This window comes from Sorangium sp. So ce296, assembly GCF_051529605.1.
Lineage (GTDB): Bacteria > Myxococcota_A > Polyangia > Polyangiales > Polyangiaceae > Sorangium > Sorangium cellulosum_D.
Window position 1 is genome coordinate 6,681,645 of record NZ_CP150325.1, and the last position, 115,343, is coordinate 6,796,987.

Here is a 115,343-nt window from a genome sequence, read left to right on the forward strand (position 1 = left end):
TGTTCGCGACCGAGCGCACCGGCGACGCGCCGCACGTCTCGATCCCGCGCCCCGAGATCGAGCTGATGTTTCGCTTCGGGCCGGCGGCGCCACGCGGGCTCGACGCGCATGTGTTCGGCGCGCAGCAGCGGGTGCGTCGCTTTCCATATCTCGTCGTGTACCGAGACGAGCCAGCGCGCATTCGGGCCGCCGCCTCACGATTGCAGCGCGGTGCGCCGGAACCTGAACGAGCGATGCCGCAACGGTTCGTCCGACGGGCCGCTCATGGCGACTGCGATGGGCTATGAGCTATCTTCGCCCGCACGCTCAGCCCACCACGAGCGCCGAACCGAAGCACGCCGTCGCGACCAGCATGGTCACGATCGGCGGCGGCGGAAACGCGCGGACGGCGATGGCCAGCAGCGCCAGCGACACCGCCGCGTTCAGCGCCACGACAGCAGGGAGCGCGGCGAGGGCGGGCGCGGCGAGCACGCAGACGGCGCCGTGCAGCGCGAGCACCAGGCCCATGGCCATGCTGAACCCCCTGAAGAGGCCGAGCAGGTCGCGCGACACCCCCATCATGGTCATCCGGTGCGCCCGCATCGCGTCCAGGACCGCGGTCTCCGCGGCGGGCGTCGCGGGGCGACCGAGCAGCAGCGCGGTGATCGCGAGGTGCCCGATCCCGGTGACGACCCACGCCCACGCGCCCACCTGAAACAGCACCTGTGCACGGCTACTCATGACAGCCCTCGTTTCTTTGCCGCCGGTCCCTGGCGGGTGCGCTCCACATGCTGCCGTTCGGATCTGGAGCACGGCCCTGGAGATCTCAATACGGCACCGGCTGGCCTCCGGTGCGATCGTCGCCGTGACCGACAGCTCCGCTGAATCCTCCGCGGGCGTCGTCTGGCGTCAGCTCGAACCGCGCGATCCGGACACCGCCGCCATGAACGATTCGGCCCTCTTCGACTGGTCTTTCACCGAGAAAGTCGATCTGGGCCAGCTCCGCCACCACCAGCGCTTCGCGTTCGGCGCCGGCGAATCGAGCAGCGGGCTGATCTCGGACGTCGAGGGACGCCGCGGAGTCCATACCCATTGGCAGCCCACGTCGGCCACCTCCCGCTTCCTCGCAGTCCGTATTTGCCGGGGTTCGGCGTCGGGGTCGGCTCGCCGTCGCGCCCGTCCTCCGCGCCGCCGGGCAATCCGTCACCGCCCTTGCCGCCGACCCTCGGGAGCCCGCCCTCGCACGGGTTCACCACGGCAGCCCCGCCGGTCACGGTCTCCGCCGAGCACGCGTCGCCGCCAACCCTCCCATCGGCGCCGTCGGCTACGTCGCTCGGCCCGGGCAAATCCTTGCCGTCATGGCCCCGCCCGTAGGTGGGGCGAAACACCTGCCTCGGAGGATCTCGACCGGTGTTTGCGCGGCCCGGAGAAGCACCGGCATGCCGGTACCATCGCCTGTTCTGGTCCGCGAGCAGACCAGCCTGGCGCGGGTGCGGCGGGCTGTCGAGCTGGAGGCCGCATCGCCGTGCGTGGCGGACCCGAGCCATGCTACAGTTCCCCTATGTCCACCGAGGAACTTCTCGCGCAGGTGCTGCTGTTGCCCCGCCACGAGCGGGCCCGGCTGGCAGAAGAAGTGCTCTCCAGCCTTGAGGAGCCCGACGCCGAGGAGGTCGCTGCAGCGTGGACGGGTGAGCTGACGCGCCGAGCGCGCGAGGTCGAGGAGGGTAAGGTCCAGACGGTCGACTGGGGCACGGCGCGAGCGGAGATCCTGAAGGAGCTCGAGGACCGGCGTGCGGGTCGAGCTTCCTCCTGAAGCGCGCGCTGAGCTTCGTGCGGCGGCCATCTGGTACGACGAGAGGCGGCCCGGGCTGGGCGACGAGTTCATCGCCGAGGTCTCGTCGATGCTCGATAAGATTGGAGAGGCCCCGACATCTTTTCAGATCTGGCCAGGGACTTCTCCTGCACCACGGAGCATTCGCAGAGCGATCGTCGACCGTTTTCCGTATGTCATTGCGTTCGAGGTGCACCCCGAGCACACGCTCGTGCTCGCCATCGCGCACGCAAAGCGACTTCCGCTGTACTGGCTCACTCGTGCCTTGTGAATAGCCCGCCCACTACGGCAATGCCCGACGCCGCTTCGCGCTGCGGGTGATTGAAAGCGTTGTGCGGGTGCGGGCGAGCTCCACTCCAGCGATTCAGCAAACCGGCGCATCTCCAGGGCGACGCCATCCTCCCCCGTGATCGTCTCGCCCTGCTCGTCCCAGCGGATGCCCCCCTTGCCCGGCGGCCCCAGCGTGAAGGTGACGCCCAGGGCCGTGAGCCGGTCCTCGCCGAGGTAGGCGATGCCGATCGAATCGCCCCCGCGCCCCGGGCCGCCGTAGCCGCAGTGAAGCACTGTAAGGGGGCAAGAGGCTCGACCGTTCCCCCGGAATGCATACGAGCTTGGGTCGAGGAGCTGGTCGTCTCGTGATCGCGATCGCCGCGCTGCTGGCCGCGTGCGGCGACGCACACCGTCCGGGTGGGCCCCCGCGGGGCGCGGAGCAGCCGCCCGAAGCCGCCGTGACGCCGACTGCGGCATCGACGGCGACCGTCGCCGGCGGGCCGACGGGGTCGCCCCTGCCGCCCGGCCCGGCGACCTGCGCTGCCGCGTCGGACTGCGTGATCGTGGCCGCGGCCGACCGCTGCTGCTCTTGCGGCACGATCTCGTCGAGGGCGGTCGCGAGTGCGTCCAACCTGGTGATCTACGACGGCAGCGGAGACTTCTTCCGTGAGCTCAACGCCCGTAGCCCCCCCGCGTGCCGGAACCTCCAGTGCGCCCCGTGCCCGCCACCGCCGCAGCTCGCGTGCGTGGCCGGCACGTGCCAGGCCGCGCCGCAGCCAGGCTTCTGATGGGAATAGGTGACCGGCGCCGCGCGGACGGTCACGACGCCCTTGGCTGGGCGGTCACGCCTCGTCCGCCTCGCTGGGGCTCGCCGCCGTCGCCGCCCGGGCCGCCGTCGGACGTCTCGATCTCGCCGTCGCGCCGGGTCACCCTGGCGTGCAGCGCGACGATGCCGACGCTCGGGGAGCCGTTCTCGCCCTCCTTGCCGCCTCGGGCGTCCTCGCCGTCCGTAGTTGCTGGGGTTCGGCGTCGGGGTCGGCTCGCCGTGGCGACCGTCCTTCGCGCCGCCGGGCGATCCGTCACCGCCCTTGCCGCCGACGCTCGGGAGCCCGCCCTCGCACGGGTTCACCACGGCAGGCCCACCCCTGCGACAGGACGACACGACGCCCAGCAGCCCGCACGGCCGCGATGACGATGCGGCCGGTCTGTTGGTCCGCAGGCATGCCGCCGACGCCGACTCGACGGGCGGCTCGCCGGCGGCGGGGAATGCTTCGAGCTCGGTTACGAGCGGGCCTGCCCAGCGGCTGGGCTGCACGGCCAAAGGGCCGTGGCGGGCCTTGAACCGACGACAGAGGGATGACATGCTGACGCGAGGCGTTGAAGACGGAGACACTCATGGAGAAGCGAACCATCGAGCAGCTCGAGGCGGCGCTCGACGCCGTCAGCAAGGACCTGGCACCCCGCGTCGAGGAGCTCGCTCAGAAGAGCACAAGCGGCGTCCTCACACCTGAAGAGCACAGAGAATATGCCGAGGTCGTCCGCTTGAACGACATGCTCAGCCTCCTCAAGCTTCAGGCAGAGGAGGTATGGAGCATGCGCGCGGCCTCGTGAAGCTGCCGAGCGACACGCGGGAGCTGGTCCAGCGGCGCGCCCAGGGGGCATGCGAGTACTGCCGCCTCCCGCAGGACGCATCGATCTTGCCTCACCAGGTAGACCACATCATCGGAAGGCAACATCGTGGTTCGGATGATGTCGACAACCTGTGTCTATGCTGCATTCGCTGCAACCTGAAGAAGGGGCCGAAGTTCGCGTCGATCGACCCCGAGAGCAAGCTTGTCGTACAGCTCTATCACCCCAGGCGGCACGCGTGGCGAGAGCACTTCGTCACGGAATCGAATGGAATCATCAACGGGCTTACAGCGGAGGGGCGCGCGACTGTTCAGCTCCTGGACATGAACGACGAGGATCGAGCTCGCTTGCGCGCGTTCCTGTTGCGCCGAGGTCGGCATCCGTGAGGTCGCCGCGAGGCTCGACACGGTGCGGGCTCGATGAACCGAGAGACCTGCTGCTGTGCGATAAGCTGGTACCCCGAGGTTCACGTGAAGGCCCGTTCGGTGATGTCGGCGGCTTCTCGCCGGGGACAAGATCTTGGCGTCCTTGGCGCCTTAAAGGCGCGCGAGACGACGCCGGGGCTGCACAGGAGACCCATCGGGCCTGCGCAGGAGCCAGACGATGATGACGAAGGACCCCGACGGGGGCGCGCAGGAGGGTCGCGAGGGCCGCGCAGGACGGCGGCTCGTGTAGCGCAGGACACCAACGGGGGTGCGCAGGAGGGCGCCCAGGCCGCGCAGGAGAGCCTGCGGGGCTGCGCAGGAGACCCACCGGGGCCGCACAGGAGGGCGCCGGGGCTTATCCAGGAGAGCCAATGGGCTGCGCAGGACGGCCGACGGCGCTGCGCAAGAGCGCCGGCGGGGCTGCGCAGGAGGGCCAATGGGCTGCACAGGACGGCCGGCGGCGCTGCGCAGGAGGGCCTGCGGGGCTGCGCAGGACGGCCGGCGGCGCTGCGCAGGACGGCCGGCGGCGCTGCGCAGGAGGGCGCCGGGCCTGCCCAGGAGGGCCGACGGGGCTGCGCAGGACGGCCGACGGCGCTGCACAGGAGCGCCCAGGCTTGTATTGTCCACGAGCGCCGACGGGCAGCACAGGAGGACCGGCTGGCCATGGGACTGTTCGACGTCGTCATCGCCCACGCCCGCTGCCCCGGCTGTGGGCATTCCCCGGAATGGCGCATCCAGGTTCGGTACGGCTATTGCCGGCAGCACGAATACAGGATCGGCGACCCGATCTGCTGGTTCGATCCGCCTGGACGCCCGGCGCCGCTCGACGATCACGGAGAGAACGTGGGTGGGCTCGTCGCCGTCCCCGGGCTCGTCGAAGCCGGCTGTCCCGGATGCGGCCAGGGCGACGGCGCGGTCCTCCTCTTCCGGGACAATATCGTCTCCAGCGTCGAGATCACGCCCTCGGAAGGCGGTGACGCGTGCGAGCAGATCGAACCTCCCTCGGGCTGGATGCGCTTCTGGTCACGCCGCGTGGCAGGTAGCGCGAACGAGGACCGTCTCGAGCTCTCCTGCCGCGGCGACCGGTGGACCGTGGCCGTCGCCGACGGCGCGGGGGGGCTCGCTGGCGGCGCGGCCGCGGCCCGCACGGCGGTGAGCGCGATGGTGGCGCTCGGCGCAGAGAGGGAGCTCGATGCCGACGGCTGGTGCGAGCGCCTCCGTCGGCTCGACGGCGAGCTGGAAGCAACGCCCACGTGCGGCGAGACGACGCTCGTCGTCGTCCAGATGCGCCGAGGCGAGCTGTGGGGCGCCAGCGTGGGGGACTCGGGAGCGCTCCTCGTCGAGCCCGACAGGGTGATCGATCTGACGGCGGCGCAGAGCCGGAAGCCGTTGGTCGGCAGCGGCGCGTGCAGGCCCGCCGGCATCCGACGCCGTCCGCTCTCGGGGCGCCTCCTGGTCGCCACCGACGGCCTCCTGAAGTACGCGTCGCGCGCGACGATCAGCGCGCTCGCGCGCACCGGCGACGTGCAGACGGCGGTGGGAGCGCTGATCCAGGCGGTGACCCTCCCGTCCGGCAACCTGCACGACGACGTCGCGGTGGTCCTCGGCGAGCACGTCGCCTAAGTCCTTGAATAGACGGTGCTTTCCTGTGACGACCGCCCAGCGAAAGAAAATCTCGTCGGCGTGTCGATCCGCCCCTGGCTCGTTCGTCGCCCCTTCAGAAGACGGCGGTCACGACGGTCGCAGGCGATGCCTGCGCCGCAAGGAGTTACGCTCATGTCGAGGCTTCGGGTCAACGCATTTTCAATCTCCATCGATGGTTACGGCGCCGGTCCCGACCAGGATCTGGACAATCCGATGGGCATCGGAGGTATGGCGCTGCACAAGTGGGTCTTGGGCACGAAGACGTTCCAGAGGATGAGCGCCGACTTTGCCGGATCCCTGCTCGGCGACCAGGTCGGCAGAGAAGGCGTTGACGACGACTTCGCCGCTCGCGGCTTCGAGAACGTCGGCGCCTGGATCCTCGGCCGCAACATGTTCGGGCCGATGCGGGGCCCTTGGTCCGACGACGGCTGGAAGGGATGGTGGGGCAACAACCCGCCCTACCACGTACCCGTCTTCGTGCTCACGCACCATGCTCGTGCGCCCATCACGATGGAGGGCGGAACGACGTTCCACTTCGTGACCGATGGCATCCATGCCGCGCTGAAGCGCGCGACGGAAGCGGCGCAGGGAAAGGACGTCCGACTCGGCGGCGGCGTCGCCACCGTTCGCCAGTACCTCACCGCCGGGCTGATCGACGAGATCCACCTCGTGATCTCCCCCGTGCTCCTGGGCAGGGGCGAGCACCTCCTCGCCGGCATCGATACGGTGAGCCTCGGCTACACGTGCACGGAGCGCGCCTCCTCGGACGACGCCACTCACGTCGTCTTGACGAAGTAGCCTTACCCAGGGATAAGCGCGCTATGAAGGTCATGGTGATCGTCAAGGCCACGAAGGAGTCCGAGGCGGGGGTGATGCCGGACGAGGCGGTCATCGCCGAGATGGGCAAGTTCAAAGAGGAGCTCGTCAAAGCCGGGGTCATGCTCGCCGGAGAGGGGCTGCATCCGAGCAGCAAAGGCAAGCGCCTCCACATCTCGGGCGGCAAGAGGACGCTCGTCGACGGTCCGTTCGCCGAGACCAAGGAGCTCGTCGGCGGATACTGGATCTGGCAGGTGGCGTCGCTGGACGAGGCGGTCGCGTGGGCCAGGCGCTGCGCCGACTACATGCCCAGCGGGGAATGGGTGCTCGAGCTTCGACCGATCTTCGAGGCCGAGGACTTCGGCAAGGAGTTCACGCCGGAGCTGCGCGCGCAGGAGCAACGCCTGCGCGCCGAGATCGAGCGGCAGCGGAAATCTTGAACGAGAGGTAGGCACCCGCCCCACGTCCAGCATCGTCGACCCCGGCGAGAGCCGCCATGGGCCACGCCCATGGCGATGGCCGGGCGGCTAGCCTCGGGCGTCGCTTCGGGTCCCCTCGGTCCGGTCTCGCCGTCGTTGCCCGCGCCCTGCCGTCGCTCTCGCATCGCACGGGCGAACCGATGTCCGCAGCCCGCTCCGCCTCAGGATGCAGGTCGCCGAACGGACACGGAGGCGCTGCGTCGCCGCGGCGGCGACGCCGGGCTGCTGACCTGACACACCGGAGTTCTTGCGGTGGCCAGCCTACAGGGAGGACAATCGGGTGCGATGGTGACCACCTCCTCGTCGGTGCAGGTCGAGCTGCTGGAACGGACGGACGTGTACGTGGTGGCGACCTGGCGGCGGCTCATGCTGCTCATCTGGCGCGGGCAGGAGAGCGTCGCCGGCATCGAGCGTTCCCGGGCGCACTTCCGGGCCTGGGCGGAGCGTCAGCCGGGAGGGGCAGCCTTCCTGATCGTGGTCCCCCGCCAGCACACCGGGCCGCCCAACGAGGAGAGCCGGGCGGCGATGCAGCGGGCGGCGAGCGCTCCAGGGGAGTACATGAAGGGCGTGGCCACGCTCGTCGAGGCCGAGGGGTTCATCGCCGCGTCGGTCCGCGCCATCATGATGCGGCTGCAGCCCCGCGGGTCGCAGGCGCCCGCGCCGAACATCTTCCGGACGCCGGCCGAGGTCGCGGCCTGGGCGGCGATGGTGCTGCAGGACCGGGAGATCACGCCCGAGGAGCTCGCGGAGGCGCTCCGCGTGGCGCGCGAGGGCTGAGCGCGCGCCCGCCGCCCGCTCGCCCTCGGGCCGGCCCGATGTGCCCGGGCCGGCCCGGTGTGCCCGGGCCGCCCCGTGTCGCCAGCCGTCAGGCTCCGTCGAACACGGCTCCGTTGATCTTGTCGCAGAGCGCCGCGTCGTAGCCGAGCTTCGCGTCGTGGAGGCTCACCGCGGGGACCGCGCCCATCAACGAGTTCGTCAAGAACACCTGGTCCGCGGCCATCAGATCCTCCACCGTGAGGCGCCGGTCCTCGACGGCGAAGCCCCACTGCGGCAGGAGCCGCCGGACCTCGGCCGCCATGGTGCCCGGCAACGCGTGCGCCGACGCGGGGAAGCACGCGGTATCGCCAAACACGCAGCACACGCTCGCGGTGTTCGTCTCCGACACGGAGCGATCCGCGTTGAGGATCAACGCCTCGTCCGCGCCGTGGCGCTTGGCCCAGTCCCCGGCCAGTTTATAGTACATGTAATTGAGGGTCTTGTGGCCGGCGAGGTGCGTGTGCCGGCAGTGCGGATACACCCGGAGGGCCAGCCCAGGCTTCGAGCTCAGGGCGGGGCGCGGCGAATAGGGCCTGGCGCTCGCGAAGAGCACGGGGGACGGCCGCGCGCCGCTCGGCTTGCCCGCGGCCGCCACGAGCTTCACCACGGCGATCGCGCTCGACAGCCCGTTCCTCTGGATGAGCTGGGCGATGACGTCGGCCCAGGTGACATCCGGCGGCGCGGACTGGAAGAACTCCCGCCAGGCGAGCTCGAAGCGCTGCAAATGGGCCTGGAGCAGGATCGGACGGCCCGCCTGGACGCGCAAGGTCTCGAAGAAGCCGAAGCCATACGCCAGCCCTTCGGCGTCGAGCGGCACCGAGGCGGCCGCGCTGGGTTTGAAGGCCCCGTCCTGCCAGACCGTGCTGGCGCTCCGCTCGTCGCCGCCCGTCGCGGCCAGGGCGTCCATCAGCGTGCGCCCCTTGTGGAGCGTCTCTTCGAACTCGCTCGCTGGATCCGAGTCGAAGACGATGCCGCCGCCGACGGAGAATACGACCCTGCCGCCCGTGAACGTCGCGGTCCGGATCGCGATGGATAGATCCATCGTGCCGTCGAACCCGACGTAGCCGATGCTGCCCGTGTAGATGTGCCTGCGGACCGGCTCGAGCTCGTCGATGATCTCCATCGCCCGGATCTTCGGGCACCCCGTGATCGAGCCGCCCGGGAAGGTCGCGCGGAGCAGATCGACGGCATCCATGCCGGGATCGAGCTCGCCCTTCACGATCGAGACGAGGTGATAGACGTTCTGATAGGCCTCGAGGCGCTTGTGCTCGAGCACGCGCACCGACCCCGGGCGGCAGACCTTGCCGATGTCGTTGCGGAGCAGGTCGACGATCATCGACAGCTCGGCGTCTTCCTTCGCGCTCTCCAGGAGCTCCGTCCGCAGGGCATCATCCTCGTCCGGAGTCCTCCCGCGAGGCCGCGTGCCTTTGATGGGTCGCGTCTCCACGCCGCCGTCCCTGAGCTCGATGAACCGCTCGGGGGAGGTCGAGACGATCTGGTGGTCTCCGGCGTTGATGTATGCGAAGAAGGGCGCCGGATTGGCCGCATACATCGTGGCGAAGCAGTCGAAGGGGTCCCCGGCGAACGGCGCCTGAAAGCGCTGGGACATGTTCACCTGGTACACGTCGCCGTCGACGATGTACCTGCGGATCGCCTCGACCGCCGAGAGGTACTCCTCCCGCGAAACGATCGAAGCACATCGGCCGCTCGCTCGCGGCGCCGGCTCTCGGAGCGCCGCCGCCGGCGCGCCGAGCGCCTCCTTGAAGCGCGCCACGTCTCGGCGAAACGCATCGTCGTGCTCTTGCAATCCTCGCAAGCGCATCGCCAGGAGCGTCGTCGCTCCCGAGACCCGGTCGTGGATCACGAGGATGGCCGGCGCCACGAGGTGCATCAGCGGCAGCTCGAGATCGTCGATGCTCGTCCTCGGCAGCTGCTCCAGGCAGTCCTTCAAATCGTACGCGAAGTAGCCGAGGAGCCCGCTGGACAGCGGCAGCGGCGCTCCCAGCTCCGGCACGCTGCAGTGCTGAAGCAGGCGGCGCAGCGCGGTGAACGGGTCCTCGTCGAGCTCGACGCGATGGTCGCCGTCGGCGAGCGTGGTCCGCGCGCGGTGACCGCTCAGCGACAGCCAGGGATAGACGCCGAGGATGTGGTGACGGGCGGAGTCGAGCTCCCCGCCGCTCATCAGCGCCACGGTGCCGGGCAGATGCGCGAAGCGGCGCACCACGTCCACGAACGGCTCCTTCAGGTCGAGGGGCTCGGAATGCACCCCCGTCACCCTCCGGAGCCAGGGCAGGCTGACGTCGACCACAGCTGTGCTCATGACAGCGCTCCTTTCAGCGGACCCGAGCGCAGGAAGTTCTCGACCAGCGTGAACCCGTGCTGGGTGAGGAAGCTCTCGGGGTGGAACTGGACGCCGAAGAGCGGATGGCGGACATGTTGGAGCGCCATCGGCACGCCGTCCGTGGCCCGGGCGTTGACCCTCAACTCCCCGCTGATGCCCGTGACGGCGAGCGAATGATAGCGCGCTACCGTGAACGGCTGGGGGACGCCTTCGAAGAGACCGGTCCCGTCGTGATGTACGGCGCTCGTCTTGCCGTGCATCGGCACGGGCGCGTGCACCGTGCTGCCGCCGAACGCTTCGTTCATGCACTGCATGCCGAGGCACACGCCCAGGATGGGGACCTCGCCCTGGTAACGACGGATGAGCTCGGTCGAGATACCGGCGGCGCTCGGGCTCTTGGGGCCAGGGCTCACGAGGACGTAGTCGGGCCGCTGGCGCGCGACGTCTTCGACCGAGAGCGCGTCGGCGCGGAACACCGAGATGTCCAGGTCGTAGCTGCGGAACATCTGCACGAGGTTGAAGGTGAAGGAGTCGTAGTTGTCGATGACGAGAAGCTTGGCAGGCATGCTCTAGCCTCGTGTTTTCGTGTGAGAGAGGGCGCCGCCTTCCTCCCCGGCGCGGCCGCTACAACATCGTGAGCCCACCGTCGACCGGCAGGTACGAGCCGGTCATGAACCGCGACAGGTCGCTCGCCAAGAAGAGCACGGCGCCCGCCATGTCCTCCGGCAAGCCGTTGCGGCGCAACGGGGACTTGGAGGCGATCGCCTCCTTGACCGCGGGCGCCATCGGCATGGCCGCGTCCGTCAACGTGAGCCCGGGCGCGACGGTGTTGACGCGAACGCCAGAAGGACCCAGCTCGGCGGCGAGCGCGCGCACGAAGGCGTCGACCGCGGCCTTCGCCGTGCTCTGCGCGAGGAACCCCTCGTTGCTGCGCCTGGAGAGGCTGCTCGAGACCGCCACGATGCTGCCGCTCTTGCGCCGGAGCATCTCCGGGACGACCGCCTGGCACGGGAGGAACACCGCCTTGAGCTCATCGCTGACCTTCCGCTCGAGATCGGCCCAGTCGTACTCGACGAAGGGGCGATGACGAAAGTTGATATGAGCGTTCGCCACCAGGACGTCGATGCGCTCGAAGCGCTGGTGGACGGCCTTCACGAGGTTGGTCACGTCGGCGGCGTCGGTCACGTCCGCCCCGAAGACCTCGGCGATCCCGCCCTCCGCCTCGATCTGCTCCTTGACGCGCCGAGCCTGCGCCTCGCTGTCCCGGTAGTTGATGGCGACCCTCGCGCCGTGCTCCGCGAGCAGCAGCGCGGTGGCGAGCCCGATACCACGGCTGCCGCCGGTGACCAGCGCCACCTTGTCGTGGAGCAGCCCCGAGCCCGCCCGCGTCTTCGGCGCTCGTCGAGCCGTGGCGGAGGGCTGCGCCTTTCGCTCGCTGGGAGGCCGGCGCGCGATCTCGCGGTCGACCGCGGCGGCCATCGCGTCGAGCTTGGGCGCATCGAAGAGCTCCGACACGACGAGCTCGACCTGGAATACGTCCTTGATCCTCGCCAGGACGCGCATGGCAGAGAGCGAGTGCCCACCGATGCCGAAGAAGTGCGATCGGCGGCCGATGCGCGCGGCGGGCACGTTCACGACGAGGGACCAGATGTCGGCGAGCGCGCGCTCGGTCGGGCTCGCCGGAGGCTCGTACGGGTCGCTCTGTTGCAGCTCGCCCTGCGCCTCGAGGAGCGCGCGGCGATTCATCTTGCCGTTCGGCAGCTGCGGCATCGCGTCGAGCAGGACGAACGCGTCCGGCACCATGTACGCCGGCAGCCTGCTTTGCAGGAACGCGCGCAGCTCCAGGAGGCGCACGGCGCTGCCGGGCGCGCTGGTGTAGAACGCGATCAGCCGATCGCCCTTGCCCACGACCGCCCGGGCGCGGATGCCTTCGAAGTCGCCGAGCACCATCTCCACCTGGCGCACGTCGACGCGAAAGCCCCGCACCTTGACCTGAAAGTCCCAGCGACCGATGTAGTCGAGCGTGCCGTCCGGGAGGTGTCTGACGACGTCGCCCGTGTTGTAGAGGCGATCGCTCGGCTCAGCGCCGAACGGGTTGGCCACGAAGCGCTCGGCGGTCAGGGCGTCGAGGCCGTGGTACCCCTCGGGCAAGCTCACGGAGGCGACGTGCAGCTCCCCGGGGACGCCTTCGGGCACCAGCCTGCCCTGGCGATCGAGCACGTAGACCTTTGTGTTGGCGATCGGCGTGCCGATCGGGACGAAATCGCGCTGACCGTCGAAGCTCGCCGTATCGTAGTAGCTGATGTCGTTGAGCTCGGTGCAGCCATAGTTGTTGAGCAGGCGCGCGCTCGGGAACACCTCGCGGAAGGCGAGCACCAGGGCCTTCGGCAGCGGCTCGCCGGCGGTGATACATATCTTCAGCGCCGGCAAGCGCCGCCCGCTCGACTGCAGGTGCTCGATGACGCTCGCGAGGTGCGAGGGCCCGATGTTGAGGCGGCTGACGTGGTGCTCGGCCAGCGCGGCGACGAAGGCCGCCGCATCTCGGACGGCGTCGTTGCCGATGAACACCTGCGGGCACCCGTTGAGCAGGCCCGCGAACAGCTCCTTGACCGCGACCGCAAAGACGAACGTCGTCTTCTGGGCGACGACCTCACCCGCCTCGAACGGCAGCCAGGTCTCGAGGGCGCTCAGCCAGTTGTTGAGCTGGCGATGGGGCACCCGGACGCCCTTGGGCTTGCCCGTGGACCCCGACGTATACATGACGTAGGCGAGCGCCTCGGGCTGCGCGCGCAGCTCCGGCGGCGTATCCGGGGACTTCGACGCGGCGTCCCAGACCTGCTCGAGCCTGAGGCACCGGGCGTCGTCGAGCTCGAGCTGGGCCTGGTGCCGGGCGCCGCAAACGACGGCGCTCGGGCGCGCGTCCTCAAGGATTTGCCGCACGTAGGACTTCGGGTATGCCGGGTCGATCGGCACGTACGCCGCCCCCGCCTTCCAGATACCGAGCAGGGTCGCGAGTAGCTCGCCGCTGCGATCCAGACACACGGCGACCAGGTCCCCTCGCGCGACGCCCCGCGCCGCGAGCGCGTGCGCCACCTGGTTCGCGTGCCGCGCGAGCTCGAGGTAGCTCCAGGCGCTCCGCGCGTCCCAGCACGCCACCGCGCCCGGCGAGCGCTCGACCTGCGCGTCGAAGCGCTGGACGAAGGACCAGGCTGGCGCTGGGGTCGCCGGCGCTCGGTTGTACTGCTCGAGCAGCTTCTGAACGTCGGTGTCGCGCAGCAGAGGCAGCTCGAGCACGCGCCGATTCGCGTCGCTGAACATGCCTTCCAGCACCCGCTGATGGTGAGCGAGCAAGCGCTCGATGGCCTCGCGGTCGTACAGATCGGAGGCGTACACCACCTCCACCTCGAGCTCGTCCGCCCCCCCCGAGTACGACAGCTCGATCTCGCATCGCGCAGGGACGTGCTCTCTCACGAGCAGCCTCCGGACCGCGTCGTCGCCCTCGTCGGGATCGGGGTAAGCGTAGAAATTCACGTCACCCGGCAGCGGAGCGCCCAGCGAGGTCTCAGGGAAGTTTTGATGCCTCATGACGATGGGCACCAGCGGGTTCGCGCCGCCGCGACGCGCGACGTCGGTCGCCTGCAGGATCCGTTCGAAGGGCACGGCGTGCTCGAACGCGGTCAGCACCTGCGCGCGCACCGCCTTGAGCAGCGCGCCGACGCTGGTCTGTTCGTCGATGTGCAGCCGGAGCGGCAAGATATTGATGAAGAACCCGATCAAGGGCTCGAACTCGACGTCCGTTCGGTTGGACGTCGTGGTGCCGATGCAGAGGTCGTCCCTGTTCGTGTACCGGCCGATCGTGACGCCGAGCGCCGCGAGCAACGACATGAAGAGCGTGCAGCCGTGCTGGCGAGACAGGCGTTCGAGGTTTCGCGCAAACTCGCTCGAATAGCGATGCACGAAGCTCTGGCTCTTCGTGCCGGATTTCGCCTGCCGCGTATGCGTCGTGGGGAGCTCGAGGCTGTCCTCGTAGCCCTCGAGCGTTCGACGCCAGTAGTCGAGGCGCGCGGACGACTCCGAGGCCCGCTGCGAGCGTGCGTAATCCTTGTATTGTACGGTCAGCGGCGGCAAAGCGGGCCGCTCCGCGCGGCAGAACGCCGCGTAAGCGCTCTGGAGCTCCCCCAGAAAGACGGCCTTCAGCGACCAGGCATCCGCCGCGATGTGGTGCACGTTGAACAGGAGCAGGTGCCGGTCCGCCGCCAAGCGCAGCAAGCTCACGATGAAGATCGGACCCCGGAGGAGGTCGAAGCGGTGCTCGAGGTGTCGCTCGAGGTGCTCCAGCATCCGAGCGCGGTCGACGGCGATGACCGGCAGGCGCACGCGCTCCGGCGGCGCGACGAGCTGCACGGGCTCTCCCTTGTCCGTCTGCCCGTAGCAGGTGCGCAAGCTCTCGTGACGGGCGACGATCTCGCTCAAGCTCTGCTCCAGCGCCGCGACATCGAGGTTGCCTCGGACGAGCAGCAGGAGGGGCAGATTGTAGCTCGTGTTCTCTGGACTGCGCTGGTGGTGGATCCACAGCCGCTCTTGGAACAAGGACAGCGGGCTGCCCTCATCGCCGGGCGCCGGCGGCGCCTGCAGTTCATCCGCCGCCGCTGCTGGTGACGCTGCCATCGTCGAGGGTGACATCACGACGGGCTGCACGCTCGCTGCCTCCTCGCGAACGATGCCTCCCTCGTCGTGCACGAGCCCCGAACGACCCGTGACGTGAACAGACGAACCCTCATCGACAGCCATACCTGCTCCTCCAGGGAGTGGAACGTTCAAACGCATCGGCGATCCGCAGAGCCTCGGTGATACCTGGGCTATATTTGTGCAGAGCTAAACCCTGGCTCAAGCTTCTTGCGTGATCGCCCGTATCCCAGTGATGCCCAGTTGGGCCGCCTCTTTCAGCACGCGGTCGGTCAGAGGGGGACTCACAGCTCGGCAGGCCGCCGAGGCCGGTCAACCGCCGCAGGTCCTTCTCAAGGTTACAAAGAACGGTCGATCATGCGCGTTCGGGCGTGCACCGCATCGTTCATCCCCGCAAGGGAGCACAAGGACCTTACCACGATCTGGCCCTGGTCGGAGGGTTTCGTAGGTTCGCGCACACGAGTCCACGCTCATGTTGGTCGCGTGGACGTAGTGATGACTGCAGAGCGTGTCAACGGATTTGAAACAGCGGGAACGTGGATTCCAGAGGGAAGCAGCTTACCGTCTCGAGAAAATGGCGCGGCGCGCTGAGGTGCGGAAGGCACCGGTGCAGACGGTGGCTCCGGGCTCGGAAACGCTGTCAACGTCCAAATAAGCGGTTTGTTTCATGGAAGTTTCTGGTGGACATGGAAATGGCAATCTGACCCTAGTCACCCGGTCAGTAGAGCAGGCCTTGCCTTCAGTCGCGCACGGTCGCCTTGGCGTACAGCGCGACGAGGGCGATGCTCGGGTAGCCGTTCTCGCCCCCTTGCCGCCTCGGCCGCCGCAGCCGACGGCCCCGCCCGAGCCTCCCCCGGCGGCGCCCCTTGGACGCCCCCGGCGCCCCCCTTGGACGCGGCGCCGCACACGCCGAGCCCGCCCCTGCGGCGGCCGCCTCCGCCGCCGCCCTGGCCCGGCCCGGCGCGCCCCAGTCGCCGTCGCCGGCCCGGTCCGCTTCCCACCCCACGACGCTCGGGAGCCCGCCCTCGCACGCGTTCACCGCTGCAGGCCCGCCCTGCGCGGTGGAGAGCTCGGCGAGGTGCGACGACCTGAACACCCCCGCCGCAGATCGGTCGGGCCGCCGCGGGGGCACTTCGCGGCGGAGCGGTAGGGCATCGAGGGCGCGCTCTCGCCTTCGTCCGGTGTAGTGCCGCACGGTCCCGGGCCGGTCTCCTTGACAAGGTGGGGCAGCCGTCGGATACGCTACCTTCCGACGATGCGCGGTGGCGGCACGAGGGGGTCGGTTCGGAGCTCAAGGCGCTCCACGCGGAAGCGGCGGTCAGCGGTCGAGAGGGCTGATCACGCCGAGTGGCCGCGGTCGACGATGCCGCGAGACGGGCGCGGGCTCGCACACTGCAGGAGAGCTCATGTTTGACCACGTCGTCTTCGGAGTCAGCGACTACGCAGCGAGCAAAGCGTTCTTCCTCAAGGCGCTCGAACCGCTCGGCGTAGCTGTCGTCCTGGAGGGGCCGCTCGGCCTCGAGCTCAGCGCAGACGGTAAGTCGTCGTTGTGCATCTGCCAGACCGAGGAGAAGCCGGCGCGTCTTCACCTGGCCTTCACGGCCGAGAATCGCCAGCAAGTCGAGGCTTTCTATCGCGCGGCGCTGGAGGCGGGCGGCAAAGACAATGGCGCGCCTGGTCTGCGCCCGCAATACCACGCGAACTACTATGCAGCGTTCGTCATCGGCCCGGACGGGCACAACATCGAGGTGGTTTGCCACGACCCCGAGGCCTGACCTTTCCATCGAGGGGACGTCCACGAGCGGGCTTCACCCACCCGCGGCCGCCCCCCGTGTCGACCGTCGGGCGACGCCATCCACCGGAGCACCATGATGAGAAATCGCCTCGCGAGCTGCAATTGCGGCAGGTTGTCGGCCGAGGTCGAAGGCGAGCCGATTCGCGTGTCCGTCTGTCACTGCCTGGCCTGCCAACGACGGACCGGAAGCGTGTTTGGCGCTCAGGCCAGGTTCAATCGCGCGAACGTGAAGATAAAGGGGCAGGGGAAGGACTTCGTTCGAATCGGAGACGAAGGGACGAAGAGCACCTTCACGTTTTGTCCTGAGTGCGGCGCCACCGTCTATTACGCGATGGCCGGGCACGAGGACGTGATCGCCATACCGGTGGGAGCCTTTGCGGACCCGGCCTTCCCCGGTCCAACGTTTTCGGTCTATGAAGAGCGAATGCACGGCTGGGTGGTCATGCCGCAAGACATCGAGCACATGCGCTAGGCGCTGTCGACCCTTGGCCCGCTTCAGGAGCAAGTCATGCGACCGCTTCGGTATTCCATCAACGTCACGTATAGTACTGCTCGTCCGCCCTGCAGGGGGCTCGCCGCCGTCGCCGCCCTGGCCGCCGTCGAGCGGCCGGATCTCGGCGCCGCGCGCGGTCACTCTGGCGTGCAGCGCGACGATGCCGATGCTCGGGTAGCCGTTATCGCCCCCGTCGCCGCCTCGTCCGCCGCCGCCGGCCCCGCCCGATCCTTCCTCGGCGCGCCCCTTGGACGCCGGACGTCCTTGGGTCGAAGGCCGCCACCTTGACGGCTCACGCATGCGACCCAATAAGGCGGTGAATCAGACGGGGTTTGTCCGCTGATCGCCGCCATGACGCTGGGTGGCGATAATCAATTCATCTACAGATTCAACTTGATGGTCGAGGTGCGAATGAGCGCTGAAAGAACAAACGGGCCGATTCTGCTTCGCAACACCATGGCCTTCGACCGGCAGCACGCGGCTGAATTCAAGAGAGCCATCGTCAACGCGGTCGAGTTTGCCAACAAGCACGCTCCACAGCTGATGGTTCAGACCTACGTCGACGATGAGAAGGGCCTCTGCTACAGCTTCCAGTTGTTCCAAGACTCCGACGCGATTCTTCGCCACTGGCAGGTGTCTGATCCAAATATTGCTGAGGTCATGAAATATTGTGTGATTCGCAGCATGGAGGTGTATGGCAGCCCCAGTAAAGCCGTGCGCGACGGTATTCTGGGCTCGGTCGGTGAAGCCAACGTGTCGTTCACGCCAGAGCTCGTCGGGTTTTCCCGTCTTGGCTAAAGCCGCCCGACGACGCGCTGCACCCGAACCCCGCGCCGCAGCGAAGCGGAGGCGCGAGGTCGGGTGAGCTGGAGCGTCGTTAGACCGACCGGTGGCCGCCCTGTCGAGAAATTGCGGCGGCTGGTGCACGTTGGTTCGTAATTCCTCGCGCCGTCCGCCCTGACCCGCGGTGACGAGGGCCCGCGCTCTAGCGGATGTCGTCGACGCTCACGCCGAGTCGCTCGGCGTAGAGGCCGAGGGTGCGCTGCCACGCCGGGCGGGCCTGACAGCGCTCGAAGTAGGCCTTGAGCCTCGGGAAGGGCTCCATCAGGTCGGTCTTGCGGATGCTGCGCAGGACGCCGGCCATCATGATGTCGGCCGCCGTGAAATCGGCGCAGGCGATCCACTCGCGGTCCTCGAGGCGGCGCTCGACGTCGCCGAGCCAGCGGCGGGCGAGCTTGGGCACCTCCGCGTGCAGCGTGCGTGCGGCTTTGCCGCTGTCGAAGATCCCGATCATGTCGAGGCACACGAGGGTCGGCTCGACGGTGCCGACCGCGGCGAAGCACCACTGGACGACGCGGGTGCGGCCCTGGACGTCGCCCGGGATCAGCTTGCCGGCCTTCTCCGCCAGGTAGAGCACCACCGCGGCAGATTCGGCCACCACGAAGCCGTCGTCGTCGATGACCGGCGCCTGGCGGAAGGGGCTGATGCGGCGGTAGGCGTCGCTGTCGAGCTCGCCGGCGGTGTGGTCGAGCGCGTGGACGCGATACGGCAGCCCGGTCTCCTCGAGCGCCCACTGCGCCCGGAGGTCTTTCGTCTCGCCGATCCCCTCGGGGAAGATTCTACCGAAGCCATAGAGCGTGATCATGTCGTTCTCCGATCGGTGGCCGGATCCCCCGGCCGGCGCCGGAGCGTGCCATGCCGCGGGCGGCGGCGCGAGCTCCGGCGCCAGGCGGTTGACCCAACCCGACGCGGCCCAGCGAGCCGACCCGGGTCGAGGCATGAGCGATCCAGGTTGACGCGTGAGCGGCCGCTGCTCCTCGGCGTCGATTTCACACATCCTCCTCCCGACGATAGTGGGCCGCTCTACTGTGCTCCTCCACAATACGCGGCTTGATCGAGGCCGCCGAGGAGGAATTCAGGGCGTCACTCGAGATCGACACGCGCGTTCCGCGCAGCGGTGTGGTCCTCTGGAAGAAGGGCCGCCGCGCGCGGGGCCTTCGCCGCCGCGATCCGCTCCCGCGGCGTCGCCGCGGTCGGGGGCGCCGAGAGCCCGGCGGACCTCGCACCCGACAGGTGAGAAGGATGAGGAGGACAAGGATGCCCACCATCGCAATCGTCGGCGCCGGCATGGCCGGCCTGCACCTCGCGCTGCACCTCCAGAAGGAGGGCTTGGGCGTGAGCCTCTATGAGGAGCGCACGCCGGACGAGATCCGGGCGGGGCGCCTGCCCAGCACCGTCGCGCTCTCCCCGCCGACCCGGGCGCGCCAGCGGGCGCTCGGCGTCGCGCACTGGGAGGGGGCCGAGCACGCCACGGGCGTCGTCCGGATGCGCGTGGCGGCCGATCCGCCGCTCGGCTTCGTCGGCCACCCGCCGGATCACATGCTCTTCATCGACATGCGCGTCTATCTGCCCCGGCTGCTCGAGGACTTCGCCGCGCGCGGCGGCCGCGTGGTGAAGGCCTCGCTCGACGCGGGCGGCGTCCGCGACCTCGCCGCGGGGCACGACCTCGTGGTCGTCGCCACGGGGCGCGCGGGCCTCTCGGACCTCTTCCCGAGGGTCCCCGAGCGCAGCCCGCACGCCGGGCCCCAGCGGCGGCTCTTCGCGGGCATCGTCCGCGGGCTCCGCATGCCCGAGCGGCTCGAGTTCATGTTCCAGCTCTCCCCGGGGCACGGCGAGATCTTCGAGAACCAGTACCTCACGCTCGGCGGGGTCGCGCCAGCGCTGCTCATCGAGGCGATCCCCGGCGGCGCGCTCGAGCCGATCACGCGGATGCGCTACGAGGACGATCCGGCGAGGTTCGACGCGGCGCTGCTCGACGCGGTGCTCGCGCACGCGCCGCTCACGGCCGAGCGCGTCGACCGGGCGCGCTTCGGCGTGGCCAGCCCGCGCGACTACCTGACCGGCGCCGTGACGCCGCTCGTGCGGCGCGCGTACGCGCCCCTCGGCGGCGGCCGGTTCGCGCTCGCGCTGGGCGATCTCCACATCACCCACGATCCGATCATGGGCCAGGGCGCGAACATGGCCACGCTCGCGGCGTGGCTCGCCGCCGAGCGGATCGCGGGGCAGGCCGCCGCCGGCGCCGCGTTCGACGAGGCGTTCTGCGCGGACCTGGAGGACCGCCTCTGGGAGGCGCTCCGGCCCGCCACGGAGTGGACCAACGCCTTCCTCCTGCCGCCGCCGGACCACGCGCTGGCGCTCCTCGCCGCGGCCTCGCGCAGCCAGTCGCTGGCCGACGCGTTCGCCACGAACTTCTCCTACCCGGATCGCCAGTGGGCGATCCTCTCGTCGCCCGACGCGACCGCCCGCTTCATCGCGAGCCACGCCTGACGCGGCGGCTTGCGCGGCGCGCAACGAAGCGCGCGATGGTGCGCCGATCAAAGGGCTGGACTGACTTAGTAAATAGTGCTAACTTACTCTCGGACCACGTGATGCAGGCCGGTGGAAGGCCGCCGTGATGATCCGTCAACCCCGTGGTGCGCCTGGTCAGGGCCTGACGAAGGCGCACGCAAGCCACGAGCAGGAGAGCCGCCATGACCGTCGTGATTGGAAACAAAGAGTACTTCCCCGGTGTCGGCAAGATCCCCTACGAGGGGCCTGAGTCCGACAACCCCCTCGCCTTCAAGTGGTACGATGAGAGCCGCGTCGTCGCTGGCAAGCCCATGAAGGACCACTTCAAGTTCGCCGTGTGCTACTGGCACACCTTCTGTGGTCGCGGGCACGACCCGTTCGGTCCGGGGACGATCAACTTCCCCTGGGACGAGGGGAAGGACCCGCTGACCCGCGCTCGCATGAAGATGGACGCGAACTTCGAGTTCATCACCAAGCTGGGCGCGACGCACTACTGTTTCCACGACATCGACCTGGTGGAGGAGGGCGACAGCCGCGCCGAGACGTCGCGCCGCCTTCAGGGCATCGTCGAGTACGCCAAGCAGAAGCAAGCGCAGTCGGGCGTCAAGCTGCTGTGGGGCACGGCGAACCTGTTCTCGAACCCGCGCTACATGAACGGCGCCTCCACGAACCCGGATTTCTCCGTGGTGGCCTACGCCGGCGCTCAGCTGAAGGACGCCCTCGACGCCACCATCGCGCTGAACGGTGAGAACTACGTGTTCTGGGGCGGCCGCGAGGGGTACATGAGCCTCCTGAACACGGACATGAAGCGCGAGAAGGAGCACTTCGCGCGCTTCTTGACCATGGCGCGCGACTACGCGCGCGCCCGGGGCTTCAAGGGGACCTTCTTCATCGAGCCCAAGCCCATGGAGCCGTCGAAGCACCAGTACGACTTCGACGCCGAGACCGTGATCGGGTTCCTGCGCCAGCACGGCCTGGACAAGGACTTCAAGCTCAACCTGGAGACGAACCACGCGACGCTCGCTGGCCACACCATGGAGCACGAGATGCAGGTGGCCGCGGACGCCGGCATGCTCGGCAGCATCGACGCGAACCGCGGCGACTATCAGAACGCGTGGGACACCGATCAGTTCCCCTACAACATCAACGAGACGGTGGAGATGATGCTCATCCTGCTCCGCAGCGGCGGGTTCCAGGGCGGCGGCGTCAACTTCGACGCGAAGCGCCGCCGCAACTCGACGGATCTGATCGACACCTTCCACGGCCACATCGGCGGCATGGACGTGTTCGCCCGCGCGCTCATCATCGCCGACGACCTGATCCGCAAGTCGCCGCTCGAGTCGATGCGCAAGGCTCGTTACGCGTCGTTCGACGGCGGCAAGGGCGCAGAGTTCGAGCAGGGCAAGTTGACGTTGGAGCAGCTGGCCGAGATCGGCAACGCTGGTGGTGAGGTCAAGCTCACGAGCGGTCAACAGGAGCTGTACGAAAACATCGTCAATCGGTGGATTCGGTAATTCGATAGGGCGCGCGAGCGAACGGCATCTTAGGCGCCGCTTCAGCTCGCCCCCCACCCTCGCCGCCGCTCTTCGAGAAGATCGCGGCGGCGAGCTTCATCCTACCGTTACAGGTCGGCTCCGAGAGCCTTGACGCTGCGGAACACGGTTGGTTGTCCCATCCGCCGCGGACGTGCGCCAAGCCCCTGCGCTAGGCGGGCGCGCTCGTCCATCGTCGCGGGTGGCGGCAGGTACAGGGGAGTTGGACAAACCAAGGGCGGTCCGCGGACCGCGTCGGACGTGGAAAGAGGTTGGCGATGGAGACGCGCAAGCCGGTCATTCTGGGTTTCATGGGCAACCGGGGGTTCTTTCCCACAGAGTTCGCGGTGGAGGGCGCGCGGGCGACGGCCGGGGTCGTAGAGGCGCTGCTCGGAGAGCACGTCGAATACGTCGATCTAGGCAATGTGGAGTCCTACGCGGACGCCAAGCGCGCTGCGGGGGCGGCTCAGGAGTATCGGCAGGGAGTCGATGGCGCTGGCGCCATTGGCGTGATCTGCTCCATGTACAACTTCTCGGATGAGAACGGCATCCGGGACTTCCTGCGCCTCGCGGATCTGAACATCCCGGTCTTGATCCACACGGAGCCGGACGTGCGTGGCCAGGGGAGGATGGGGGAGCGGGGCCGTCGCGACGGCGCTTGTGGCCGTTTCTCCGCGGCCAACGCCCTGCGCCACATCGGGTATCCCTACACCTTGACGACGAAGCACTGCGAGTCGGTGCGCTCCGCCCAGTTCGCGCGGGATCTGCACGCGTTCTATGCCACGTGTGTGCTGGCCTCCAAGTTCCGGCGTCGCGGCCGCGGCGTTCGCCTGGGGCTGGTGGGGTCGGGGCCGGACGCCTTCCAGACGGTCACCCACGTCTCCACGGAGCTCCTGGGGCACATGGGGTTGAGCACGGTGGGGCTGGAGCTGATCGCTCTGGATCGGCAGATGCGCCAGGTCGACGCAGCGCAGCTCTCGGACAAGCGCGACGAGATCCGCGCCCACTTCGGCGCGGTCGATGTCCCGCCGTCGTCGCTGGACGCCATCGCGCGCATGGGCGTGGTCTTCGACCGCTTCATTCGCGACAACGACCTGGACGGCATCGCCGTGCGCTGCTGGACGGAGATGCAGAAGTACCAGATCGGCGGGACGGTCGGGGTCATGCCGTGCACGTGCATGAGCATGCTCTCGGACAAGCTCTTGCCCGCCGCGTGTGAGACGGACATCGCGGGCTGGATGGGGATGTACATGCTCCAATGCGCGTCCGGCCTGGTTCCGGTCCTGGGGGACTGGAACAACATGTTCGACGACGACCGAGAGGAGGTTGACCTCTTTCATTGCGGCGTCTGGGCCAAGAGCGTCATGCACCCCGGGGCCAGGATCACGGAGCATCAGATCCTGGCCAAAGAGGTGGGCAAGGACAACAGCTGGGGCGCGGTCGACGGCGATCTCAAGCCCGGCACGTGCGCTTTTCTGCGCCCGTGCACCAACGCGCGGGAGGGCAACATCTTCATGTATGGCGGCGTGGGGCGCGTGACGGAGGAGCGCATCAAGACCTTCGGCACGCGCGGCCGCGTCCACATTCCGCGTATCCAGAAGCTCTTCCGCCACGTCACCGACCCCAAGCGGGCGGTGGAGCACCACACGGCCCTCGTCGTGGGTGAGGGCCAGGCCATCGCCACCACCATGAAGGCCGTGCGAGACGCCCTGCCGTACATCAACGCCCAGGCGGGCCTGAGCCAGACAGGCCGCGAGTTGATCGAGTACTACGAGCACAGCACGGTGGAAGAGCTCTAGCGGCTCGAAGGCGGCGCGCGTCGACGAGCCAGCGCGAGCGCCGCGTCGAGCGATCGGAGGCCGAGCGCCTCGTGCCGACGGCAGGGTCGCAGTCTGGGCCCCGCCTCGGCCGGCCACCGCAGCCGCCGGCCCTGCCCGAGCCTCCCCCGGCGCCCCCCGTGGACGCCGCGCCGCGCACGCCGAGCCCGCCCCCGCGGCCGCCTCCTCCCGCCCTCGCGAGCCACGGACCCTCGCCCATGACCCGCGCCGAGGCGGGTCCCGCTCGTGACCCGGCCGAATTTGCGGTACGCTTCCCGCATCATGAGCGACGTCGAACCCCTTGGTGAAGCAGAGGACTGATGACAACGATCAACTACGTGGTCGGCGACGCTACCAGGCCGGTCGGCGAGGGCTCACGGATCATCGCCCACGTGTGCAATGACGTCGGCGGGTGGGGGCGGGGCTTCGTGACCGCGTTGTCGGCGCGCTGGGCTGCGCCAGAGGTAGAATACCGCCGCTGGCACCGAGGTGAGCTGGCCGATCCGCCGTTCGGGCTTGGCCAGGTGCAGCTCGTGGAGGTCGAGCCCAGGTTGTGGGTCGCGAACATGATCGGCCAGCACGACGTGAGAGCGCGCGGCGGGGTCCCACCGGTGCGCTACGAGGCGATCGACGCTGCGCTCGCGGCGGTCGCCGCCTTCGCGCGTCGGCACGACGCGTCCGTGCACATGCCTCGCATCGGGGCAGGCTTGGCCGGAGGCAGCTGGAGCGAGATAGAGCCCCTCATCGAGCGGAACCTGTGCTCGGCGGGGCTTCGCGTCAATGTCTATGATCTCCCGGGTCAGCGGTGAGCCGCCGCCCCGCCTAGCCTCAGGTGCATTCGTGTCGAAAGTTGATCTCAAGAGAGAGCTCAAGCATCTGTACCAGGCATCCGCGAAGGAGGTGGTTCAGGTCGAAGTGCCGACATTCAAGTTCCTCATGATCGACGGCGAGGGGGACCCCAACACATCACAGGCGTACGTCGAGGCAGTGGAGGCGCTGTTCTCCGTCTCCTACACGGCGAAGTTCATGGTGAAGAAGGGGCCGCAGGGGATCGACTATGCGGTCATGCCGCTCGAAGGCCTCTGGTGGTCGGATGACATGTCCGTCTTCACCGCCAACGATAGGTCGAGATGGAAATGGACGATGATGATCATGCAGCCTCATTTCGTGGAGGATGCGGTGATTCACGCGGCCATGGCGGAGGTGAGGCGAAAGACGGCGCTTCCCGCGGTAGACGCCCTCAGGCTGGAGAGCTTCACCGAAGGATCCTGCGCTCAGATACTTCACGTCGGCCCCTTCACGGAAGAAGGGCCGACCATCCAGCGAGTCCACGATTTCATCGAAGCGCGCTCGGCGCTCGCAGGAAAGCACCACGAGGTGTATCTGAGCGACATACGGCGCGCCGACCCAGCCAAGTGGAAGACCATCATCCGCCAGCCCATGGAGTGATGGCTGGCAGAGCGCTCGCGCCGACGCCGCTTCGCGGCGCGGCTCGACTCAGGCTTCGCCCGCAGAAGACACGCGCTCCCTCACCACCACGACCCGTCCTCGGAGGTTCTATGAAGCGAGTTACCGGCATCGGGGGCATCTTCTTCAAAGCCAAAGACGCTCCGGCGCTGCAGGCTTGGTACAAGCGGCACCTCGGGATCGATGTCCAAGCGTGGGGCGGCACGGCCTTTACCTGGACCGACGGCGAAGGGAAGCCGGTCGCCGGCACGACCGTCTGGTCCATCGCCCCGGCAGAAGGCGATCAATTTGCGCCCAGCGCCGCGACGTTCATGGTCAATTACCGGGTCGAGGACCTCCACGCCCTCGTTCAAGTCTTGCGCGAAGAAGGCTGCGACGTCCTCGAGAAGATCGACGATTCCGAGTACGGAAAATTTGCCTGGGTCATCGATCCAGAAGGAAACAAGGTAGAGCTTTGGCAGCCGCCTGCCGGCCAATGACCAGGGCGATCGGCCTCAGCAAGAATCTGCGGCCTGACAGATGCTCCCCGTCATGTCTGGCGGTCGTTCAATCGGAGGTGCGCTGCATGCGCTGGAGGATGGTGTCCAGGTTCCACGTCTCCGGCTTCTGCCGGGGCGGGAACTTCTGGAACGAGGCCAAGAACTTCCTGGCGAAGGCGAGGGCCGGGATGAGCGCGAAGGCGTGGTCGATGCGCCACTTGTCGTAGAGGATGCTGCCCTGATCGGCCCTCTCGAAGGGATCGGCCCGGAGGTCGAAGAGCTTGGGCAGGCGGAGCGGCACGAAAGGCTCCTGCCAGACGAGGAGTCCCTGGGCGCGCTGCTCGGCGAAGACGACCTTCCAGCGATCGTAGCGGAGGGCGACGACCTGCCCCTCGTCATTCACGTAGAAGAATTCGCGCCGCGCGCTCGGGCCGGCGCCGGAGAGCAGCGCCGTCTGATCGTAGCCGTCGAGATGGACCCGGAACGTCTTGCCGCCGGCGCGGTAGCCGGTGAGGAGCCGCTTCTTCGCGTCGCGCACGCCCGCCGCCGCGGCCAGCGTGGGGAGCCAATCCTCGGACGCGACGATCGAGGTGTCGATCCGGCCGGGCGCGATGACGCCGGGCCAGCGCGCGAGACAAGGCACGCGATAAGCGCCTTCGTACTGCGTGTTCTTCTCGCCCCTGAACGGCGTGGTCCCGCCGTCGGGCCAGGTGAACGACTCGGCGCCGTTGTCGGTCGTGTAGATGACGAGGGTGTCCCCGGAGATGCCGAGATCGTCGAGCGCCGAGAGCAGCCTACCGACGTGCCCGTCGTGCTCGACCATGCCGTCGGCGTAGACGCCGAGCCCGGTCTTGCCCGCGGCCTCGGGCTTGAGGTGTGTCCATACGTGCATGCGCGTGCTGTTGAACCAGACGAAGAAGGGCCGCTCCGCCTCGTGCGCGCGCTCGATGAAGCCCAGCGTGGCGGCGAGGACCTCCTCGTCGATGGTCTCCATCCGCTCGCGGGTGAGCGGCCCCGTGTCCTCGATCCGCTGCCCGCCGCGGCCATCGGCCCAGCTGTGGACCACGCCGCGCGGGCCGAACTTCTCCCGGAACCTCGGGTCCCTGGGGTAGTCCGGGTGCTCGGGCTCCTCCTCGGCGTTCAGGTGGTAGAGGTTGCCGAAGAACTCGTCGAAGCCGTGCATCGTGGGCAGATGCTCGTCGCGGTCGCCGAAGTGATTTTTGCCGAACTGCCCGGTGGCGTAGCCGAGCGGCCGGAGGATCTCGGCGATCGTGGGATCCTCGTCGCTGAGCCCCCGCTTCGCGCCCGGGATGCCGATCTTGGTGAGGCCGGTCCGGAGCGGCGTCTGGCCCGTCATGAGGGCGGCGCGCCCGGCGGTGCAGCTCTGCTGTCCGTAGTAGTCGGTGAAGAGGATCCCCTCGCGCGCGATGCGGTCGATGTGGGGCGTCTCATAGCCCATCATTCCCCGGTTGTACGCGCTCAGGTTGAACCAGCCGATGTCGTCGCCCATGATGATCAGGATATTCGGCTGCTCCCTGCTTCCCTTCCTGGTGCGAGCGCCGCCGCGCAGACGCCGTGCTTGCCGTCCCATGTCCGGATCATGCGCGCGGGCGTCCAGACCGGGAGCAGGGCGGCGCGTTGTTCATCCACTTCCGGTGTCGCCCGCGGTTTCGGGGGCCGGCGTCTCCGTCGCCTGGGTCGCGTCCCGGATCTCTCGGAGCGTCCGCTGCAAGTCGGGGTACGCCTCGATCCGCTCGAAGGTGCCTGCGTCGGGGAATCCGGCTCGCTGGTGAGATGACTCTGGGAGCGGCACGCTGTCTGACGCCACCACCGGTAAAAGAGCGACTCACCGGGAAGCCGAAGGCGCTGCCCGTCGGGGGTCTCATTGGCCCTCGCCGAGCATGGGTTCTCCTCCAAAGAACGTAAGCAGGTGCGTGGCCCCTGGGCTCCGGGTATACGCTTCCCGCGCGATCGTCCGCGTTGCCGAGGCGCGCGCTCGCTCGCCTCGCAGCGCGCCCGAGCCAGACCGAACCCCTCTCGCCCAAGGAGATGCCCCATGCAGATCACCCTGTCGCCCCAGGACTACGCCACCGCGTTCCGCCTCCTCTCCGCGACCTCCAGGCATCCGGAGAACATCGCGGAGGGAATCCGGCAACGCATCGTCCCCCACCTGCCCGAGGGGCCGTCCTTGCTCGACGTCGGCGCCGGTCCCGGCGCCATCGCGGCGCGGCTCGCGCCCTGGTTCGGCGACATGACCCTGATCGAGCCGAACGAGGCGCAGCTCGGCGCGTCCGCGCCGGCCGGCGCCGAGATCTTCCGCGACACCTTCGAACGGTTCGAGTCGCCGCGCCGCTACGATCTCGTCCTCTGCTCCCACATGCTCTACCACGTGCCCCTCGCGGACTGGGGCGGCTTCATCGACAGGCTGCTCTCGTTCGCCAAGCCGGCGGGGTACTGCGCCATCGTCCTCGGCGCCGATCGGGGGCAGAACTACGAGATGCACCGCGATTTCACGTCGATGGTCATCGACAGCTCCGTGCTCATCAAGACGCTGCGGGACAAGCAGCTCGCGTTCGACGTGGTGGGGAGCCACAACGCCTACACGGCGGAGACGCTCGAGGAGATGGTCACGCTCTGTCGCTTCTTCGTGCTCGCGGACTGCATCTCCGCCGAGCAGCTCGCCGCGATGACGGAGGGCGAGGCGCGCGCGCTCGACGAGAAGATCCGCGGGCACGCCGCGCGGTGTAGGACCGAGGACGGCGCGTACCGGCTGAGCCAGGACGACGACATGGTCATCCTCCGCCGGGCGTGACCGTCCCGCCGCGCGTCGACGGCGTCCTCCGCGTCAGCGCGCGACCGCGCCGAGATCCACGAATGCCTGGTCGGTCATGATCACGAAAGGCCGCTCGTCGAAGCTCAGGCCGCCCTTGCCGTCGTGATCGACGATCTGCAGCTTGCCCATGCCGTAGCCCATCGGGCCGCGCGCATAGTAATGCGCCTGCAGGGTGTACCGGCTGGCCCGCCGGTCCCGGGGCGCGCGGATGGTGAAGCACTCGGGCCCGTAACCGGTGGTGACGTCGGCGTAGAGACGGCCGCCGCTCGGCAGCGTCGGGCTCTCGTAGTAAGCGTGGCCGCCGCGGTCGTCCCGGATGTGGAAATCGACGTCGTTGGCGTCGGTCTCCCAGGTCAGCACGAAGCGGAGCGACGGCGCCCGGTCGAGGGCGGCGCCCGCCTTCGCGAGCCGGGCCAGGACGGTAGGCCGGCGCGCCGGCTCCGCCTTGAGCCACGCGGCGGCGACGAGGCCGAGGTCCTCGCGCAGGATGCCCTCGACGCCGGCGAAGCGCCCCGACGGGTAGCGGCGCGCGAGGCCCGCCGCGAGCGCGTCGAAGGCGGCGGCGTGCTCGCCCCGCTTGAGGCGCGCGAACGCGAGCAGGCGGTGGCTGGAGGGGTGATCGGGGCGCTGCTCGCGCGCCTTCTCGTAGGTGTCCACCGCCAGATCGAGGCCCACCTCGGCCGGGAGGCGCTCGAGGCGCGCGCCGGCGAAGCGGCGGAGGTCCGCGCGCGCCGGGAACAGGTCGATGAGCGAGCCGTACGCGCGGGCGGCGCCCGGCGCGTCGCCCGCGGCCTCGAGCGCCTCGCCGAGCGCGACGAGCGCGAGCACGTCGCCAGGCGCGTCGGCGTGCCAGGCAGACGCGTCGCGCGCCGCGGCCTGCGCGTCGCCGTGGGCGAGGAGGTCGTGGACCCGCGCGAAGCGGCCGGTGTACGGCTGGACCGGCGGCTCCGGCGGCGGCGCGGCGGCGTGCGGCGCGGCGGAGGCGCGCGGCGCGGCCGCGGCGTGCGGCGCGGCCGCGGCGTCCGGAGGCGCCAGCTGGAGCGGGTACACCACGTCGACGCTCCCGACCTCGGGCCGAGGGAAAGTCAGCCCGTAGAAGGCGCGGATCACGCAGGAGACCACGGCCCCGTCGGGCAGATCGGATCCGCCGTCGCGCGCGTTCACGACCGCGCCGCTCGGGTCGATGGTGAAGCGCACGGCGACGCGGCCCTGCAGGCGGGGGCTCCGCTCTAGCCCGCGCTCGTAGCAGAGGCGGAAGCGGCCGAAGCTCTGGCGGACGATGCGCTGGATCACCTCCGGCGGGAGGCGGCCGCTCACCTGGGTGACGCCCATGCGGACCGAGGGCGCCGCGGCCCGGTGGTGCCCGCCGAGGCGGCCGTGCCCGCTGCCGAAGCCCTGGCCGGCGCCCGCGGACGGCGCGGGCGCGGCGGCACCGTGGCCCAGGGTGCCGATCGAGCCGAGGCCGATGCCCTCGCCGCGGCCGCCGCCGCCCTCGCCGATGCCCGACAGCCCGAGCCCGCCCGCGCCGAAGGACGCCTCGCGCGCGCCGGGAGGCGGCGCCGGCGGCGCGGGGGGCGGGCGCAGGGCCGCGGCCTCGCCGGCGTCGTCGTCGGCGCGCGGGCCGGCGGGCGGCGCGGCTGCCTGCGGCTTCTCGGCCGGCGGCCACGAGCGCTTCTGCACGGCGATGCGGCCGCCGTCCACGGTCAGGATGTCGGCGAGGCCGCGCCGGGGGATGTCGAAGCGCTCGTAGTCGCCCTCGGTCTCCAGCACGAGCAGCGCGGTGTACGGGCTCAGCACCCGGTGCGCGATCGAGAGGTCGACGACCTGCTTGCGGAGGGCGTCCTGGCCGCCGGGCGCGACGTCGCCGGCGAGGAGGCCGTCGATCTTCGCGCGGGCCCAGGCGCGCTCGAGCAGGGGGCGCTCCACGCCGCGGAGGTCGGGCGCGGAGGTGTGGCCGTCCACCGTGATCCGGACCGGCAGCTCGGCCGGCACGTCGGCGTAGACGAGCGCCTCGTCGCCGGGCTGCACGCCGTCCAGCGTGCGAGGCCAGACCCAGCGCGCGCCCTCGACGCTCACCGCGATCCCCGAGCGGGTGGCCGAGGAGAGGCGCCGATCGAGCTCGGCGACGCCGCGGGCGCCGTCGATCACGGCGCCGTCGCGGGGCAGGCCCGCCGTGACGAGCTGCCGGAGGACGGCCTCGTCGCGGAGGCCGCCGAGCGCGACCGCGTCGAGCCGCTCGACGCCCGCGTCGCGCAGGGCCGCCGCGGCGCCGCGCAGGGCGCCCGGCGCGACCTCGCCCGCGGTGGCGACGCCGTCGGAGAGGAGCACCACGCGAAGCGGCCCGCGGGCGCGCGCGCGCTCGCCGGCCCAGCGGAGCGCGCGGCCGAGATCCGAGGCGCCGAGCGCCCTCCGCTCGCGGATGCGCCGGAGCTCCGCCTCGCCGAACGCCGAGGCCGCGCCGTCGAAGACGGGGGCGACGGTCTGGTCGTAGCAGGCGACGGTGAGCGGCGCGTCCGGGCCGCCCGCGCGCGCGGCCGCCCGCGCGACGGCCGCGAGCAGGCCGAGCTGCTCCTCGAGATCGAGCGCCCGCGAGGCGCTGGTGTCGACGAGGACGACGGCGGAGGCGAGCGGATCGGGCCGCGACTCCACCGTGGGGCGCACGCGGGCGAGCGCGAGCTCGCCGCTGCGCAGGCCGCCCCGCGCCTCCATCGGCGCGAGGCGCGCGGGCGCCACCACGAAGTCGGCGTCGGGCGCCTCGTCCGTCCGGTGGAGCGCGTGGATCGGCGCGGCGGCGCCCGCGACGGTGGCCTCGAGATCGAGGTAGCTCACGACGGGCAGGCCGCGGAGCGGGACGGTGAAGGGGGCGTCGGGGCGGAGCTCCTGGGAGTACGCGAGGACGATCTCCTTCACGCCGCGCGGCGGGATGGGGAAGACCCGCGCGGTCACCTCGTTGCCCGACGCCTGCTCGAGCAGCGCCGGATCCTGTTTGCGGTGGAGGAAGTCCTCGTACGCCTCGCGCGCGCGCTGTCGCTCGACGACCTCGCCCTCTTGCCAGCGCTTGCCGAGCCGCATGGCGAGGCGGCCGAGGCTCGCGCCGGGCGGCAGGGTGACGCGGAAGGTGCCTTCGAGCGCGCGGTTTTCGGGGTTCTCGAAGGTGAGGTGCAGCTCGGTGAACGCGAGCGGCGCCTCGATCACGGCGCGGCCGGTGAGGGCGACGAGGCGCAGCCCCGTGCCGTCGGCGGCGGTGAGCCGGATCGGCGCGGCCGGGGGGCGGCCCGGCGCGGTGGCGGGGGCCGGCTCGGCGGGCTGGGCGCGCGACGCGGCGGGGTCGGGCCCGCGCCGGTGCGCGCCCGGGGCGGCGGGCGGCGAGGCGCTGTCGGCGCAGCTCGAGAGCGCGAGGACGAGGGCGGCGAGCGCAGCGCGGCCGCGGGGGAGGGAGCTTCGCACGAGGGCCTCCGGTCGTGGCGCGGCGGGCCGCGCCTGAACGCGCAGGACCGCCGGCGTGGGATGGGGCGATCGACATCGGGGTGGGCCGGAGGTTCCCGGCCGCGTCGCTCGAGCCGGGGTCGCCGCCGGTGCCGGCCCGCCGCGCCGGGTGGCGGTCGTGGCGAGGAGATGACTAGAATCGTCGGCATGAGCTATCCCACCAAGCCGCGCTCGCGATGCGCGCCGGCCGTCATCGAGGCTGGTCCGACGCCGCTGCGCGGAGGGGCGCGCCTCGCCGCGCCGGCCGAGGCGACATGAGGGCCATCGTCTACGACCGGTACGGCGCGCCCGACGTGCTGAGGCTCGCGGACATCGCCGTGCCCGAGATCGGGGAGGACGAGGTGCTGGTGCGCGTCCGCGCGGCGTCCGTGAACTCCTGGGACTGGGATCTCGTGACCGGAACGCCGGTGTTCTTCCGCTTCTGGGGCCTGTTCAAGCCCAAGCACAGGGTCCCCGGCGCGGACGTCGCGGGGCAGGTCGAGGCGGTGGGCAAGAACGTGACCCGGTTCCGCCCGGGCGACGAGGTGTTCGGAGATCTCTGCCAGTGCGGCTGGGGCGGCTTCGCGGAGTTCGCGCGCGCCCGCGAGAGCGCGCTGGCGCTCAAGCCGGCCGGGATGACGTTCGAGCAGGCCGCAGCCATCCCCCAGGCGGGCGCCATGGCCCTGCAGGGGCTCCGCGATGAGGGGGCGATCCGGCCCGCGCAGACGATCTTGATCAACGGCGCGGGGGGAGGGGTCGGCACGTTCGCGATCCAGATCGCGAAGTCGTTCGGCGCCGAGGTCACCGGCGTGGACCGGGCGGGAAAGCTCGAGACGATGCGCTCGGTCGGCGCGGATCACGTCGTCGACTACGCGAGAGAAGACTTCGCGGAGAACGGGAAAAGGTACGATCTGATCCTCGACGCCGCGGCGCATCGCTCGATGTTCGACTATTCGCGCGCGCTGAGCCCGGGGGGAACCTACGTGATGCTCGGGGGCTCCGTCGGTCGGATCCTCGAGCTCTTGTTGCTCGGTCCGTGGATCTCGAGGAGCGAGCGAAAGAAGATGCGCATCCTGGCGGCGAAGGCAAACCACGAGCTGGCTGTCCTGGCGGAGCTGTTTCAAGCGGGGAAGGTGAGGCCCGTCATCGATCGCTGTTACCCGCTCGCCGAGGTCGCCGACGCGTTTCGCTATTTCGGGGAGGGAAGAGCGTGCGGGAAGATCGTCATCACCCTGTGACCCCGAGGGAGAGGCATGCTCGCGTTCCTCCACACGGCCCGCGTCCACGTCGAGACCTTCAGCCGCCTCGTCCGGGCGGTGGACGACGCGATCCCGGTTCGGCATGAGGTCCAGGAGCGCCTCCTCGCGGACGCGGTGGCGGCCGGCGGGATCACGGACGGCGTCAGGTCGGCCACGGCCGCGGTCGTCGAGGCCCTCGCCGGCGGCGGCGCGCGGGTGATCGTGTGCACCTGCTCGACCCTCGGCGGCGTCGCGGAGGCGGCGCCCGTCGACGGCTGCGTCGTGATGCGGATCGATCGCCCGATGGCGGAGCAAGCCGTCGCGAGCGGCCGCCGGATCGTCGTCCTGGCCGCGCTCCAGAGCACATTGCAGCCGACCGTGGCATTGCTGCATCAGACAGCGTCCGACGCGGAGCGCTCGATCGACGTTGTCCAGACGCTGTGCGAGCGCGCGTGGCGGCTCTTCGAGGCGGGTGACCACGCCGGCTATATCGGCGAGATCGCCAGGACCATCGAGACCACCGCGCTCCCGAGCGATCTCGTGCTGCTGGCGCAGGCGTCGATGGCCCCCGCTGCCGAGCTCGTTCGACATCTCGGGATCCCTGTCCTGAGCAGCCCGAGATCGGGCGTGGAGGCGGCCGTGTCGAGGTATCGCTCCACTGCTGTCGGTGGAGCACCGCGCGCGAGAGGATAGGCGGGGAGCTCGGGCACGCCCGAGCTCGTCGCGAGGCGTCGCGGGGCGCCTCGAGGGGACATCGCCGCGCCTGACGCCGGCGAGGAGGCGAATCGATCTTCGCCGTGTCGCCCGCGCGGCCACGCCGCCATGACGGGCTTTACCGCGCGCGCGCGCCGTGATGCAGTCACGCCGTGACCACACCGAGCAAACCCAAGGCGCCCGAGGGCGATCTCGCCACCTTCCAGCGCGAGCGCGTCACGCACTACGGGGAGACGCGCGACGTCTATCGGAAAGGGAAGGGCCCCGCGGTCCTCGTGCTGACCGAGATGCCGGGCATCTCTCCCCAGGTGCTCGGGTTCGCCGACCGGGTCGTGGCGCTCGGCTGCTCGGCCGTGCTGCCGAACCTCTTCGGGACCGCCGGCCGCGACCCTCTGCAGCCGTCCAGGCTGTCGGCCGCGCTCTACGCGCTCTCGACCATGGCCAAGGCCTGCGTCAGCAAGGAGTTCACCGTCTTCGCGACAGGCCGTTCCTCGCCGGTCGTCGACTGGCTCCGGGCCCTCGCCGCGTCAGAGCACGAGCGCTGCGGCGGGCCGGGCGTGGGCGTCGTGGGGATGTGCTTCACCGGCGGGTTCGCGCTCGCCATGGCGGCGGACGCCCGGGTGCTGGCGCCCGTCATGTCGCAGCCGTCGCTCCCGCTCGGGCTCAACGAGAGCCGGCGGCGATCCGTCGATTGCGCTCCTGCGACCCTCGACGCGGTGGCGCAGCGCTGCGACCGGGAGGGCCTCCGGGTCATCGGGCTCCGCTTCAAGGGCGATCCCCTGGTGCCCGAGGAGCGGTTCCAGTTCCTGCGCGAGCGCCTCGGCGACGGCTTCGTCGCCGTGGAGCTGGAGCAAGCCGACGGGCACCCCGAGGGCCCTCTCAAGAAGCATCACTCGGTGCTCACCGGCGCGTTGATCGATGCTCCGGGCGAGCCGACGCGCGCCGCGCTCGACCGCGTCCTCCAGCTCTTTCGCGACAAGCTCCTGGCCGCATAGCGCGCCGTCTGGCTCGCCCGCGGCGCCGCCGGCGTCTCGATCGCCCCCTGCGCTCAGGCGCCCCGCGAGCGCGCCGGCGGCGCCCGTCGATTCAAGGGATCGCCGCGGACGTGAACGGTATCGGAAAGATCTGACCCGTCCTCCACGCCTCCGCGTGATCCGCATAGCGGCACGTCCGCGGATCACCGCTCATCCCCGTGCTCATCACCCCGAGCGACCCGTCGAGCGGCGCGAGGTTCCAGATGATCCGCGTCGCGCTCAGCGAGTCCTGATCGAGCGCGGCGCGCACCCCGCCTGCCTCCTCGAGCTCGCCAGGCGGGAGCGCCAGGATACCGACCTTCCCGAACCACCCGCCGATATTCACCGTCTCCACGTCGCCGGTCGCGGGGAAGGTGCCGATGTCGAACCGCGCGTCCGCCCCCGCGAGCGGGTGGTTGTAGGTCAGCTGGTGGATCCCGCCCCAGGTCCACGCGCTCACGTCCGAGCCGAGGGACGCGCGGAGCATCGCGTCCGCCTCGGCGAGGGCTGCGCGGACGGCCTGGTCCCGCGCGGCGCCCGGGTCGACGCCCGCGCTGATGCCGAAATAAGGCGCGCGCGGGTCCTCGAGCACATCCATCAAGCCGCCGAGCTGGTTCGTGAGGAACACGCTCGGCGCGAAGAACGCGTACTCGTCGGGACCGATCACGTCCCTCACCGTGTTGCGCAGCAGGATCAGCGTGAGCATCTCGTACACCGCTGCCCCCTGGCTGCCCGCCGCCGCGTTCCCGTCCCACTGCGCCAGCGCCGCCGCGGCCGCCGCCGCGCTCGGATCGTCCGCCGGCAGCCCGGCGCGCCCGAGCGCCGCCAGGTAGCTGTCGCGCAGCGGCAGCCCGATCGTGGTCTGCGTGTCGAGCTGGATCGAGGCCATGTCCTGCGGCGTGAGCGGCGTCGTCGCCGTGGTGAGGCGGGTGATGATCCGCTGCGCGCGCCACGGCATGTCCCAGTAGTTGGCCAGGTGGACCGGCCGGCCCTGCGGCGCATAACCGCGCGGAACGATCCGGTGGTTCGCCGTCACGAGGAGATGCGACGGCGGATCGTAGACCGAGGGCAGCTCGGCGTCGGTCGCGTATCCGGTCCACTCGTGCCCGCCCGTCCCCGGCACCGGATAGAGCGAGTTCAGCGGGCTCTCGCGCTGCGGCGCGAGCCCCGAGAGCTGGTAGCCGATGTGGCCGTGGGTGCCCGCGTAATCCGCGAAGATGAAGTTCCACCCGATGCTCTGCTTCAGCGCCGCCGCCCGGAACTGCGCAAAGGTCTGCGCCGCCGGCATCTCGAAGTAGCCGTCGACCCTCCACGCCGGTTGACCCGCGGTCGACTTGAGCGCGAGGGTGCCGAACGCCTCCAGACCCTCCAGGCCATCGTTGAGGATCGGCCCGTGGGGCGTCGCGCGGAACGTCCGCTGCACGTCCGGCTGCCCCTTCACGCGGAGGGTCTCCGTGCGCGTGGTGACGCGCCTCCACTGGCCGTTGACGAGCACCTCCTCGCCGCCTCCGTTCGCGGGGCGGAGCGTCTCCACGTACAGGTCGACGCTGTCGAAGAGCGCATACGTAGGCACCCAGGCGATGCTCTCCGTGTGGCCGCTGATGAACCCGGGGAAGCCGGGCACCATCCAGCCTGCAACGTCGTACTGCCCGCTCACCTTGAGCTGAGCCACGTAGACGGAGGACGGGGTCGCATGGGGGAAGTGCGGGTCTGTCGCCAGGAGCGGCTTGCCGGTCGAGGTGAGGTGCCCGTCGACCGCCCAGGCGTTGCTCGCGCGCCCGCTCGCGGGCGTCATGCCCAGGGACCGCCCCGCGAGCCAGCGCGCGCCCGCGAGGCACGCCGGCGGGGGCGGATTGATGATGGTCGCGGCCGGCCCGCTCGGGCCGGGCGGCACGAGGAACTGCGAGATCGGGCTCAGGTTGCCCTGCGCATCAAACATCGATACTTCGTTCCCCGCCTCCTTGATCAGCGTCGTCGCGACCTCCGTCCCGGCGACGGATGCCACCGCGGCGCGTTCGAGCTTGGTGAACCACGTCAGCGTGTCGAAGGTGACCCCCACGTAGATGTAGGCGAGGACGCTGTCCTCGGGCGTCCAGGGATCCGGCTGAACGCCGAGGGCTTGGAACTCGAGCGGCAGGCCGGTCATCGACGCTCTCGCATCCGCGATGTACTGGTTCACGCCCGCCGCGCAGCCCTGCAGCGCGCGCTTCGTCCGCGAGGCCGCCGCCGCGTAGCGCGCCGCGGCGAACGCCGAGAGGTTCTGCGCGCGGGCGAGGAGATCCTGATCGAGGATGCTGTCGCCGTCGCCGGGCCCGTAGATCTCCGCGAGGCGCCCCTTGGCGCTCCGGCGCAGCACGTCCATCTGGAAGAGCCGGTCGCGCGCCATCGCATAGCAGAGGCCGCCGTAGCCCGTCGCTTCGTCCTCTGCGGTCACGTGGGACATCCCCCGAGCATCCACGCGGATGGACGCGACCCCGCGCCCGCTGATCTCGACGGCGAGCTGCCCTTCCCCCGCTCGCTCCGCCAAACCCCCACCATCCCGGGTGACGCTGCACGCAGCAGCGGATAACAGGAACACCACGCCGGTCATTCGTCTCATCGTGCGCATCTCCTCCTGGACGTTTCACGAAGGCCGCGCTCCACAGACGATGTGCGCCGCGCTCACCTGCGCCACCAAGCCCCCTTCAGCGCGCGCGTGCGGAGAGCGGTCGACATTGCAGCATGCCGTCTCGGAAGAACTGGACGGCTGCCAAAACTGGCAAACTAGCACTTCCACGGTGTACGCGCCATGCGCGGAACCCATGGTGAACCGAGCTCTTCAGGACGCCGACCACACCGTTCGCGGAGCTCGCACACGGTACGTCCGGGGCTCGGGCGCGCGGTGCAAGGAGGTCGTCGCCGCAAGGTCAACCCCAAGGCGCCCCTCGGGTCGATGCAGCGTCACCGGCCAGTTAGGCCACCCACCAAGGAAGCTTGGTCTGGCACGATGCGCCTGCTGCACCAAGCGCATGAGCTCTATGCATTCGAGGCGAGCTGTCGGCTGATCCAGCGTGCTGAGCCCCCGAGCGCCACGGCAGAAGGGGAGCGCTGCTCACGATTTGGCGCCATCGGTGCGCGTTGGTTGGGGCCATGGATCGGAGCGTCAGATGAAGAAGAGCACGAGCTTGCGCGTGCTTGTCGTCGGCCTGGCCGCTTCGAGCTGCGCGCCGGCGGATCCTCCGAAGGACGCTGAAGCGCTCCTCGCCGGGGTCAGCGAAGATCCGGCCGCGCGAGCGCTCTCTGCCCCGGTGGGCGGCGCGCACGGCGTGCCGGACGACACCGCGCGGACCATCGGCGCGGACGAGGCGGCGCTCGTGGCGGAGGAGGTCGCAGACATCTACCGGCCGTTCGCGGCAGCGCGGTCGGCCACGATCACGATCGCGCCGGAGCGAAAGCGCGGCCCGCCGGGCGGCGCCGCTGAGCGGAGGCGAGGACCTCCTCGTCGCGCGCCAAACGTCTCTTCCGTTCGATGCGCACGCGCCTACGCATGAGGCAGCACCAAGGCGGGGATCCACGCGACGAGGAGCGGCCCTGTCCTTGCACGAGAGGGCCGGGCATGAGGTTTGGCATCTATCAGCTGGTCTCCTGCGCCGAGGGCCAGGACGTGCACCAGCGCTATCGGGACACGTTTGCCTCGTCGCTCGCCGCCGACGAGCTGGGATACGAGTCGATCTGGCCGGTCGAGCACCACTTCGATCCGCGCGTGTCGGTGCTCTCGTGCCCGGCGCTGTTCCTCGCGGCGGTCGCGTCGCGCACGAGCCGCCTGCGGCTGGGCACGGGCATCGTGCAGCTGCCCTTGACCCATCCGCTGCGCGCGGCCGAGGAGCTGGCGACGCTGGACGTGCTCAGCGAAGGGCGCGTGGAAGCGGGCGTGGGCCGCGGCGTGCACCCGGCGCACTTCGCGGGCTTCGGCGTGCCCATCGCCGAGAGCCGCGCGCGCTTCGAGGAGGGCGTGGCGTTGCTGCTGCAGGCCTTTCGCGAGGAGCGCGTCTCGTTCCGGGGGCGGCACTTCGACGTCGCCGGCGTGCAGATCGTCCCGCGCCCGGTGCAGGCGCGGGGCCCGACGGTGCGCGTGGCGGCCAACTCGATGGAAACGGCGGTGTTCGCCGGGAGGATGGGGCTGCCGGTCTTGACGGCCTCGCACGTGACGCCGTTCCCCAAGCTGGAGGGGCTCCTGGGTGCGTACCGCGAGGCGCGCCGCGAAGCGGGCCACGCGCCGGCGGCGCCCGACGACATCTCCGTGGTGATGCCGCTCTTCGTGGCCGAGGACCGCGCCGGGATCGAGCGCCAGCTCGCCCCGGGCGTCGCGAGCTACGTCGCGATGGTGTCATCGGCGCTCGCGCCGCAGGTGGAGTCGGCCTCCGTGCCGGCGGAGCGCGAGCGCTTGCTGGCGCTCCTCGCCGGGATGCGCGCCACCACGCTCGCGAGCCTCGACGCGTCGATGGGCGTCTTCGACACGCCGGAGGGGTGCGTGGAGCGCCTGCGCGCGCTGGCCGCGCGCTTCGGCATGGGGCGCATCATCGCCTGGTTCAACTTCGGCGAGATGCTGCCGCACGCCGACGTCACGCGCGCGATGGCGCTGTTCGCGGCGCGCGTCATGCCGGCCTTGCAGGACGCGTAGGACGCGTAGACGGATCGCGCGCCCGTACCACGGCGCGCGCGCCACGCGGCGTCGCGGCGCTCGTCGCCGGGCGCTCAGGCCGCGAGGGCCTCGGGGTGGCGCCGTCGCCAGAGGGCGAGGCGCCAGCGCATCACGGCCGCGAAGAGGCGCATGGACAGGCTGTCGGACGGGGGCAGGGGCCGCACCCGGGTGTTCTGGAACGACGCCACCCGAAAGCGCCCGTCGTCGCCCCGCACCACCACCAGCGTCTGCCGCGACCGCCGGCTCGGGGGCGCCGTCTTCTGCCAGGGCCACAGCACCGCGCCGGTGCTGACGACCACGGCCGCGTCCGGGCCGAGGAAGCGCACGCTCTCGATCTCGCCGACCAGGCGCGTGCCGGCGAGCACGCCGGCGAAGAGCTCCTCGTGCGCCCTCCGGTTCGCCTCGCGGCCGCGCAGCCACGAGCCGTCGAACGTCACGTAGTCGGAGTCGGGCGTGTAAAACGCATCGACGGCGCTCGCGCCCTCGCGCGCCCACGCCTCGCACAGGGCCTCGAACAGGCGCCGAATTGCCGCCTCGTCGGTCGAACGATCCATGGGAACTCTCCTTGCGATGTAACTCTCTTAGTAAGTAAGATAGTTAGCGCGGATTGTCAAGCCCGCGGCGGCTCGGCTAGAGTGCGGGTAGAGTGCGGGTGGATCGAGGCGAGAGGCGATGGCCGGGAAACGGGCGAGCGCGAAGGAGGTGAGCGAGCTGATCGACAGCCTGGGCGACCGGCTGGGCCGCGAGCTGAGCACGCAGTCGGTGCTCCTTCACCAGGCGATCGCCGAGCGCCTCGGGCTGAAGGGCACCGACCACAAGTACCTCGACGTCCTCCGGCGGGCGGCGGAGGCGGGGCCGGTCACGCCGGGCGACCTCGTGCAGCTCACCGGGCTGACCTCGGGCGGGGTGACGGGGGTGCTCGATCGGCTGGAGGCGGCGGGGTTCGTGCGCCGCGTGAAGCACCCGAGCGACAGGCGGCAGCTGGTGGTCGAGCCGGTGGTCGAGCGCTACGCCGAGATCGGCGCGCTCTTCGCGCCGTTCCGCGAGCGCTGGGCGGTGCTCTGCTCGCGCTACTCGCTCGACGAGCTGCGGCTCATCTGCGACTTCTTCGAGCAGGCGACCGCGCTGATGGCCGAGGAGATCGCCCGCATGCAGCGCCCGGTTGCGCCCGAAGCCCCCCCGGCGAGCGCCGCGCCGCGCGCGGGCGCGCGCGCCGAGACGGGCGCGCGCGCCGGGAGGGGCGCGAAGGCGCGCCCGCGCCGGACTTCCTGAAGGGGCGGCGCCTCCCGCCGCCCCTTCAGGGCGCGCCTTAGAGCATCATGCCGCCGGACGCCTCGATGCGCTGGCCGGTGATCCAGTGGCTCTCGGGCGAGAGGAGCACGGCGACCACGCCGCCGATGTCGTCCGGGAGGCCGACCCGGCCGAGGGCGGTCTGGGCGGCGATCATCTTGTTCAGCTCGGCGTTGTCGCGCACGGCGCCGCCGCCGAAGTCGGTCTCGATCGCGCCCGGCGCGAGCACGTTGACCGAGATCTTCCGCGGCCCGAGCTCCTTCGCCATGTAGCGGGTGAGCACCTCCACGCCGCCCTTCATCGCGGCGTAAGCGGCGTACCCGGGGAACGTGAACCGCGCCAGCCCCGACGAGACGTTGAGGATCCGCCCCCCGTCCGCGATGAGCGGCAGGAGCTTCTGCGTGAGGAAGAACGTCCCCTTCAGGTGGACGTTCACGAGCGCGTCGAACTGCTCCTCCGTCGTCTCGGCGAAGCTCGCGTGGACGCCGATGCCGGCGTTGTTCACCAGGAAATCGAGGCGATCGCGCCCGAAGCGGCCGGCGAGCTCCGCCCTCACCGCCTCGGCGAACGCGCCGAAGCCGCGCGTGTCGGCGACGTCGAGCGCGAGGGCCGCCGCCTTGCCCCCCTTGGCCTCGATCTGCTTCACCACGTCCGCCGCCTCGGCCGCGCCGCCGCGGTAGGTGATGATGACGCCCACGCCGCGATCGGCGAGGTGGAGCGCCATGCTCTTTCCCAGCCCGCGGCTCCCGCCAGTGACGAGGGCGACGGGGCTCTGCTTCGATGTGCTCATGGTCGGGTCCTTTCGGTGGAGACGCGGCCGCTCGCCGCTGTCTGCGGTAGTGAATAGCGACCCGATCCCGGTTGAGAAAGGCCCGGGGTTCCGACACACTGTTTCGCTAGCCGAAACAATGAGCGTCGACCTCGAATCGCTGAAGATCTTCGTGAAGGTGGCCGAGCTCGGGAGCTTCACGCGCGCGGGCGAGCACCTCGGCATGCCCAAGGCGCGCGTGTCGCTGCGGATCTCGGCCCTCGAGGCCGAGCTCGGCACCCGGCTCCTCCAGCGCTCGACCCGCGTCGTGCGCCTCACGCCCGACGGCGAGGAGCTCCTCCCGCGGGCGCGGCGCCTCGCGCTCGAGACCGACGAGATCGGCGCGATGTTCCAGGCGGCGAGGGCCCTGCGCGGGCGGGTGCGGATCGACCTGCCGGTGCGCTTCGCGTGCGACGTCATCATCCCGCGCCTGCCCGAGCTGCTCGCGCGCCACCCGGGGCTCGAGGTGCTCCTCAGCACGACCGATCGGCGCGTCGAGCCGCTCCGCGAGGGCTTCGACTGCGTCCTGCGCATCGGCGCCCCGGGAGACCCGGGGCTCGTCGGCCGCAGGCTCGGCGCCCTGCGGATGGCGAACTGCGCGAGCCCGTCGTACTTGCGCGAGCACGGTACGCCTCGCCGGCTCGAAGATCTCGATCGGCACCTCGTCGTCCATTACGCGTCGACGCTCGGCGCCGACGCGCCGTCGTTCGAGTACCCTCACGAGGGCGGGTATCGCGAGCGGCCGATGCGCAGCGTGGTGACGGTCAACAGCGCCGACGCCTACCTCGCGGCGTGCGTGGCGGGGCTCGGCATCATCCAGGCGCCGCGGGCAGGGAGGATCGGAAGCAGCCTCGCCGCAGGCGCGCTCGTCGAGGTCCTGCCCGCCCTCACCTGCGCACCCATGCCGGTCTCGCTCCTCCACACGCACGGCAGGAGCGTGCCGCGCCGCGTGCGCGCAGTGATGAGCTGGATCGCCGAGGTGCTCTCTCCGCACGTCGACGCGCTCGACCGCTGACCCGGGCCACCGCTTCCGCGAGCTCGACCCTGCGTGTTCGAGCGAGCTCACCCGATCGGCGTCGATCGTCGCGGGCCGAGGGGCGCGCGCAGCAGGAAAACGACGCGGTCGGGGCGATTCGCGCGAAGGACGACCGAGGTTGCCCGCATTCACCCGGATAACCGTCCTGTCCCCCAGGGGAGCCAGGCTCCCGTGGCGGTTCGTGTCGCGCATGCAGGGAGAGTGAATCGATGAGACCGTCATATCTTGCCTTGACGAAATTGTTCTGTGTCGCGGCAATGGCCCTTGGCCCCGTGGCCTGCGGCGGCGACGAGGGCGCCGATGCCGCGCCGGATCTCGACATCGAGCGCTCCGATGGGACGGCGCCGCTCGAGGGAAGCGAGAGCTGCCCGCTGCTGGACGGTGCACACTCGTACAACGAGCTCAAGGGCCCGCTCGCGAACGTGCCGGTCGACTGCGTGCCCAGCTGGACCGAGGCGCAGCTGAGCTCCGGGTTCGCCCTGATCCGCGACACGCGGTTCGAGGAGCTCACCGTGCCGTCCCAGCCCGGCTTTCCGCGGCGGATCCCCTGGCTCGACCCCGAGAACGGTTGCGAGGAGCGGGCCCCGGCGGCGACCTACTTCCTCCACGAGGCGAATTACCCGACGCCCTGGTATGCCAGGGTGACCGGGAATCTGACCTTGCAGACCGAGAACGAGCCGGACGGAGAGGTGTCGTGGAGCCACCACGTCGCGCCCGTGGTCCGGGTCGGCGGACAGCTCATGATCCTCGACCCCGCCATCGAGCCGGCGGGGCCTCTCCCGATCGCGCAGTGGATCTCTCGCTTCGCCCCCGGCTCGTTCGACACGGCGGTGTGCCGCGACCACGCCAAAGACAGCGGCTGCGTCGACGCGGTGCCCGCGGCGCCGTCGCTCCCCAGCATGGCGTCCGATTACGACGGGATCCGCATGCGGCTGGTCTCCGAATGGCGCGTTCAGGAGCTGCTCGGGCGCGATCCGTACCGCTCCCTCGGCGACTGCCCGCCGTGGGTCACCACCTGCCCCCCCGAGCCCGCGCCCAACCCGAACCTGCCGCCGAGCATCCTGCGGTTCGCGTCGGACCGGACCGACATGCCCGTCTGGTATCCCATCTACGTGATCGGCGACAACTTCGTCCCGGGCTTGACGACCGTGCGCATCACCGGGAACGGCATCGACGTGATCGCCCCCATCTCCCAGATCAACAAGCGCAGGATCCTGATCGAGGAGGAGTATCCGTTCGGCGTCTATGAGGTGACGGCGTCGAACGGAGCGCACACAAGCCAGCCCGTGTCGCTGACGATCGCGTGGTGATCCGGAGGACCAGGCACGCGCGCCGGAGCCCGGCGCGCGTGCCGCCGTCCGAGCGCGACGCTCGGCCGGGCGCAGGCGCCGCGGCGGCGCGCTGACGCGGGCCTCCGGGGCGAGGCGCTGTCGCGGCTACGCGGACGCGATGGTGACGCCGATCCCCGGCAGCGCCTCGATCCAGAACACCGACGAGAAGCCCGCCTCGAGGAAGAGGCGCTGGAACTCCTCGCCCGTCCGGTGCCGGACGAAGCCGGGATCGGCGAGCATCGAGATCGGGCGCGCCAGCTCGACGAACCACGCGGGGCCGGCGTCGGCGACGAACGCCCTCCCGCCGGGCGCGAGCGCGCCGCGGAACGCCCGGGCGGCGGCCGCGCCGTCCGGGTAGTGGTGGAACGACAGGCAGCAGAAGATCGCGTCGAAGTACCCCGCGAACGCCGCCGGCGGCCGCGCCACGTCGGCCTGGAAGAAGGCCATGTTGCCGCAGCCCGCGCGCCGCGCGCCCTCGTGGGCCTGCTCGATCATCCCCCGCGACAGATCGGCCGCGACGACCTCCCCCTCCGGCACGAGCCGCGACAGCCGGATCGCCGCCTGCCCCGTCCCGGCGGAGGGATCGAGGATCCGGGCGCTCGGCGCGAGGTAGGGCCGCATCAGCGCCACCGTCTCGTCCACGATGGGATCCGAGAACGGCCGCACCACGGCCTCGTACAGGTGGGCCACGTCGTCGAACGCCCGCACGCTCTCGTAGCCCTCCGGCTCGCCGGGCAGCAGCACCGGCTGCGCGTGACGCAGCGAGAGATCCGGCCCGCCGCCCCGCGGCGCGCCCGCCTCCGGCCGGTCGCCGAGCGTCGCCGGCCGGTAGAGGCCCAGCCGGCGGAGCGCCAGCGCCGGCTGGAACACGTGCAGGTTCCACGAGAGGAGCGCCATCGCCAGGCTGTGGTTCAAGAGGTGCCGCTCTGGGCTCGGCGCGACCATCGATTTTCCTGCCACCCTGCCCGCGCGACTGCGTGGACGTCCGCTTCTCCTCTATACTCTCCGACCCGCGGATGACGAGCAAGAGCGCCTCGTTCCTGGGCACCGGGCGTTTCGAGCTCCGAGCCCACCTCGGCCACGGCGGGATGGGGACCGTCTACCGCGTCCACGATCGCGAGCTCGGCCAGGACGTGGCGCTCAAGATGATGCGCCAGCCGGGGCCGGAGCAGGTGCTCCGCCTGAAGAGCGAGTTCCGCGCGCTCGCCGGCGTGACGCACCCGAACCTCCTCCAGCTGCACGAGCTCTTCGTCGACGACGAGCGCTGCTTCTTCACGATGGAGCTCGTCGAGGGGAAGGACCTGCTCCGCTGGATCCGCGACGACCTCGGCATCCCCGGGGCCTCCGTCCAGGCGCCGACCGCCGAGCGCGCGACGGCCACCATGACCCTGACCCCGGCCACCCCCGCGCCCGGCGGCGACACGACCGCCAGCGCGGCGGGGAAGACGCCGCCGCTCGCGCCGCGCGCTTCGTCCAGCGTGCCGAGCGCGGCGGGCGCGCCGCCCGCGCCCGGCGCGCTCGACGAAGTGCGCGGCGCGCAGGCGCCCGTCCCCGAGCAGGCCTGGGCGCGCCTGCGCCAGGGGCTCGCAGGGCTCGTCCGGGGGCTGCACGCCCTGCACGCGTCCGGCCGCGTCCACCGCGACGTCAAGCCCGCGAACGTCCTCGTCTCCGCGGGCGATCGGATCACGCTGCTCGACTTCGGGCTGGTCACGGCGTTCCGCGGCGCGAGCGAGCGTCCGCCGGGCGAGATCGCCGGCACCCCGGCGTACATGGCGCCCGAGCAGGTCCGCCACGGCGCGATCACGCGGGCGGCGGACCTCTACGCGGTCGGGGTCATCCTCTACGAGGCGCTCACCGGCGTGCTCCCGTTCCGCGGGACGATGGACATGATCCTCTACCAGAAGGTCCAGTACGTGCCGAAGCCCGCGCTCGCCCTCGCCCCCGACGCGCCCGAGGACCTCCTCGAGCTCGCGATGGCCCTCCTCGCCCTGGATCCCGATCGGCGCCCGGGCGCGGAGGCGTGCCTCGCCGTGCTCGCGCCGGGGCAGGGCGGCGCCGCGGCCGCTGGCGCCGCGGAGGCGGCGCCGGGGCCGCCGTTCGTCGGGCGGGCCGCCGAGATGGCGGCGATCGCGCGGGCGCTCGACGAGGTCGCCGGAGCGCGGCGGCAGATCACGGTGCACGTCCACGGCCCCTCGGGGATCGGCAAATCGACGCTGGTGCGCGAGCTCCTCGAGGCCCAGCGGCGCGCGGGCGACCTCCTCGTGCTGCAGGGGCGCTGCCACCCGGCGGAGAGCCTGCCGTACAAGGCGCTCGACGCGGCGATCGACGGCCTCGCCGCCCACCTCGAGACGCTGTCCGCCGAGGCGCTCTCGGCCCTCGTGCCCGCGGGGGCCCGCGCGCTGACCCAGCTCTTCCCCGTGCTCGCGCAGTTCCCCGCGCTCCTCTCCGGCCCCGAGCCCGCCGCCCAGCCCGACCCGATCGCCCTCCAGCAGCAGGGCGCCGCGGCCCTGCGCGACCTCATGGGCCGCCTCGCGGCGACGCGCCTCGTCGTGCTGTGGCTCGACGACGTGCAGTGGGGCGACGTCGACTCGGCGCCGCTGCTCGACGAGCTCACCCGCGCGCCGGCGCCGCCGCTCCTGCTCCTGCTCACGTACCGCAGCGACGAGCGGCAGCGGAGCCCGCTCCTGCGGCACCTGCTCGAGGGCGCGGACGGCGGCGGCGGGGCGGCGCGCACGATCGAGCTCGGCGCGCTCGCCGTGGACGACGTCGCGGCGCTCGCGCGGGCGATGCTCGGCGCGGACGGCGCCCGGCGCGCGGGGCAGATCGACGCCGTCGTCGCGCAGGCCGAGGGCAACCCGTTCATCGCGGCCGAGATGGCGCGCTACCTCGGCGCGCGCGCCGCCGAGGGCGGCGCCGGGGACGAGCGCGCGCCCCTCGACGTGGCGGCGCTCGTGATGGCGCGCGTCCGCGCGCTCGACCCCGGGCCGCAGCGCCTCCTCGAGATCGCCGCCGTCGCGGGCAAGCCGCTCGAGCGCGGCGTCGCGCTCGCGGCCGCGGGGCTCGACGAGCGGCAGCGGCCCCTCGTCGCCCGGCTCCGCGACGCGAACCTCCTGCGCGAGATCGCGGGCGACGGCGCGAGCGGCGTGGCGATCTACCACGACCGGATCCGCGAGGCCCTGCTCGCGGCCCTGCCGGCCGAGCAGCGCGCCGGCAGGCACCGCGCCATCGCGGAGGCGCTCGAGGCGCAGGGGGCGCGCGACCACGAGGCGCTCGCGTACCACTGGGAGGGCGCGGGCGAGCCCCGGAGGGCAGGGGAGCACGCGCTCCGCGCCGCCGACCGCGCGGCCGCCGCGCTCGCCTTCGAGCACGCCGCCGTCCTCTACGAGAGGGGGCTCGCGCTCTCGGGCGACGCGGCCGGGCGCGCGGGCATCCTCGAGAAGCTCGGCGACGCGCTCGTGAACCTGGGCCGCGCGCCCGAGGCGGCGGAGCGCTACCTCGAGGCCGCCGCGCACGTCGGCGGCCCGCCCGCCGCGGAGCGGGCGGTGGCGCTGCGGCGGCGCGCGGCCGAGCAGCACCTCAAGGCGGGGTTCATCGACGCGGGGTGGCGCGAGATGAGGAGCACGCTCGAGGCGCTCCGCGTGCCGATTCCCGGATCGTTCGCCGGCGCGCTCGCCGCCGCGTCGTGGCGGCGCCTCGCCTTCTTGCTCGGGCGCTCCGACGCGCGGCGGCGGGCCTTCCCCGCGGCGCTGCCGGCCGCGGAGCGCCCGCGGCTCGACGCGCTGTGGACCGCCTCCACCAGCATGTCGATGCTGAGCCCCCACCTCGCCGACGCCTTCCGGATGCTGCACCTCCGGCGGGTGCTGAAGGTCGGCGACGCCTCCACCGTCTGCCGCGCGCTCGCCTACGAGGCCTCGATGGAGGCGCACCTCGGCGGCGCCCTGCTCGACCGCAGCGTCGAGGCGCTGCTCGAGCAGGTGAGCGCGCTCGCGGTCCGCACGGGGGACCCGTACGACGCGGCGTGGCGCGAGCTGGCCCTCGTCAACGTGGCGTTCACCCGCGGGGAGTGGCGGAGGACGGCGGAGGCGTGCCGGCGCGCGGACACGCTCTTCCGCGAGCGCTGCCCCGGCACGGCCTGGGAGCGCGTCACCGTGGCGATCTTCCACCACTTCGCCCTGGCCTGGCTCGGCGAGCTGCGCGAGCTGCTCCCGCGCCTGTCGGAGCTCGCGGGCGACGCGCGCCGCCGCGGCGACGTGCACGCGCTCTGCGAGGCGCACGTGGGCGAGCCGATGCTCGCGTGGCTCGCCGCCGACCGCGGCGACGAGGCGCAGGCGAGCGCGGCGGCGGCGCTCGGCCGCCAGGCGTCGCGGTCGCGCCGCTGGCCCGAGCACGGCTACCGGCGCCAGGAGTACGCCGCCATGATCGCGTCGGGCTACGCGGCGCTCTACCGGGGCGACCCCTGGGCGGCGTGGGCGGCGGTGCTCGATCACTGGCCTCGCCTGGAAGCGTCGTTCCTGCTGCCGCTGCGCGGGACGGGCCTCGAGCTGCGCTGGACGCGGGCGCGCGCCGCGCTCGCGGCGGCGGCCACGCGCCCGCGCGCGCGGCGCGCGGGGTGGACCGAGCGGGCGCTGCTCGACGACGCGCGCGCGCAGATCCGCCGCATCGAGCGGGATCCGCTCGCGGCCGGCGCGCCGATCGGGCAGCTGCTCCGCGCCGGGATCGCGCGCGTCGAGCGGCGCGCCGGCGAGGCGGCGCGCGCGCTCGAGGCCGCGATCGCGGGGTTCGATCGGCTGGAGATGGCGCTGCACCGCGAGGCGGCGCGGCTCGCGCTGGGGCAGCTCGCGGGGGGCAGCGCCGGGGCCGCGCAGATCCGGCGCGCCGAGGCGTGGATGGCGGCGCAGGGGGTGGCGCGGCCGCGGGCGCTCGCGGCGGCCGTGGCGTCGGGGCTCGATCTCTCACCGGAAGGAAGGACCCATGCAGCAGCGACACACCGATCCGCGCCGTAGGCCCGTGCAGGCGCCCGTGCACCTCTTCGACGGCGGCGAAGGGCGCGCGCCGGAGGCCGCGCCCGCGCCGCGCCCGGAAACGCCCGCTCCTCCCGCGCTGGAGCGGGCGCTCGGCGCCTTCCGGAGCGACGGCGTGAAGGCGAGGGCGGCCAGCTTCGCGGCCGACCTCGAGCCGCCCAGGCTCCGCCGCGCGCTCAACGATCCGGATCTCTTCCCGGACGAGGGCGGCGCGCCGGACGACCCCCAGGCGATCGCCGGCCTCCTCCTCGACCGGGCGCGGGACGGCGGCCGCCTCGCCCGCGCCTTCGAGCACGGCGCCTACCGCCGCTTCGACGCGTCCGCGGGCGAGGCGTGGGCGCGCGCCGTCGCCGAGCACCTGACGGGCGTCCCGATCGCGGACCCTGCGCGCGTCTACGCCGAGGGGCGGCCGGCGATCGCCCGGGCGCTGTTCATCGAGGGCCGCGTGCCGCTCGCGGCGCTGTCCGAGGACGCGGTGACGGCGGCCCTGTGCGTGGGCGGCTGGGACGGCGGCAGGCACGGCGACATCGGGCGCGGCCTCGTGGGCCTCGAGCGCTGCCGGGAGCTCGGCGAGGCCATCGCGCCGGCCGACGCGCCGGAGCTGCTCCGCCCCTTCCGGGAGTGGGGCGGCGCCCTCTGGGATCGCGTCGCGCCGGGCGCCTGCCTCTTCTGGGCGGGCTCGGCGGCCGGCGCGGGGCGCGTCGCGCTGGTCCTCCGCAAGCACGAGGACGGCGAGCAGCGCGCGCTGCAGCTCTGGGGCACCCCCGGCCTCGACGAGGTGCGGCAGGACGATCCCGCCGAGCCCGAGGCGCTCGTCGAGGGGGCGCTGTGGACGCGCTTCCCCGACCCGCTCGAGACCGAGACCGAGTCGCTCCGCTTCTGCGGCGTCGGGCTCCTCCCCGACCTCGGCGGCGTGCGCGCCGATCTGCGCCCGCGCGGGCGCGCTCGGCTGCTCCTCCGGCGCAGGTCGGACGGGGAGCTCCTCTACCGCTCGGCGTGGCTCTCGATGGAGGCCGAGGGGCTCTCGATCGCCCGGCTCCTCGGCTCGCTGCGCGGCGGCCCGGCCGCCGCCGAGATCGAGGCCGTCTGGCGCGTCCACTCCCTGTGCCTGACGCCCACGCCCGACGTCCCCGACAGCCAGTTCCTGCTCGAGTGCGCGTCCACCAAGCGGGGCCGCGTCGAGCTCCGCGTCGGGCCGGGTCGCGGCGCCGGCGCGCTCGCGGACGAGCCCGGCGCGTACCTCCACGGCGGCGGAAAGGCGGCGTTCTGATGGGCGGCGGGAGCGACGCGGGCCGGCGGCCCACCGTGAACGTCTTCGGCGCCGGGATCGCCGGGCTGACGGTCGCGCACGAGCTCGCGGAGCGGGGCTTCGTGGTGCGCGTCGTCGAGCAGGACACCTGCCTCGATCGGCACGGCCGGCGCCGGATCGCCATGGGCGGCGTGGCGCGGACGCAGTACGCGATCGGCCGGCAGGCGCGGCCGGGCGGGGCCGAGGGGCCCTGGTCGGCGCGGTTCTGCCGCAGCGACGTCGACGGGATGAGCGCCGTCGCCGAGGCGCGCGACCTGCGCCTCGTCCCGATCCACGTCCCGTTCGCGCGCGGGAGCCACGACGCGCCCGGCGGCGAGACGCGCGCCGACGTCGAGGCGCGCGTGCGCGCGCTGCTCGCCTACCTCCGCGGCAAGGACGTCGATTTCCGGCTGGAGATCACCGGCTACGCCGACGCCCACGACGACGCGCCGCCGCCCGGCCCCGGCTCGCGGCCGCTGACCAACCCCGAGGAGCACCGCGAGCTCTGCGTCGAGCGGGCCGAGGCGGCGCGCGCGCTGATCGCCGCCGCCGCGGGCGGCGCCGCGTGCACGATCGCGGCCAGCAGGCAGGGCGAGCGGGCGCCGCGGCGCTCGGACGGCGAGGCGCCGGACCACAACCGCTGGGCCGTCGTCGAGGTGTGCTTCACGGTGCTCCCTGGCGAGCACGGCTTTCGCTTCTTCCCCTCGTATTACAACCACGTCTTCGACACGATGCGCCGGATCCCGCTCCTCGACGAGGACGGCAACGAGAGCGGCAGGACCGTTTACGACAACGTGGTGCCCACCCCGAACCAGGGCATCGTCAGCGGCGGGCTCAGCCCGCTCATCATGCCGCGCTCGCCGCCCGGCTCGGATCACGAGCGCGCCGAGCGCCTCGCGGCGCTCCGCACCATGGGCTACACGGCGGCGGATCTCACGCAGCTCATGCTGCGCGTCCTGCGGTACATGTGCACCTCCGCCGGGCGCCGTGCGCTGGAGATGGAGCGCATCTCGTGGTGGGAGTACCTCGAGGGGTACGATCCCGCGACCGGCGCCCGGCTCTACCATTACAGCGAGCGGTTCGAGCGGGACGCCAAGACGCAATCGCGCGTCCTCGCCTCGTTCGACGCGGTGTGGGGCGACGCGCGGACGTGCGGGAACACGTACGTGCAGCTCTTTTACAACTGGGTCCGGACGCTGCCCAAGGTCGACGGCACGCTGAGCGGCCCGACCACCGAGGCGTGGCTCGAGCCCTGGAGGGCCTACCTGGAGCGCCGCCTCGGGGTGCAGTTCATCCTCGGCGGGCTGGAGCGCCTCGAGCTCGAGGGCGGCGAGATCGTGCCCCACGGCTTCCTGATCCGCCTCGCCACCGGGGAGCGGCCCGCGGGGGACGACCTCACGCCGCGGGAGCGGGAGCTCGCCGAGGCCCTCCGGAGCGCCGATTACCACGTGGTCGCCACCGACGCGTGCTCGGCGGAGGCGGTCACCGAGCCGCTGCGCCGGGCCGGGGTCGCCGCGGGCGTGCCGAGGGATCTCGGCGGCTTCACCACGAAGGTCCGGCCGGCGCCGCCCGAGGAGGGCGAGGGGGCGCCGCGGCCGGCGGCCGGCGCGGGGCACGCGTTCGGCGTGACGGCCTGGGATCGCTTCCAGACGATGTCGGGTCTCCAGTTCTTCTTCACCCAGGAGCTGAAGATCAACAATGGATATGTCTATTACAGCCAGGCGCCCTGGGGATTGACCTCGATCAACAGCGCGCAGTTCTGGCGGCGGCGCCCCACGCTCGAGCGCGACGGGTTCGTCTCGCTGCTCAGCATCGACCTCTGCGACTGGAACACCCGGGCGCGGGAGGGGGCGGCGGCCGGGAGGACCGCGGCCGAGTGCGGCCCGGTGGAGATCGCCGAGCAGGTCTTCGCGCAGATCGTGGCCGAGATGCGCCCGGCGGGCGCGGCCGAGGCGCCGATCTACGATCCTCCGGCGCCGACCTGGTTTTACCTCGACGAGTACCTCGAGTTCGACGATCGCGGCGTGTTCACGCGCGCCCGGGTCCCGTACCTCGTGCCGATCAAGGCCGATTTCCAGAGCCGCCCCGGCCCGCCGCCGTGGGATCCGACCCCGCGGGTGGTGAGCACGCCGCCGGCGAAGGCGCCGGACGCGGCGCTGTGGCAGGCTCCCCACGGCGGCTATCTCGTGCACTGGGGCAAGCTGGTCTTCGCCGGTGTGTACCTGAAGACCTTCACCCGCATGTCGACCATGGAGGCGGCGAACGAGTCCGGGCGCCACGCGGTCAACGCGATCCTCGACCACCTGCGGCTCGTGAAGGCGCCCGCGACGGGGGCCGCGGCCACGCCGGGCGCGCCCGCCGGGGCGCCGGCGGGCGCGCCCGCCGGGGCGCCGGCGGCCTCGAGCGTCCCCGCCGGCGCGCCCGCGCCGGCGCCGGGCGGGGGCTACCCAGGCGCCGCGCCCCAGGCGGCGCGCCACATGCGATCGGAGGTCTTCTACCGCTCCACCCCGGCCGGCGATTACTGCGCGATCTGGGACATGGAGCACTGGGAGCTGCCCGAGTTCGCGCTGGCCAAGCAGTACGACGCCTGGTGCCTGGAGCGCGGCCTCCCGCACCCGTGGGATCTCCTCGGCATCGAGCGGATCCCGTCGCTCGTCTCCAAGCTCGCCCATTCGGCCGGGGCGCAGGCGGGCGCCGGGCCGGCCGGAGCCGACGGCGCGTCGCTCGACGCGCTGCTCGAGGGGACCCTGCGGATGGCGTACCCGTGGGGCGGTGCGGACGCCGTGCTGGAGATGCTGCGGGGGATCCGAAAGGCGGTGGAGGAGGGGAGCAAGCAGGCCTGAGCGCGCCAGCAGGGGGCAACGTCCAAAACGCCAGTATCTGTCAGGAGGTTTCGCAACGGCCAGCCTCGGTCGAGAGAAGCGCGGTCCTGCGATCGCGTCCGCGTTCTGTGATCCCGTGAACCCATCGTGAGCAACATCGGAGCGATAGGATTGCCATGAACGTCATCGACGAGCCGCTGTGCCCCAAGTGCAAGACCCTCACCACGTTCTACGGATGCTTCTCTTGCCAGGGGCGGACCCAATGCCGTCGTTGCTTCGCCTGCACCAACCCGGGCTGCGCGCGGAACGCGCACGAGCGGCACATGCACGAGAGTGAACGCCTCGTCGGGTTCGACTTCGGATCTCCGTGGCTGTACCCGCAGGTGCCGAACGTGCAGGAGCAGTGGCTCGATTGGAGCTCCTGGTCGGTCAAGTTCGATTCGACGAGCACGGAGATCCCGACCGAGAAGGACCCGCCCTCCAGCAAGACCAAGAGGGCGCGCGTCAAGGAGGGAGAGGGGGCGACCTTCGATCCGAACAAGAGATTCAAACCGGATCCCAAACTGCTCAAGGTCGCCAAGGCGGGTAAAGGGCACCCGAAGAAGCTGTCCGACAACACGCGAAAGCTCCCTCCCCTCAGCCTCGGCGTGGCGACGTGGAACCTCAACCACATCAATCAGGCGGAGGAGAAGACCAGCACCATCGCCTGGATCTTCATGCGCCATCTCTGGATCGACGTCCTGGCCCTCCAGGAGGTGAACCTCGCCGGAAGAGACGTGCTCGAGAAAGACACGTTCGTGGCCACGCTCAAGGAGAGCGGCCTCGAGTGCCGCTTCGGCCCGCTCATGCGATCGTTCTCCGCGGTCGGCCCCGAGATCGAGGTCGACGAGGAGGAGGAGGACGAGAGGCGCACGAAGGGCGAGGACGACGAGACGGACAACGAGGGCGAAGACGACGACGGCTCCCCCGAAGAGGACGCCCCCGAGGCCTACGATCCCGGCTCCGTGAGAGAGGAGACATGGTCCATCTGGGGGACGGCGCTCAAGGTCCGAGTGACGGGCGAGGGCGAGGGCGTGAAGCTCCGCGAAGTGGAAGTGGACATGGGGTGGTTCAAGACCTGGAAGAGCGTGCGGCTCGGCCAGCCGGAGTACTACCCCGTCGTCGTGCGATCCCGCATGTTCAGGAAGGCTCGCGAGGGCGACGCCTGGGCGTCCTACGACGGCAATCGCCTCGCGCCCGGGGTCCACTACTGGGCAAAGAAACCCTGTGCCCTCAAGCTGTGCGAGCTCCCAGCCGAGAAGGCCCCGCCCATCGTGGAGAGGCTCCCGCTGAAAAAACCGTCGAAGGACGGCTCCGTCTACCTGCCCGTGGCGCTGCTGGAGGAGCTGAACGAGCAGCTCAACAAGAACGGAGGATCGCCCGTACGGACCAACGCCGGCACCTACGTCCGCTCCATCAAGAGCACCGCTCGCTCCAGAGGAGCGCCCTGGGTCCGAAAATGGGTCTTCACGCTCGACCAGCACCCCGAGGTCCAATTGCTGCTCGTGCAGATGAAGCCCGCGGACGACCTGAAGCAGGTGATCGCCGATTATGAGAAGACGAGCAACACGGCCAAGCCGGACAAGAAGCTCGTTCGCCAGTTCAAGAACTATGAGAAGGCGTGCCGGCAGCTCGACGCCCACCCCGAAGGGCAGCTCGTCGCCTATCTGCAAACGCGCTTCTGGCCAGCCTACTGCCGGCCCGTCGTCGTACACGACCTGGAGCTCCTCGATCCGCGGGGCGAAAAGGTCTCCGTCGGCGTCGTCCACACGACGCCCGCCGGACACGGGCTCAAGCGACAGGGAGAGTACGAGCAGCTCGAAGGGATGTTCGCCTACGTCGGCAAGGCAGGCGGGCACTGGGTGCTCGCCGGCGACTACTACCTCGACCCCGAATCGACGGTGGTCAAGTCGACCAAGCTGAATCATTGCAAGAGCCAGCTCTTCGAGTCCCATCTGACCAACGCGAACCTCGACCTCGCGATCTCGGTCTCCGCGACGAATCAAACGCGTTTGAAGGGAAACGCCCAGAATATCCAGGACCGCACGACCCGGATGATCGTCGCGAAGCAGGAGGACGGGAAATCGGGAGAGCGGACGGTCGTCGTCCTCAACAAGCGCGCGGACTTCTTCGCGCACTCGAAGACGTTCGTCTTCCGGCAGGCGGGGATCGTCGCCCAGGGCGGCGGCCTCTTGCCGCTCGACTTCGACCATCGCGCGTTGAACTGGTGGTCGGACATCAGCGATCATTGCCCGGTTGGCGCCCTCCTCAGCACAGGGGAGCGACCCCAAGCCTGGCGCCGGTTCGAGATCCAAAAATTGCCGAGGGGCTTCAGGTCGAAGATCGAGGAAGCCTGCGACAATGTGGCGTGCATGCGGCGGGACGCCGTTCGAGGGATCAGCGAGTCGCTGGCCGACCTCTGCGAGCTCGCTAAACAGCGCCAAGCGATGAGCGACGACTGGACCGCATGCCTCAAGAGCTTCTGTGTCCTCCTCTCGTGCGTGCTCAACGATCCCGATCTGTCGGATCTCGCGCCCAAGGTGCCGGAAGCGGACTATGAAGCGTTCGCCAAGGAGTCCCAGGGGTTGACCAGCGAGTCCCTGCTGCGGTGGCTCTCGTACTGTCACGACGTCCGACGTCCGACCGACGAGCGGCTCAGGGACTTCATGATCGCTCGATTGAAGGCCGATCCCATCGACGCGGGGCTGAGGGCCGTGCTCGAGCTCGGCCCCGCTCCCGTGAAAGCGGAGAAGAAGAACAAGAAGAAGGCGAAGAACGTCGGCCCGACGAGCATGGAGCTCGAAGAAGAGAGGCTGTCGGACGACGATCTCCGCAAGGTGGGCCAGGGGTGGATCGACAGGGGCCCGGCGTCCAAAGACTCGTGGGATCGAAGAGCCCGCGGGTACCTCCTCGACTGCTGGGTGGCGGGGCAGCCTGAAGGCTTCGAGAAGCTCGTCGGCGACGGCATGGCCCTTTGCAACCGCGTCCATAAGGCCAATCGCTACCTGCACCTCCTCAACTACGTCCTCGGCGATCTCGATCTGGAGGACGAGGACGAGACGTACGGCTCGATCACGCCGAGGGACGAGGAGAGCCGCTTCGAGCCGATTCCATACATCGAGGTCGGTGAGTTCCAGGCGCAGCTCCTCGGATTGCGCGACAAGTCGAAGGTGGTCTCGGGAGGCGAGGAGGAGACGGGCTCGGACGACAAGGAGAATTCGTGATGGGTTTCAAGCACGTCGTGAGGCGAGGAGAGTGTCTCTCGAGCATCGCTTTTCGTTATGGGTTCTATCCCGACACGCTCTGGAACCTGCCAGAGAACGCGGCCCTCCGCGAGAGGCGCTCGAACCCCAGCGCCCTCTCGCCGACCGAAGATGTCGTCTTCATCCCCGACAAGCGTTTGAAGATCGAAGAGCGGCCCACGGGCGCTCGTCACACCTTCCGCCGCCGCGGCGTGCCTGAAGAACTGCGACTCCGGTTCCTGGACGCGAAATCCGAGCCGCGCGCCGGCGTCCCTTACGTGCTCGAGATCGACGGCGCGACGTTCGAGGGCGAGACGGACGGCGACGGCTTCATCGTCGTGCCGATCTCACCCGCCGCGGCGAGCGGACGGCTCCTCCTGGGCGACGGCGAGGACCAGGAAGAGATGGCGCTCTCGCTCGGCCATCTTCCGCCCCTCGATGCGGCGGAAGGGCCGCTGGTGCGGCTCGTGAGCCTCGGTTATCTGGAGAGCGAAGAGCAGGGCCGGGAGGAGGGCCTCCTTCGGATCGCCCTTGAAGACTTCCAGAGCGACCACGGCCTGCCGGTGACGGGAGAGGCCGACGGAGCGACGCTCGCAAAGCTCGCCTCCGCGCACGGCTCGTAGCCCGGGGGACCCCGCGGATCATCGTCTCCTGCCGCAGCGCATGACGACACATCGGGGGCCGGACTCCCAAAGCGCTTCCCGGAGCACTTTTCGGGCGTGATTTGCGCCGACCAGCGCCGGGAAGTGCGCGATCCTGAGTCGTCCGCGGCCCCCAGCGAACCCGCACACGAAGGTCAATCATGCTCAAAGCAAGCTCGATGCATCGCGGCTTTCTCGTCCCCGCGTTCGCGCCGCTGCGCGCCTCGATCTGGGCCGCCCTGGGCCTCACGGCGTCCGCATGCGGCGGCCACGTCGCGGTGGACCCCGCGAGCAGCGGCGGCGAAGGCGGCAACGCGACCGGCTCGACCGGCGCGGCGGACGCCGCCTTCGTGTGCGACGGCGCGGTGCCGCTGCTCCGGCCGGACGGGGCGCACAGCGGCTACGCCAGGTGCCCTGACGGCACGATTCACCGCGTCGAGGCCGTCGCCTGTGAGGGCTCGTTGCCGGCGTGCCAGGGCGTCGAGGACGAGATCTCGTGCAAGACCGACGCTGACTGCACGCAGAAGCCCGGCGGGAAGTGCGGCTCGTATCGTGTCGACAATTTCGACGGCCCGGTGTGGCACTGCGGTTGCGTGTATCCCTGCGCCATGGATCAGGACTGCAACCCCGGTGAGGCCTGCGTGTGCCCCGGCGTCTTGCCGAGCGGCTCTCCGTTTCCGACGTGCGTTTCCGCGGGCTGCCGCACGAACGCCGATTGCGCGAGCGGCGAGTGCGGCGTCTCCTTGTACGACGACGGGTGCGGCGTTGAGCTGGATCTCGCCTGCCGCGCCCCCGGCGATGCGTGCCGCGCCGCGGCCGACTGCAGGGCCGGAGACGAGCAGTGCGTCGCGCCTGACGGCGAGGGCGAGTGGGCGTGCCGGCCGCCGAGCTGCGCCATCGGCCGGCCGCTGGCCGTCGAGGGCCGAGCGCGCACCGCCCGCGGCGCGGCGCGCTCCGACTGGACCTCTGCCTCGCTCACCCCGGAGACCGCGGGGCTTCGCGGCGACGTGCGCGCCGCGCTCGCCGCGCACTGGCGCGACGTCGCCGCGCTCGAGCACGCGTCGATCGCGAGCTTCGCGCGGTTCTCGCTGGAGCTGCTCGCGCTCGGCGCGCCGCCGGCCCTGCTCGCCGGCGCGCAGCAGGCGGCGATGGACGAGGTCGCCCACGCGCGCGCCGCGTACACGCTCGCGAGCGCGTACGCCGGCGCCGCGCTCGGCCCGGGGCCGCTCGACGTGACCGGCGTCGCCCCGGCCACCTCGGCCGCGGCGATCGTGGCGGCGCTGGTCGAGGAGGCGTGCGTCGGCGAGACGGTCGGCGCCGCCGAGGCGCGCGCGCTCGCCGGGCTCGTGCGCGATCCGGCGCTCGCCGGGACGTACGAGCGCATCGCGGAGGACGAGGGGCGTCACGCGGAGCTGGGATGGCGCGCGCTCGCCTGGCTGCTGCGCGGCGCGGGCGACGATCTGCGGGCGGTGGCGGCGAGCGCCTTCGAGCGCGCGGTCGCGGGGATGAGCGCCGATCCGGACGTCGCGCCCGGCGCCGTCGCCCCCGAGCACGGCCTGCTGTCGCGTGAGATGATGGGCGCGCTGCGGCGGCAGGCGCTCGCCGAGGTGGTCGAGCCGTGCCGCCGCGCGCTGCTCGGGTAGCCCGGGGGCGAGCGGTCGTGCTCAAATTTGCCCGGGGAGAGTTCACATGAAGGCGGGAAGATCATCGATCTTTTTCTTCCCGCCTTCCCGCCTTCCCGCCTTCATGTTCAATTTTTAGCACTGCCCGGCGAGCCGGGGACGAGCGGGTTTCGCTCGAGGATCATCCGGCGACCAGGCCGCGCGTGCGGCCGCACAGCCGCGCCAGCCCGAGCAAGCCGTCGATGGTCGGCGTGGGCACGCCGGTCAGCTTGCCGATTTCATGCACCACGGTCACCAGCGCGTCGATCTCCAGCGGCTTGCCGGCCTCCGCGTCCTGCAGCATCGATGTCTTGAACGCGCCGAGCTTGCGCGTGACCTCCATCCGGTCTTCTCCGCTCTGCGCGATCGGGCAACCGATCCTCGCACCGATCGCCGCCGCTTCCTCCATCGCCTTGAGGCAGAAGCCGCGGACCAGCGGATCATCGAGGATCCGGTCGCACGTCGCGCCGGTGAGCACCGACACCGGGTTCATCGTCATGTTGCCCCACAGCTTGTACCAGATGTCCGTCCGGATATCGGCGCTCGCCTCGGCGTCGAAGCCGGCGCGCCGCAGCAGCGCGACGAGCGCGTCCACCCGGCCCGAGCCTCCGCCGGCCGGCTCGCCGAGCAGCAGGCGATTGCCGAGGCCCACGCGCACGAGCCCCGGCTCCGGGCTGGAGCCCGAGAGATGCACGACGCAGCCGAGCACCTGGCGGAGCGGGATGGCGCGCGGCAGGACGCCGCCCGGGTCGAGCGACCGGAGCCGGGCGCCGGCATACGGCACGTTCTCGGGCGCGAAGAACCACCACGGCACGCCGTTCATCGCGGGGACGACCATCGTGTCCGGGCGCAGCAGCGGCGCGATGCGCGCGGCGACGTCGGTCAGCGCGGTGGCCTTGACCGCGATGATCACGACGTCCTGCGCGCCGAGCGCGGCCGGATCCGGCGCGGCGCGGATCGGCACGCTGGTGATCTCTTCCTGGATTTGCAGCAGCAAGCCGCGTCGCTGCACGGCGGCGAGGTTCTCTCCGCGCGCGACGGCGCTGACCTCGCAGCCGGCCGTGGCCAGCCGGGCGCCGAGCAGCCCGCCGATGGCTCCGAGACCGTAGACGGCGATCTTCATGATGTTCCGGCATCATAGCCCTTGCTCGGCCCCCTCGCGGCCGGCTCCGGGACGATCGCCGGGGAACCTCGCGTCGCCGAGCCGCTGAGCTCGCATCGGCCCTACGGGGCGACGCGCTCGGGGCGGCGCGCGGCGGACGACACCTGCGCGAGCGCATCGGCGAGCGCGCCGCGCGGATCCGCCGGCAGGTCGATCGAGCGCCACGCCACGTAGCCGTCCGGGCGCACCAGCGACGCGCCCCCGGCCCCGAGGCCGAACGCCCTCCGGAACGCTCCCTCCTCGACCGGGCGCACCTCCGCGCCGATCCGAACGCATTCGAGCGCGACGCCGAGCCGCTCGACGGCATGCGCCGCGGCGGGGCCCCACCGCGCGTCCTCGGCGAGCAGCACCCAGGTTCGCTGGAACAGATCGAGCGTGGACAGCCGCTCGTCGCCCCGCGCCACCCACGCGTGCGGCGCGCGCGTGCCCGGCTGACCCGCCCATTGCTCGGGCCGCATCGCCGGCGGGAGCCCGTCGCCCGCGCCGAGCACCGCGGTCGATCGGTACAGCTGACCGAGCTCCATCGCATCGTCGTCGATGATCGGCACGCCCGCGGCGGTCCCGCCCGCGTATGCCTTGTAGTCGGCCCGGGCGAAGATCTGGTCGTGCCGGAGCCACGCGATCGGGCGTCGCTCGGCGTCGTAGGTGTCGAGCAGCGCTTTCGTCGACGCGCCCGACAGGACCGCGGACAGCTTCCACGCGAGGTTGTGGGCGTCCTCGATGCCGGTGTTCGCGCCATAGCCGCCGCGGCTCGGCGGCAGGGTGTGCGCGGCGTCCCCGGCGAGGAATACCCTGCCGGACGCGAAGCGATCCGCGATCAGGCCGCTCATCTCCCATCGTCCGGTGGTGACGATCTCGACGTCCAGGTCCGACCTGCCGATCGCCCTCGATATCAACGCCCTCAGCGCGCCCGCGTCGCGCTCCTCGTCGTCCCAGAACATCAGGACCCAGCGGCCATCGCCGTAGGTGGTGAGGAATGCCTTGAACCCCGGCTGCTCGATCGCGAACTGCGTGACCCCCGTCCGGCGGTACTCCTCGAGCGGAGCCCGGAACAGGACGCTGCGCACCGTCTGGATGTGGCCCCGCCCGGAGCGGCCGATCCCGAGCGCCTCGCGGATCGGGCTGCGGTGGCCGTCCGCCGCCACCAGGTAGTCCGCGCGCATCGCGTACGCTCGCCCGCCGCGCTCGCGCAGCCACGCGGTCACCCCGTCGGCGTCCTGCTCGAAGCGGACCAGCTCGGTCTCGAGCCTGACGTCGGCGCCGAGCTCGGCCGCCCTGTCCCGGAGCATGGGCTCGAGGCGATCCTGAGCGAGCGCGGCGCCCGCGCACGGCGAGCGCTCGATCGAGGGCGCCCCCTGCTCCCCGGGCGTCCACGGGAGCTCTTCGAACCACGCCCCGGCGAGGCTCTCGACCCGGGCTCGGCGCAGCCGGAAGGTGGGCGGCACCTGCGGGATGCGCGGGCCCAGCCCGACCGCGCGGTAGAGCTCCAGCGTCCTCGGCGTGTAGCCGATCGCGCGCGGATGCGGCGAGCTGCCCGCGTGCCGCTCGACCACGACCGCCCGCACACCTCGCCAGGCCAGGAATACCGCGGCCGACAGGCCGACCAAGCTGCCCCCGACCACGAGCGCCGACGTCGATTCTACGTGCATGATGACCGTCCTTTGATACAGTGTATCATGTCGATACAGTGTATCGCGCCCGATTTGTTGTCAACCGCGCTCCGATGCGAACAAGACCGGGGCATGACCGCACGGCAGAAGAAAGCGCGAGCGACCGGCGCCCCCCTCCTCTGGGAGCGTCCGGAGCCCGTCCCCCGCCCCGCGCCCGGACCGCTGAGCAGAGACCGGATCGTGCGCGCCGCCATCGCGCTCGCCGACGCGGAAGGCCTCGCCGCGGTGTCGCTGCGCAAGGTCGGGGCCTCGCTCGACGCCGGTCCGATGCGCCTCTACGGCTACCTGGACACGAAGGAGGAGCTGCTCGAGCTCATGGTGGACGCGGTGTACGGGGAGATGGCGTCCGCCGGGCCGATCCCCGGCGGCTTTCGCGAGGCGCTCCGGGCGATCGCCCACCGCACCCGGCGGGCCGCCAGGGAGCATGCATGGTTCATCGATCTGCTGGGCGGCCGCCCGCATCTCGGTCCGAACGCGCTCGCGCACCTCGAGGCCTCGTTCGCCGCGCTGAGCGGGGCTCCGGGCTTCGAGGACATCGATGCCGTCATGCTGGCCGTCGGGACCGTCAACGCCTATGTGATCGGCGCCATCCGCGGCGAGGCCAACGAGCTGCGCGCCGAGCTCGCGAGCGGCATGAGCCAGGCCGAATGGCAGCGAGCGTCGGACGCGTACATCCACCGGATGATCGCCACCGGCCGCTTCCCGACGCTCGCCAAGGTGGTCCGGGACGCCTCGCACCCGCCGGCCGACGTCGTGTTCGACGGGGGCCTCGATTGCGTGCTCGACGGCATCGAGGCGCGGCTCTCGCGCGGAACGAAGGCGGGAGCAGGCGCTCGCGAGCGGCGGTAGCCGCGGCCTCTTGCCCTGCGATCAGCTGCCCTTGCAGACGTCGGCGCAGGTGCCCGTCGCAGCGGCGCACGCGGATGACGCGCAGTCCGAATCGGCGGAGCAGGGCGCGCCGGCGGCGCCGAGCGGCGCGCACGTGGCGCCATCGCACGCCGTACCGGCCGCGCAGTCTCCGTCCGACGCGCATGGACCGCCCGCCGGCTCGCGCGCCTGGCACGTCCCGTCCTCGCCGCAGCGAAGCTCCTCCTGGCAGTCGAGGGTTCCCTTGCACGACGCGCCCACGGCGAGCCGTGGCGCGCACGTCCCCTCGTCGGACGGCGAGGGCTGGTCGCATCGGAGCGCCTCGTCGCAGTAGAACGCCGAGGAGCATGGCTCTCCGACCGCCGCCCTCGCCCTGCACGCCGACGTCGTCTGCCCGCTCGCGTCGGTGCTGCGCACGCAGCGGTCCCGGGCGCAGTCCCAGTCCGTGGCGCACGTCCCGCCCTCGGGCACGGAGCCGTCCCACGCATCGAGGCAGGACGGCGTGAACCCGTCGTTCACCCCCAAGAGCACGCCCAGGATCTGAAGCTCGGCGCAGGGGGCCGCGTCCACCTCGGCGAGGCACGCCTCCGCCTTTTCCGGGACGAACGTGCCGTTCACCTCGCCTCCGCCGGTGACGGCAACGAGGATCGCTTCGAGCGTCGAGGCGCACGCGTCGGCGGAGCTCGCGTCCAGGTCATGCGCGGCCCGGGTCGCCGCGTCGCAGCACGCGAAGGTGCGGTCGCAGAGGGCCTTCGCATACCTGGAGAAGAAGTCGCCGCCTGTCGGCTCCGGCCCTCCGCTGCTCGCCCGCGTCTCGTCGTCCCCGCATCCGGGCACGGCGGACATCAAGGCGGCGACGGCCGAGAGGAGCGTCGCGAGCAAGACGGGTCGATGCGTGCGCATGAAGAACCTCCTCGGCCCGATCTTAGATGGATTCGCCGGGGCCAAGCCAGCGTGAGCTCCATGACAGGCGTCATCCTCCTCGCCGAAGCGGGGGAGGACCAGATGTCGAGATGATGCGCGAGCGCCTCAGGGAGGCGGAGATCGTGGGAGGTTGTGCCGACCGCCCCTGGCCTGGCGCGGTTTGTCGCTGGTGGCGCGATTTGTCGCCGCGTGGCGCGGTTTGTCGCCGCGTGGCGCGATTTGTCGCCTTCGCGATCGGTTTACAGCCGAGTACACAAACATTCGCAATGGGAGAGCGCCTGTGTCTGCGCGTGCAGGCCGGGCGAGAGCGGATCCGCTTCGTCTCCTCCCATCAACAACGGCGTCGAGGGCTTATTCATGACGAGTCTAAGATCCATACTGCTACGTCAGGTCGCTCAATCGCGCGCCGCCCCATGGCGCGCGGCGCGCTTGCCGCTCCTCGCGTGCCTGGGCGCGCTCACGACCGCCTGCACGGCCGGCGCCGACGATCCGGTCGAGCTGGACGGGCCCGTCGGTCAGGCGGAACAGGCGCTCTGCGCGCCGGACGACGTGGCCTGCAACGACACGACCATCCACGACTGGCCGACGTGGTCCCAGCAGCCCGACCGGCCGGACCCCGTCATCGAGGGAGAGGCCCCGGACGCCGGCACAGGCACGTTCCAGGTGCAGGCGTGCGATCCGAGCCAGCTCGGCAAGCTGCCGGAGAACCCGAACCCGAAGGGCGCCGACCTCCAGAACATCACCACGAACTTCCACGTCCTCCAGTCGATCCAGCTCCTCGCGTCGATCGTCAACAAGACGGCCGAGGCGATCAACGGCCTCAAGACGGAGCCGGCCGCGGACGCGGACAAGGGCACGTGCGTCTGCAGCCAGCAGGTGTCCTCCCAGTGCCTGAACGTCATCCAGCAGGACAAGACCACGTACGAGGAGTGCCTCGACTTCTGCGACCCGAGCTCGCCCTCGGCGGACCCGTGCAGCACCGGCGTCCTCGTGTGGCTCTCCAACGACATCCAGCAGACCCAGGCGGGCAAGGCCAAGTGGGCGCTCAGCACGGTGAAGTGGCTCGACAAGATCGCCGACCAGATCGGCGGCGGCCAGTTCGCCAACTTCCTGAGCCAGTTCGGCGGAGAGCTCGACAACATCAGCGAGGTGATGTCGAAGATCCAGTGCTACATCGACCAGTACACCGAGGGATACCACCTCGGCAGCTACTCGGACCAGCGGCCCGACCTGCACATGTGCATCCCGTGGGCCGGACACGGCGCCTACGCCAACCTGTCGGACAGCGACCGGTGGGGCATCGGCGGCCGCTACACGTCGCACACCCTGAGCAAGGAGCGCCGCGCCCAGATGCGCACCGGCGGCTTCGCCGTGACCGCGTTCGGCGAGACGCTGAGCATCCTGCCAGGGATGGAGTTCAACATGCAGCTTGACGGTTACAAGTGGTTCAACCGTGAAGCTCCCCTCGGCATCGAGGAGCTCGGCCACCTCGCCGGCGGCGGGGTCAGCCTCGACGCCGCGAAGAAGCTCGGCGTCTTCTACCTCGCGGACGAGGACCAGATGACGTCGCTCGACTCCGACGGCGACGGCCGCGTCTCCCCGCAGGAGTTCCTGATCGGCACGTACATGCCGTTCGACTACACGCCGACCGACGGCGTCCCGGCCCAGCTCACCTGGCCCCGCGAGGGCGCGGACGCGATCGAGGACTGGGAGGGGAAGTCGGCCGCGCTCCTCGCCGCGGCGCTCAACCTCGACCTGCGGCTGAAGCCGATCGAGAAGGAGCTGACGCCGATCCCCCTCCCGCCGGTCCCCGGCGCGTACCTCATCCCGTACTTCAAGCTCGGCGCAGGGGTGAAGTGGTACGACGAGGCGTATTTCATGCGCAAGCGCCTGCAGGAGGCGCTCAACAAGAACACGTCGCACAAGATCTCCGACCTCGACTTCAACCGCGACATGCACGGCTTCCAGGCGCCGGACGTGACCGCGGAGGCAGGGACGCAGGTGTCGGTGAGGCCGGAGGTGGGCGCGAAGCTCTTCCTCGGCGTGCCGATCGGCAAGCTCCTGAAGGTGGGCGTGGAGGCCAGCATCGGCTTCTCGGTCGATCTCAAGCCGAAGGGCTCCGGCGGCGTGGTCGACCTCAACGCCTCGCTCGAGCAGGCGCTCGTGAACAGCAACCCGAACGAGGACCTCGAGTGCAAGCCCGTCTTCTCCTACAAGGATGAGGCGTCCTGCTCGAACAAGTACATCCCCGAGTCGTCGCTGGATCTCGCCTGCTCCCCGCTCGACACGAAGAACTCCTGCTGCATCACCTTCATCAACGGCAGCCGCGCCTGCCTCGACGACTGGACGGGGATCACGCAGGATCAGTGCAGCCCGTCGAATCTCTCGTACGCGCTGTTCTCGACCTTCCTGAAGGACAAGGACGCGAAGACGTACAAGAGCATCTTCCAGCAAGGCTTCACGACCCAGTGGAGCGCGAACAAGTCGTGCGAGGAGTGCGCGAACGACGGCTCCTGCCCGAACAGCCTGCGCGCCCCCGCGCTGCCCGAGATCTCGGCGTGCGCCAAGCACGGCGTGTGCTGCCTGCCCGCGGTCTCTTCGCCCTACGGTCTGGCCTACTCGCTGTCGATCACGGACGGCACGTTCGGCGGCTCCCGCTTCCTCCAGCCCGCCGACCTCGCCTACGATCGCGGCGGAAACCGCCTCTTCGTCGCGGATCGGACCGCCATCCGCCGCATCGACCTGCAGACCGGCCAGGTGACGACGATCGCCGGCTCGGCCGCGGCGGGCAACGTCGACGGGGTCGGGACCGCCGCGCGGTTCAACACGATCTCGGGGATCACGTACGACGCGGGCTCGCTCTACATCGCCGATCGCGGCGCTCGCTCGGTCCGCAAGCTCAACCTGAGCACGAACCAGGTGACCACGATCGCGGATCGGACGGTGTTTCTGACGCCGCGGGACGTCGCCGTGCACGATGGCGCCCTGTTCGCCACCGACAGCGGCGCCCGCACGCTGATCCGCATCCCGCTCCCGTCGGGCGCGGCCACCACCGTGGCCGGCACGTCGGGCCAGACCGGGGGCACCGACGGCATCGGCTCGGCGGCCCGGTTCTCGGAGCCGACCAACATCGTCGCCGACGGGCGCGGCAGGCTGTACATCAGCGACACGATCAACAACACGCTGCGGCGGTTCGACGTCGCTTCGGCGGCGGTCACCACCGTGGCCGGGACCAGCGGCTCGGCGGGCTCCGCGGACGGTATCGGCTCGGCCGCGCGGTTCACCGCGCCGAAGGGGCTCACCGTCGACAGCGTGGGTCACGTGCTCGTCGTCGACGGCAACAAGCCCGGTCGCGTGCGGCGCTTCGACCCGGAGACCTCCGCCGTGACGACCGTCTCCGGCGCTCCCGGCACCGTGGCGACGGACGGCCTGGCCGACGACGCGATCTTCGAGCTGCCCGCGGGCGTGGCCGTGCTCCCGACCGGCGACATCTACGTGAGCGACACGACCCCTGCGACGGTCCGCAAGATCAGCGGCGACTGCGACTCGGGCATCCCCGGCGCCGTCGTGTTCGACGTCACCGAGGCCGAGTGCCCCGGCAACTTCGACGCGTACAGCTGCCTGTCGGAGACCAAGGCCGACGCCACGGAGTGGCAGGGGCCCGGGTGCCACCCGCTCCAGACGGGCTTCCCGTCGGCGTGCGGCTGCACCTCGAACGCCGATTGCGCGAGCGGCGAGACGTGCGATGTCCAGGCGAAGGTGTGCACCGTCGGCGGGACGCCCGTCGACTGCGTCTGCACCGCGCAGAGCACCTGCCCGAACCAGCCCGGCCGCGCCTGCGTGAACGGGGCGTGCGCCCGGCACTGCACCTACAGCCCCTCGACGGCGAACACGGCCTGCGGCCAGAACGAGGTCTGCACGCCGGGCGGCACGTGCGAGCCGAAGGCCGGCCCGAACGTACCTTATGCCGAGGAGGTGATCTGGGGCATGAAGAACGGGGATGACCCGACCCACGCGATCGCGACGTACGGCCTGACCGAGATCGAGCTCATCGCCGCGCTCAACGCGGGCATCCACGTGGGCCTCGAGGCGAAGCTGTTCAAGAAGTGGAAGAAGTTCACGCTGTGGAAGTGGCGCCGGACCTTCGATATCGGCTCGGTCTCGAAGTACAAGTTCCAGCCCGGGCTCGAGGCCACCTACCAGTGGGACACCTCGCCGCTCGGCGACATCACCAACTACCAGCCCGGCGAGGTCACGCGGTATGCGCAGGTGAACGCGTCGACGGCCGACTTCCTCGCGTGGTGCAAGGACGAGATGCCGCTGCACGCGGCGGACCCGCTGCCCCCCACCACCGATGACGTGGTCGGCGGCGTGGAGGACGTCGTGAACTTCGGCTTCGACGTGGGCGAGACGGTCTCGTCGGCCGAGAACCTCTGCATCAACGGCCAGCCCATGACGGACTGGCTGCAGGACCAGGACGCGCTCACCCAGACGTTCGTGACCGGGACCTGCTCGTACGTCGGCCCGCAGACCGGCTCGCGCGGGAGCCTCACCTTCCCGTGCCAGGAGTCGCATCGCCACCTGCTCAAGCACTGGGGGTGCCTGGACACGCAGCGCACGGCCCAGTCCATCCAGCTGGCCATCGGCGACTTCAGCGGCGCGGTGGTCAACCCCGGCACGGCCCACTTCGACCTGACCAAGGTCCTCGTCGACCCGGACGCCGGCCTCGAGGCCGAGAACCTGGTGAAGCGGACCGCCGCGTCCGAGGCGTGGCTCGCCGAGGTGGAGACCTGCTTCGACGACCACTACGAGGACACGATCCCCTGCGCGTGCCAGACGGACGCGGACTGCACGACCGGCCCCGGGCAGACCTGCGTGAGCGGGACGTGCCAGACGCCGGAGAACACGGTGGCCGAGTGCTCCGTCGTGGAGAACACGGGCGTCACCGTCGAGCGGTGCTGCGGCGACGGCGTGCAGCAGGCCTCGGAGCAGTGCGACGACGGCAACACCGTGAGCGGCGACGGCTGCTCGGCGCTCTGCAAGCCGGAGTCGAAGGGCGCGTGCTGCCGGTCGGGCGGCTGCACCGACCTCGGCCAGGGCGGCATCAGCTCCGGGCAGAGCTGCGCGAGCGCCGGCGGCTACTTCATCAGCGGCTACAGCTGCGCCGAGGTCGACGCGTGCGGCAGCGAGCCTGTCGGCGCTTGCCACGAGGCCGACGGGACCTGCCACGACCCGACGACCCAGTCTCAGTGCGCGGCGGTGCCGGGGGCGGTGTTCACCGTCAACGGGGCTTGCGAGAACCCGGTCCAGACGCTGACGCTGCAGCCCGGCAGCGCCGGCGTCGACGCGCACATCACCAACATGACCGGGGCCAGCGGGAACAACTACGGCAACACCGTCAACCTGACCGCGGGGTCCTGGACGGCGAACAGCGTCTGGTACCGGAACCGGAGCCTGCTCCGCTTCGATCTCTCGCCCATCCCGGCGGGCGCGACGATCGAGCGGGCGCGCCTGAGCCTGTACGCGGACCCCGACGCGCGCCTCTACGGCCAGGGGAACTACAACCCGTATTCCCCGGGGCACCTGACGGTCGGCGGCTCCAACGCCTTCCTGGTCCAGCGCATCACCGCGGCCTGGCAGGAGAACACGGTGACGTGGAACAACCAGCCGGCCGTGTCGACGGCGAACCAGGTGCTCCTGCCGCAGAGCACGTCGAGCAGCCAGGACTACGAGAACATCGACGTGACCGCGCTCGTGCGAGACATGCTCAGCCCGTCGTCGAGCAACAACGGATTCATGATCCGGCTCGACAGCGAGGCGAACAGCTACCGAGAGGTCTCGTTCACGTCGAGCGACTACGCGACCGCCCACAGGCGTCCGAAGCTCGAGGTCCTGTACCGCAACCCGTGAGAGCCGGCGTCGCCGGTCCGGCCAGATAGGCAGGGTGGCGGGCCGCCGTCCGCAAGGCGGCGCCCGCCACCCCGCCCATCCGGACGCCCTCTACGGCGCCGACGCGTCGGCCCGGTGACGCCGCTCCCGTTCGCTCTTCAGCTCCTGTTCGTGTCCGAGAATGCAGAGGAATTCAGAGGAATTCAGAGGAAATAGCGACGATGAGAACCGCACTTCGAACTTTCGCAGGCATCACCGGCGGCGTCCTCGCGGGCGTCTTGGGGCTGTCCACGGCGCTGGCTCAGGTCACGCCGCTCGACACGAACCACGTGGTCATCATCGACCGCTCCGGCAGCATGTACGGGACCAACCTCGCCCTCGCGCAGCAGGCGGCGAAGATCTACAAGAACACGATCGCCTCGAGCAACGTGCCCGCTTCGCAGTCGTTCACCGAGCAGATCGGCCTGGCGAGCTACTCGGACACGGCCTCGGAGTCTTTCCCGATCACGCCGCTCCCGGCGTCCGGCTACGACGCGGCCGTGGACGCGCTCGTCGCGGACGGGTCGACCTCGATCGGGGCGGGCCTCGAGCAGGCGCTCGACATGCTCACCGCGGAGAACCCGACCAAGGGGCCGCGCGAGTGCGTCGTCCTCCTGTCCGACGGGCAGCACAACACGCCGCCGGCGCCGAGCGACTTCTTCACGGATTACTTCACTCGCGTGGACGAGGTCCACTCGATCGCGCTCGGGGCGGGGGCGGACGAGCCGCTGATGGCCGACATCGCGACGAACTACGGAACCTCGCCCGGGCTCTTCATGCGCGCCGACGTCAGCTCCGACATCGACCAGCTCGAGCTGCTCGGCGCGTTCAACCGCATGGCGAACGACTGCCGCGAGGGCGGCATGATCGATCAGGGGCTGAGCCGGCTCGCGCCGGGGACCTCGCCGCAGGATCCTCCGCCGTGCGCTGAGGTGTACGTCTCGGCCGCTCAGGTCGTGGATTTCACGATGATCTTCCAGGGCAGCGCCGCCCCCGACGTGTACCTGATTCCGCCGTCGCAGCACCCGGAGCACCTTAGCCACATCACCGAGGCGAGCTACGGGTCGTCGAGCTCCGACCTGACCTTCTTCTCGGCCGACAACTTCAAGCGCTTTTCGCTGAACCTCACGCAGTCGTACGAGGAGGGCTTCTGGAATGTCTGCGCCGTCAACAACACACCGTCGGACATCTATATCTATTCCGCCGTGTCGACGCTGATCGACGATATCCAGCTCCAGGTCACCACGAACGGCCTGAACGTCGGGTCGCAGCCGCTGGTCGTCGAGGCCGCGGTGACCCACCTGGGCGCCCCCGTGACGGGCGCCGCGGTCATCGCCGAGATGGAGGCGCCGAGCGGCGCGGGCACGTCGCTCACGTTCTATGATGACGGGCTCGCCGCGCACGGCGACACCACGGCCAACGATGGCGTCTACTCGACGAAGTTCAGCCAGTTCGCCGAGGGGGGGAGCCACCAGATCACGGTCTTCGCGGACCACGCCGGCAACTCCGCCGTCCCGATGTTCACGCGCCAGTACAAGTTCGGGGTTTACAAGGATCCCACGACGGTCGTGACCTGCCAGAGCCTCGGCCAGGCGGGCCCGGCGACCACGGCGACGGTGAACGGCACGGCGTGCTTCCAGATCGACCCGGCGAACTACCCGACGGGGTGGACGCCGGCGAACCTGTGGCTGCAGGTGACCGCGATGGACGGCCTGCCGCTGAACGGCGTCAGCGTGTCCGTCAACGGCGGGGCGGCCCAGAGCCCCGCGGCGAACAGCTGGGGGATGCAGCTCTCGACGCCGTTCCCGGGCGCGGCGAGCCCCGTCGTCTACCAGGTGAGCACGACGTCGAGCCGGCAGCTCCAGCTGGCGTGGCATCCGTGATCGCCGCCGCGCCCCCGGCGCGGGCCTGCCGCGGCGCCAGCGCGGGCGGCCGCGGGTGACCACGCGGCCGCGGCGCCGGTGGGCCTTGGCCTTCCGGCGCCGCGGCGGGCCTTGCCGGCGCCGCGGCGGGCCTTGCCGGCGTCGCGGCGGGTCTACCGGCGCCGCAGCGCGCGGGACGCGGAGCGGGCGCTCGCGTAGCCGAGCTCGGCGGCGAGCGCGTGCCGCGAGGGGGTGGCGATGGCCAGGTACCGATCCACGAGCGCGGCGCGCGTCTCCGCGAGGAGCGCGCGGTGCGACGTGCCCTGCTCCCGCAGCTGCCGCTGGAGCGTGCGTGCGCTCACGCCCATGCGCTCGGCCACCCGGTCGATGTTCGGGTTGCCCTCGGCGATGCACTCGCGGAGCGCGTGGCGGACCTCGTCGACGAAGCCGGACGGCGGCGCGGCGGGCGGCGGCGCGTCGACCCGATGTTGCTGCTGGAGCCGCAGCTGCGCGAGCTCCTCGAGGATCTCGCACAGCCGGAGGTCGGGGGAGCGGAACGGAATCTCCAGGTGCTCCCGCCGGAAGACCAGCTCGTCGCAGGGGGCGCCGAACTCGACCGGCGCGTCGAAGATCTGTTCGTAGGCGCCTGCGCTACCCCGGCGGGGGTGCCGGAAGCGCACGGCCAGCGGGCGGACGTGCTCGCCGGAGAACGTCCGCGCCCGGAGCACGGTCATGCCGGCGAGGAGCTCCGACACGGCGGGGAGGCCGTTGGGCGCGACGTGGCGGAAGCGCGCGCGGCCGCCGTCCGCGCTCAAGCTCAGCTCGCCGGAGTCGGCGAGCAGCGGGGCGAAGCGGATGAAGCGGGAGAGCGCCGCGCCGAAGCTTTCGCTGTTCCGCGACAGGTAGTCGAGGATGTCGAGGGTGCCGACGTCGAGCGTCTCGGCGATGCGGAGCCCGAGCAAGGGGTCGCCGCTCACCCGTTCGGCGGACGACCAGACGTACCGCGCCGCGCTCAAGGGGATCGGCACGCCGCGCTGGCTGAGGGCCCCCGGCGGAAGCGCCGCACCCCGCAGGACCGCGTCGAGCGGCAGGCCGAGCTTCGGTGCGGCGGAGATGAGGAGCAAGATGAAGTCGGAAAATGCAGGCGGAACCGGCTCTTTGCGCACATTTCCTCACAAGTCTAAGGACCTAGACGATAGAGGGACGTGGGCCGCCTTGCAACCTGGGCGGGCGTCGGGAGCGTGCGTTCCCGTGGATGCCGCGCCCTCGCCATGCGCTCGCCACGCCCGCTCGCCGTCGGAGTGCCGTGGCCACCTGATGGCCGGCCTGCGGCGTCGTCCGCGAGCGCGGGGGGAGCCCGCGTGGTCACGCTCGTCGGGGTGGCGGCCGTGGTCGTCGGCGCTCCCGGCTCGGACGGCGACAACCTCGACCTCAACGACCTCCCGATCCTTCAGGCGGGGAGCTGTGGGGGTTGTTTCGAGGTGGATCAGGCCGCGAACGAGGAAGACGGCTGCGCTGACGTGACCCCCGGCAGCAGCGCGGCTGTTTGCGGGCCGGGCGACACGGAGCTTGGCATCGCGCGCGACCTGCCGGCGCTCGACGACGGCGCATCGCCCGATCCGGGCGTGTCACCTCGCGGCGACTTTGTAAAGAATGTTTAAAAACGAAGCCCCGACCGCGCTGGACATTGAACGTCGGGTGTCATCCGCTACATCATCGCTCGCCTGAGGTCGCTCCGAGCAATGCTTGGTCGCCCCCTGGGCGCGGCATCGCGCGCTGGGCGGCGAAGGCTGTCTCCCCGGCGGTTTCCTGCGGGGGAGTGGGGCACGAGGCCCGGGCTGCGCCGCTGGGCGGCTCGGGCCGAGCGGCGACCCTGCTGAACGATGGATGGAACGCGCCGCTCGACTGCTCGCAACCATTCGCGGCGGTCGGGGGCCGCGCTTGTAACGGAGAATACCTGGATGGGAAGCTCGAAGATGGGGCTGCTATGGGCGTGCGGGGTCGGAGCGGCCCTGTTCGCCGGGGGGTGCTCGGATGCCGGGGAGGAGATGCCGGAGCGCCTCGACGAAGTTTCGCGATCGCTCACCCTGGCGGATCGGCTCGATCAATGCGCGCAAGATCCGCGCGTGGTCGCCGGGCTCGTTTCGCAGGACATCTGCGCGGGCGCGGGGGTCTTCTTCCACGAGACGTTCGAGGGCAACGGCCGCACCTGCGGTACCTGCCACCCCGTGGCCAACAACACGACGCTCGACGTGCAGTTCATCAGGGCCCTGGACCAGACCAACCCCGATGACCCGCTCTTCGTCTTCAGGGAGGTGCCGGAGCTCGCCGAGCTCGAGACCTCGGACCTCCTGGACGACGCGGCCATCCTCGAGAACGTGGACGGGTTCATCGATCCGACGCACCGGTTCGTCTCGCGCGGGGTGAACCACGTCCTGTCGCTGAGCACCAGCATCCGGGCGGATTCGGGGGACGGCACCACCAATCCGCCCGCGGAGCGGACGGGCTGGGGCGGGGACGGCTCGAGCGACGGCACGCTGCGCGGCTTCCTCAAGGACGCGGTCACCCAGCATTTCCCGAAGCGCCTCGCCCGCGAGCCGGGCGTCGATTTCCGCTTGCCGACGCCGGAGGAAGAGGACGTGACGCTGGCCTTCCAGCTCAGCCTGGGTCGGCTGAACGAGCTCGATCTGGCGAGCGTGCGCATGTTCGACGCGGAGGCGGAGGACGGCCGGCAAGCGTTCATGGACCCGGACCGCGGCCGCTGCAACGTGTGCCACCACAACGCCGGCGCGAACTTCCAGGACACCGGCAACAACCGCAACTTCGACACCGGCACGCGCAACAGGGGGTCGTCGCTCAATGGGGGCAGCTTCGGGGGCGAGTTCCTCGCGGACGGCGGCTTCGGGGGGCGAGACCTGCCAGCGCCCAATTTCGATGGCACGGGTATCGGTTTCCCGAATTCGTTCGGCAACGGTACGTTCAACCCGCCGCCTCTGATCGAGGCCGCGGACACGCCGCCCTTCTTCCACAACAACCTGCAGATCAACGACAGGGCGGATCCGGGCATCAACGATGCCGTCACGTTCTACGCCTCGACGCCCTTCAACTTGTCGCCTGCCGCCCAGGAGCTCGAGCAGCGCTTCGGGACGCCGCTCAACCTGGTGCCGCTCGACGCGAACGCCATCGCTCGTTTCTTGCGCGCGCTGAACGCCGCCTTCAACGTCGACATCGCGAAGCAACGGCTGGACGCCGCGCGGGTGCTCGTCGACAGCTTCGCGAACACGCGCGCCGACGTGCAGCAGAGGCTGATGGAGCTCGCCCGCGTCGAGATCGACGACGCCATCGAGGTGATGGCGCCGATGGCGCTGTATCCCGCTGCGTCGCAGCAGCTCGACCTCGCGCGCGCCGAGATCGCCCAGGGGATCGCGGCTAGCTCGGCGGTCGAGCGCCGCAACCGCATCGTGAACGCCGTCGCGCGCGTGACGACCGCGCGGGCCCAGTTCGGGCAGAACATCACGTTCGTGCTCGGTCAGGGCAACCTGATGTACTGAGCGCGGCGGTGCTCGCCGAGCGCCGCGCGAACGGTGTTCGGCTGAGCGGCGCCGGAGGCGGTCACGAGAAGAGCATCTCGGAGCCGTGGGCCGTCAGGAACCTGAGCTGGCGCGCGCCCGCGGGGCAGCCGCTGCGCGTCGAGCTCCGCCCGCGGGGCTAATCTGGGTCCGCGGGACTAACCTGGGTCCGCCGCCCGCGGGGTCCGCCGCCGCCCGCGGGGCTAACCTGGGTCCGCCGCCCGCGGGGCTAACCTGGGTCCGCCGCCCGCGGGACTAACCTGGGTCCGCAATGAATAACCTGGGTCGGCCTCGGGGGATGGCGGGGTGGGTCGGCCTCGGGGATGGCGGGCTACGTCCGCCATGGCGCCGCCACCCCCCTACGCAGATGGATCATCGTACTTCCCGCACGATTTTGCGTGCATGTCACGGTACGGTTTGTGCTGGCAGGAGCCACATGTCCGCTCCTCGGAGACTCATCGCCGGCGCCACCTACTTCGTGACGAGGCGCTGCACCCAGCGGCAGATGATGCTGCGGCCCTCCGTGGAGACGAACCAGGTGTTCCTGTACTGCCTCGCGGTGGCCGCCGAGCGCGCCGGCATCGAACTCCACGCCTTCGTCGTCATGTCCAACCACTGGCACGCTGTGTTGACCGACCCAGAGGCCCGCCTACCTCAGTTCCTGCAGCTCCTCCATCGGCTCGTCGCGAGCTGCATGAATGCCTTCCTGGGCCGAACCGAGAACTTCTGGTCGGCGGAGCACGCGAGCATCATCGCGCTCGAGAGCGCCGAGGACGTGCTTGACAAGATCGCGTACGTCATCACCAACCCGACCGCCGCCGGCCTCGTGCGGTCCCCCGAGGAGTGGCCCGGAGCGATCACCACAAAGCTTGGCCAGCGCCACGTCGCGACGATGCCTGAGGTCTACTTCCGCCGGCATGGCGCCAGGCTGCCCGAGCGGGCGCGCATCGACTGCACCGTGCCGCCTGTCCTCCGCGAACTGGACGCGGAGACCATCGATCGACGCCTTCGCGTACTCGTTGCGCGCAACGTTCGGCAGGCACGATCCAAGGTCCGCGCTAGCAGACGCACGTTCCTCGGCGCGGACGGGGCGCGGACGATGTCACCTTGGCAGCGGGCGGCCACACCGGAGCCGCTCCGCCGTCGCCGGCCAGCTGTCGCGGTGAGCGATCCCCACGATCGCAAGGCAGCCCTAACGAGGCTCCGCGCCTTTCGGAGCATGTACCGGATCGCTCTGAGTCGCTGGAGGAGCGGCGATCGAGCAGCACGCTTTCCAGAGGGTACGTACATGATGCGTGTGTTCCACGGTGCCTGCTGCGACCCCGCGTCGTAGAGACGGCCACCAGGAGTAGTACTCAGGAAGCGGCCTCAAATCGCGGCCAGAGCGCGGCGCGCTGTCTACGGGGCAGTGAACGGCGCGATGTCGTGCGACGCGGCGGTCAAAGACTCGCCGCCGGTTCCAGGTCGGCGCAGCCGAGCCGTGAAGATGCTCGGTAGCGCCGCGCGGCGCGACCGCCCGTGCGGCCTCCGGACGCCTCGTGCAAGCGATCGGGGAAGTAGTAGCCTGGGTTCGATTCACGCCGGGTTCGATTCACGCCATCATGGAATTATAGGAAATTAGTAACCTGGGTTCGATTCAGACCGACGCCATCAGGGAATTAGTAGGGAATTAGTAACCTGGGTTCGATTCACGCCGCTGCTGCAGCCCTCGCCGCCGCGCGTCCACGGACCAGGGGGTCGCGCTGGTCGGGGTGTCGCGCTGGCCGATCTCGTCGAGGGGATGGGGCTCGCGACCGGGGGCAGACTTCACGACGCTCCGATTCCACCACGATCGGAGCTACGTCTGGATGGCACTTCACGAAAGAACGTCGTGCTCGCGCGGCTCGCGAGCGACGAGCGCGGCAGGATTATCGCGGCCAGCGCGGAGGTGGCACGCTCGGAGGTGCCACGGGGGGCAAGGACGTGTACCTGATGCAGCTGCCGTTCAATAAGGAGGCCCCGGTCGCGGCCGGCGCGGTCCCGATGCGCAACCTAATCGAGACCTCTGCGATCGCACGCCAGATCACGGACGAGATGTCGCCGTCGATGTGGCTCGTGTGCGTAGACGTCGCCTTCTCGGATCTGGCCCGCCGGTCTGGCGCCGCCGGAGCTCGACCCGGGCGCGGCTGCAGGGGCCTCCACGTATTTCGGCGTGTGGATTTGCCGCGCGCCCTAGCTAGCGCGCGCCGACGAGCACGCTGGCCGACGCCGGCGGGCCGTCAGAGGCAATCGACGAGGCCGTCGTAAATCGACCTGTCCGTCCCGGGGAGCGCGGCGTCGATCGCCCGAACTCCCGGCGCCGAGAGCGCCGCCAGGAGGTCGACCACGGCGGTCTCCGGGGCGACGGGCACCTCGCAGAGGAAGATCCTGGCGTCCACCTCCACATCGCCCGTGGAAGCCAGGACCTCCTCGTTGCTCGCCGCGAGGACCCACACGCAGCGGCCGATCGTCCCGGCGTGCACCTCGACGGAGCAGCGGAATCGAAGCGGCTTGTAATTGCTGTACTCGCCTTCGCAGAAGGTGTCGCCGCACACGGCGTCGAAATCGTCGTCCAGATCGCGGCGCAGCGCGTACCATGCGTCGATCTCAGCCGAGCTCGCGAAGTACGACTCCGCGTCGATGAAGCTCTGCGCGCCGGGCGAGCCGGCCGGAGCCCCGGTGCCGCCTGGCTGCGGCGCGGTGTCCTCCGGTTGCTGCGGGACGGCGCTGTGCGCGGCAGAACAGGCGAGCGCGAGAACCGGGAGAAGCGTGGTCAGAGAGTGACGAACCAACATGCGTGCCTCCATCGAGCGCGACGCGCGGCGCCGGCTCGAGCTATCGCCGCTTCCGGGCCTCCGCGCTGCCCCGCGACGGCGAGGCCAGCGCGAGGTCGGACCTCGCGGCGTTTCGGGAGGCGCTCTTTGCGAGCGGCGTGCCTAGGCTTTTTGCCGCATTTCGAAGCCCGCCCCGCTCTCCGGGGCCTGGCGGCCGCCAGGCGTACCGCCAGGTCCGCCACCTCGGAGCGATGCTACCCGCGCGTCGCGAGCCCCCGCCGCCCCCATTCCCGGTACGTCTCCACCCACCCCAAGAGCTCCTCGCGCGACGCGCCGTGCTGCGCGGCGACCGGCTCCGCCTCGCTGCCGCCCAGGTAAGCGAGCACCGCAGCCTCCATCTCCCGCGGATCCCGCGCCGCCGCGCCTCCGGAGCCCGCGCTCCCCCCCGGCGCGGCCCCGCGGATGGCGACGGCGACCCCCGGCGGGACGCGCGCGACGGGCAGCCGCGCCGCCGGATCGCCGAGCAGCACGTACGCCGACAGATCCTGCCGCTGCATCCACAGATCCGCCCGCCTGGCCCTCCGCGCGCCGTCGTCGGCGCCGCCGGGCGAGGCCGCGTCCTTCTCGTACATCGCCGTGAGGTTCCGGTCGATCTCGCCGAAGAAACTCGCGATCTCGTGGTGCACCACACCGAAGCGGTGGCCGTTCACCGCCGACCGCAGCGCCTCCTGGAAGCGCTCGTGCCGGGGTCGCGGGGCCCCGCCGCCGGCCGTCGCGATGCCGTCCTGGAAGCTCCACGTCCAGCTCAGGTCGACGTGGCCGATCACCCCGAGCGGCCCGTCGGGGTTGGCGAGCGCCTGCTGGGGCAGCGCCGCCACGAACGGCCGTTCCCCCTCCCGGGGCAGCGCCGAGAGCACGGTCCGCGCGTGGCCGTCGTGGAGCCCCAGGGCCGCGAGCTGCTCCAGCCACGGCAGGTAGGCGCTCCGCGCGGGCGCGCCTCCGCCGAAGCACGCGAAGAACAGCCACAGGCCGCCGGGCAGGAACTTCCGTCCCCGGAGATCCTTCGCCGCGATTCGATCGTTGCTCCGGCTGATCTTCATCGCCCCCTGCAGCCGGCGCTGCTCTTCGGGCGAGGTCCAGCGCCCGCTCGCGGGCAGGCCCAGGCCGTGGCTCATCGAGAACAGCAGCCCGGCCTCGGCGCGCTCGGCCCGCGCCAGCAGGGCGTGCGCGTGATCCAGGAGATCGTCGTCCGAGAAGCGGCCCTCGCCGCCGCCGATCTCGACGAGGTCCGCCGCGGGGAACCTGCCCTTCCTCCGGAGCGCCTCGGCGGCCGAGCGGAGCGGCTTCATCAGGTGCTCGTGCCCCTCGGCGATCGCGCCCGTGCCGTCCCGCGCCATGTAGAGGATGGCGGGCGCACCCCGGGCGAGCTCCTCCTCGCCCTGCCGCTCCCAGCGGAGCAGCTTGGCCACGTACGCCTCGTAGGCCTGCTCGTCGACATCGCCCCGCTCGTCGGTGAACGCGAGCCGGCCGACGAACGCCTCACCTCCGAGCATCTGCTGGAGCTCCCACGAGACCAGGTCGGGGCCGCCGAGGATCAGGAGATAGCGGGGCAGGTCGGCGAGCTGGCGGCCGACCTCATCCCGGTAATCCTGGCCGATCCAGCGGTTCGCCGCCTCGGCATCCATGCCGGGTTCGACCTCGTAGATCTTAACCTGGGCATGTTGATCCTCGTGCCGTTTGTCCAGGAGCGGGGCGATTCGGTCGACGAGACGCCTGCCGGCGTCGCCGCGGGGGATGACCAAGCCCCAGCGCTGGGCGGGCAGCGCGTCGGGCAGGCCGCTGCGCTCGGCCAGGTGGGTGGGCCTGCGCGACCGCGCCGCCGGCCTCGGCGGCGCGTCGACGGCGTCCTGCGGGAGACCGCCGGAGAGCACAGGCTCCTGGGTGTCGGCGTGGGCGAGGAAGAGGTGGAGGGGCATGGGGTCAGGGTTGCGGGGCGGCAGGCGCTCCGGGGGTGCGGCCGTGGGATCGCTCGCAGGCCTCGTGCTGCGCGCGGGCCTCGGCCTCGCTCTCTCCGGCGTAGAGCGCGCGCATCTCGGGCGGCAAGCACGAAGGGGTCGCCTCCTGGAGCCGCCGCCGCACGCCGCGGAGGGTAACGGGCCAGAGGCGCGCGCTGCCGTCCTCGGAGACCGTGACCACGCGCTCGCCGTCCTGGCTGAACCTCGCGCCGCGGAGCGGGCCCGCGTGCCCTCGGAGCTCGAGGACCTCGCCCGGGCGCTCGAGCTCCCAGACCAGCGCTCGCGCGTCGCTCGAGGCGGTGACGAGGCGCCCGCCATCCGGGCTGAACGCCGCGGAGGTGACCACGCCCGTGTGCCGCTTCAGCTCGAGGATCTCGCCCGCGCCGTCGAGCGTCCAGACCCTCACCGTCGGCTCGGCTGCCACGGTGACGACGCGCTTCCCATCCGGGCTGAACGCCGCTTCGTAGACCGGGGCGGTGTGCCCCCTGAGCTCGCGGGGCCTCGCCGGGTCGTCGAGCTCCCAGACCCGCGCCGTGCGATCCTCGGACGTGGTGACGAGGCGCTTGCCATCCGGGCTGAACGCCGCGGAGGTGACCGTGCCCGCGTGCCCCTTGAGCTCGCGCGACCGGCCCGAGCCGTCGAGCTCCCAGACCCGCGCGGTCCCGTCGCGCGACGTGGTGACGAGGCGCTTGCCGTCGGGGCTGAACGCCGCGGAGTAGATGCTGCCCGTGAGCCCCTCGAGGTCGAAGAATTTCCCCGAGCCGTCGAGCTCCCAAATCCGCGCGATCATCCCCGTGGGGTGGGGGTCGGTGACGAGGCGCCTGCCATCCGGGCTGAACGCCGCGACGTGCGCGGGCCCCGCGAGCTGCAGCGCCGCGCCCGCGCCATCGAGCTCAAGCACGTGGACCGCGTCCAGCCCGACCAACACCGCGACGCGCCGGCGGTCCGGGCTGAACGTCGCGAGGCGAGCCATCACGGGGAACGCCTTGGTCGCGAGGATCTTGCCCGCGCCGCCGAGCTCCCGGACCTGCACCTCGTTGTCGTGCCGGCCCGTGACGACCAGGCACGCGCCGTCCGCGCGGAACGCCGCGGCGTGGATCACGAGCCCCGGCGGCGTCCTCCAGGGCGCCGTGGCCGAGAGCGCGTCGAGCGCGAGCTGGGCGAAGCCGCGCGCCCGCTCCGGCGCCGCGACCTCGAGCAGCAGCTCGCTCACCCGCGCCAGCTGGTCGCGCGAGGCGAGCTCCCGCACCCCGGCCATCAGCGCCGCGTCCCGCGCCTCGATCGTCCTTTGCCTGGCCTCCTCCGCGGCGCGCTCGGCCGCCATCGCGGCCTCGGTCGCCGCCGTGCTCTTCGACCACGCCACGAACGCCAGCACGCCCATCACCACCGCGAGGACGCCGGCCGCGACCCCCGCCGCCCGCGCTCGCCACCGCCGCCGCGCCTCGGCCTCCTTGCTCCGCGCGATGAGCGACAGCGCGCCGGGCTCGATCTCGTGCTCGTGGCGGCTCAGGAGCTCCTGCGCGGCGGCGAGCCGCTTGCCCTCGAGCAGGTGATCGTACGCGCTCGCCTCGGCCGTCCACGACGCGAGCAGCTCGAGGTCCGCGGTCATCTTCCGGTCCTCGCTCACCCAGCCGCGCAGCCGGCCCCAGCTCCGGATGAGCTGCTCGTGGGCGATCTCGGCGCTCCGCTCCTCGTCGCCGCCGACGACCACGAGCCGCTCGGCCGCGAGCAGGGCGAGCACCTCGTCGAACACCGCGGCCTCGGCGTCGGGCCCGCGGCGCAGCTCCTCCAGCCGGCGCCGCCGCCGGGTGTTCAGGGCGGCGTCGTCGCGCGCGTCGACCAGCTGGACCAGGAGGCGGCGCGCGGCGCGCCGGCGGACCTCGTCGAGCCCGTCGAGGATCGCGTCGGCCCTCCGGGCGAGCGCGCCCGTGACGCCGCCGAGCCGCTCGTACTCCTCGCGGGCGAGCCGCCGGCCCCTCCTTCGCTTCCACAGCTCGTCGAGCGTGTACTCGAGCAGCGGCATCGCGCCCGGCTCGTCCCCCGCGTCATCGACGAGCTGCGCCGCGAGCCCCTCGTCGAGGGCGAGGCCCACCTGCGCCGCGGGCCGCTCGACGATCGCCGCGAGGTCGTCGCGACGCATCCGCCGCACGAAGATCCGGTGCGCCTCATCGTAGGCCACCTGCTCCAGGTCGGGCTCGCCGTCGCCGAGCCGGAGCTCGCCGCACCGGCCGAGGAAGTCGACGCGCAGCGTGGCGATCACGCTGACGCCGGAGGCGGCGTCTCCCGCGAGCCGCCAGAGCTCGCGGAGGAAACCCTCGCGCGTGGCCTTGTCCGGCAAGATGGTAAAAATCTCCTCGAACTGATCGACGACGAGCAGGAGCGGCGCCGCCGGATCCTGTCGCGCGGCGAGGGCTTGCGCGAGGCGCTCGCGGAAGTCGGGGGTCGGCCGCAGGGCTGGCGGCGCGACCCACCGCGGGTCGCGCGCCCCGAGCGCCGGGACGACGCCGGCCAGCACCAGCGAGGATTTGCCGGTGCCCGAGGCGCCGGTGACGATCAGGAAGCGCCGCGCCCCGCGGTCCGTCGCCTCGACGAGCCGCATCAGGTCCGAGACCGCCTCCTCGATCTCCGCTTGCCGGCCGTGGAAGTAGCGCGCGTGCTCGCGCTGGAAGGCGAGCAGGCCCCGGTAGGGGCGGAGCACCACCGGCCGGTGGTCCGGCCCGTCGGCGGCGCGGGCGTAGAGCTGCAGGGAGGCCCAGTCGACGCCGCCCGCGTCGGCCGCGAGCGCGGCGAGGCGCTCGCGCGCCGCGACGAACGCGCCCTCGAGCGAGCCGTGCGCGACGAGGAGCTCCCGGTAGAGCACCTCCGTGAGCGCGCCGGCGCCGTCCCACGACAGCGGGTAGCGCGACGCGACCACCGCGGGGATGCCGGCGCGGTGGAGCGCGAGGGCGACGCTGCCGAGGCGGCTGTCGATCTCGCCGGCATCGCCGCCGTGGCAGGCGCAGAGCACGACGAGCCGCAGCACGCCCGCGTGCGGCCGGAGCTTGTCGGCGAGCCGCTCGGCCTCGACCACCTCGTAGCCGGCGCCGTCGGTGGTGCGGAGGCGCAGCCCGTAGGCGGCGCGCTCCGACGCCAATGACGCGCCGTGGCATACGAGGTGCAATATGTGCACCGGGGCGTGCGCTGCGAGCGCCTCGCCGAGCGCCCGCAGCGACGCGTCGCCGAGCTCGATCACGCTGCCGCCTGCGTCCGGGTGGCCGCCGTCCCGGTAGGCGCCGCGGATGGAGGCGAGCTGCTCCTCGTGGGGGACGCCCATCCCGCCCGCGGACCAGGCGACGAGGATGCGCCCGTGCTCGGGCGGCGGATCCGGCGCCCGCGGCGCTGTTGCGCTGCCCGGCCACGCGTACCGGATCAGGCAATGCGGCAGCTTGCCGAGGCGCGCGCCGGACGGGAGCTCCACGGCCTCCCACGGCAGGGCGAACAGCTCCGCCGCGCCGAGCTCGAGGGTCACCTGCACCGGATGGCGCGGGTCCTCGAGCAGCCGCTCGTCGGCGTCCCACCCGAGGCGCCCCAGGAAGCGGCGGAGGCGAGCTCCCAGGTTAGGAAGACGCCCCGGGTCCGGCGTCGGGCTGCGGAGGTCGAGGAGGTCGGCGAAGACCCCCTCGTCCCACGCGAGATGCGCGTCCGCCGAGGTGCCGTCGGCGCGGGTGCGGAGGTACCCGACGGTGCCGTGGCGGCCGGGGCCGTAAGGGAAGGAGAAGGGATCGCCCGCGTCCTCGGTGCGCGCGAGGTGGACCTCGATCTCGAGCGGTTCGCGCAAGGGATCCCCGGCGGCGCTCGCGGCGCGCGCGTCGCCCGCGCTTCCGGCGCGCTCCCCGCCGGCGCTCACGGCGCGAGCCTCCGGAACCGCTCGAGCAGCGCCGGGAACGAGGGGCACCGCACCGCGCCGTGCACGTACGCGAGCAGCGCTTCGCGCGCCTCCACCAGCCGCTCGAGCGCGCCCACCACCTCGACCTCGTCCGCGAGCACCGCCTCCGCGAGCGAGCGCCGCGCGTCGAGCACGTCGAGGATCGCGCGCCGGCTCGTCGCGACGCGCACCGCCGCCGCCTCCTCGTCCGCGCCCGCCGCGCGCACCTGCGGCGCGCCGCCGTCCGCCTCGACCACGAAGCGCTCGCCGTCGACGCGGATCGCCACCGCTCGGCCGGCGAGCCGCGCGCTCACCCGGGCGTGGGCCTCCGGCAGCTCGGCGGCGAGCGCCGCGAACGACTCGGCGAGCAGGCGCGCCACCGGGCCCCGATCATCCGTCGCGGAGGAACTCGAAGACACCTGGGCCCTCCATGGCCACCTCCACCCCGCGGACGCGCCCGGAGAGCGCCGCCCGCCCGCTCACCTCGTTGAGCACCGTCACCGCCTCGAGCTCGCGTTCGCTCGGCATCACAACCTGGGCTACGGCTTCGGGCGCGAAGCGCAGGCGGAGCTCGTCCCCGTCGCCGCGCGCGACGACCTCCATCCGGCGCGGCACGTCGCTTGCTGCGCCGGAGGCGAGCAGCGCCATCACCCGCGGCACCCGGAGCGGCCGCCCCACGTCGAAGCAGCCGTCGTACGCGACGCGGATCTCCTCGTCCCGGAAGACCCGCAGCGGCTCGCTCCCCCGCCACAGGAACAGGCCCTGGTAGCGCGCCGCCGACCGGCCGCGGTCGGTCATCCGCACGTGCACGACGCTCCACGCGTTCGCGGGATCCCAGGGCAGCGCCGAGCCCCACTCCCACGAGAAATCGTCGCCCCAGAGGAAGTGGCCCCAGTTGTGATCGTGGTACGCGGGCGCGGCCTCCACGCGGCGGGTCACGCCGCCGGCCGTGATGGTGCCGCGCGCGACCAGGCGCGGCACGAACAGCCACGAGAGGCTCCGCTCGGGGGAGAGCGGCTGGTTCGCCGAGAGCGCCGGGGTGGTGGTCGGCACGAGCTCGAGCTCGGCGGCGAGGGGGCGGTCGCGGAGCGCGATCGAGAGCAGGTAGCGTCCCCGATCGAACCGCAGCCAGCTCTCCCCGAAGCGCGCGTCGACGCGGCCCGGGACCACCTCGACCTCGCCGTCCGCGAAGCGATCGACGCCGCCGTCCCACGCGTCCGTGCGCGCCAGGGCGATGAGGCGCGCGACCTCGGCGCGCCGCGGGTCCGGCGCCCAGCGATCGTCGACCAGGTTGAAGTTGACGAGCAGGTGGGCGCCCTCGGTGTGGACGAGGAAGTGCTGCCACTCCTTGTGGTCCGCCCGCCCCCGGAGCCGCGCGGGCGAGCGTCGGAAGTAGTCGGTGGCGGCGAGCGTCGCCGAGACGCGCGGCGCCGGGGAGGGGAAGGGGAGCGCGGCGATCACCGGAGCAGGCTCCGGAGGCCGCGAGCGGCCGCCGCGGGATGGGGGGCACCGCGGTCCTGCCGCCGCGCCTCTTCCCGGCGCGCCTGCTCCTGGCGCGCCTGCTCCTGGCGCGCCTGTCGCAGCGGATCGAGCTCCGCGAGGAGCGTGCGCCGCACCGAGATCGCGCCGAGCAGCAGGTAGATCAGCGCGTCGCTGCGGGCGTCAGTCGCCGCGCCGCCCGGGGCCGCCGCCGCGCCCGTCGGCGGTGGCTCCACCGACCCAGGTTGCGGCGGCGGCGCCGGCGCGCCCGCCACCAGCCCCGGCGCGCCCGCGACCGACCCAGGTTGCGTCGCCGGCGGTGTCGCCGGCACCCCCAACCCGGGTTGCTTCGCTGGCGCCCCCAACCCCGCCGGCGCCCCCAACCCGGCCGGCGCCCCCAACCCAGGTTGCGTCGCCGCCCCCAACCCAGGTTGCGTCGCCGCCCCCAACCCAGGTTGCGTCGCCGGCGCCCCCAACCCAGGTTGCGTCGCCGGCGCCCCCAACCCAGGTTGCGTCGCCGGCGCCCCCGGCGCGCCGAGCAACCGGTCGAGCTGGCGCGCGAAGGAGACCAGCCCGAGGAGCAGGTGGAGCGGCACGTTGCCCTCCGCGGACGCGTCCCGGACGCTATCGAGCAGCGCCAAGCGGATCTCCTTTCGCCGCATCGTAGAGCCCACGGAGCGCGGCCTCGAGGTCTGGCGACCGCGCCGCCCGCAGCAGCGCCTCGAGGTACGCCGACGGGAGGATCGCGTCCGGATCGTCCTCGAGCATGTTCATCCCGACCGCGTCCCAGACCTGCCGGCCCCGGCGGACCAGGTCCGACCCGGCGAGCGCCGCGGCCCACTCCGCCCCCTCGGGCGTCGCCGCGAACCGCCGCCCCTCCGCGATCAGCGCCGCGAATGCGGCCTGCGCGGCGACCGGGTGCTTCAGCACGAGCAGCTGCGCCCGGCGCAGGATCGCGGGGATCGCCCCCGCGCCGGCCCCCGCGCCGGCCCCCGCCCCGTCGCCCCCCTCGGCTGGCCGGGCGGCGGGCGCGAGCAGGCGCTCGAAGAGCAGGTCCTGAAGGCGCCTCGACTCCTCGTAGATCATCGCCTGCAGCCGGATCAGATCGAAGAGGGCGGGCCGCTCGCGGTCTTCGCCGTCCTCGGCGGCCGGCGCGGGGTACAGCGCGGGGAGCATCCGGAGCAGGTCGATCATCGTTCGTTCACCTCACGCGCTCGAGCACGTACTGGATCAGGCTCTGGAGCAGATCGCGGTGGACCCCGGGCAGGAGCCACGCCGCGCATCCGTCGAAGGCGCGCTGGGCCTCGCCCGCCCAGGCGCTCGCCACGGCCCGGGCGTGGTCGATGCTGCCGGTCCGCTCGATCAGCGCCCGCAAGAAGCGCACCTCGTCCGGCGTCTTGACGCGGGCCCCCGCTTCGGCCGCCGACCCGTGCCGGGGCAGCGCCAGGATCCGGATCGCCTCGGCGCGATCCTCGGCCGCCGCGTGGCGCAGCGCGTGCAGCAGGATCAGCGTTCGCTTCCCTTCCCAGAGGTCGCCGCCGATCTCCTTGCCGTACTCGCCCACGTCGCCGGCGAGGTTCAGGATGTCGTCCTGGATCTGGAACGCCACGCCGAGCCGCCGCGCGAAGCTCGAGAGCGCCTCGATCCGGCCTGGATCTAGCCGCGCCGCGATCGCCCCGATCGCGACCGGGGTGATGAAGCTGTACCAGCACGTCTTCTGCTCGACCATGGTGACGTAGTCCTCGTCGGCCAGGTCCCACGCCGCCCGCCGGACCCAGTCGAGCTCCAGGGCCTGCCCCTCCACGGACTCGCGCGTCATCCGCGCCACGGCCTGCAGGATGCGCAGCGCTGGGCCGAGGCCGAGCGTCTCGATATTGTCGAGGAGCGGCTGGAGCGAGAGCGCGAGCATGGCGTCGCCCACGTTCACCGCGACCGGCACGCCGTACGCGCGGTGCAGCGTCGGCCCGCCGCGGCGCAGGAGCGACTCGTCCTCGATGTCGTCGTGGATGAGGAAGGCGTTGTGATAGAGCTCGAGCACCGCCGCCGAGCGCAGCACCGCCTCGAGCTTCCCGCCGAGGGCGCGGCAGGCCGCGATGCACAGCGCTGGGCGGAGGCCCTTGGCCTCCCGCAGCGGGTAGTCGAGCATGAGATCGTAGAGCGCCGCCCCACGGCGCGGATCGGCGGGGATGATCCGGCGGATCTCGGCCGTCACGAGCTCGCGGCATTCGTCGAGGTAAAGGTGCAGCTCCGCCGGCGTCATCGCGTCCCGGGCTCGGCGCCGCCGTCGCCCGCGCAACGCCGCCGGATCCGTCCATTCTGGATGGCGCCGAGCACGGGCGTCAACGCGCCTGCGCTCCCCGCCGTCGGCCGACGCGCGCCGGCGCGCGTCGGCCGACGGCGCCTCGTCCCCCGGGATCCCCGCCGGGCCGGCGCTCGAGGGGAGCCGTCCGGCCCCAGGACCCTGCGGCTGCGATCGGCTGCCGGCTGTAATCATCGGGCATCACTGTAACCAAACTATCGCCGCAGCAACATTACCATCACGCGGTCGAGCGGAGGGGCTTAGGAAACCCCAGCAAAATAATGTGAAGGCTCGTCCGCCGTGGCGGCATCCAGTCCGGTGAGCTGCCCGAAATCGGGCGGAGGGCTGTCGCTCGTGTGCTCTGGGCCGACGCGCGTCTCCCTGGCTGCTTGCCGACGGCGCTTCTTTCTCTCGAGCCAGCGACCGACCATCTCCTCCTGACGAGGGCCTGCCTATGCACATGAAGTTTGGCTTGAGGAAACCTGGACACCACGGCGCTGCCCCAGCATCGCTCATCCCCGGGGCCACGCTGGCCGCGGCCGCTCGCCTTGCAGCGATGCTCCGGGCGAAGCGCGGGCCCGCGCCGCGGAAGAGGGCTGGGTGGTGTGCGGTCGACTGACTAGCTCCGCGTCGTTCAGGAAGCGGAGGCCTCGACGAACACGCGCCCCTCGGTCTACCCTCCTCCAGAACCAGAGAGAGCTTGAGGCGCCGCTCGACGAAGCGCATCTCGGCGTCGAGGCGCGAGCTCACGCGCGGGACTCCGCTGTAGCGCGCCCAGCGGCGCTCGGTGAATCTCCGGTGGCGTTTTGAAGAGAAGTTCGCCTCCGGAGTTGAACGATCCTCACGAGTCCGGGAACAGAGCTCCGAAATCGAACGGCGCCCTTCAATCCACATGGCGACGCCCGGCGCGAGCCGCGAGCGAGCGCCGGTGATCCGGGGACGCCCGCACACGACCAGGAGCCGATCATGAAATCCATCGACCATTACTTCACTTCTCCGACAACGCAGGGCGCCGGCGCGGCAACGAGGTGCTTGCGAGGGGTGTTCTCGATGATCCTCGCCTCGTCGCTGCTCGGCACCTCGACCCTGCTCGCGGGCTGCTCCGACGCTGGCGGGACCCCGGCGAGCACGGACGTCGCGAGCGGCACGGCCGGCGGTGGCGGCGAAGGCACCGGCGGCGATGCGAGCGGCGGTGGCGGCGATGACGCCGGCGTCGGCGGCGGCAGACCGCCGGTCGAGTGCGCCGGTGACTCCACGATCGAGGCCAACACCGATCCGGACGATCCGGTCCAGCGAGCCATGGACCGCCTGGTGCGCGACGACAAGTTCCCTGCCGTGCTCGTCGCCGTCCGCGATCTCGACGGGAAGACCCGTCACTACACGGCCGGCGTCGGCGACCTGGAGACGCAGGCGAAGGTGCCTGTCGACGGGCAGGTGCGCATCGGGAGCAACACCAAGCCCTTCACCGCCGTGGTCGTCCTGCAGCTCGTCGGCGAGGGCAAGGTCGACCTCGACGCGCCGATCGAGACGTACCTGCCGGACCTCATCCGCGGCGAGGGCATCGACGGCCGCGAGATCACGGTGCGGCAGCTGCTGCGGCACGAGAGCGGGCTGCCCGATTTCGTCGGGTTGCTCCTGGGTGACGACCTCTTCAAGGCCATTCGCACCTACGTCCAGCCCCGCGCGCTGCTCGACCTGGCGCTGACGCAGCCCGGGACAGCTCCCGGCACCGAATGGGCGTACAGCAACACCAACTACATCATCGCTGGCCTGCTCGTCGAGAAGGTCACCGGCCGCCCTCTGGCCGAGGAGGTCACGCGCCGGATCATCGATCGCATCGGGCTGCGCGACACCTACGTCCCCGAGGTCGGCGAGCAGGGCATTCGGAGGTGCCATCCCAGGGGCTATCACGCGAACCTCGGCGAGCCGCTGCGCGACGTCACCGAGCTGGACCCGTCCATCGCCGGGGCCTCCGGAAACATGATCTCCACCCCGAGCGACATGAACCGTTTCTTCACCGCCCTGCTCGGCGGCGAGCTGCTCGAGCCGGCGGAGCTCGAGGAGATGCGCGCCACCGTCGACGCATCCAACCAGTGGCCCGGCTACCGGTACGGGCTCGGGCTGAGCAGCCTCCCGCTGCGCTGCGGCGGCGTCGTCTGGGGCCATGGCGGCGACATCTTCGGCTACGAGACCAGCGGCGGCGTGGCCGAGGACGGCCGCGCCGTCACGGTCGCCGTCACGGCGCTGCCCTCCGCCGTGCCCGGCGTGCAAACCCGCGAGCAGGCCTACGCCGTCTACGAGAACGTCCTCGCCCTCACGGACTCCGCCCTGTGCGATTGAGCCTCGAGCGCGCCCTCGCGCCGGTGGTCACGACAGCCGTGCTGGCGTGATCCGCAGCGGGCATCGAAGTAAAAATCGTATCGAGGCGTGAACGATCGTCGCGAGTCCGGGAACAGAGTTACGAAATCGAGCGGCGCTCTCCCATGAGACGCAGCGAGGCCCGGCGGCGCGAGCCGCAGGCGCGCAGCGGTGAGCCGAGGGCGCCCGCAACCGAACAGGAGCTGAACATGAATTCCATGCACCATCGTTTGACCTCTCCGAGGACCCGTGTCGCCGGCGCCGCTGAGAGGCGCTTGCGCAATGTCTTCTCGGCGGCCCTGCTCTCGGCGCTGCTCGGCTCCTCGGCCCTGCTCGCGGGCTGCGACGACGACGAGGCCCCGGCGAACACCGACGCGACGAGCAGCGTGAGCGGCGGCGGCGAGGGCGGCAACGACGGCGAGGGCGGCAACGACGGCGAGGGCGGCAACGACGGCGAGGGCGGCAACGGCGGCAACGGCGGCGAGGGCGGCAATGGCGGTGATGACACCGCGCCGGGCGAGTGCTCCGACGGCTCCACGACCGGCGCCAACACCGATCCTGACGACCCCGTGCAGCAGGTCATGGACAGCATGGTGAGCGACCGCAAGTACCCCGCCGTCCTGGCCGCCGTCGTTGACCCCGACGGGAATACCCATCACTACGCCGCCGGTGTCGCCGACCTGGAGACGCAGGCGAAGGTGCCCGTCGATGGGCTGGTGCGCTTCGGAAGCAACAGCAAGACCTTCACCGCCGTGGTCGTCCTGCAGCTCGTCGGCGAAGGCAAGGTCGACCTCGACGTGCCGGTCGAGACGTACCTGCCAGACCTGGTGCGCGGCGAGGGCATCGACGGCCGCGAGATCACGGTCCGGCAGCTGCTGCAGCACACGAGCGGGCTGCCCGACTACGACGATGTGCTCCTGGCCGAGGGCGTCTTCAAGATCCAGCACACCTACTTCGACCCCTACACCCTGCTCGACATGGGGTTGTCGCAGCCGGGGAAGGCCCCCGGCACCGAATGGGCGTACAGCAACACCAACTACGTCCTCGCCGGGTTGATCGTCGAGAAGGTCACCGGCCGCCCGCTCAACGAGGAGATCACGCGCCGGATCATCGACCGCATCGGGCTGCGCGACACCTATCTTCCCGACGTCGGGGAGCAGGACATCCGGGGATGCCATGTGAAGGGCTATCACACGGACGTGCCTCGTGAGCCGCTGCAGGACGTCACCGAGCTGGACACGTCCTGGGGATGGGCCGCCGGACAGGTGATCGGGACCCCGAGCGACCTCAACCGCTTCTTTGGCGCCCTCTTCGGCGGCGAGCTGCTCGAGCCGGCAGAGCTCGAGGCGCTGCGCACCACCGTCGACGCCCCCGGCATGTGGCCCGGCGCCCAGTACGGGCTCGGCGTGATCAGCACCCCGCTGAGCTGCGGCGGCGTCGTCTGGGGCCACGGCGGCGACATCCCCGGCTACCACACCCGCGGCGGCGTTACCGACGACGGCCGCGCCGTCACCGTCGCCGTCACGGTGCTGCCGTACTTCCTGTATGGCGAAGAGGGCGCCGAGGAGGCCTACCTGGAGATCCTCGACCTCGTCGACACGGCTCTGTGCGAGTGAGCCCGCGCCGCCGGCGCGGGCGGCGCACCCGGTCCTCCGCCGGCGCTCAGCCCTGCTTGCGCGGCGCCTTGAGCGAGAGCTTGAGCAGCACGTCGTCGCGGATCAGGTCGTCCTGCTTGCCCGGATAGACGATCCCGAAATCCTTCCGGTTGATCACGAACTCGGCGTTCCCCGACACGGCGTCGGCGCCCTCGGTAATGGTCGCGGGGAAGGTGATGGTCTTCTTCACCCCGTGCAGATCGAGCTCGCCGGTGACGGTGTGCGTCGCGCCGTTGTCCCCACCGGCCTTGATCTCGGTCGAGGTGAAGCTCGCCTTCGGGAACTTCTCGACGTCGAAGAAATCCGCCGACTTGAGGTGGCCGTCGAGCTTCTCCGCGTCGGTCTTCACCGACGCGGTGTCGGCCTCGATGCTGAGCTTGCCGCCCGCGGCCTTGCCGCCGGCGAGCGTGATCGAGCCCGAGATCTTCTCGAACTTGCCCTCGTGCTTGCCGGTGACCTTCGAGCCGACGAAGCCGATGGTCGACGCGGCCGCGTCGATGGGGAACGTCTCGGCGGCGCCGGTGGGCGCGGCGGCCTGCGTCTGCGCCGGCGCGGCGGACGAGACGGTCGCCTTGGGCTTGTCCTTCGTCGGATCCTCGCAGCCCGCGAGCGAGAGCAGGAGGGCGGCGGGGAGCGCGAGGCGAACGATGCGGGTCGTGATCATGAGAGACATTCTCCTTGTCGGTCATCCAAACTGCACAGAACGCTTGGTGAACGAGCCGTAGGTGAGCCCCGTAATGGGGAACGCCGCCGCCTCGCTCACGTCGATCGACGCCCCGAGGGCGGCGACGACCGGTACGAAATGCTCGTGCGTCGGGAGCGCCATCTTCACGCCCGGCGCGCGCCTGCGGTAATCGAGCAGCGCGTCCACGTCCCGGCGCCCGAGGACCTCGGCGCACCAGGCATCGAACTCCGTGGCCCAGGGCTGCGCGACCGCATCACCGCGCCAGTCTGCCGCGCGCAGGTTATGCGTCAAGAAACCGCTGCCGATCAGCAGCACCCCCTCATCGCGCAGCGGCGCGAGCGCTCGGCCCATCTCGAGGAGAGGGGCTGGAGAAAGCGTCGGTAACGAGATCTGGAGCACGGGTATCTCCGCGTCCGGGTACATGCAGACGAGCGGCACATAGGCCCCGTGATCGAGGCCCCGGCGCGGATCCTCGGCGACCGGCCCGACGCGGCCGAGCAGCTCCCGGACGCGCCGGGCGAGCGCGGGGGCGCCAGGCGCGGGGTACGTCACGCGGTAATACTTCTCGGGGAAGTTGTAGAAGTCATAGACGAGGGGCACGGTCTCGGTGGCGCCGAGGGTGGCCGGCGCGTCGACCCAGTGGGCCGAGAGCATCAAGATCGCCTTGGGGCGCGGCATCGCCTGCGCCCAGGCGCGGAGCTCGGCCACCCACGCGCGATCGTCGAGCAGGAACGGAGAGCCGTGCGCGAGGAACAGGGCCGGCATGCGCCCCGCGTGGGCCTTGTCATGGGTCTCGGACATGGAACCTCCCTCGGTCGCGATCGACGTCGCGCCGGTTGTCGAAGCCGAGCTCGATGTCGTCGGCGTCGAGCGCCCGCAGGCGCCCGCGATGGGCGCGGCCCCGCCCGCGGCGAGGAGGAGCTTCAACGCGGCCCGGCGATCCATGAGCGAACCCTAGGACGTTTCCGAGAATGGTACAATGCCCCCACAATGAAACGCCAGGTTGTCAAAAAGGAAACCATCGACGCAGATTTGCTCGATCTGCGGGCTTTTTGCCTGGTCGTGGATCTCGGGTCGATCACGGCGGCCGCGAGGACGCTGGGGGAGACCAAGGGCAGCGTCAGCCGCCGCATCACCCGCCTGGAGCACGCGCTCGGCGTGGAGCTGCTCCGGCGCAGCCCGCGGCGCGTGCAGGCCACGGAGGACGGCCTCGCCTACCGGATGCGGGTGGGCCGGGCGCTCGAGCTCCTGGAGGACGCGAACGCGGCGCTGCAGCAGGCGCGCGCCAAGCCGAGCGGGCACCTCCGGGTGACCGCGCCGTTCGATCTCGGGCTGAGCCTGCTGGCGCCGCTCTCCGCGGGCTTCGCGGAGCGCTACCCGGAGATCTCGGTGGAGATGCTCCTCACCGAGGCGCTCCTCGACTTCGACGCCCACCAGATCGACGTGGCCCTGCGCGCGACCGCGAGCCTCCCGGACTCGTCGCTCATCGCCTACAGGCTGCAGCACATCGAGATGGGGCTGTTCGCGGCGCCGGCCTACCTCCGCAAGCACGGGCCCGTGCGCAGGCCCGAGGACCTCGCGGGGCACCGGCTGCTCCTGGCCCAGACCACCCGCGGGCACGCGACGATCGCGCTGCAGCCGCGCGACGGCGGCGACCGCGCCGAGCTCCGGGTGCGCGCGGCGATCGCGGCGTCCGACTACTCCTTCTGTCGCGAGGTCGCGCTGGCCGGGGCCGGGATCGCGCTCGTCCCCGCGGTCAACGTGCGGAGCGATCTCGACGCGAAGCGGCTCGTGCCCGTGCTCAAGGATCACGCGATCGACGGCGCTGCTCCCCTCTACCTCGTGCATCCGGGGACGCGCTTCCTGCCGTCGAAGATCCGCGCCTTCCGCGACTACCTGCTCGACGCGTTCGGCGTCCAGGGGCGGCGCGAGGCCTCCGCCGCGCGATAGCGGGCTCGTCCGTCGCCGCTCCCGGCCGCGTCTCCCGGTCGGACCGGACCGTGGCCGCGTCTCCCGATCGGACGGACGCCGGCCGTGCTCGCGCCCGAGCAGCGGATCACCACCGGCTGCTTCTGGGGAAGCAACGCGCCCGCAGCCCCGCCGCCGGGCGCCGCGCGGCGGTGGGCGCGGGCCCAGGGACCGCCGCCGCCAGGGGGCGAGTCGCAGGGCGGCATGGGTGTTGCTGTTCTGAGACCGCGCGGCGCTCCCGCGGAAGGGTCGCATCCACCGCCTTCACCGCAGCTCCTCTCAGCGTCTCTCACGGAACCCCCTCCGGCGGCGGGGCGGCGCCCGGACGCCCGAGGAGCGGCCCCGCTTCCAGCCGCGCACCGAGGTCCATCTGCGCACGTTCATCGACAGGAAACGCTTTCTTCTGGTGCTCGCGGCGCTGCTCGCCCTGCCCGGGTGCAAGCGCGAGGGCGAGGCGAGCGCCGGCGCCCGGCTCGCCCTGGACGCCGCGATCCCGGCCGAGTTCCCGCGGGAGACGCGGCTCAGCATCGGTGATCCGACCGTGCAGAAGCAACTCCAGCTCTCGGGCGACATCGACCGGCTGCCGTTCCGCGTCGACTGGCAGAACATCAGCGGTGGACCGCAGACGGTCGAGGCGTTTCGCGCCGGCGCCCTCGACGCGGGCGCGGTCGGCGACACGCCGCCCATCCACGCCACCTTCACCGGGCTCGACGTGAAGATCATCACGGTGCAGGTCCGGGAAAAAACCATCTACGAGCTGGCCACGGCGCCGGGCGTGCGGCTCGCGTCGGTCCAGGATCTCCGCGGCAAGAAGATCGCGTATTCGCCGGGGCAGGCGCAGGGCGCGCTCGTCCAGCGCGTCCTCAAGAAGGCCGGGCTGTCGCCGCAGGACGTCACGCTCGTCCAGCTGAGCAGCAGCGAGTTCAAGGAGGCGCTCACCAGCCGCCAGGTCGACGTCGCGCCGCTGTCCGGCATCATCCTCCTGCGCTACCTGAACGAGTACCGCGCCGAGGGCGCCTCGTCGATCCCGCACGGGGTCCGCGACAACCTCAGCTTCTTCTACGTGCGCAGGGCCGTGCTGGAGAACGCCGACAAGGCGGCCGCGCTGGCCGAGTACGCCAAGTGGCGGACCAGGGCGCAGCTGTGGGCGTACGAGCACCCGGAGGCGTGGATCGAGGCCTATTACGTCAAGGATCAGGGCCTGACGGCCAGGGAAGGGCGCTTCCTCATCGAGTCCGCCGGCAAACCGCAGTATCCGGCCGACTGGACCGAGGCGATCGCGCTGACCCAGGAGACCGTCGATCTGCTCGCCGAGGCCTCTGGCCAGAAGCGCTTCGAGGCCAGGACGATCTTCGACCTTCGCTTCCAGACGATCGGGGCGGAGGTGGCCGGCGCCGCCCAGGGCGCCGGACCGACGGACCGGCCGGCGACGGCCGGGAGGAGCACGCCATGACCACCGCACTGCCCACGAGGGCCTCATCGCCGCGCCTCGTCAGCATCCCGGATCTCACCGCGACGGCCGAGATCTCCTCGCCGCAGCTCGGCGCGAGCGCGCCGCCGGCCCGCGGCCCGTCCGCCGTCCGCCGCTCGCCGCGCCGGCTCGGCCCTGGCCGCCGCATCCCGTACGGCCTGGCGCTCGGCCCGGCGCTGCTGATCGCCGTCTGGGCCGCCGCGTCGGCGACCGGCGCGCTCGACGCGCGCGTGCTCTCCGCGCCGTGGACCGTGGTGAGCACGGCGCGCGACCTGATCGCCGACGGGCGGCTCCTGTCGAACCTCCTCACGTCGGCGCAGCGCGCGTTCCTGGGGCTCGCCCTCGGGGTCGGCCTCGGTACGGTCCTGGCGCTGCTCTCCGGGCTGACCCGCGTCGGCGAGGCGCTCGTGGACGGGCCGGTGCAGATCAAGCGCGCGATACCGACGCTCGCGCTGATTCCGCTGCTGATCCTGTGGTTCGGCATCGGCGAGCAGATGAAGGTGCTCACCATCGCCCTCGGCGTGGTCATCCCGGTCTACGTGCACACCCACGCCGCGCTGCGCACCATCGACGCGCGCTACGTGGAGCTGGCCGAGACGGTCCGCCTGACGCGGTGGCAGTTCATCCGGAAGGTGGCCTTGCCGGGGGCGCTGCCGGGCTTCCTCATGGGCCTCCGGCTGGCGGTCACCGGCGCGTGGCTGGCGCTCGTCGTGGTCGAGCAGATCAACGCCACGAGCGGCATCGGTCACATGATGTCGCTGGCCCGCTCTTACGGCCAGACGGAGATCATCCTCCTCGGGCTCGTCGTGTATGGGCTGTTCGGCCTGGCCTCCGACTCGGCCGTGCGGCTCATCGAGAGAAGGACCCTGTCATGGCGTCGCATCCTGGCCGGCTGACCGCGCCGCCGCCCACGGTGCGGATCCGCAACCTGGTTCGCCGCTTTGGCGCCCGCACGGTCCTCGACGGCATCGATCTCGAGATCCAGCGGGGCGAGTTCGTCGCGCTGCTCGGCCGGAGCGGCTCCGGCAAGAGCACGCTGCTGCGGGCGATCGCCGAGCTCGATGTGGAGGTGACCGGCTCGGGCGAGCTGCACGTGCCGGAGAATCGAGCGGTCGTGTTCCAGGACACGCGGCTCTTGCCGTGGGCGCGGGTGCTCGACAACGTGATCCTGGGGCTCGACGCGCCGTCGGCGCGGGCGCGCGGGGAGGCGGCGCTCGCGGAGGTCGGGCTCGCGGGGCGGGAGCGCGCGTGGCCTGTCGAGCTGTCCGGCGGCGAGCAGCAGCGGGTGGCGCTGGCGCGGTCGCTGGTGCGCGACCCGGAGCTCGTGCTGGCCGACGAGCCGTTCGGCGCGCTCGACGCCCTGACCCGGATGCGCATGCACGATCTGCTGCGCGAGCTGTGCGCGCGGCACCGGCCGGCCGTGCTGCTGGTCACCCACGACGTCGACGAGGCGATCGCGCTCGCCGACCGGGTGCTGGTGCTCGAAGGCGGCCGCATCGCCGGGGAGCAGCGCATCGATCTGCCGGCCCCGCGCCCGCTCCGCGATCCCCGCTTCCTCGCGTACCGCGAGTCGCTGCTGGCCGCGCTGGGTGTGGCGCCGGCCGCGGCCTCGACCGAAGACACCGATTCGAGCTCTGAACTGGAAGGGAGTGCCCCGTGACCCATCGGCCCGGACGACTGCATCTCAACGCGTTTCTCATGAGCGTAGGCCACCACGAGGCCTCGTGGCGCTTGCCGGAGAGCGATCCGTTCGCGAACACGAACATCGAGCATTTCAAGAACCTGGCCCGCATCGCGGAGCGGGGGAAGCTCGACTCGCTGTTCCTCGCCGACAGCCCGGTCCTCTGGAACAACGTCGGTCGCAGGCCGGCCGGGACGCTCGAGCCGACGGTGCTGCTCGCGGCGCTCGCGGGCGTGACCGAGCACGTCGGGCTGATCGCCACCGCCTCGACCACGTACAACGAGCCGTTCAACCTGGCCCGGAGGTTCGCGTCGCTGGATCACATCAGCGGGGGGCGCGCCGGGTGGAACATCGTCACGACCGCGGGCGTTGATGCGGCGCGCAACTTCAATCTGGACGAGCTGCCGGCGCACAGCGACCGGTATGCCCGGGCGGCGGAGTTCATCGATGTGTCGTTGAAGCTGTGGGACAGCTGGGACGACGACGCGCCGCTCGGCGACAAGGAGAACGGCGTCTGGGGCGACGACCGGAAGATCCATCCGCCGCGGCACGTGGGCAAGTACTTCAAGGTCGAGGGGGCGCTCAACGTGCCGCGGCCGCCGCAGGGGTATCCGTTGCTGGTGCAGGCCGGATCGTCGGAGGACGGCAAGGAGCTGGCGGCGCGGTACGCCGAGGCGGTGTTCACGGCGCAGCAGACGCTGGACGACGCGCAGCAGTTCTATACCGATCTGAAGGCGCGCGTGCGGGGGTTGGGGCGCGATCCGGAGTCGATCAAGATCTTGCCGGGGATCGTGCCGGTGATCGGGGCCACCGAGGCGGAGGCGCAGGCGCTCGACGCGGAGCTCGAGCGGCTCATCAAGCCGGAGTATGCGAAGCGGCAGCTCGCGCAGACGCTGCGCGTGAAGCCGGAGGAGCTCGATCTGGACGCCGAGCTGCCGAGGGATCTGCCGAGCGAGGATCAGATCGAGGGGGCCAAGAGCCGCTACACGCTGATCGTGAGCCTGGCGCGGCGGGAGCGGCTGACGGTGCGCCAGCTCATCGGCCGGCTGGGCGGCGGCCGGGGGCATCGGACGTTTGCCGGCACGCCGGAGCAGGTGGCGGACGCGATCCAGCACTGGTGGGAGCAGGGGGCGGCCGATGGGTTCAACGTGATGCCGCCGGTGCTGCCGTCGGGGCTCGCGGCGTTCGTGGAGCACGTGGTGCCGATCCTGCAGCGGCGCGGGCTGTTCAGGACGGAGTACGAGGGCAGGACGCTGCGCGAGAACTACGGGCTGCCGCGGCCGGCGAACCGCAACCACGGTCAGGAGCTGGTCGAGGCGGCGGAGTGAGCTGAGTTACGGTTGGCCGCAACCTGGGTTGGCGGGCGGAACGTCAACCCCAGTCGGGCGGGCGGAACCTCCGCCGGACCTCAACCTCGGTCGGGCGGCGGAACCTCAACCTCGGTCGGGCGGCGGAACCTCAACCCCGGTCGGGCGGCGGAACCTCAACCCCGGTCGGGCGGCGGAACCTCAACCTCGGTCGGGCAGCGGAACCTCAACCTCGGTCGGGCCGGAACCTCAACCCCGGTCGGCGATCGGACTCGCAACCCCGGTCGGGTGAGCAGCAGCCGGCGAGCCGCTCAAACGAGCCATAAGTAAATTAAAATACAAAATGCCCCAACCCCGAGCGGGTCAGCGCAACCTGGGTCGGAAGAATGCGGCATCCCGGGAGCTCAACCCCGGTCGGGTATGCCCCGTTAACTCAGCCACAAATGCGCGATTTTATTATCAAATCCGGAGGAGTCGAGCGCCGGTTCATGTAGCCTGCGTCCGACATGCGCATTCTTTTTGCTACATGGTTTGCTGTCACCCTGTCCGCCTTGGCGGCTGCCGCGTGTGGAGACGACGACGGCAGCGGCCGGCCGTCCGAGGGCAGTGGCGGTGATGGCGGTGCAACTGGCGCGGGCGGTGGCACCGGCAGCGCGGGCGCTCAGGGGGAGGGCGGCACCGGCGACGGCACCGGCGGCACCGGCGACACCACCGGCCCCACCGGCGGCCCCACCGGCCCCACCGCCCCCACCGGCCCCACCGCCCCCACCGGCCCCACCGGCCCCACCGCCTCGCGCGACCTCCTCGATCAGCTCCACGCCCTCGACGGCCTCACCGCCGTCGAGCACGACTCGACCCTCCCGGGCTACCGCTACTTCGTCCTGGAGCTCGACCAGCCCGCCGACCACGACCACCCCGACGCCGCGCGGTTCCAGCAGCGCCTCGTCCTGCACCACCGCGATCCCGCCGCCCCCGTCGTCCTCGTCACCGAGGGTTACAACCTCTACCCCGACGCGCAGTGGCTCGACGAGCCCGCCGAGCTGCTCGCCGCCAACCAGATCCGCGTCGAGCACCGCTTCTTCACCCCCTCTCGCCCCGCGCCCGCGGACTGGTCGCTGCTCACCATCGAGCAGGCCGCCGCCGACCTCCACCGCGTCATCGCGTCGCTCCGCCCGCTCTACGAGGGCCGCTGGATCTCCACCGGCGCAAGCAAAAGCGGCATGACCGCGATCTACCATCGCCGCTTCTACCCCGCCGACGTCGACGGCACCGTCGCGTACGTGGCCCCGCACAGCGCCGGCGTCTCCGACCCGCGCTACCTCGACTTCGTGGCAGAGCGCGGCGACCCCGCATGCCGGCAGGCCCTCCAGCGCTTCCAGCGCGAGGTGCTGCTGCGCCGCCCCGCCATGCTCGACCTCATGGAAACCGAGGCCGCCGAGCTCGGCGTCACCTATGACCTCCTCGGCATCGACAGGGCCCTGGACATCGCCGTCATCGAGTCCGTCTTCTCCCTCTGGCAATACAAGGACTCGAGCTTCTGCGCCCGCGTCCCCACCTCCGCCTCGGACGACGCCGCCGTCTGGGCCTTCCTCGACGAGGCGAACGCCCCCCGCCTCTGGTCCGACTCCTACCTCTTCGCCATGGAGCCGTACTACTGGCAAGCCGCAGCGGAGCTGGGCTATCCGAGCTTCGCCGAGGAGCACATCGCCGATCTGCTCCTCTACCCGGGCGCGAACGTGCCCACCTCGTTCGTCGAGGCCGGGCCCGGCAAGACCCCGCTCTTCGATCCCACGGCGATGCAGGACATCTCCGCCTGGCTCACCACCGAGGGCGAACGCCTGCTGTTCATCTACGGCGAGAACGATCCGTACACCGCGGCCGCCTTCGACATCGGCGCCGCCCGCGACTCCCACCGTTTCATCGCGCCTGGCGGCACCCACGGCGCCGTCATCCTCTCGCTCGCGCCGGCCGACCAGGCGCTCGCCCTCGGCGCGCTCCAATCCTGGACGGGCGTCGCGCCGACCCACCGCGACCCGTCGGCGCTGCGGCCCCTGCTCCGAGGCCGTCGCTGGATGACGCGCGACTAGAGAGCGCCGCGTCGCCCAACGACAAGACCTCTCCCATCGCTCCTCCCACGGCGTCACCCCCGCGCCGCCGACGCCGCCGCGCACCGCGCCGCGTAGGCGGCGGGCGTGAACCCGACCTGCGCCTTGAAATCGCGGATCAAGTGCGCCTGATCGTGATACCCGAGCTCGGTCGCGAGCGCCGCCCACGCCACCGACGCCCCCGACGCCACGCGCTCCGCGGCCTCCTGGACCCGGGATCGCCGGATGATCCATTTGGGCCCGACCCCGATGTACCGCTCGAACGCGCGGTGCAGCGTGCGGACCGAGACCCCCGCGATCCGCGCGAGATCCTCGGCGCGGTGGACGTCGCGATCCCCCTGCGCTCGCGCGGCGAGCGTCATGGCCTCGTCGAGCCCCGGATCCGAAGGACCCCTGTGCTCCCGGAGGAGCGCCTCGATCGCCCGGACCCCGAGGAGGTCGTCCGGTTGATCGAGCACCTCGCGCTCCAGCGCGTTCGCCGCGTCGCCGAACACCTCCGCGAGCGGGACGGCCCGATCGACCAGCCGGCGCATCGGACAGCGCGCGAACGGGAAGAAGCCCCCCGGCTTGAACTTCGTGGCCACGACGCGCCCCGTCCCCTCGAGCCGGGAGACCTCGCGCCGTGTCCCGAGCCCGTTCACGATCGACCCGTTCACCTGGATCGCCAGGTTGACGCAGGGGTGCGGCAGGATCTCCTGCTCGAACGGCGCGGGGAGCGTCCACCGGACGACCCAGTGCCAGTCGACGAGCGCGGCCAGATCGGGCGCGGGCGCGTGGCGGCGCAGCTCGAAGCGCCTGAACCCCGCCGCGGGGTTCAGGATGCCGAGGGTGCGGCCTCCGGGGGGGATGCTCGAGCTCATCGCGTGGCGCTCTTTTACAATACGGGGCCCATCCCGGGCAGTAGGGTCCGGCCCGGAGGCACGACATGGCTGATTCGACCACGCCCACGCGGGGGAACCTCGTCTTCTATCATTCACCGCACACGCGCGCGTCAGGCACGCGCATCCTCCTCGACGAGCTCGGCGCGCCGCACGAGCTGCGCGTCCTCAACATGAAAGCCGGCGAACAGCGCAAGGCGCCCTACCTCGCGGTGAACCCGCTCGGGAAGGTCCCCGCCATCGTGCACGACGGCGCGCTCGTCACCGAGCAGGTCGCGATCTTCATCTACCTCGCCGACCTCTTCCCGGAAGCGGGCCTTGCCCCGGCCCTCCGCGATCCGCAGCGAGGCCCCTACCTCCGCTGGCTCGTCTACTACGGGTCTTGCTTCGAGCCGGCCATGACCGATCGCGCGATGAAGCGCGAGCCCGCGCCGCCGGCCATGTCGCCTTACGGCGACTTCGACACGATGTTCGGCACGCTCGTGGAGGCGCTCCGACAGGGCCCCTACCTGCTCGGCGAGCGGTTCTCCGCGGCCGACATCCTCTGGGGTGGGGCGCTCCGGTGGATGACGCAGTTCAAGCTCATCCCCGAGCTGCCGGAGATCGCCGCCTACGTCGCCCGGATCTGCAGCCGGCCCTCGTTCGCGCGGGTCACGGCCGACGACGCGCAGCTCGCCGCGGCGCACGAGGCGGCGGTCGCGGCGGCGGCGCAAGCGAGCTGACCCGCCGACGCGCCGGCGGCCGGCGACGGCGCGCCGGCGCGCCGTCGCACAGCGCGCGAGCGAGCCTCGCCGCCCAGCTCGTCCGCGTCGGGACGAGCGGGAGCAACGCGGCGCTGGGCGCGATCCGGTCCCCACATCGGCATTGCCCGCCCCTTGCCTTCGTGATGAGCTGGGCGGCATGGTCGCTTCGAAGCTTGTTGCGGTCCTCTCCACATGCACCCTCGCGCTGGCGGCCTCCGTGACCGGAGGCTGCACCGCTTCAGGCGCCGCGGAGCCCGACGCGGACGACTGTTCGACGCCGGGACAGAACCAGTTCCTCTTCGACCTGATGCGGGACGCCTACCTCTGGTACGACCGTGTGCCGGACCTCGATCCCCGGTCCTACCCCTCGCCCGAGGCGCTGCTCCGGGATCTCGTCGACCCGTCGCGGGACCGCTGGAGCTACATCTCGAGCAAGAGCGATTACGAGGCTTATTTCCGGGAGGGGCAGACCCTCGGGCTCGGCTACCGGTGGAGCTTCGACCCGCAGGGCAGCCTCCGGCTCGCGCTGGTCCACCCCGCCTCGCCCGCCGGAGCGGCCGGCCTGCGGCGCGGCGACAGGGTGCTGGCGATCAACGGGATCGACGTCGAGCAGGTGGCGAGCGACAACCTCTGGTCGGAGGTGACGGGCCCCAACGAGGAAGGACACGAGATCTCGCTGACGATCGAGCGCGCGGGCAAGGAGGTCTTCACCGTCGCCGTCCGGAAGGCGGTGCACGGCGTCACCACGGTGATGAGCCCGCGGATCCTGCAGGCGGGGTCCGCGACGGTGGGTTACCTCATGCTCACCACGTTCATCGAGCCCACCGCGAAAGAGCTCGACGACGCCTTCGCGATGTTCCGGGCCAACCACATCGACGAGCTCGTCCTCGATCTGCGCTACAACGGCGGCGGGCGCCTCGCCGTCGAGCGGCACCTCGCGAGCCTGATCCACCGGCCCGCGGACAAAGGCGCGCTGCTCGACATCACCGCGCACAACGACAGGCACGTCACGTGGGACAAGCGGGCTTCGTTCGAGGACCTCGACCAGCCGGCGCTCTCCCTGTCCCGGCTGGTCGTCATCACCACCGGCGGCACGGCCTCCGCGAGCGAGACGCTGATCAACAGCCTGCGCGCGTACATCGACGTCAAGATCGTCGGCTCGACGACGCACGGCAAGCCCGTCGGTATGCACGGGTGGGACTATTGCGACAAGATCGTTCACCCGATCTCGTTCCGGGTGCTCAACGCGAAGCAAGAGGGCGACTTCTACGACGGCTTCGCCCCCGACTGCCCCGTCACCGACACGCTCGAGGCGGAGCTCGGCGACGAGGACGAGGCGTGCCTCGCAGAGGCCCTCCACCTGCTGCAGCACGGCGCTTGCTCCACCCCGGCGCAGCCAGCCGAGGCAAGCGAACGGCGCGCCGCCCCGCCGCCGGAGATCCCCTGGGACGGCTTCCGGCGCGAGGTCGGCGCGCTCTGAGGCGATCTCGCCCTCACCGGATTCCCGCGCCCTCACCAGAATTCCCGCGCGCCGACCCAGGGCCCGTACGGCTGCCCCGGCCGGCGCCGCCCGCCGACGCAAAAGACGGCAGCGACCGGCTTGACACGCTGCGCGGCTTGGCGGACATTCCTCCGCCATAGCGGACATTTGGCCCGCGGCCAGGAGGGACTGTCATGAGCCTGCAACTCGGAAGCATCGCGCCCGACTTCGAGCAAGCGTCCACGCACGGGACCATCCGGTTCCACGAGTGGGCCGGGAATTCGTGGGTGATCCTGTTCTCGCACCCGAAGGACTTCACCCCGGTCTGCACGACCGAGCTCGGCGCGGTCGCCAACCTCAAGGCGGAGTTCGACAAGCGCGGCGTCAAGCCCATCGCCCTGAGCGTCGACGACGTCGACTCGCACAAGCGCTGGTCCGTCGATATCGAGGAGACGCAGCGCACGAAGCTGAACTACCCGATCCTCGCCGACGTGGACCGGAAGGTGTCCTCCCTGTACGGGATGATCCACCCGCAGGCGAACGACACGCTCACGGTCCGGTCGGTGTTCGTCATCGATCCGAACAAGAAGATCCGCGCGACGTTCACCTATCCCGCGAGCACCGGGCGCAACTTCGACGAGATCCTGCGCCTCATCGACTCGCTGCAGCTCACGGACAGCCACTCCGTGGCGACGCCCGCGAACTGGAAGGACGGCGACGACGTGGTGATCGTCCCCTCGCTCCAGGATCCCGAGGTCCTCAAGCAGAAGTTCCCCAAGGGCTACAACGCCGTTCGCCCGTACCTGCGCCTCACCCCGCAGCCGAACCGCTGAGGCGGCGCGGCGCGGCGAGCGCAGAGGACTGCATGCGATCCGCGACGCGGCCCCTCGCGGCGCTCGCCGTGACGCTCGCGGCGTGCTCGCGCGCGCCGGCGCGCGACACGCTCGGCGCGACCGGCGACGCCCCGAAGCCGGCGGCGCCGGCCGCCGGCCGCGGATGGCGGCTCGTGCACCACGAGACCTTCGATGCCCCCTTCCAGGAGCCGGCGGCGTGGACCGAGGACCCGTACGGCGACGCGAGCCCCTACCACGTCGACGTCTTCGACGACGACGGCGCGTTCTTCGCCGCGCGCGGCGGCGAGGCGTTCCGCGAGGGCCTGAGGAGGTTCCGCTCGTTCCGGAAGTCCTTCACGTACGGCGAGGGAGGCTGGCTCACGGTCGAGCTGTACGGCCGCGACAGCGACCGCGACGGCGTGCCCGAGACGGGCGGCCGCTTCGAGGCGGCCTCCGGCAAGGCGAGGCTCGTCTCGACGCGCCATTACGACGGCGCGATCCTCCGCTCGACCGCGCCCCTGCCGGCGCGGTACCGCGTCGAGGTGACGGTCTCCAACATCGACTTCGGCGGCCAGCGCGAGGGCAGCTGGACGCACGGCGGCAAGATCAACGGCTATGACGGGGACGAGGTGGCCGACCCGTGGCGGTTCACCGATCGGAGCGCGAAGCCGCTGTCCGCCACCTTCGGAAACGGCGTTTACTTTCTCTGCATCACCGATTACGCGCGGCCGGCGCCTCACAACAACGTCTTCATCCATCATCACCGGAAGGTCGTGATGGACACCGACAGCAACTTCGGCGACGACGGCCCCTGGTCGGAGGTCTGGAACCCGGTGACCGGCCGGGCCGAGCCGGACGGCTCGCGGTACGTGAGCATGATCTGGCTCCGCGGCGACGCGTTCGGGAGCCCCTGGACGGGCAACGGGTTCACGTCGTACACGGCCGGCGGGTGGAAAGACGGCCCCGTCTTCGTGGACAAGTACCTCGACAAAGAGACCTATGTGTTCACCATCGAGCGCGACGGTGAGGGGTATGCGATGTCCGCGGCGGGCAGGTTCCACCACGGCGGCCTCACGACGTACGCGGCGCGGCGGGGGTTTCGCGAGCCGCCGGTGACGTGGCATTTCAACCAGCGCCCCGACGAGCTCGCGGGCCAGGTCCGTAACGAGACAGTCGACTTCGGCGAGCCGTTCGAGACCTGGCCGGCGGGGTCGGCGTACCCGGATCACTTCTTCTTCGGCGACCCGCACATCAACTATTACGAGGGCACCGCCGAGTTCGACGACGTGAAGCTGTACCTGCCGGACGAGGGGTAGCCCTCGTCCCGGCCAAGGCGCCGGCGGGGCGCGCCTCGGTGGAGCCCCGCCCGCCGACGCCGGGCCGGTCGTGTGCGGGACGACCCGTCGCGGGAGCAAGTTCTCGACGGCACCGCCGTGCGATCACGGTGATAACTCGGCCACGCCTCGTTGAATGAATCACGGCCGGCGTGCACCAGAGGCGGATGAACGAGACACATGCGATTCAGCGCCGTGGCCGCGGTCGCGCTGATCTGCGCGCCTGCGACGCTGCGTAACGGGCGAGGTCTGGGCGCCAGGTCCTCCCTGGGGAGTCGTGTCGCTGATGCAGCCTGTGTCCGTCGAAGTGGCTTCTGTTGCTGATGTGCCCTGACTGGCCGGTACGCCCGGCCAGGGAACCCGAATTCTCGACACCTGAGGAGAAAACGCGGTGCAGACGAAACTTCGGCGCTCTTTCTCTGGCCTCGCCAAGGGAAGGAAGCTCCAGCTGGGACCTCTCGAAGATCAGCGCTCGCTGGTGCTGGGGAACCTGAGCCACCCTGCCTGGCAGGCCAGCGCTCCCACCATGGCCTTCCGTGTCAAGCCGCTGTCGGGCGCTGACGCCGACAACCTCCGTTCTCTCGTCCACGTCAACTATGACGAGACGAGCCCTGCTGGGAGCTACAGGGAACGGCCCTTCGCCTGTCCGGACGGTGTGACAGCCATCGTCGTCGAGCTGGAGGACGTGCAGCTCGCCGGGGGCGACTCGAGCACGGAACCCTTTCTGTTGCAGGTCCTGGACGCCTCCGGGATCACGCAAGTCTCCTCTCAGAGCTTCACGCCTGGCTCCGCTGCCGCGCTCGTCGCCACCAGCCCGATCGCGCTCACGGCCGGGGCGGAGTACCGCGTTCGGCTGGTGTGCAACGCCGCCGGCCAATCGTCTTTCTTGTGCGGCAGGCTGCGCGTCAGGCCCGTATCAGCCACCGCTGAATTCTGGTTGAAGCCGTTCACTCGCCTGGACGCAGATCCGACCGTGCTCCACGGGAACATGGGCCCGGCGTACCCGACGGTCGCGACGTACGCGAAAGATCCTCGGTTCGCCAGCCACACCCAGCTTGCGTACCTGGAGCTCAGCACGACGGCGGCCGAGATCTACGCGCAGTACTGCAACACCATCGCGCTCGTCTCCGGCAATCGAGGTCAGCCGAGCGTCTTCATCGACCAGCGGCCGCTGGACCCGCCGCTCCAGCCTGCCGGCAACACCACGAGCTACGTCCGAGCGGCCTTCCCGAGCCAGCCGCTCGCCCGGAAGAACGTCCGCGTCTTCTCGGGGCCGCAGATGTCGCCGGTCTACCCGAACATGACGGAGCACCACGGCAACCACCTCTGTGCGGTGTACGTCCCGAGCGGCGACGACACCGAGGTCGTCCCTGTCCCTGCGCGTAGGCCTATCGTTCCGTACGGCGACTCGAAGATCGCCGGGTTCTGGAGCCTCAGCACCGGCAGGGACTCCATCACGTTCCTGCTCCGCGAGAGGGGCATCCCTGTCGTCTCCTTCGCCGCAGGAGGGTGGACGCTGCACGCCGAGACAGGCTCGACGCTCTCTGTCGACGCTTGCCTGCCGCTGGCCAGGAAGCTCGTCGAGTGTCTCCCGTCGAAGATCATCCTGGAGATGGGCCGGAACGACTTCAGCAGCGTCAAGTTCGCTCCGAGCGACCTCATCGCCCAGCTCAACAATCTGCTCCTGGCCATCCACCAGGTGGCTCCGTGGATCCCTGTAGAGCTGTTGAGCTGGACGCGGGAGGTCACGGAGAGCGACAGAGCGGGCGTCTCCTGGGCTGCCATGCGGGCGAGCTTCCTCGGCCTCGCGACCGGCAAGCCCTGGGTCAGCGTCCTCGACGCCGCGAGGTATTGGACCCAGGCGGAGGCCGGGTCGTTCACGTCCGATGCGGTGCACCCGAACGATCGCGGACAGGAGCTGATCAGCTCGGCGATCGCGGGAGATGAGTTTCCTTGGACGCCCAAGAGGCTCGGCTCACTGTTCGCGTACTACAGCGCGGAAGGCCGCCTCGGCGGGAGCAGCCTCATCGGGGCCGTCACCGCTTCTGGCACGTCACCCCCGTCGATCACCGTGTCCGGTACGGCCCTGATGGCCTGCCGCGTGCGCGTCGAGGTCAACACCGGCGGGACGCCCGGCGGGGCGATGAAGATCAGCTACTCGTTCAACGCGGGTCGGCAGCGTATCCGGCAGAACGTGGCCGTGCCCGCGAACGGCGTCGTCGAGCTGGCGCCCCTCGGCGTCTCCGTCACGTTCTCTTCTGCGACCTACAACAACCTGCATGCGTACGAGTTCAACACCTGCGTCGCCCAGTGGTACGACTTGAGCGGCAACGGAAACCACATGGTGGTCCCCGCCGGAAACAACGCGTATTCTCCTGAGTTCAACCCCTCCTCGTCGGCGTTCGGGAGGAGGCCGGCTCTGGCGTTCACGCCGACGCGGCGGCTCCGGCTGACGGGGATCAGCCTCGCAGCGCCCTACACCCTCTTCCTCGTCGGCAGGTGCGCGAGCCAGGCCAGCGTCCGTGCGTTCTTCGGTAGAACCGAGGTGGGCTCAGGGTTCCTCTTTTACGCCAATACGCCCACGTTGGTCGCGATCAACGACGAGACCAGCCAGATCAACGCGACCGTGAACGCGACGCTGCCGCACTGCTACATCCTCGAAGTGAACGGGGCCTCGTCGAAGATCATCGTGGACGGCGTGTCCCTCCCGTTGACCCCGAACAGCACGTTGAGCAACAAGACCCTCACGGGTTTGTCCATCGGATCCGATGCTATCGAAAACTGGGGTCTGGACGCGGACGTGATGGAGGCCGGCGTCTGTAGCGGCGTCCTGTCCCAGGACGAGATCGACGCGATCGTCGCGAGAGCACGCCACCGGTATCGGCTCCCGTGAGCGCCCGCGGCGAGCGGGGCGAAGCGTCCTGCTCGCCGCTGACGGAGGGGCCCGAGCTCCTCGCCTCGCCTCCCCGGTCAGCCGGTCACCTCGCGGAGGAACCTCCGCACGTGCGTCAGCACCATCTTCACCTTCGGGATCTCGGCCAGCGCCTCCGGCACCGTCACCCGCACGGCCAGCTCGCGGCCTACGAGCGCCGGCAGGACTGTGACGAGCTCGTCGCCGGTGGGCTCATCGATCATCGCGTCCGGGATGAGCGCGATGCCCAGCCCGGCCAGGCAGCAGTGCCGGACGAGGTGGATGTCGGTCGCGAGCAAGGCCGGCTCCACCGGGAATTTCCCCCCATTGCGGGTGGGCCACGCGGACGCGTCCTCGCCCGGCGCTCGCCAGGAGAGGAGCTCGTGGCGGGCGAGGTCGTCGATCGAGGCCGGCGTCCCCCGCCGCGCGAGGTATTCCTTGCTCGCGCACAACCGCTCTTGAACGCGCAGGATCACGAGCGAGAGCCAGGGCCCTCGCGGCGCGCCCTCGCCGAAATGCACCGCGACGTCGACGTCGACGAGCGACTCGGAGAGCGGGTCGTTGCTGAACTCGTAAGAGAGGCGCAATCGCGGGTACGTGCTCCGGATCGAGGCGAAGATCGGCGCCATGAGGTGCGGCGGCAGGCCCACGGGCAGGACCAGGCGCAAGAGCCCCGAGGGCTCGCGCCCCATCTCGCGAATCGACGAGATCAGCGCGCTCGCCTCCTCGACCATCGCTTGCCCCCGGTCCGCCAGCGCGCGCCCCGCCTCGGTGAGCACGACGCCCTGCCGGCTGCTCTCCAGGAGGGGAACGCCGGAGCGCGCTTGCAGGGACTCCACGCGGCGCCGGAGCGTCGTGCGCGGCGTGCCGGTCACCTCGGCGGCGGCGTGAAACGAGCCTTGCTTGACGACGTGCAGGAAGGCTTGCAGCTCCTCGAGATCCATCGGGTCCCCTCGTCGGCCGGAACGCGGCCCACGGCGGGCCACCCGCGGTCATTGTACGCGTCCCACCGAACGCATCCCCGCCCACCGAGCGCTCCCCGGAGAGCTCGACGGCGGCATGGTTCGAGGTGAACCCTGGCCGTTCGGACGAGCTCCCGCGGGCCGTGGAGTCGAGGCCGCCTCTTCGACGCACGGCTAAGTTCTTGATATAGCGCCAATTTTCCAGAAGGGCCGGACCGCCTTGAAGGAGGCTCTACCAGCCCGAGGCGGGCTCCGCAGTTGGGGCTTGACGCCTGGAAGCGGTTGGAATTCCTTCCTCCTCCGCGGCGTCATCCAGATCGCGGCGTCCTGCGCCGCTCCAGCTAGGGACCCGACCTCGCGAGCATAACACACGTGAACTCGCCAACGATGTTCACGTCGAGCACGTCTCCGATAGGGCGCGAGCTCGCCAATGAGGACAGTGATGAACTTGCGAATGCTAACGTTTCCGGTCGCATCGTCGTGGTTTGCGCTCACGGTGCTCGCCTGCGCGCCCAGCAACCAGGGCAGCCAGGTCGGCTCGCCCGCTCAGGCGAGCGCGGTCAATCAGGCCAGCAGCGCCGCGCCTGCCAGCACCTCGAGCCAGACCGGCGCGGCGGAGACGCCCCCGGCGGCGGAGCCCGCGCCCCAGGGTCCCGCGCTGCAGCCCGCGGCCAAAGGAGCGTACTTCACGGGCGAGTATCGCAACCTGTTCGCGGAGCTGGGACACAAGCCGGCCGAGATCGAGGCCAAGATCACGAAGGCGTACACCCAGCTGTTCCACGGCGACCCCAAGGAAGAAGCCGTCATGTTCGCGGCGGGGAAGAACGCGAACGGCCCCAAGGCGTACATCATGGACATCGGCAATAACGACGTCCGCTCCGAAGGGATGTCGTACGGCATGATGATCGCCGTTCAGGTCGATCGAAAAGACGACTTCGACGCCCTGTGGAACTGGGCCAAGTCTCACATGTACCACGCGGATCAGCGTCACCCCGGCTTCGGCTATTTCTCGTGGCAGATGCGCCCGGACGGCACGGCCATCGACGAGAACCCCGCTCCCGACGCCGAAGAGTATTTCGCGACGGCGCTCTTCTTTGCGTCCCACCGCTGGGGGAACGGCAAGGGGATTTATGACTACCGGAAGGAGGCCCTGGGCCTGCTCGACGCGATGAAGAACCGCAAGGCCATCGCGGGGGCGGTCAACGCGAACAAGCGCAAGACCACGCTGCACGCGCTCTTCAATCCCGAGCACAAGATGGTGCGGTTCACGCCGGACGCGGATAACTTCGCGAAGAACGGCGACCACACCGATCCATCGTATCACCTGCCCGCGTTCTACGAGCTCTGGGCGGCCTGGGGCCCCGAGGCGGATCGCGCGTTCTGGGCCGACGCGGCGAAGGTGAGCCGCGATTTCTTCGTCAAGACGACGCATCCGAAGACCGGGCTCGCCCCGGATTACGCCAACTTCGACGGCACCCCCAAGGCTGCCTCCTGGGACGCGGGGACCGCCAACTTCCGTTACGACGCGTTCCGCACCGCGATGAACTGGGCGGTGGATGCGGCGTGGTGGGCGAAGGATCCGCGGGAGATTGAGCTGAGCGACCGCATCCTCGCGTTCTTCGACTCGCAGGGCGCCGAGTACAAGGCCAACTTCACCCTCGAGGGCAAGCCCATCGTCGACCACGGATCGCTCGGGCTCGTGGCGATGAACGGCGTCGCGGCGCTGGCTGCGAGCCAGCCGCGGGGCTGGCGTTTCGTGAAAGACGTGTATTCGCGCGAGCCGCCGACCGGCAAGTGGCGGTATTACGACGGCATGCTGTACACGATGTCCCTGCTGCACTTGAGCGGGAAGTTCCGCGTCATCATGCCGCAAGCGCAGCCCGCCGCGCCTGCCGCTGCTGCGGCGGCGGCTGGTAAGCGCTAGCTCGGCGGCCAGCTCGCGCTGCTGCTCATCTCTGCAGCGACCTTCCGCATCGCCTGCTCGTGCGGGTCGAGAAAGCTCACGAGACGCTGGGTCAGCTCGGGCCCGGCCGCTTCCGGCGTTCCAGCGCGGAACGGCGGGGCGGGGTCGTATTCCAGCATCAGCTGCGTCAGCTTCGCGACGTCCTCTCCGCGCAGCAGCGCGAGGAGCGTCAGCCCGAAATCGATGCCTGCGGTTACCCCGCCGCCCGAGATCCGGTTGCGATCGACCACCACGCGCGCATGGACGCACTCCACGCCGAACGCCTCGAGGATGTGGCGCATGGCCCAATGCGTCGTGGCCTTGTATCCTTGCATCAACCCTGCTGCGGCCAGGATCAGCGATCCCGTGCATACGGAGGTCACGTACCTGGCCCGAGGGCCTCGGTCCCTCAGAAATTGAAGGATCTCCCGGTCCGCCATCGCCTCGGCCGTGCCGATGCCGCCCGGCACGAACAGGATGTCGAGGTCGTCCGGACAGTCGCTGAAGGTCGCGGTCGGCTGGATGGAGACCCCCGTGTCGGACGTGACCAGGGCGCGCGTCTTCCAGAGCAGGTGGGTCTCCGCGTGAACGGCCAGCACGTTCTGCGGACCGATCAGATCCAGCGTCGTGAGACCCGGATAGAGCACCATGCCGATCTGGAGCGGCGGCTGCTGAGCGGGCATCTTGAGCTCATGCGTTTCGGTCATCTCTCGTCCCTCTTCCTTTCGCTCGTTCATCCGTTGACCGTCCCGAGCGCGTCCGATCACGATCGACCGGAGCGCGGCCGATCGTCCTCCGGCGCGATGCGGGAGCGCTCTTCGATCGGTGGGGGGCGGTGCACGCGATAACGCTATCCGTCGCGCGCATGGCAATGACGACAACGTGCCTGCATTTCCTGCCAAACGCCTTGAGGCGCGCAGGCGCGCGCGCCGAGTCGCCGCGCGCCCCGGGCAGAGACGCGCGGCGCCGCTACCGCGCCGGCGCGATCTCGGTGAACAGCCGCTCGTGCGCCGCGAGCATCGCCCCGAGGCTGAAGCGCGCGTCGAACGCCTGCGCGTTGCGCGCGCCCATCGCGGCGGCGGCCGCCGGATCCGACAGCAGCGCGAGGAGCCGATCCGCGAGCGCGCGGGGGTCCTCGGGGGCGACGAGGTAGCCGCCGGCGCCGTCCTCGATCGCCTCCGGCACGCCGCCGACGCGGGTCGCGACGATCGGCTTTCCGGCGGCCATGGCCTCGAGGACGGCGAGCGGGAGCCCCTCCCAGCGGGACGAGAGGACATAGGCGTCGAGGCCGGCCATCACGTCGGGCACGTCGCTGCGCAGCCCGAGGAAGTGCACGCGCTCCCGCGCCGCCATGCCGGCGCGCCGGGCCTCGAGGTCGGCCCGGGCCGGCCCGTCGCCGGCGATCACCACGTGCGCGCGCGGGTCGCGGCCGAGGACCTCGCTCGCGGCGTCGAGCAGGACGTCGATGCCCTTCTGGCGCGACAGCACCGCGACCGTGCCGAGCACGCGCGCGTCCTCGGGCAACCGCAGCTCGGCGCGGAGGCGGTCGCGGCGGCCGGCGCGGACGCGCGCGCCGTCGATGCCGTTGCGGATCACGTGGACGGGCCGCCGGACGCCGAGATCGCGCCGGAGCTTGGTGGCCAGATCGCCGGAGACCGCGATGATCGCGTCGGCGAGCCGCACGTAAACTCTGAATTTGCGCAGCGAGCGGGGGCTCGCGCTGTTGATCTCGTTGTGCTCCGAGTAGACGACCCGCGGGCGCGGCAGGAGCAGGCGCGACGAGACGCCGCCGAAGATGAGCGGGGCGAAGTTGTGGACGTGCAGGACGTCCGCCCGCACGTCGCGCAGGAAGCCGCGGATCGCGAGGGGCAGCTCGGGATCGACGCGGGCGAAGCCGAGGTTGAGCCGCGGGCGCCGCCGCAGGACGAGCCTCCGCTCGGGCGGGAGGTCGACCTGATCGAAGAGCTTGCCGGGGGCGTCCAGGCAGATGAGCGACGGGTCGAAGCGGGCGCGATCGAGGCCGTTCAGGAGGCTGACGGCGACCTTCTCGAGGCCCCCGACGTCGAGGTTGATGACCACCGTGCACACGCTGATCTTCCGCATACGGCCCGCCTCCCGCGCTCGTACCACGGCGCCCCGGCGACGGGTAAACCAGGTGCGGCGCGCGCGGCGATCGTGTAGAGCGGAGGCTCTGCGGCGGCTCCGGCTCCTTCACCTGATGCCTTGTCGCTTCTGGGGCGGCCCGGAGCGGCAGACCGTGCAAGCGGCGAGGATCCTGCGCGATCGCGGCGCGTGCGAGGTCTCGTTCGCCGTGATCCCGCACCGGGAGGCGAAGGTCGCGGACAACCCGCTCGTGGTGGGGGCGCGCGCGGAGGGGTTCGAGGCCGAGCCGCTCGCGCTGGAGCGGGGCTACGACCTGCTCGAGGGGGCGCGGCGGCTCCGCGCGATCGCGGCGCGGCTCCGGCCCGACGTGGTGTGCACGGTGGGGTACAAGGCGGACCTCCTGGCGCTCGGGCTGCGCGGGCGCGGCGCGCCGCGGGTGCTGGCGGTGGCGCGCGGGTGGACGGGCGAGGACCTGAAGGTGCGGCTCTTCGAGTGGGCCGATCGCCGGACCCTGCGCTGGCACGACGGGGTCGTGGTCGTGTCCGAGGCGCAGCGCGCGGCGGTGCGGGCGTGCGGGGTGAGCGAGGCGCGGATCTTCCACGTGCCGAACGCGATCGATCTGGATCGGATGCCGCCGCCGGTCCCCCGCGCGCGGCTGCTCGCGGAGCTCGGGCTCGACGCGTCGGCCCGGCTCGTCGGCGCGGTGGGGCGGATCAGCCCCGAGAAGGGGCAGCGCTCGCTCGTGGAGGCGTTCGCGGCGGTGGCGCGCGCGGACCCGCGGGCCGCGCTCGTGCTGGTCGGGGACGGGCCGGACGAGGCCGCGGTGCGGGCGGAGGTGGCGGCGTGGGGGCTCGGCGACCGCGCGCGGCTGCTCGGCCTGCGCCGGGACGGCGCGCAGCTCATCGGGGCGCTCGACGTGCTGGCGCTGCCGTCGCGCACCGAGGGGCTGCCGAACGTGGTGCTGGAGGCGTTCGCCTACGGGACGCCGGTCGTCGCGAGCGCGGTCGGCGGCGTGCCGGAGCTCGTGCTGGACGGCGAGACGGGGTGGCTCGTCCCGCCCGGGCAGCCGGGCGCGCTGGCGCGGGCGCTGCTCGACGCGCTGGGGCGGCCGGAGGAGGCGGGGGCGCGTGCGACGCGCGCCCGGGCGCGGCTCCTGTCGCGGTTCACGGCGGAGCGGCAGGCCGACGCGTGGCTCGAGGCCATCGTCGCGGCGACCGGCGCCGCCGCGGGCAGTGCTCAAAATTGAACATGAAGGCGGGAAGGCGGGAAGAAAAGATCAATAATCTTCCTGCCTTCCCGCCTTCATGGGAACTCTCTCCGGGCAAATTTGAGCACTACCCTGCCGCGGGGGCCTGATCGGCGTGGGCGGCGGGCGGCGCGCTTGCCGTGGAGGGCGGCAGATCTCCCGGGCGGCTCGGGTCAGCAGGCAGGCGCGGCGAGGCTCGCGGGCGCGGGTGCGAGCGCTTCCGGGGCGCCGCGGCGCTGC

The 115,343-nt window shown here is 71.2% G+C and carries 88 protein-coding genes (2 of these 88 cut by a window edge); 56 read left to right on the forward strand and 32 right to left on the reverse strand.

The genetic code is table 11. The features are described 5' to 3' along the window. Positions 1-287: the 3' portion of a hypothetical protein gene (locus WME98_RS24890; protein ID WP_437954185.1), read on the forward strand. It extends 244 nt beyond the left edge of the window; only the last 287 of its 531 coding nucleotides appear in the window; the start codon falls outside the window, past its left edge; it ends in the stop codon at positions 285-287. A 19-nt stretch (positions 288-306) separates the two neighbouring features. On the opposite strand, the gene WME98_RS24895 is transcribed toward WME98_RS24890, so the two are convergent. Continuing rightward, positions 307-720: an LIC_13387 family protein gene (locus WME98_RS24895; RefSeq protein ID WP_437953542.1), complete on the reverse strand. Its 414-nt coding sequence runs from the start codon at positions 718-720 to the stop codon at positions 307-309. A gap of 85 nt (positions 721-805) precedes the next feature. Beyond that, a complete protein-coding gene (locus tag WME98_RS24900) occupies positions 806-1,072 on the reverse strand; it encodes a hypothetical protein (protein ID WP_437953544.1) in 267 nt (88 codons plus the stop codon). Positions 1,073-1,540: 468 nt separating this feature from the next. On the opposite strand from WME98_RS24900, the gene WME98_RS24905 reads away from it, so the two are divergent. The 9 genes from WME98_RS24905 (at position 1,541) to WME98_RS24945 (ending at position 7,850) form a co-directional block, all read left to right on the forward strand. Beyond that, positions 1,541-1,792 (forward strand): addiction module protein, encoded by a 252-nt coding sequence (locus WME98_RS24905; RefSeq protein WP_437335424.1) that lies wholly within the window; start codon positions 1,541-1,543, stop codon positions 1,790-1,792. Then, the gene (locus tag WME98_RS24910) at positions 1,770-2,081 is read left to right on the forward strand and encodes a type II toxin-antitoxin system RelE/ParE family toxin (RefSeq protein WP_437953546.1); all 312 of its coding nucleotides are present in this window, start codon (positions 1,770-1,772) and stop codon (positions 2,079-2,081) included. The genes WME98_RS24905 and WME98_RS24910 overlap by 23 nt, the downstream gene beginning before the upstream one ends. A 364-nt stretch (positions 2,082-2,445) precedes the next feature. Continuing rightward, entirely contained in the window at positions 2,446-2,868 is a 423-nt protein-coding gene (locus tag WME98_RS24915; RefSeq protein WP_437953548.1) for a hypothetical protein, read from the forward strand. 607 nt (positions 2,869-3,475) lie between these two features. Continuing rightward, on the forward strand, positions 3,476-3,691 hold the full coding sequence (locus WME98_RS24920; RefSeq protein WP_437317456.1) for a hypothetical protein: 216 nt from the start codon (positions 3,476-3,478) through the stop codon (positions 3,689-3,691). Beyond that, positions 3,667-4,095: an HNH endonuclease gene (locus WME98_RS24925; RefSeq protein WP_437953550.1), complete on the forward strand. Its 429-nt coding sequence runs from the start codon at positions 3,667-3,669 to the stop codon at positions 4,093-4,095. The genes WME98_RS24920 and WME98_RS24925 overlap by 25 nt, the downstream gene beginning before the upstream one ends. Positions 4,096-4,797: 702 nt before the next feature. Further along, positions 4,798-5,757, forward strand: a complete 960-nt coding sequence (locus WME98_RS24930; protein WP_437953552.1) for a protein phosphatase 2C domain-containing protein — start codon at positions 4,798-4,800, stop codon at positions 5,755-5,757. A 153-nt stretch (positions 5,758-5,910) separates the two neighbouring features. Continuing rightward, complete coding sequence (locus WME98_RS24935) at positions 5,911-6,576, forward strand: dihydrofolate reductase family protein (protein ID WP_437953554.1); 666 nt, start codon at positions 5,911-5,913, stop codon at positions 6,574-6,576. A gap of 23 nt (positions 6,577-6,599) precedes the next feature. Continuing rightward, on the forward strand, positions 6,600-7,034 hold the full coding sequence (locus WME98_RS24940) for a YciI family protein (RefSeq protein WP_437953556.1): 435 nt from the start codon (positions 6,600-6,602) through the stop codon (positions 7,032-7,034). 324 nt (positions 7,035-7,358) lie between these two features. Next, a complete protein-coding gene (locus WME98_RS24945) occupies positions 7,359-7,850 on the forward strand; it encodes a hypothetical protein (RefSeq protein WP_437335431.1) in 492 nt (163 codons plus the stop codon). An 88-nt stretch (positions 7,851-7,938) separates the two neighbouring features. On the opposite strand, the gene pabB is transcribed toward WME98_RS24945, so the two are convergent. The 4 genes from pabB to WME98_RS24965 form a co-directional block, all read right to left on the reverse strand. After that, complete coding sequence (gene pabB / locus WME98_RS24950; protein ID WP_437953558.1) at positions 7,939-10,209, reverse strand: aminodeoxychorismate synthase component I; 2,271 nt, start codon at positions 10,207-10,209, stop codon at positions 7,939-7,941. After that, positions 10,206-10,796 carry an anthranilate synthase component II gene (locus WME98_RS24955; protein WP_437953560.1) on the reverse strand — a complete coding sequence of 197 codons (591 nt, stop codon included), beginning with the start codon at positions 10,794-10,796 and terminating at the stop codon, positions 10,206-10,208. Before WME98_RS24955 ends, pabB begins: the two co-directional genes overlap by 4 nt. Before the next feature lie 58 nt (positions 10,797-10,854). Further along, the gene (locus tag WME98_RS24960; RefSeq protein ID WP_437953562.1) at positions 10,855-15,021 is read right to left on the reverse strand and encodes a non-ribosomal peptide synthetase; all 4,167 of its coding nucleotides are present in this window, start codon (positions 15,019-15,021) and stop codon (positions 10,855-10,857) included. 634 nt (positions 15,022-15,655) lie between these two features. Then, complete coding sequence (locus WME98_RS24965; RefSeq protein WP_437953564.1) at positions 15,656-16,012, reverse strand: hypothetical protein; 357 nt, start codon at positions 16,010-16,012, stop codon at positions 15,656-15,658. A gap of 310 nt (positions 16,013-16,322) precedes the next feature. Between WME98_RS24965 and WME98_RS24970 the strand changes: the two genes are divergently transcribed. The 3 genes from WME98_RS24970 to WME98_RS24980 all read left to right on the forward strand — a co-directional run bounded on the left by WME98_RS24970 (position 16,323) and on the right by WME98_RS24980 (position 18,002). After that, positions 16,323-16,691, forward strand: coding sequence for a VOC family protein (locus tag WME98_RS24970; RefSeq protein WP_437953566.1), 369 nt, complete (start codon positions 16,323-16,325; stop codon positions 16,689-16,691). Positions 16,692-16,787: 96 nt separating this feature from the next. Further along, entirely contained in the window at positions 16,788-17,183 is a 396-nt protein-coding gene (locus tag WME98_RS24975; protein WP_437954023.1) for a GFA family protein, read from the forward strand. Positions 17,184-17,555: 372 nt separating this feature from the next. Beyond that, positions 17,556-18,002, forward strand: coding sequence for a hypothetical protein (locus tag WME98_RS24980; RefSeq protein WP_437953568.1), 447 nt, complete (start codon positions 17,556-17,558; stop codon positions 18,000-18,002). Between the two features lie 187 nt (positions 18,003-18,189). Here WME98_RS24980 and WME98_RS24985 read toward each other — a convergent pair whose 3' ends face one another. After that, complete coding sequence (locus WME98_RS24985) at positions 18,190-18,849, reverse strand: glutathione S-transferase family protein (RefSeq protein ID WP_437953570.1); 660 nt, start codon at positions 18,847-18,849, stop codon at positions 18,190-18,192. A gap of 452 nt (positions 18,850-19,301) precedes the next feature. On the opposite strand from WME98_RS24985, the gene WME98_RS24990 reads away from it, so the two are divergent. From WME98_RS24990 to WME98_RS25015, 6 genes are all read left to right on the forward strand, one after another. Next, entirely contained in the window at positions 19,302-20,531 is a 1,230-nt protein-coding gene (locus tag WME98_RS24990) for a styrene monooxygenase/indole monooxygenase family protein (protein ID WP_437953572.1), read from the forward strand. A 203-nt stretch (positions 20,532-20,734) separates the two neighbouring features. Then, on the forward strand, positions 20,735-22,066 hold the full coding sequence (gene xylA / locus WME98_RS24995) for a xylose isomerase (protein ID WP_437953574.1): 1,332 nt from the start codon (positions 20,735-20,737) through the stop codon (positions 22,064-22,066). Positions 22,067-22,362: 296 nt separating this feature from the next. After that, on the forward strand, positions 22,363-23,883 hold the full coding sequence (locus tag WME98_RS25000; RefSeq protein WP_437953576.1) for an L-fucose/L-arabinose isomerase family protein: 1,521 nt from the start codon (positions 22,363-22,365) through the stop codon (positions 23,881-23,883). Positions 23,884-24,221: 338 nt separating this feature from the next. Next, positions 24,222-24,710 carry an Appr-1-p processing protein gene (locus tag WME98_RS25005; RefSeq protein ID WP_437953578.1) on the forward strand — a complete coding sequence of 163 codons (489 nt, stop codon included), beginning with the start codon at positions 24,222-24,224 and terminating at the stop codon, positions 24,708-24,710. A 31-nt stretch (positions 24,711-24,741) separates the two neighbouring features. Next, a complete protein-coding gene (locus WME98_RS25010; RefSeq protein ID WP_437953580.1) occupies positions 24,742-25,350 on the forward strand; it encodes a GyrI-like domain-containing protein in 609 nt (202 codons plus the stop codon). Between the two features lie 110 nt (positions 25,351-25,460). Beyond that, the gene (locus WME98_RS25015) at positions 25,461-25,847 is read left to right on the forward strand and encodes a VOC family protein (protein ID WP_437953582.1); all 387 of its coding nucleotides are present in this window, start codon (positions 25,461-25,463) and stop codon (positions 25,845-25,847) included. Positions 25,848-25,914: 67 nt separating this feature from the next. Here the strand turns inward: WME98_RS25015 and WME98_RS25020 are convergent, their stop codons facing one another. Then, a complete protein-coding gene (locus tag WME98_RS25020; protein WP_437953584.1) occupies positions 25,915-27,438 on the reverse strand; it encodes an arylsulfatase in 1,524 nt (507 codons plus the stop codon). 465 nt (positions 27,439-27,903) lie between these two features. Between WME98_RS25020 and WME98_RS25025 the strand changes: the two genes are divergently transcribed. After that, positions 27,904-28,659, forward strand: coding sequence for a class I SAM-dependent methyltransferase (locus WME98_RS25025; protein WP_437953586.1), 756 nt, complete (start codon positions 27,904-27,906; stop codon positions 28,657-28,659). Positions 28,660-28,692: 33 nt separating this feature from the next. Here WME98_RS25025 and WME98_RS25030 read toward each other — a convergent pair whose 3' ends face one another. Beyond that, the gene (locus WME98_RS25030; RefSeq protein ID WP_437953588.1) at positions 28,693-32,127 is read right to left on the reverse strand and encodes an AgmX/PglI C-terminal domain-containing protein; all 3,435 of its coding nucleotides are present in this window, start codon (positions 32,125-32,127) and stop codon (positions 28,693-28,695) included. A 293-nt stretch (positions 32,128-32,420) separates the two neighbouring features. On the opposite strand from WME98_RS25030, the gene WME98_RS25035 reads away from it, so the two are divergent. The 3 genes from WME98_RS25035 to WME98_RS25045 all read left to right on the forward strand — a co-directional run bounded on the left by WME98_RS25035 (position 32,421) and on the right by WME98_RS25045 (position 35,092). Next, the gene (locus WME98_RS25035) at positions 32,421-33,383 is read left to right on the forward strand and encodes an NAD(P)-dependent alcohol dehydrogenase (RefSeq protein ID WP_437953590.1); all 963 of its coding nucleotides are present in this window, start codon (positions 32,421-32,423) and stop codon (positions 33,381-33,383) included. A 15-nt stretch (positions 33,384-33,398) separates the two neighbouring features. Further along, on the forward strand, positions 33,399-34,076 hold the full coding sequence (locus WME98_RS25040; protein WP_437953591.1) for a hypothetical protein: 678 nt from the start codon (positions 33,399-33,401) through the stop codon (positions 34,074-34,076). 173 nt (positions 34,077-34,249) lie between these two features. Continuing rightward, entirely contained in the window at positions 34,250-35,092 is an 843-nt protein-coding gene (locus WME98_RS25045; protein WP_437953592.1) for a dienelactone hydrolase family protein, read from the forward strand. 91 nt (positions 35,093-35,183) lie between these two features. Here WME98_RS25045 and WME98_RS25050 read toward each other — a convergent pair whose 3' ends face one another. Continuing rightward, a complete protein-coding gene (locus tag WME98_RS25050) occupies positions 35,184-37,709 on the reverse strand; it encodes a penicillin acylase family protein (RefSeq protein ID WP_437953593.1) in 2,526 nt (841 codons plus the stop codon). A 547-nt stretch (positions 37,710-38,256) separates the two neighbouring features. Here WME98_RS25050 and WME98_RS25055 point away from each other — a divergent pair. Next, on the forward strand, positions 38,257-38,640 hold the full coding sequence (locus WME98_RS25055) for a hypothetical protein (RefSeq protein ID WP_437953594.1): 384 nt from the start codon (positions 38,257-38,259) through the stop codon (positions 38,638-38,640). 65 nt (positions 38,641-38,705) lie between these two features. Continuing rightward, positions 38,706-39,770 (forward strand): LLM class flavin-dependent oxidoreductase, encoded by a 1,065-nt coding sequence (locus WME98_RS25060; protein ID WP_437953595.1) that lies wholly within the window; start codon positions 38,706-38,708, stop codon positions 39,768-39,770. A gap of 74 nt (positions 39,771-39,844) precedes the next feature. Here the strand turns inward: WME98_RS25060 and WME98_RS25065 are convergent, their stop codons facing one another. Beyond that, positions 39,845-40,345: an SgcJ/EcaC family oxidoreductase gene (locus WME98_RS25065; protein WP_437953596.1), complete on the reverse strand. Its 501-nt coding sequence runs from the start codon at positions 40,343-40,345 to the stop codon at positions 39,845-39,847. Positions 40,346-40,463: 118 nt separating this feature from the next. Here WME98_RS25065 and WME98_RS25070 point away from each other — a divergent pair, with 118 nt between their 5' ends. Further along, positions 40,464-41,063, forward strand: coding sequence for a MarR family winged helix-turn-helix transcriptional regulator (locus tag WME98_RS25070; RefSeq protein WP_437953597.1), 600 nt, complete (start codon positions 40,464-40,466; stop codon positions 41,061-41,063). Positions 41,064-41,100: 37 nt separating this feature from the next. On the opposite strand, the gene WME98_RS25075 is transcribed toward WME98_RS25070, so the two are convergent. After that, on the reverse strand, positions 41,101-41,871 hold the full coding sequence (locus WME98_RS25075) for an SDR family NAD(P)-dependent oxidoreductase (protein WP_437953598.1): 771 nt from the start codon (positions 41,869-41,871) through the stop codon (positions 41,101-41,103). Positions 41,872-41,989: 118 nt separating this feature from the next. On the opposite strand from WME98_RS25075, the gene WME98_RS25080 reads away from it, so the two are divergent. Both WME98_RS25080 and WME98_RS25085 read left to right on the forward strand, forming a co-directional pair. Then, entirely contained in the window at positions 41,990-42,904 is a 915-nt protein-coding gene (locus WME98_RS25080) for a LysR family transcriptional regulator (RefSeq protein WP_437953599.1), read from the forward strand. A 278-nt stretch (positions 42,905-43,182) separates the two neighbouring features. After that, on the forward strand, positions 43,183-44,235 hold the full coding sequence (locus WME98_RS25085) for a protein-glutamine glutaminase family protein (protein ID WP_437953600.1): 1,053 nt from the start codon (positions 43,183-43,185) through the stop codon (positions 44,233-44,235). Positions 44,236-44,361: 126 nt separating this feature from the next. Here the strand turns inward: WME98_RS25085 and WME98_RS25090 are convergent, their stop codons facing one another. Beyond that, entirely contained in the window at positions 44,362-45,201 is an 840-nt protein-coding gene (locus WME98_RS25090) for a class I SAM-dependent methyltransferase (RefSeq protein ID WP_437953601.1), read from the reverse strand. A 71-nt stretch (positions 45,202-45,272) separates the two neighbouring features. Here WME98_RS25090 and WME98_RS25095 point away from each other — a divergent pair, with 71 nt between their 5' ends. From WME98_RS25095 to WME98_RS25120, 6 genes are all read left to right on the forward strand, one after another. Further along, positions 45,273-49,259, forward strand: a complete 3,987-nt coding sequence (locus WME98_RS25095; RefSeq protein WP_437953602.1) for a serine/threonine-protein kinase — start codon at positions 45,273-45,275, stop codon at positions 49,257-49,259. Beyond that, positions 49,228-50,547 (forward strand): hypothetical protein, encoded by a 1,320-nt coding sequence (locus tag WME98_RS25100; RefSeq protein WP_437953603.1) that lies wholly within the window; start codon positions 49,228-49,230, stop codon positions 50,545-50,547. The genes WME98_RS25095 and WME98_RS25100 overlap by 32 nt, the downstream gene beginning before the upstream one ends. Further along, positions 50,547-53,408 (forward strand): NAD(P)-binding protein, encoded by a 2,862-nt coding sequence (locus tag WME98_RS25105; protein WP_437953604.1) that lies wholly within the window; start codon positions 50,547-50,549, stop codon positions 53,406-53,408. The genes WME98_RS25100 and WME98_RS25105 overlap by 1 nt, the downstream gene beginning before the upstream one ends. 155 nt (positions 53,409-53,563) lie before the next feature. Continuing rightward, entirely contained in the window at positions 53,564-56,650 is a 3,087-nt protein-coding gene (locus tag WME98_RS25110) for a hypothetical protein (RefSeq protein WP_437953605.1), read from the forward strand. Next, a complete protein-coding gene (locus tag WME98_RS25115) occupies positions 56,650-57,291 on the forward strand; it encodes a peptidoglycan-binding protein (protein ID WP_437953606.1) in 642 nt (213 codons plus the stop codon). Before WME98_RS25110 ends, WME98_RS25115 begins: the two co-directional genes overlap by 1 nt. 197 nt (positions 57,292-57,488) lie before the next feature. Beyond that, entirely contained in the window at positions 57,489-58,952 is a 1,464-nt protein-coding gene (locus WME98_RS25120) for a ferritin-like domain-containing protein (protein WP_437953607.1), read from the forward strand. Between the two features lie 160 nt (positions 58,953-59,112). Here the strand turns inward: WME98_RS25120 and WME98_RS25125 are convergent, their stop codons facing one another. Both WME98_RS25125 and WME98_RS25130 read right to left on the reverse strand, forming a co-directional pair. Next, positions 59,113-60,093, reverse strand: a complete 981-nt coding sequence (locus WME98_RS25125) for a 2-dehydropantoate 2-reductase (RefSeq protein ID WP_437953608.1) — start codon at positions 60,091-60,093, stop codon at positions 59,113-59,115. Between the two features lie 101 nt (positions 60,094-60,194). Further along, the gene (locus tag WME98_RS25130) at positions 60,195-61,781 is read right to left on the reverse strand and encodes an FAD-dependent monooxygenase (protein ID WP_437953609.1); all 1,587 of its coding nucleotides are present in this window, start codon (positions 61,779-61,781) and stop codon (positions 60,195-60,197) included. 201 nt (positions 61,782-61,982) lie between these two features. On the opposite strand from WME98_RS25130, the gene WME98_RS25135 reads away from it, so the two are divergent. Next, positions 61,983-62,651: a TetR/AcrR family transcriptional regulator gene (locus WME98_RS25135; protein WP_437335471.1), complete on the forward strand. Its 669-nt coding sequence runs from the start codon at positions 61,983-61,985 to the stop codon at positions 62,649-62,651. A gap of 21 nt (positions 62,652-62,672) precedes the next feature. Here the strand turns inward: WME98_RS25135 and WME98_RS25140 are convergent, their stop codons facing one another. After that, positions 62,673-63,572 (reverse strand): hypothetical protein, encoded by a 900-nt coding sequence (locus WME98_RS25140; protein WP_437953610.1) that lies wholly within the window; start codon positions 63,570-63,572, stop codon positions 62,673-62,675. Between the two features lie 450 nt (positions 63,573-64,022). On the opposite strand from WME98_RS25140, the gene WME98_RS25145 reads away from it, so the two are divergent. Together WME98_RS25145 and WME98_RS25150 are read left to right on the forward strand one after the other, a co-directional pair. Further along, entirely contained in the window at positions 64,023-69,503 is a 5,481-nt protein-coding gene (locus tag WME98_RS25145; RefSeq protein ID WP_437953611.1) for a DNRLRE domain-containing protein, read from the forward strand. A 200-nt stretch (positions 69,504-69,703) separates the two neighbouring features. Beyond that, positions 69,704-71,404 carry a VWA domain-containing protein gene (locus WME98_RS25150; RefSeq protein WP_437953612.1) on the forward strand — a complete coding sequence of 567 codons (1,701 nt, stop codon included), beginning with the start codon at positions 69,704-69,706 and terminating at the stop codon, positions 71,402-71,404. A 152-nt stretch (positions 71,405-71,556) separates the two neighbouring features. Here WME98_RS25150 and WME98_RS25155 read toward each other — a convergent pair whose 3' ends face one another. Then, entirely contained in the window at positions 71,557-72,549 is a 993-nt protein-coding gene (locus tag WME98_RS25155; protein ID WP_437953613.1) for an AraC family transcriptional regulator ligand-binding domain-containing protein, read from the reverse strand. A gap of 195 nt (positions 72,550-72,744) precedes the next feature. On the opposite strand from WME98_RS25155, the gene WME98_RS25160 reads away from it, so the two are divergent. The 3 genes from WME98_RS25160 to WME98_RS25170 all read left to right on the forward strand — a co-directional run bounded on the left by WME98_RS25160 (position 72,745) and on the right by WME98_RS25170 (position 76,285). Next, entirely contained in the window at positions 72,745-73,044 is a 300-nt protein-coding gene (locus tag WME98_RS25160; RefSeq protein WP_437953614.1) for a hypothetical protein, read from the forward strand. A gap of 300 nt (positions 73,045-73,344) precedes the next feature. Then, positions 73,345-74,934, forward strand: coding sequence for a hypothetical protein (locus tag WME98_RS25165; RefSeq protein WP_437953615.1), 1,590 nt, complete (start codon positions 73,345-73,347; stop codon positions 74,932-74,934). 541 nt (positions 74,935-75,475) lie between these two features. Beyond that, complete coding sequence (locus tag WME98_RS25170; RefSeq protein ID WP_437953616.1) at positions 75,476-76,285, forward strand: transposase; 810 nt, start codon at positions 75,476-75,478, stop codon at positions 76,283-76,285. A 925-nt stretch (positions 76,286-77,210) separates the two neighbouring features. Here WME98_RS25170 and WME98_RS25175 read toward each other — a convergent pair. The 8 genes from WME98_RS25175 to WME98_RS25210 form a co-directional block, all read right to left on the reverse strand. After that, positions 77,211-77,765, reverse strand: coding sequence for a hypothetical protein (locus WME98_RS25175; protein ID WP_437953617.1), 555 nt, complete (start codon positions 77,763-77,765; stop codon positions 77,211-77,213). 233 nt (positions 77,766-77,998) lie between these two features. Next, entirely contained in the window at positions 77,999-79,720 is a 1,722-nt protein-coding gene (locus WME98_RS25180; RefSeq protein WP_437953618.1) for a hypothetical protein, read from the reverse strand. 4 nt (positions 79,721-79,724) lie between these two features. Continuing rightward, positions 79,725-83,645 (reverse strand): nSTAND1 domain-containing NTPase, encoded by a 3,921-nt coding sequence (locus tag WME98_RS25185; protein ID WP_437953619.1) that lies wholly within the window; start codon positions 83,643-83,645, stop codon positions 79,725-79,727. Continuing rightward, positions 83,642-84,043, reverse strand: a complete 402-nt coding sequence (locus WME98_RS25190) for an SCP-2 sterol transfer family protein (RefSeq protein WP_437335482.1) — start codon at positions 84,041-84,043, stop codon at positions 83,642-83,644. The genes WME98_RS25185 and WME98_RS25190 overlap by 4 nt, the downstream gene beginning before the upstream one ends. A gap of 10 nt (positions 84,044-84,053) precedes the next feature. After that, complete coding sequence (locus WME98_RS25195) at positions 84,054-85,124, reverse strand: hypothetical protein (protein WP_437953620.1); 1,071 nt, start codon at positions 85,122-85,124, stop codon at positions 84,054-84,056. Continuing rightward, on the reverse strand, positions 85,121-85,783 hold the full coding sequence (locus tag WME98_RS25200) for a hypothetical protein (RefSeq protein ID WP_437953621.1): 663 nt from the start codon (positions 85,781-85,783) through the stop codon (positions 85,121-85,123). Before WME98_RS25200 ends, WME98_RS25195 begins: the two co-directional genes overlap by 4 nt. Then, positions 85,767-86,336: a hypothetical protein gene (locus tag WME98_RS25205; RefSeq protein WP_437953622.1), complete on the reverse strand. Its 570-nt coding sequence runs from the start codon at positions 86,334-86,336 to the stop codon at positions 85,767-85,769. Before WME98_RS25205 ends, WME98_RS25200 begins: the two co-directional genes overlap by 17 nt. Before the next feature lie 7 nt (positions 86,337-86,343). Continuing rightward, positions 86,344-87,402, reverse strand: a complete 1,059-nt coding sequence (locus tag WME98_RS25210) for a polyprenyl synthetase family protein (protein ID WP_061626110.1) — start codon at positions 87,400-87,402, stop codon at positions 86,344-86,346. Between the two features lie 1,005 nt (positions 87,403-88,407). Between WME98_RS25210 and WME98_RS25215 the strand changes: the two genes are divergently transcribed. Next, positions 88,408-89,781: a serine hydrolase domain-containing protein gene (locus WME98_RS25215; protein WP_437953623.1), complete on the forward strand. Its 1,374-nt coding sequence runs from the start codon at positions 88,408-88,410 to the stop codon at positions 89,779-89,781. A 227-nt stretch (positions 89,782-90,008) separates the two neighbouring features. After that, the gene (locus tag WME98_RS25220; protein WP_437953624.1) at positions 90,009-91,415 is read left to right on the forward strand and encodes a serine hydrolase domain-containing protein; all 1,407 of its coding nucleotides are present in this window, start codon (positions 90,009-90,011) and stop codon (positions 91,413-91,415) included. Between the two features lie 46 nt (positions 91,416-91,461). Here the strand turns inward: WME98_RS25220 and WME98_RS25225 are convergent, their stop codons facing one another. Together WME98_RS25225 and WME98_RS25230 are read right to left on the reverse strand one after the other, a co-directional pair. Beyond that, positions 91,462-92,118 (reverse strand): YceI family protein, encoded by a 657-nt coding sequence (locus WME98_RS25225; RefSeq protein ID WP_061626113.1) that lies wholly within the window; start codon positions 92,116-92,118, stop codon positions 91,462-91,464. A 21-nt stretch (positions 92,119-92,139) separates the two neighbouring features. Continuing rightward, positions 92,140-92,940, reverse strand: a complete 801-nt coding sequence (locus WME98_RS25230; protein ID WP_437953625.1) for a dioxygenase family protein — start codon at positions 92,938-92,940, stop codon at positions 92,140-92,142. Here WME98_RS25230 and WME98_RS25235 point away from each other — a divergent pair. From WME98_RS25235 to WME98_RS25265, 7 genes are all read left to right on the forward strand, one after another. Continuing rightward, complete coding sequence (locus WME98_RS25235) at positions 92,939-93,097, forward strand: hypothetical protein (protein ID WP_437953626.1); 159 nt, start codon at positions 92,939-92,941, stop codon at positions 93,095-93,097. The genes WME98_RS25230 and WME98_RS25235 overlap by 2 nt on opposite strands. 32 nt (positions 93,098-93,129) lie before the next feature. Next, positions 93,130-94,089 carry a LysR family transcriptional regulator gene (locus WME98_RS25240; protein ID WP_437335491.1) on the forward strand — a complete coding sequence of 320 codons (960 nt, stop codon included), beginning with the start codon at positions 93,130-93,132 and terminating at the stop codon, positions 94,087-94,089. A 424-nt stretch (positions 94,090-94,513) separates the two neighbouring features. Then, on the forward strand, positions 94,514-95,560 hold the full coding sequence (locus WME98_RS25245) for an ABC transporter substrate-binding protein (protein ID WP_437953627.1): 1,047 nt from the start codon (positions 94,514-94,516) through the stop codon (positions 95,558-95,560). After that, a complete protein-coding gene (locus tag WME98_RS25250) occupies positions 95,557-96,474 on the forward strand; it encodes an ABC transporter permease subunit (RefSeq protein WP_437953628.1) in 918 nt (305 codons plus the stop codon). The genes WME98_RS25245 and WME98_RS25250 overlap by 4 nt, the downstream gene beginning before the upstream one ends. Continuing rightward, positions 96,450-97,238: an ABC transporter ATP-binding protein gene (locus WME98_RS25255; protein ID WP_437953629.1), complete on the forward strand. Its 789-nt coding sequence runs from the start codon at positions 96,450-96,452 to the stop codon at positions 97,236-97,238. The genes WME98_RS25250 and WME98_RS25255 overlap by 25 nt, the downstream gene beginning before the upstream one ends. Before the next feature lie 38 nt (positions 97,239-97,276). Beyond that, positions 97,277-98,587 carry an LLM class flavin-dependent oxidoreductase gene (locus WME98_RS25260; RefSeq protein ID WP_437953630.1) on the forward strand — a complete coding sequence of 437 codons (1,311 nt, stop codon included), beginning with the start codon at positions 97,277-97,279 and terminating at the stop codon, positions 98,585-98,587. A 485-nt stretch (positions 98,588-99,072) separates the two neighbouring features. Continuing rightward, positions 99,073-100,653 carry a S28 family serine protease gene (locus WME98_RS25265; RefSeq protein WP_437953631.1) on the forward strand — a complete coding sequence of 527 codons (1,581 nt, stop codon included), beginning with the start codon at positions 99,073-99,075 and terminating at the stop codon, positions 100,651-100,653. 53 nt (positions 100,654-100,706) lie between these two features. On the opposite strand, the gene WME98_RS25270 is transcribed toward WME98_RS25265, so the two are convergent. After that, positions 100,707-101,531 carry an AraC family transcriptional regulator gene (locus tag WME98_RS25270; RefSeq protein WP_437953632.1) on the reverse strand — a complete coding sequence of 275 codons (825 nt, stop codon included), beginning with the start codon at positions 101,529-101,531 and terminating at the stop codon, positions 100,707-100,709. A 65-nt stretch (positions 101,532-101,596) separates the two neighbouring features. On the opposite strand from WME98_RS25270, the gene WME98_RS25275 reads away from it, so the two are divergent. The 5 genes from WME98_RS25275 (at position 101,597) to WME98_RS25295 (ending at position 108,832) form a co-directional block, all read left to right on the forward strand. Continuing rightward, positions 101,597-102,271: a glutathione S-transferase family protein gene (locus tag WME98_RS25275; protein ID WP_437953633.1), complete on the forward strand. Its 675-nt coding sequence runs from the start codon at positions 101,597-101,599 to the stop codon at positions 102,269-102,271. A 178-nt stretch (positions 102,272-102,449) separates the two neighbouring features. After that, positions 102,450-103,772, forward strand: a complete 1,323-nt coding sequence (locus tag WME98_RS25280; protein WP_437953634.1) for a S41 family peptidase — start codon at positions 102,450-102,452, stop codon at positions 103,770-103,772. 194 nt (positions 103,773-103,966) lie between these two features. Next, positions 103,967-104,605: a peroxiredoxin gene (locus tag WME98_RS25285; protein WP_061626120.1), complete on the forward strand. Its 639-nt coding sequence runs from the start codon at positions 103,967-103,969 to the stop codon at positions 104,603-104,605. A gap of 32 nt (positions 104,606-104,637) precedes the next feature. Then, positions 104,638-105,921, forward strand: a complete 1,284-nt coding sequence (locus WME98_RS25290; RefSeq protein ID WP_437953635.1) for a hypothetical protein — start codon at positions 104,638-104,640, stop codon at positions 105,919-105,921. Positions 105,922-106,330: 409 nt separating this feature from the next. Beyond that, the gene (locus tag WME98_RS25295; RefSeq protein WP_437953636.1) at positions 106,331-108,832 is read left to right on the forward strand and encodes an SGNH/GDSL hydrolase family protein; all 2,502 of its coding nucleotides are present in this window, start codon (positions 106,331-106,333) and stop codon (positions 108,830-108,832) included. A gap of 77 nt (positions 108,833-108,909) precedes the next feature. On the opposite strand, the gene WME98_RS25300 is transcribed toward WME98_RS25295, so the two are convergent. Continuing rightward, positions 108,910-109,794: a LysR family transcriptional regulator gene (locus WME98_RS25300; protein ID WP_437335501.1), complete on the reverse strand. Its 885-nt coding sequence runs from the start codon at positions 109,792-109,794 to the stop codon at positions 108,910-108,912. 472 nt (positions 109,795-110,266) lie between these two features. On the opposite strand from WME98_RS25300, the gene WME98_RS25305 reads away from it, so the two are divergent. Then, the gene (locus tag WME98_RS25305; RefSeq protein WP_437953637.1) at positions 110,267-111,736 is read left to right on the forward strand and encodes a glycosyl hydrolase family 8; all 1,470 of its coding nucleotides are present in this window, start codon (positions 110,267-110,269) and stop codon (positions 111,734-111,736) included. Here the strand turns inward: WME98_RS25305 and WME98_RS25310 are convergent. Together WME98_RS25310 and WME98_RS25315 are read right to left on the reverse strand one after the other, a co-directional pair. Further along, positions 111,733-112,461 carry a DJ-1/PfpI family protein gene (locus WME98_RS25310; RefSeq protein ID WP_437953638.1) on the reverse strand — a complete coding sequence of 243 codons (729 nt, stop codon included), beginning with the start codon at positions 112,459-112,461 and terminating at the stop codon, positions 111,733-111,735. The genes WME98_RS25305 and WME98_RS25310 overlap by 4 nt on opposite strands. A 262-nt stretch (positions 112,462-112,723) precedes the next feature. After that, the gene (locus WME98_RS25315; protein WP_437953639.1) at positions 112,724-113,857 is read right to left on the reverse strand and encodes a glycosyltransferase; all 1,134 of its coding nucleotides are present in this window, start codon (positions 113,855-113,857) and stop codon (positions 112,724-112,726) included. Between the two features lie 115 nt (positions 113,858-113,972). On the opposite strand from WME98_RS25315, the gene WME98_RS25320 reads away from it, so the two are divergent. Next, on the forward strand, positions 113,973-115,103 hold the full coding sequence (locus tag WME98_RS25320; RefSeq protein WP_437953640.1) for a glycosyltransferase: 1,131 nt from the start codon (positions 113,973-113,975) through the stop codon (positions 115,101-115,103). Between the two features lie 173 nt (positions 115,104-115,276). On the opposite strand, the gene WME98_RS25325 is transcribed toward WME98_RS25320, so the two are convergent. Continuing rightward, positions 115,277-115,343, reverse strand: the 3' portion of a protein-coding gene (locus tag WME98_RS25325) for a glycosyltransferase family 4 protein (RefSeq protein WP_437953641.1). Its footprint extends 1,256 nt past the window's final position; 67 of the gene's 1,323 nt are visible here — the last part of the coding sequence; the start codon falls outside the window, past its right edge — the gene reads right to left on this strand; the stop codon is at positions 115,277-115,279.

What these genes read in the sequence shown, in the direction of transcription:
- WME98_RS24980 (WP_437953568.1), top strand. Translation starts at nt 17,556, where the DNA reads ATGACGCTGGGTGGCGATAATCAATTCATCTACAGATTCAACTTGATG.
- WME98_RS25235 (WP_437953626.1), top strand. Translation starts at nt 92,939, where the DNA reads ATGGAACCTCCCTCGGTCGCGATCGACGTCGCGCCGGTTGTCGAAGCC.
- WME98_RS24920 (WP_437317456.1), top strand. Translation starts at nt 3,476, where the DNA reads ATGGAGAAGCGAACCATCGAGCAGCTCGAGGCGGCGCTCGACGCCGTC.
- WME98_RS25070 (WP_437953597.1), top strand. Translation starts at nt 40,464, where the DNA reads ATGGCCGGGAAACGGGCGAGCGCGAAGGAGGTGAGCGAGCTGATCGAC.
- WME98_RS25060 (WP_437953595.1), top strand. Translation starts at nt 38,706, where the DNA reads ATGAGGTTTGGCATCTATCAGCTGGTCTCCTGCGCCGAGGGCCAGGAC.
- WME98_RS24900 (WP_437953544.1), bottom strand. Translation starts at nt 1,072, where the DNA reads ATGGGTATGGACTCCGCGGCGTCCCTCGACGTCCGAGATCAGCCCGCT.
- xylA (WP_437953574.1), top strand. Translation starts at nt 20,735, where the DNA reads ATGACCGTCGTGATTGGAAACAAAGAGTACTTCCCCGGTGTCGGCAAG.
- WME98_RS25280 (WP_437953634.1), top strand. Translation starts at nt 102,450, where the DNA reads ATGGTCGCTTCGAAGCTTGTTGCGGTCCTCTCCACATGCACCCTCGCG.
- WME98_RS25110 (WP_437953605.1), top strand. Translation starts at nt 53,564, where the DNA reads ATGAACGTCATCGACGAGCCGCTGTGCCCCAAGTGCAAGACCCTCACC.
- WME98_RS25025 (WP_437953586.1), top strand. Translation starts at nt 27,904, where the DNA reads ATGCAGATCACCCTGTCGCCCCAGGACTACGCCACCGCGTTCCGCCTC.
- WME98_RS25080 (WP_437953599.1), top strand. Translation starts at nt 41,990, where the DNA reads ATGAGCGTCGACCTCGAATCGCTGAAGATCTTCGTGAAGGTGGCCGAG.
- WME98_RS25305 (WP_437953637.1), top strand. Translation starts at nt 110,267, where the DNA reads ATGCTAACGTTTCCGGTCGCATCGTCGTGGTTTGCGCTCACGGTGCTC.
- WME98_RS24895 (WP_437953542.1), bottom strand. Translation starts at nt 720, where the DNA reads ATGAGTAGCCGTGCACAGGTGCTGTTTCAGGTGGGCGCGTGGGCGTGG.
- WME98_RS25315 (WP_437953639.1), bottom strand. Translation starts at nt 113,857, where the DNA reads ATGCGGAAGATCAGCGTGTGCACGGTGGTCATCAACCTCGACGTCGGG.
- WME98_RS25130 (WP_437953609.1), bottom strand. Translation starts at nt 61,781, where the DNA reads ATGCACGTAGAATCGACGTCGGCGCTCGTGGTCGGGGGCAGCTTGGTC.
- WME98_RS25215 (WP_437953623.1), top strand. Translation starts at nt 88,408, where the DNA reads ATGAAATCCATCGACCATTACTTCACTTCTCCGACAACGCAGGGCGCC.
- WME98_RS24955 (WP_437953560.1), bottom strand. Translation starts at nt 10,796, where the DNA reads ATGCCTGCCAAGCTTCTCGTCATCGACAACTACGACTCCTTCACCTTC.
- WME98_RS25065 (WP_437953596.1), bottom strand. Translation starts at nt 40,345, where the DNA reads ATGGATCGTTCGACCGACGAGGCGGCAATTCGGCGCCTGTTCGAGGCC.
- WME98_RS25075 (WP_437953598.1), bottom strand. Translation starts at nt 41,871, where the DNA reads ATGAGCACATCGAAGCAGAGCCCCGTCGCCCTCGTCACTGGCGGGAGC.
- WME98_RS25260 (WP_437953630.1), top strand. Translation starts at nt 97,277, where the DNA reads ATGAGCGTAGGCCACCACGAGGCCTCGTGGCGCTTGCCGGAGAGCGAT.
- WME98_RS25265 (WP_437953631.1), top strand. Translation starts at nt 99,073, where the DNA reads ATGCGCATTCTTTTTGCTACATGGTTTGCTGTCACCCTGTCCGCCTTG.
- WME98_RS25285 (WP_061626120.1), top strand. Translation starts at nt 103,967, where the DNA reads ATGAGCCTGCAACTCGGAAGCATCGCGCCCGACTTCGAGCAAGCGTCC.
- WME98_RS24990 (WP_437953572.1), top strand. Translation starts at nt 19,302, where the DNA reads ATGCCCACCATCGCAATCGTCGGCGCCGGCATGGCCGGCCTGCACCTC.
- WME98_RS25090 (WP_437953601.1), bottom strand. Translation starts at nt 45,201, where the DNA reads ATGGTCGCGCCGAGCCCAGAGCGGCACCTCTTGAACCACAGCCTGGCG.
- WME98_RS25180 (WP_437953618.1), bottom strand. Translation starts at nt 79,720, where the DNA reads ATGCCCCTCCACCTCTTCCTCGCCCACGCCGACACCCAGGAGCCTGTG.
- WME98_RS25270 (WP_437953632.1), bottom strand. Translation starts at nt 101,531, where the DNA reads ATGAGCTCGAGCATCCCCCCCGGAGGCCGCACCCTCGGCATCCTGAAC.
- WME98_RS25320 (WP_437953640.1), top strand. Translation starts at nt 113,973, where the DNA reads ATGCCTTGTCGCTTCTGGGGCGGCCCGGAGCGGCAGACCGTGCAAGCG.
- WME98_RS25100 (WP_437953603.1), top strand. Translation starts at nt 49,228, where the DNA reads ATGCAGCAGCGACACACCGATCCGCGCCGTAGGCCCGTGCAGGCGCCC.
- WME98_RS25275 (WP_437953633.1), top strand. Translation starts at nt 101,597, where the DNA reads ATGGCTGATTCGACCACGCCCACGCGGGGGAACCTCGTCTTCTATCAT.
- WME98_RS25020 (WP_437953584.1), bottom strand. Translation starts at nt 27,438, where the DNA reads ATGGGACGGCAAGCACGGCGTCTGCGCGGCGGCGCTCGCACCAGGAAG.
- WME98_RS25040 (WP_437953591.1), top strand. Translation starts at nt 33,399, where the DNA reads ATGCTCGCGTTCCTCCACACGGCCCGCGTCCACGTCGAGACCTTCAGC.
- WME98_RS24970 (WP_437953566.1), top strand. Translation starts at nt 16,323, where the DNA reads ATGTTTGACCACGTCGTCTTCGGAGTCAGCGACTACGCAGCGAGCAAA.
- pabB (WP_437953558.1), bottom strand. Translation starts at nt 10,209, where the DNA reads ATGAGCACAGCTGTGGTCGACGTCAGCCTGCCCTGGCTCCGGAGGGTG.
- WME98_RS25000 (WP_437953576.1), top strand. Translation starts at nt 22,363, where the DNA reads ATGGAGACGCGCAAGCCGGTCATTCTGGGTTTCATGGGCAACCGGGGG.
- WME98_RS25050 (WP_437953593.1), bottom strand. Translation starts at nt 37,709, where the DNA reads ATGAGACGAATGACCGGCGTGGTGTTCCTGTTATCCGCTGCTGCGTGC.
- WME98_RS25205 (WP_437953622.1), bottom strand. Translation starts at nt 86,336, where the DNA reads ATGATCGACCTGCTCCGGATGCTCCCCGCGCTGTACCCCGCGCCGGCC.
- WME98_RS24935 (WP_437953554.1), top strand. Translation starts at nt 5,911, where the DNA reads ATGTCGAGGCTTCGGGTCAACGCATTTTCAATCTCCATCGATGGTTAC.
- WME98_RS24960 (WP_437953562.1), bottom strand. Translation starts at nt 15,021, where the DNA reads ATGGCTGTCGATGAGGGTTCGTCTGTTCACGTCACGGGTCGTTCGGGG.
- WME98_RS25230 (WP_437953625.1), bottom strand. Translation starts at nt 92,940, where the DNA reads ATGTCCGAGACCCATGACAAGGCCCACGCGGGGCGCATGCCGGCCCTG.
- WME98_RS24975 (WP_437954023.1), top strand. Translation starts at nt 16,788, where the DNA reads ATGAGAAATCGCCTCGCGAGCTGCAATTGCGGCAGGTTGTCGGCCGAG.
- WME98_RS25115 (WP_437953606.1), top strand. Translation starts at nt 56,650, where the DNA reads ATGGGTTTCAAGCACGTCGTGAGGCGAGGAGAGTGTCTCTCGAGCATC.
- WME98_RS25150 (WP_437953612.1), top strand. Translation starts at nt 69,704, where the DNA reads ATGAGAACCGCACTTCGAACTTTCGCAGGCATCACCGGCGGCGTCCTC.
- WME98_RS24905 (WP_437335424.1), top strand. Translation starts at nt 1,541, where the DNA reads ATGTCCACCGAGGAACTTCTCGCGCAGGTGCTGCTGTTGCCCCGCCAC.
- WME98_RS24930 (WP_437953552.1), top strand. Translation starts at nt 4,798, where the DNA reads ATGGGACTGTTCGACGTCGTCATCGCCCACGCCCGCTGCCCCGGCTGT.
- WME98_RS25310 (WP_437953638.1), bottom strand. Translation starts at nt 112,461, where the DNA reads ATGACCGAAACGCATGAGCTCAAGATGCCCGCTCAGCAGCCGCCGCTC.
- WME98_RS25165 (WP_437953615.1), top strand. Translation starts at nt 73,345, where the DNA reads ATGGGAAGCTCGAAGATGGGGCTGCTATGGGCGTGCGGGGTCGGAGCG.
- WME98_RS25250 (WP_437953628.1), top strand. Translation starts at nt 95,557, where the DNA reads ATGACCACCGCACTGCCCACGAGGGCCTCATCGCCGCGCCTCGTCAGC.
- WME98_RS25005 (WP_437953578.1), top strand. Translation starts at nt 24,222, where the DNA reads ATGACAACGATCAACTACGTGGTCGGCGACGCTACCAGGCCGGTCGGC.
- WME98_RS25240 (WP_437335491.1), top strand. Translation starts at nt 93,130, where the DNA reads ATGAAACGCCAGGTTGTCAAAAAGGAAACCATCGACGCAGATTTGCTC.
- WME98_RS24940 (WP_437953556.1), top strand. Translation starts at nt 6,600, where the DNA reads ATGAAGGTCATGGTGATCGTCAAGGCCACGAAGGAGTCCGAGGCGGGG.
- WME98_RS25255 (WP_437953629.1), top strand. Translation starts at nt 96,450, where the DNA reads ATGGCGTCGCATCCTGGCCGGCTGACCGCGCCGCCGCCCACGGTGCGG.
- WME98_RS25095 (WP_437953602.1), top strand. Translation starts at nt 45,273, where the DNA reads ATGACGAGCAAGAGCGCCTCGTTCCTGGGCACCGGGCGTTTCGAGCTC.
- WME98_RS25300 (WP_437335501.1), bottom strand. Translation starts at nt 109,794, where the DNA reads ATGGATCTCGAGGAGCTGCAAGCCTTCCTGCACGTCGTCAAGCAAGGC.
- WME98_RS24925 (WP_437953550.1), top strand. Translation starts at nt 3,667, where the DNA reads ATGGAGCATGCGCGCGGCCTCGTGAAGCTGCCGAGCGACACGCGGGAG.
- WME98_RS25015 (WP_437953582.1), top strand. Translation starts at nt 25,461, where the DNA reads ATGAAGCGAGTTACCGGCATCGGGGGCATCTTCTTCAAAGCCAAAGAC.
- WME98_RS25120 (WP_437953607.1), top strand. Translation starts at nt 57,489, where the DNA reads ATGCATCGCGGCTTTCTCGTCCCCGCGTTCGCGCCGCTGCGCGCCTCG.
- WME98_RS25035 (WP_437953590.1), top strand. Translation starts at nt 32,421, where the DNA reads ATGAGGGCCATCGTCTACGACCGGTACGGCGCGCCCGACGTGCTGAGG.
- WME98_RS24985 (WP_437953570.1), bottom strand. Translation starts at nt 18,849, where the DNA reads ATGATCACGCTCTATGGCTTCGGTAGAATCTTCCCCGAGGGGATCGGC.
- WME98_RS25105 (WP_437953604.1), top strand. Translation starts at nt 50,547, where the DNA reads ATGGGCGGCGGGAGCGACGCGGGCCGGCGGCCCACCGTGAACGTCTTC.
- WME98_RS25225 (WP_061626113.1), bottom strand. Translation starts at nt 92,118, where the DNA reads ATGATCACGACCCGCATCGTTCGCCTCGCGCTCCCCGCCGCCCTCCTG.
- WME98_RS25085 (WP_437953600.1), top strand. Translation starts at nt 43,183, where the DNA reads ATGGCCCTTGGCCCCGTGGCCTGCGGCGGCGACGAGGGCGCCGATGCC.
- WME98_RS25175 (WP_437953617.1), bottom strand. Translation starts at nt 77,765, where the DNA reads ATGTTGGTTCGTCACTCTCTGACCACGCTTCTCCCGGTTCTCGCGCTC.
- WME98_RS25055 (WP_437953594.1), top strand. Translation starts at nt 38,257, where the DNA reads ATGAAGAAGAGCACGAGCTTGCGCGTGCTTGTCGTCGGCCTGGCCGCT.
- WME98_RS25140 (WP_437953610.1), bottom strand. Translation starts at nt 63,572, where the DNA reads ATGCGCACGCATCGACCCGTCTTGCTCGCGACGCTCCTCTCGGCCGTC.
- WME98_RS24945 (WP_437335431.1), top strand. Translation starts at nt 7,359, where the DNA reads ATGGTGACCACCTCCTCGTCGGTGCAGGTCGAGCTGCTGGAACGGACG.
- WME98_RS25290 (WP_437953635.1), top strand. Translation starts at nt 104,638, where the DNA reads ATGCGATCCGCGACGCGGCCCCTCGCGGCGCTCGCCGTGACGCTCGCG.
- WME98_RS25125 (WP_437953608.1), bottom strand. Translation starts at nt 60,093, where the DNA reads ATGAAGATCGCCGTCTACGGTCTCGGAGCCATCGGCGGGCTGCTCGGC.
- WME98_RS25220 (WP_437953624.1), top strand. Translation starts at nt 90,009, where the DNA reads ATGAATTCCATGCACCATCGTTTGACCTCTCCGAGGACCCGTGTCGCC.
- WME98_RS25210 (WP_061626110.1), bottom strand. Translation starts at nt 87,402, where the DNA reads ATGACGCCGGCGGAGCTGCACCTTTACCTCGACGAATGCCGCGAGCTC.